Source organism: Bradyrhizobium cosmicum (assembly GCF_032290525.1).
Taxonomy (GTDB): domain Bacteria; phylum Pseudomonadota; class Alphaproteobacteria; order Rhizobiales; family Xanthobacteraceae; genus Bradyrhizobium; species Bradyrhizobium cosmicum_A.
In genome coordinates this window covers 1-113,092 of record NZ_JASXTA010000007.1, presented here as the reverse complement: position 1 = coordinate 113,092, position 113,092 = coordinate 1, and the positions used below count along the sequence as shown (strand labels likewise).

Annotated in this window: 109 protein-coding genes, 1 tRNA gene, 3 pseudogenes and 1 riboswitch (1 of these 114 cut by a window edge); of the genes and pseudogenes, 65 read left to right on the top strand and 48 right to left on the bottom strand. The window is 62.8% G+C overall.

The features are described from left to right. From QSV46_RS15005 to QSV46_RS14990, 4 genes are all read left to right on the top strand, one after another. A protein-coding gene (locus tag QSV46_RS15005; RefSeq protein WP_409997173.1) for a TetR/AcrR family transcriptional regulator crosses the window boundary here: on the top strand, positions 1–348 show its 3' portion. 270 nt of this gene lie to the left of the window's left edge; 348 of the gene's 618 nt are visible here — the last part of the coding sequence; the start codon falls outside the window, past its left edge; its stop codon occupies positions 346–348. 53 nt (positions 349–401) lie between these two features. Further along, positions 402–1,595 (top strand): MFS transporter, encoded by a 1,194-nt coding sequence (locus QSV46_RS15000; RefSeq protein WP_314952362.1) that lies wholly within the window; start codon positions 402–404, stop codon positions 1,593–1,595. Positions 1,596–1,737: 142 nt separating this feature from the next. Continuing rightward, the gene (locus tag QSV46_RS14995; protein WP_314952360.1) at positions 1,738–2,157 is read left to right on the top strand and encodes a DUF4118 domain-containing protein; all 420 of its coding nucleotides are present in this window, start codon (positions 1,738–1,740) and stop codon (positions 2,155–2,157) included. A 132-nt stretch (positions 2,158–2,289) separates the two neighbouring features. Continuing rightward, positions 2,290–2,499 (top strand): hypothetical protein, encoded by a 210-nt coding sequence (locus QSV46_RS14990; protein WP_314952358.1) that lies wholly within the window; start codon positions 2,290–2,292, stop codon positions 2,497–2,499. Between the two features lie 254 nt (positions 2,500–2,753). Here QSV46_RS14990 and QSV46_RS14985 read toward each other — a convergent pair whose 3' ends face one another. After that, positions 2,754–3,731 carry a LysR family transcriptional regulator gene (locus tag QSV46_RS14985; protein WP_314952355.1) on the bottom strand — a complete coding sequence of 326 codons (978 nt, stop codon included), beginning with the start codon at positions 3,729–3,731 and terminating at the stop codon, positions 2,754–2,756. A gap of 118 nt (positions 3,732–3,849) precedes the next feature. On the opposite strand from QSV46_RS14985, the gene QSV46_RS14980 reads away from it, so the two are divergent. The 11 genes and pseudogenes from QSV46_RS14980 (at position 3,850) to QSV46_RS14930 (ending at position 15,538) form a co-directional block, all read left to right on the top strand. Continuing rightward, positions 3,850–4,887: a class 1 fructose-bisphosphatase gene (locus tag QSV46_RS14980; protein WP_314952353.1), complete on the top strand. Its 1,038-nt coding sequence runs from the start codon at positions 3,850–3,852 to the stop codon at positions 4,885–4,887. Positions 4,888–4,899: 12 nt separating this feature from the next. Continuing rightward, positions 4,900–5,775 (top strand): phosphoribulokinase, encoded by an 876-nt coding sequence (locus tag QSV46_RS14975; protein ID WP_314952351.1) that lies wholly within the window; start codon positions 4,900–4,902, stop codon positions 5,773–5,775. A gap of 28 nt (positions 5,776–5,803) precedes the next feature. Then, positions 5,804–7,825, top strand: coding sequence for a transketolase (tkt, locus tag QSV46_RS14970; protein ID WP_314952350.1), 2,022 nt, complete (start codon positions 5,804–5,806; stop codon positions 7,823–7,825). Between the two features lie 14 nt (positions 7,826–7,839). Further along, on the top strand, positions 7,840–8,925 hold the full coding sequence (fba, locus tag QSV46_RS14965; RefSeq protein WP_314952348.1) for a class II fructose-bisphosphate aldolase: 1,086 nt from the start codon (positions 7,840–7,842) through the stop codon (positions 8,923–8,925). A gap of 31 nt (positions 8,926–8,956) precedes the next feature. Further along, positions 8,957–10,417 carry a form I ribulose bisphosphate carboxylase large subunit gene (locus QSV46_RS14960; RefSeq protein ID WP_314952346.1) on the top strand — a complete coding sequence of 487 codons (1,461 nt, stop codon included), beginning with the start codon at positions 8,957–8,959 and terminating at the stop codon, positions 10,415–10,417. A gap of 11 nt (positions 10,418–10,428) precedes the next feature. Then, complete coding sequence (locus QSV46_RS14955) at positions 10,429–10,836, top strand: ribulose bisphosphate carboxylase small subunit (protein ID WP_314952343.1); 408 nt, start codon at positions 10,429–10,431, stop codon at positions 10,834–10,836. Between the two features lie 98 nt (positions 10,837–10,934). Beyond that, entirely contained in the window at positions 10,935–11,879 is a 945-nt protein-coding gene (gene cbbX / locus QSV46_RS14950; RefSeq protein ID WP_314952340.1) for a CbbX protein, read from the top strand. Then, a pseudogene (rpe, locus tag QSV46_RS14945) lies at positions 11,876–12,614 on the top strand (ribulose-phosphate 3-epimerase). Before cbbX ends, rpe begins: the two are co-directional and overlap by 4 nt. A gap of 309 nt (positions 12,615–12,923) precedes the next feature. Further along, positions 12,924–13,130 carry a hypothetical protein gene (locus QSV46_RS14940; RefSeq protein WP_314952333.1) on the top strand — a complete coding sequence of 69 codons (207 nt, stop codon included), beginning with the start codon at positions 12,924–12,926 and terminating at the stop codon, positions 13,128–13,130. A gap of 237 nt (positions 13,131–13,367) precedes the next feature. Then, positions 13,368–14,903: a Do family serine endopeptidase gene (locus tag QSV46_RS14935; RefSeq protein WP_314952330.1), complete on the top strand. Its 1,536-nt coding sequence runs from the start codon at positions 13,368–13,370 to the stop codon at positions 14,901–14,903. A 272-nt stretch (positions 14,904–15,175) separates the two neighbouring features. Then, on the top strand, positions 15,176–15,538 hold the full coding sequence (locus tag QSV46_RS14930; RefSeq protein WP_314952327.1) for a hypothetical protein: 363 nt from the start codon (positions 15,176–15,178) through the stop codon (positions 15,536–15,538). A gap of 12 nt (positions 15,539–15,550) precedes the next feature. Here the strand turns inward: QSV46_RS14930 and QSV46_RS14925 are convergent, their stop codons facing one another. Both QSV46_RS14925 and QSV46_RS14920 read right to left on the bottom strand, forming a co-directional pair. Continuing rightward, positions 15,551–15,838, bottom strand: coding sequence for a DUF6496 domain-containing protein (locus QSV46_RS14925; protein WP_314952324.1), 288 nt, complete (start codon positions 15,836–15,838; stop codon positions 15,551–15,553). Positions 15,839–15,907: 69 nt separating this feature from the next. Beyond that, positions 15,908–16,108: a DUF3072 domain-containing protein gene (locus QSV46_RS14920; RefSeq protein ID WP_314952323.1), complete on the bottom strand. Its 201-nt coding sequence runs from the start codon at positions 16,106–16,108 to the stop codon at positions 15,908–15,910. Between the two features lie 115 nt (positions 16,109–16,223). Between QSV46_RS14920 and QSV46_RS14915 the strand changes: the two genes are divergently transcribed. Then, positions 16,224–16,445, top strand: a complete 222-nt coding sequence (locus QSV46_RS14915; protein ID WP_314952322.1) for a hypothetical protein — start codon at positions 16,224–16,226, stop codon at positions 16,443–16,445. Positions 16,446–16,462: 17 nt separating this feature from the next. Then, positions 16,463–16,642: a hypothetical protein gene (locus QSV46_RS14910; RefSeq protein WP_314952321.1), complete on the top strand. Its 180-nt coding sequence runs from the start codon at positions 16,463–16,465 to the stop codon at positions 16,640–16,642. A gap of 187 nt (positions 16,643–16,829) precedes the next feature. On the opposite strand, the gene QSV46_RS14905 is transcribed toward QSV46_RS14910, so the two are convergent. Together QSV46_RS14905 and QSV46_RS14900 are read right to left on the bottom strand one after the other, a co-directional pair. Next, positions 16,830–17,075, bottom strand: a complete 246-nt coding sequence (locus tag QSV46_RS14905) for a hypothetical protein (RefSeq protein ID WP_314952318.1) — start codon at positions 17,073–17,075, stop codon at positions 16,830–16,832. Positions 17,076–17,169: 94 nt separating this feature from the next. Continuing rightward, the gene (locus QSV46_RS14900; RefSeq protein ID WP_314952316.1) at positions 17,170–17,427 is read right to left on the bottom strand and encodes a hypothetical protein; all 258 of its coding nucleotides are present in this window, start codon (positions 17,425–17,427) and stop codon (positions 17,170–17,172) included. Between the two features lie 21 nt (positions 17,428–17,448). Here QSV46_RS14900 and QSV46_RS14895 point away from each other — a divergent pair, with 21 nt between their 5' ends. Then, positions 17,449–17,790 (top strand): hypothetical protein, encoded by a 342-nt coding sequence (locus QSV46_RS14895; protein ID WP_314952313.1) that lies wholly within the window; start codon positions 17,449–17,451, stop codon positions 17,788–17,790. On the opposite strand, the gene QSV46_RS14890 is transcribed toward QSV46_RS14895, so the two are convergent. Further along, positions 17,787–19,277 carry an HWE histidine kinase domain-containing protein gene (locus QSV46_RS14890; protein WP_314952310.1) on the bottom strand — a complete coding sequence of 497 codons (1,491 nt, stop codon included), beginning with the start codon at positions 19,275–19,277 and terminating at the stop codon, positions 17,787–17,789. The two genes, QSV46_RS14895 and QSV46_RS14890, sit on opposite strands and share 4 nt — an antisense overlap. A 14-nt stretch (positions 19,278–19,291) precedes the next feature. Beyond that, positions 19,292–25,585: a HAMP domain-containing protein gene (locus QSV46_RS14885; RefSeq protein WP_314952307.1), complete on the bottom strand. Its 6,294-nt coding sequence runs from the start codon at positions 25,583–25,585 to the stop codon at positions 19,292–19,294. Positions 25,586–25,868: 283 nt separating this feature from the next. On the opposite strand from QSV46_RS14885, the gene QSV46_RS14880 reads away from it, so the two are divergent. Next, on the top strand, positions 25,869–26,171 hold the full coding sequence (locus tag QSV46_RS14880) for a hypothetical protein (RefSeq protein WP_314952305.1): 303 nt from the start codon (positions 25,869–25,871) through the stop codon (positions 26,169–26,171). A 5-nt stretch (positions 26,172–26,176) separates the two neighbouring features. On the opposite strand, the gene QSV46_RS14875 is transcribed toward QSV46_RS14880, so the two are convergent. Beyond that, positions 26,177–26,698 carry a DUF4142 domain-containing protein gene (locus QSV46_RS14875; protein ID WP_314952302.1) on the bottom strand — a complete coding sequence of 174 codons (522 nt, stop codon included), beginning with the start codon at positions 26,696–26,698 and terminating at the stop codon, positions 26,177–26,179. Positions 26,699–26,793: 95 nt separating this feature from the next. On the opposite strand from QSV46_RS14875, the gene QSV46_RS14870 reads away from it, so the two are divergent. After that, positions 26,794–26,982, top strand: a complete 189-nt coding sequence (locus QSV46_RS14870) for a hypothetical protein (protein ID WP_314952299.1) — start codon at positions 26,794–26,796, stop codon at positions 26,980–26,982. A gap of 314 nt (positions 26,983–27,296) precedes the next feature. Continuing rightward, positions 27,297–27,503: a hypothetical protein gene (locus tag QSV46_RS14865; RefSeq protein ID WP_314952296.1), complete on the top strand. Its 207-nt coding sequence runs from the start codon at positions 27,297–27,299 to the stop codon at positions 27,501–27,503. Positions 27,504–27,641: 138 nt separating this feature from the next. On the opposite strand, the gene QSV46_RS14860 is transcribed toward QSV46_RS14865, so the two are convergent. Then, complete coding sequence (locus QSV46_RS14860; RefSeq protein ID WP_314952295.1) at positions 27,642–27,890, bottom strand: hypothetical protein; 249 nt, start codon at positions 27,888–27,890, stop codon at positions 27,642–27,644. 175 nt (positions 27,891–28,065) lie between these two features. On the opposite strand from QSV46_RS14860, the gene QSV46_RS14855 reads away from it, so the two are divergent. Together QSV46_RS14855 and QSV46_RS14850 are read left to right on the top strand one after the other, a co-directional pair. Next, a complete protein-coding gene (locus QSV46_RS14855; protein WP_314952292.1) occupies positions 28,066–28,224 on the top strand; it encodes a hypothetical protein in 159 nt (52 codons plus the stop codon). Further along, entirely contained in the window at positions 28,208–28,402 is a 195-nt protein-coding gene (locus QSV46_RS14850; protein WP_314952291.1) for a hypothetical protein, read from the top strand. The genes QSV46_RS14855 and QSV46_RS14850 overlap by 17 nt, the downstream gene beginning before the upstream one ends. Here the strand turns inward: QSV46_RS14850 and QSV46_RS14845 are convergent. The 7 genes from QSV46_RS14845 to QSV46_RS14815 all read right to left on the bottom strand — a co-directional run bounded on the left by QSV46_RS14845 (position 28,373) and on the right by QSV46_RS14815 (position 33,619). Further along, on the bottom strand, positions 28,373–28,858 hold the full coding sequence (locus tag QSV46_RS14845) for a hypothetical protein (protein ID WP_314952290.1): 486 nt from the start codon (positions 28,856–28,858) through the stop codon (positions 28,373–28,375). The two genes, QSV46_RS14850 and QSV46_RS14845, sit on opposite strands and share 30 nt — an antisense overlap. Then, positions 28,858–29,205, bottom strand: coding sequence for a DUF3147 family protein (locus QSV46_RS14840; RefSeq protein WP_314952288.1), 348 nt, complete (start codon positions 29,203–29,205; stop codon positions 28,858–28,860). The genes QSV46_RS14845 and QSV46_RS14840 overlap by 1 nt, the downstream gene beginning before the upstream one ends. Beyond that, positions 29,202–29,786, bottom strand: coding sequence for a phosphatase PAP2 family protein (locus tag QSV46_RS14835; protein WP_314952286.1), 585 nt, complete (start codon positions 29,784–29,786; stop codon positions 29,202–29,204). The genes QSV46_RS14840 and QSV46_RS14835 overlap by 4 nt, the downstream gene beginning before the upstream one ends. Before the next feature lie 81 nt (positions 29,787–29,867). Then, positions 29,868–30,758 (bottom strand): SDR family oxidoreductase, encoded by an 891-nt coding sequence (locus QSV46_RS14830; protein WP_314952284.1) that lies wholly within the window; start codon positions 30,756–30,758, stop codon positions 29,868–29,870. Between the two features lie 203 nt (positions 30,759–30,961). Then, the gene (locus QSV46_RS14825; RefSeq protein ID WP_314952281.1) at positions 30,962–31,513 is read right to left on the bottom strand and encodes a DUF4142 domain-containing protein; all 552 of its coding nucleotides are present in this window, start codon (positions 31,511–31,513) and stop codon (positions 30,962–30,964) included. Positions 31,514–31,595: 82 nt separating this feature from the next. Beyond that, positions 31,596–31,823, bottom strand: coding sequence for a hypothetical protein (locus tag QSV46_RS14820; RefSeq protein ID WP_314952279.1), 228 nt, complete (start codon positions 31,821–31,823; stop codon positions 31,596–31,598). Between the two features lie 8 nt (positions 31,824–31,831). Beyond that, positions 31,832–33,619, bottom strand: a complete 1,788-nt coding sequence (locus QSV46_RS14815; RefSeq protein WP_314952278.1) for a thiamine pyrophosphate-requiring protein — start codon at positions 33,617–33,619, stop codon at positions 31,832–31,834. A gap of 142 nt (positions 33,620–33,761) precedes the next feature. Between QSV46_RS14815 and QSV46_RS14810 the strand changes: the two genes are divergently transcribed. The 7 genes from QSV46_RS14810 to QSV46_RS14780 all read left to right on the top strand — a co-directional run bounded on the left by QSV46_RS14810 (position 33,762) and on the right by QSV46_RS14780 (position 40,760). Next, a complete protein-coding gene (locus tag QSV46_RS14810; protein ID WP_314952276.1) occupies positions 33,762–34,136 on the top strand; it encodes a PRC-barrel domain-containing protein in 375 nt (124 codons plus the stop codon). Positions 34,137–34,160: 24 nt separating this feature from the next. Beyond that, complete coding sequence (locus QSV46_RS14805; RefSeq protein ID WP_314952274.1) at positions 34,161–34,319, top strand: hypothetical protein; 159 nt, start codon at positions 34,161–34,163, stop codon at positions 34,317–34,319. Positions 34,320–34,535: 216 nt separating this feature from the next. Next, a complete protein-coding gene (locus QSV46_RS14800; RefSeq protein ID WP_314952271.1) occupies positions 34,536–35,690 on the top strand; it encodes an HlyD family secretion protein in 1,155 nt (384 codons plus the stop codon). Further along, a complete protein-coding gene (locus QSV46_RS14795) occupies positions 35,687–37,306 on the top strand; it encodes a DHA2 family efflux MFS transporter permease subunit (protein WP_314952268.1) in 1,620 nt (539 codons plus the stop codon). The genes QSV46_RS14800 and QSV46_RS14795 overlap by 4 nt, the downstream gene beginning before the upstream one ends. A 247-nt stretch (positions 37,307–37,553) precedes the next feature. Further along, positions 37,554–37,973: a hypothetical protein gene (locus tag QSV46_RS14790; RefSeq protein WP_314952265.1), complete on the top strand. Its 420-nt coding sequence runs from the start codon at positions 37,554–37,556 to the stop codon at positions 37,971–37,973. A gap of 120 nt (positions 37,974–38,093) precedes the next feature. Then, the gene (locus tag QSV46_RS14785) at positions 38,094–39,668 is read left to right on the top strand and encodes an alkaline phosphatase D family protein (protein ID WP_314952261.1); all 1,575 of its coding nucleotides are present in this window, start codon (positions 38,094–38,096) and stop codon (positions 39,666–39,668) included. Between the two features lie 273 nt (positions 39,669–39,941). Next, positions 39,942–40,760 carry an aldo/keto reductase gene (locus tag QSV46_RS14780; RefSeq protein ID WP_314952258.1) on the top strand — a complete coding sequence of 273 codons (819 nt, stop codon included), beginning with the start codon at positions 39,942–39,944 and terminating at the stop codon, positions 40,758–40,760. A gap of 67 nt (positions 40,761–40,827) precedes the next feature. Here QSV46_RS14780 and QSV46_RS14775 read toward each other — a convergent pair whose 3' ends face one another. Together QSV46_RS14775 and QSV46_RS14770 are read right to left on the bottom strand one after the other, a co-directional pair. Next, on the bottom strand, positions 40,828–41,058 hold the full coding sequence (locus QSV46_RS14775) for a hypothetical protein (RefSeq protein ID WP_314952255.1): 231 nt from the start codon (positions 41,056–41,058) through the stop codon (positions 40,828–40,830). Positions 41,059–41,163: 105 nt separating this feature from the next. Further along, positions 41,164–41,618: pseudogene (locus QSV46_RS14770) on the bottom strand (hypothetical protein). Between the two features lie 55 nt (positions 41,619–41,673). Between QSV46_RS14770 and QSV46_RS14765 the strand changes: the two are divergent. After that, a pseudogene (locus tag QSV46_RS14765) lies at positions 41,674–41,805 on the top strand (transcriptional regulator); the annotation flags it as partial. A 347-nt stretch (positions 41,806–42,152) separates the two neighbouring features. On the opposite strand, the gene QSV46_RS14760 reads toward QSV46_RS14765, so the two are convergent. Beyond that, positions 42,153–43,385: a PLP-dependent aminotransferase family protein gene (locus QSV46_RS14760; RefSeq protein WP_314952251.1), complete on the bottom strand. Its 1,233-nt coding sequence runs from the start codon at positions 43,383–43,385 to the stop codon at positions 42,153–42,155. 95 nt (positions 43,386–43,480) lie between these two features. Next, a complete protein-coding gene (locus tag QSV46_RS14755) occupies positions 43,481–44,008 on the bottom strand; it encodes a DUF3124 domain-containing protein (protein WP_314952250.1) in 528 nt (175 codons plus the stop codon). A 67-nt stretch (positions 44,009–44,075) separates the two neighbouring features. Between QSV46_RS14755 and QSV46_RS14750 the strand changes: the two genes are divergently transcribed. The 4 genes from QSV46_RS14750 (at position 44,076) to QSV46_RS14735 (ending at position 49,542) form a co-directional block, all read left to right on the top strand. Beyond that, positions 44,076–45,806, top strand: coding sequence for a cation:proton antiporter (locus tag QSV46_RS14750; protein ID WP_314952248.1), 1,731 nt, complete (start codon positions 44,076–44,078; stop codon positions 45,804–45,806). Between the two features lie 214 nt (positions 45,807–46,020). Then, on the top strand, positions 46,021–47,097 hold the full coding sequence (ribB, locus tag QSV46_RS14745) for a 3,4-dihydroxy-2-butanone-4-phosphate synthase (protein WP_314952246.1): 1,077 nt from the start codon (positions 46,021–46,023) through the stop codon (positions 47,095–47,097). Between the two features lie 137 nt (positions 47,098–47,234). Beyond that, positions 47,235–48,449, top strand: a complete 1,215-nt coding sequence (locus tag QSV46_RS14740) for an acyl-CoA dehydrogenase (RefSeq protein ID WP_314952242.1) — start codon at positions 47,235–47,237, stop codon at positions 48,447–48,449. Between the two features lie 169 nt (positions 48,450–48,618). After that, on the top strand, positions 48,619–49,542 hold the full coding sequence (locus QSV46_RS14735) for an MBL fold metallo-hydrolase (RefSeq protein WP_314952241.1): 924 nt from the start codon (positions 48,619–48,621) through the stop codon (positions 49,540–49,542). A 7-nt stretch (positions 49,543–49,549) separates the two neighbouring features. Here the strand turns inward: QSV46_RS14735 and QSV46_RS14730 are convergent, their stop codons facing one another. Together QSV46_RS14730 and QSV46_RS14725 are read right to left on the bottom strand one after the other, a co-directional pair. Beyond that, positions 49,550–50,404, bottom strand: coding sequence for a DUF1499 domain-containing protein (locus QSV46_RS14730; protein WP_314952238.1), 855 nt, complete (start codon positions 50,402–50,404; stop codon positions 49,550–49,552). 202 nt (positions 50,405–50,606) lie between these two features. Beyond that, positions 50,607–52,235 (bottom strand): fatty-acid--CoA ligase, encoded by a 1,629-nt coding sequence (locus tag QSV46_RS14725; protein WP_314952237.1) that lies wholly within the window; start codon positions 52,233–52,235, stop codon positions 50,607–50,609. 65 nt (positions 52,236–52,300) lie between these two features. Between QSV46_RS14725 and QSV46_RS14720 the strand changes: the two genes are divergently transcribed. Next, entirely contained in the window at positions 52,301–53,413 is a 1,113-nt protein-coding gene (locus QSV46_RS14720; RefSeq protein ID WP_314952235.1) for an extensin family protein, read from the top strand. Positions 53,414–53,448: 35 nt separating this feature from the next. Here QSV46_RS14720 and QSV46_RS14715 read toward each other — a convergent pair whose 3' ends face one another. Further along, on the bottom strand, positions 53,449–54,135 hold the full coding sequence (locus QSV46_RS14715; protein ID WP_314952234.1) for a L,D-transpeptidase: 687 nt from the start codon (positions 54,133–54,135) through the stop codon (positions 53,449–53,451). A 325-nt stretch (positions 54,136–54,460) separates the two neighbouring features. Here QSV46_RS14715 and QSV46_RS14710 point away from each other — a divergent pair, with 325 nt between their 5' ends. Together QSV46_RS14710 and QSV46_RS14705 are read left to right on the top strand one after the other, a co-directional pair. After that, a complete protein-coding gene (locus QSV46_RS14710) occupies positions 54,461–55,438 on the top strand; it encodes a magnesium transporter CorA family protein (protein ID WP_314952231.1) in 978 nt (325 codons plus the stop codon). Positions 55,439–56,060: 622 nt separating this feature from the next. Beyond that, on the top strand, positions 56,061–56,690 hold the full coding sequence (locus QSV46_RS14705; protein ID WP_314952228.1) for a Uma2 family endonuclease: 630 nt from the start codon (positions 56,061–56,063) through the stop codon (positions 56,688–56,690). A gap of 33 nt (positions 56,691–56,723) precedes the next feature. Here QSV46_RS14705 and QSV46_RS14700 read toward each other — a convergent pair whose 3' ends face one another. Together QSV46_RS14700 and pdxH are read right to left on the bottom strand one after the other, a co-directional pair. Then, positions 56,724–57,476: an SDR family oxidoreductase gene (locus QSV46_RS14700; RefSeq protein ID WP_314952226.1), complete on the bottom strand. Its 753-nt coding sequence runs from the start codon at positions 57,474–57,476 to the stop codon at positions 56,724–56,726. 38 nt (positions 57,477–57,514) lie between these two features. Beyond that, entirely contained in the window at positions 57,515–58,156 is a 642-nt protein-coding gene (gene pdxH / locus QSV46_RS14695; protein ID WP_314952225.1) for a pyridoxamine 5'-phosphate oxidase, read from the bottom strand. 113 nt (positions 58,157–58,269) lie between these two features. On the opposite strand from pdxH, the gene QSV46_RS14690 reads away from it, so the two are divergent. Further along, the gene (locus tag QSV46_RS14690) at positions 58,270–58,677 is read left to right on the top strand and encodes an RT0821/Lpp0805 family surface protein (protein ID WP_314952222.1); all 408 of its coding nucleotides are present in this window, start codon (positions 58,270–58,272) and stop codon (positions 58,675–58,677) included. A gap of 124 nt (positions 58,678–58,801) precedes the next feature. Continuing rightward, entirely contained in the window at positions 58,802–59,767 is a 966-nt protein-coding gene (locus QSV46_RS14685) for a J domain-containing protein (RefSeq protein WP_314952219.1), read from the top strand. 315 nt (positions 59,768–60,082) lie between these two features. Here QSV46_RS14685 and QSV46_RS14680 read toward each other — a convergent pair whose 3' ends face one another. Together QSV46_RS14680 and QSV46_RS14675 are read right to left on the bottom strand one after the other, a co-directional pair. Beyond that, positions 60,083–60,853, bottom strand: coding sequence for an anti-sigma factor (locus tag QSV46_RS14680; RefSeq protein ID WP_314952217.1), 771 nt, complete (start codon positions 60,851–60,853; stop codon positions 60,083–60,085). Between the two features lie 106 nt (positions 60,854–60,959). Continuing rightward, positions 60,960–61,448: a sigma-70 family RNA polymerase sigma factor gene (locus tag QSV46_RS14675; RefSeq protein WP_314952215.1), complete on the bottom strand. Its 489-nt coding sequence runs from the start codon at positions 61,446–61,448 to the stop codon at positions 60,960–60,962. Between the two features lie 171 nt (positions 61,449–61,619). Here QSV46_RS14675 and fabI point away from each other — a divergent pair, with 171 nt between their 5' ends. From fabI to QSV46_RS14655, 4 genes are all read left to right on the top strand, one after another. Continuing rightward, positions 61,620–62,435 carry an enoyl-ACP reductase FabI gene (gene fabI / locus QSV46_RS14670; protein ID WP_314952212.1) on the top strand — a complete coding sequence of 272 codons (816 nt, stop codon included), beginning with the start codon at positions 61,620–61,622 and terminating at the stop codon, positions 62,433–62,435. Between the two features lie 13 nt (positions 62,436–62,448). Then, the gene (locus tag QSV46_RS14665; RefSeq protein ID WP_314952209.1) at positions 62,449–63,048 is read left to right on the top strand and encodes a histidine phosphatase family protein; all 600 of its coding nucleotides are present in this window, start codon (positions 62,449–62,451) and stop codon (positions 63,046–63,048) included. Between the two features lie 169 nt (positions 63,049–63,217). Next, positions 63,218–64,306: a chorismate synthase gene (gene aroC, locus QSV46_RS14660; protein WP_314952207.1), complete on the top strand. Its 1,089-nt coding sequence runs from the start codon at positions 63,218–63,220 to the stop codon at positions 64,304–64,306. Positions 64,307–64,368: 62 nt separating this feature from the next. After that, positions 64,369–65,559, top strand: coding sequence for an adenylate/guanylate cyclase domain-containing protein (locus QSV46_RS14655; RefSeq protein WP_314952205.1), 1,191 nt, complete (start codon positions 64,369–64,371; stop codon positions 65,557–65,559). 3 nt (positions 65,560–65,562) lie between these two features. On the opposite strand, the gene clpS is transcribed toward QSV46_RS14655, so the two are convergent. The 3 genes from clpS to QSV46_RS14640 form a co-directional block, all read right to left on the bottom strand. Beyond that, positions 65,563–65,865 (bottom strand): ATP-dependent Clp protease adapter ClpS, encoded by a 303-nt coding sequence (gene clpS, locus QSV46_RS14650; RefSeq protein ID WP_314952203.1) that lies wholly within the window; start codon positions 65,863–65,865, stop codon positions 65,563–65,565. Between the two features lie 137 nt (positions 65,866–66,002). Further along, positions 66,003–66,386: a fluoride efflux transporter CrcB gene (gene crcB, locus QSV46_RS14645; RefSeq protein ID WP_314952200.1), complete on the bottom strand. Its 384-nt coding sequence runs from the start codon at positions 66,384–66,386 to the stop codon at positions 66,003–66,005. Positions 66,387–66,414: 28 nt separating this feature from the next. Next, on the bottom strand, positions 66,415–67,551 hold the full coding sequence (locus tag QSV46_RS14640; protein ID WP_409997175.1) for an MFS transporter: 1,137 nt from the start codon (positions 67,549–67,551) through the stop codon (positions 66,415–66,417). A gap of 210 nt (positions 67,552–67,761) precedes the next feature. Continuing rightward, positions 67,762–67,839, bottom strand: a riboswitch (Fluoride riboswitch). Between the two features lie 257 nt (positions 67,840–68,096). On the opposite strand from QSV46_RS14640, the gene QSV46_RS14635 reads away from it, so the two are divergent. The 3 genes from QSV46_RS14635 (at position 68,097) to QSV46_RS14625 (ending at position 70,563) form a co-directional block, all read left to right on the top strand. Continuing rightward, positions 68,097–68,954, top strand: a complete 858-nt coding sequence (locus QSV46_RS14635) for a DUF1194 domain-containing protein (protein WP_314952196.1) — start codon at positions 68,097–68,099, stop codon at positions 68,952–68,954. A 164-nt stretch (positions 68,955–69,118) separates the two neighbouring features. Continuing rightward, on the top strand, positions 69,119–69,751 hold the full coding sequence (locus QSV46_RS14630; RefSeq protein WP_314952845.1) for a hypothetical protein: 633 nt from the start codon (positions 69,119–69,121) through the stop codon (positions 69,749–69,751). Between the two features lie 209 nt (positions 69,752–69,960). Further along, on the top strand, positions 69,961–70,563 hold the full coding sequence (locus QSV46_RS14625; RefSeq protein ID WP_314952194.1) for a hypothetical protein: 603 nt from the start codon (positions 69,961–69,963) through the stop codon (positions 70,561–70,563). Here QSV46_RS14625 and QSV46_RS14620 read toward each other — a convergent pair. The 8 genes from QSV46_RS14620 to QSV46_RS14585 form a co-directional block, all read right to left on the bottom strand. Further along, positions 70,560–71,807 (bottom strand): class I SAM-dependent RNA methyltransferase, encoded by a 1,248-nt coding sequence (locus QSV46_RS14620; RefSeq protein WP_314952192.1) that lies wholly within the window; start codon positions 71,805–71,807, stop codon positions 70,560–70,562. The two genes, QSV46_RS14625 and QSV46_RS14620, sit on opposite strands and share 4 nt — an antisense overlap. Continuing rightward, positions 71,800–72,534 carry a TlyA family RNA methyltransferase gene (locus tag QSV46_RS14615; protein ID WP_314952190.1) on the bottom strand — a complete coding sequence of 245 codons (735 nt, stop codon included), beginning with the start codon at positions 72,532–72,534 and terminating at the stop codon, positions 71,800–71,802. Before QSV46_RS14615 ends, QSV46_RS14620 begins: the two co-directional genes overlap by 8 nt. Before the next feature lie 27 nt (positions 72,535–72,561). Further along, entirely contained in the window at positions 72,562–73,116 is a 555-nt protein-coding gene (locus tag QSV46_RS14610; RefSeq protein WP_314952187.1) for a nucleoside 2-deoxyribosyltransferase, read from the bottom strand. Between the two features lie 96 nt (positions 73,117–73,212). Then, entirely contained in the window at positions 73,213–75,141 is a 1,929-nt protein-coding gene (gene dxs, locus QSV46_RS14605; protein WP_314952185.1) for a 1-deoxy-D-xylulose-5-phosphate synthase, read from the bottom strand. Positions 75,142–75,728: 587 nt separating this feature from the next. Beyond that, positions 75,729–75,980, bottom strand: a complete 252-nt coding sequence (locus tag QSV46_RS14600; protein ID WP_008132970.1) for an exodeoxyribonuclease VII small subunit — start codon at positions 75,978–75,980, stop codon at positions 75,729–75,731. 74 nt (positions 75,981–76,054) lie between these two features. Next, positions 76,055–76,984 (bottom strand): histone deacetylase family protein, encoded by a 930-nt coding sequence (locus tag QSV46_RS14595; protein ID WP_314952107.1) that lies wholly within the window; start codon positions 76,982–76,984, stop codon positions 76,055–76,057. Positions 76,985–77,116: 132 nt separating this feature from the next. After that, positions 77,117–78,778, bottom strand: a complete 1,662-nt coding sequence (locus QSV46_RS14590) for a bifunctional metallophosphatase/5'-nucleotidase (protein WP_314952105.1) — start codon at positions 78,776–78,778, stop codon at positions 77,117–77,119. A 114-nt stretch (positions 78,779–78,892) separates the two neighbouring features. Further along, positions 78,893–79,648 (bottom strand): enoyl-CoA hydratase-related protein, encoded by a 756-nt coding sequence (locus QSV46_RS14585; RefSeq protein WP_314952103.1) that lies wholly within the window; start codon positions 79,646–79,648, stop codon positions 78,893–78,895. A gap of 312 nt (positions 79,649–79,960) precedes the next feature. On the opposite strand from QSV46_RS14585, the gene QSV46_RS14580 reads away from it, so the two are divergent. Continuing rightward, the gene (locus QSV46_RS14580) at positions 79,961–81,181 is read left to right on the top strand and encodes an MFS transporter (RefSeq protein ID WP_314952100.1); all 1,221 of its coding nucleotides are present in this window, start codon (positions 79,961–79,963) and stop codon (positions 81,179–81,181) included. Between the two features lie 157 nt (positions 81,182–81,338). On the opposite strand, the gene QSV46_RS14575 is transcribed toward QSV46_RS14580, so the two are convergent. Beyond that, entirely contained in the window at positions 81,339–83,117 is a 1,779-nt protein-coding gene (locus QSV46_RS14575; protein ID WP_314952097.1) for an acyl-CoA dehydrogenase, read from the bottom strand. 235 nt (positions 83,118–83,352) lie between these two features. Here QSV46_RS14575 and QSV46_RS14570 point away from each other — a divergent pair. Continuing rightward, positions 83,353–83,427, top strand: a tRNA-Gln gene (locus QSV46_RS14570). Positions 83,428–83,434: 7 nt separating this feature from the next. On the opposite strand, the gene QSV46_RS14565 is transcribed toward QSV46_RS14570, so the two are convergent. Then, positions 83,435–84,712, bottom strand: coding sequence for a hypothetical protein (locus QSV46_RS14565; RefSeq protein WP_314952093.1), 1,278 nt, complete (start codon positions 84,710–84,712; stop codon positions 83,435–83,437). A 754-nt stretch (positions 84,713–85,466) separates the two neighbouring features. Between QSV46_RS14565 and QSV46_RS14560 the strand changes: the two genes are divergently transcribed. Together QSV46_RS14560 and QSV46_RS14555 are read left to right on the top strand one after the other, a co-directional pair. Further along, positions 85,467–85,928, top strand: coding sequence for a hypothetical protein (locus tag QSV46_RS14560; protein WP_314952090.1), 462 nt, complete (start codon positions 85,467–85,469; stop codon positions 85,926–85,928). 6 nt (positions 85,929–85,934) lie between these two features. Then, positions 85,935–87,947 carry a hypothetical protein gene (locus tag QSV46_RS14555; RefSeq protein WP_314952087.1) on the top strand — a complete coding sequence of 671 codons (2,013 nt, stop codon included), beginning with the start codon at positions 85,935–85,937 and terminating at the stop codon, positions 87,945–87,947. A 14-nt stretch (positions 87,948–87,961) separates the two neighbouring features. On the opposite strand, the gene QSV46_RS14550 is transcribed toward QSV46_RS14555, so the two are convergent. Next, positions 87,962–88,858 (bottom strand): hypothetical protein, encoded by an 897-nt coding sequence (locus tag QSV46_RS14550; protein ID WP_314952085.1) that lies wholly within the window; start codon positions 88,856–88,858, stop codon positions 87,962–87,964. A 138-nt stretch (positions 88,859–88,996) separates the two neighbouring features. Continuing rightward, on the bottom strand, positions 88,997–89,599 hold the full coding sequence (locus QSV46_RS14545; protein WP_314952082.1) for a hypothetical protein: 603 nt from the start codon (positions 89,597–89,599) through the stop codon (positions 88,997–88,999). 111 nt (positions 89,600–89,710) lie between these two features. Between QSV46_RS14545 and QSV46_RS14540 the strand changes: the two genes are divergently transcribed. The 3 genes from QSV46_RS14540 to QSV46_RS14530 all read left to right on the top strand — a co-directional run bounded on the left by QSV46_RS14540 (position 89,711) and on the right by QSV46_RS14530 (position 94,543). Further along, positions 89,711–90,250: a terminase small subunit gene (locus QSV46_RS14540; protein ID WP_314952080.1), complete on the top strand. Its 540-nt coding sequence runs from the start codon at positions 89,711–89,713 to the stop codon at positions 90,248–90,250. 433 nt (positions 90,251–90,683) lie between these two features. Then, entirely contained in the window at positions 90,684–93,170 is a 2,487-nt protein-coding gene (locus tag QSV46_RS14535; protein WP_314952076.1) for a lysozyme inhibitor LprI family protein, read from the top strand. Positions 93,171–93,838: 668 nt separating this feature from the next. After that, positions 93,839–94,543 (top strand): recombinase family protein, encoded by a 705-nt coding sequence (locus QSV46_RS14530; RefSeq protein WP_314952843.1) that lies wholly within the window; start codon positions 93,839–93,841, stop codon positions 94,541–94,543. A 254-nt stretch (positions 94,544–94,797) separates the two neighbouring features. Here QSV46_RS14530 and QSV46_RS14525 read toward each other — a convergent pair whose 3' ends face one another. The 3 genes from QSV46_RS14525 to QSV46_RS14515 form a co-directional block, all read right to left on the bottom strand. After that, entirely contained in the window at positions 94,798–95,268 is a 471-nt protein-coding gene (locus tag QSV46_RS14525; protein WP_314952073.1) for a hypothetical protein, read from the bottom strand. 93 nt (positions 95,269–95,361) lie between these two features. Then, entirely contained in the window at positions 95,362–96,099 is a 738-nt protein-coding gene (locus tag QSV46_RS14520; RefSeq protein WP_314952070.1) for a DUF2569 family protein, read from the bottom strand. 118 nt (positions 96,100–96,217) lie between these two features. Then, complete coding sequence (locus QSV46_RS14515) at positions 96,218–97,237, bottom strand: ATP-dependent Clp protease proteolytic subunit (protein WP_314952067.1); 1,020 nt, start codon at positions 97,235–97,237, stop codon at positions 96,218–96,220. 272 nt (positions 97,238–97,509) lie between these two features. On the opposite strand from QSV46_RS14515, the gene QSV46_RS14510 reads away from it, so the two are divergent. Next, complete coding sequence (locus QSV46_RS14510; protein WP_314952065.1) at positions 97,510–98,544, top strand: GIY-YIG nuclease family protein; 1,035 nt, start codon at positions 97,510–97,512, stop codon at positions 98,542–98,544. 169 nt (positions 98,545–98,713) lie between these two features. On the opposite strand, the gene QSV46_RS14505 is transcribed toward QSV46_RS14510, so the two are convergent. Continuing rightward, positions 98,714–99,304 carry a hypothetical protein gene (locus QSV46_RS14505; protein WP_314952064.1) on the bottom strand — a complete coding sequence of 197 codons (591 nt, stop codon included), beginning with the start codon at positions 99,302–99,304 and terminating at the stop codon, positions 98,714–98,716. 957 nt (positions 99,305–100,261) lie between these two features. Between QSV46_RS14505 and QSV46_RS14500 the strand changes: the two genes are divergently transcribed. Next, positions 100,262–100,639: a PRC-barrel domain-containing protein gene (locus tag QSV46_RS14500; RefSeq protein ID WP_314952063.1), complete on the top strand. Its 378-nt coding sequence runs from the start codon at positions 100,262–100,264 to the stop codon at positions 100,637–100,639. 355 nt (positions 100,640–100,994) lie between these two features. Here the strand turns inward: QSV46_RS14500 and QSV46_RS14495 are convergent, their stop codons facing one another. After that, complete coding sequence (locus QSV46_RS14495) at positions 100,995–102,827, bottom strand: alpha-amylase family protein (protein ID WP_314952060.1); 1,833 nt, start codon at positions 102,825–102,827, stop codon at positions 100,995–100,997. 138 nt (positions 102,828–102,965) lie between these two features. Between QSV46_RS14495 and QSV46_RS14490 the strand changes: the two genes are divergently transcribed. The 9 genes from QSV46_RS14490 to QSV46_RS14450 all read left to right on the top strand — a co-directional run bounded on the left by QSV46_RS14490 (position 102,966) and on the right by QSV46_RS14450 (position 112,045). Continuing rightward, the gene (locus QSV46_RS14490) at positions 102,966–104,153 is read left to right on the top strand and encodes a CoA transferase (protein ID WP_314952057.1); all 1,188 of its coding nucleotides are present in this window, start codon (positions 102,966–102,968) and stop codon (positions 104,151–104,153) included. 281 nt (positions 104,154–104,434) lie between these two features. Further along, positions 104,435–104,950 carry a hypothetical protein gene (locus QSV46_RS14485; RefSeq protein WP_314952054.1) on the top strand — a complete coding sequence of 172 codons (516 nt, stop codon included), beginning with the start codon at positions 104,435–104,437 and terminating at the stop codon, positions 104,948–104,950. A 94-nt stretch (positions 104,951–105,044) separates the two neighbouring features. Next, positions 105,045–106,013: an ABC transporter substrate-binding protein gene (locus QSV46_RS14480; protein WP_314952051.1), complete on the top strand. Its 969-nt coding sequence runs from the start codon at positions 105,045–105,047 to the stop codon at positions 106,011–106,013. 385 nt (positions 106,014–106,398) lie between these two features. Further along, entirely contained in the window at positions 106,399–107,223 is an 825-nt protein-coding gene (locus QSV46_RS14475; RefSeq protein WP_314952048.1) for an ABC transporter substrate-binding protein, read from the top strand. Between the two features lie 243 nt (positions 107,224–107,466). Continuing rightward, complete coding sequence (locus QSV46_RS14470) at positions 107,467–107,679, top strand: hypothetical protein (protein ID WP_314952045.1); 213 nt, start codon at positions 107,467–107,469, stop codon at positions 107,677–107,679. Positions 107,680–107,712: 33 nt separating this feature from the next. After that, positions 107,713–107,967 carry a hypothetical protein gene (locus tag QSV46_RS14465; RefSeq protein WP_314952042.1) on the top strand — a complete coding sequence of 85 codons (255 nt, stop codon included), beginning with the start codon at positions 107,713–107,715 and terminating at the stop codon, positions 107,965–107,967. A gap of 414 nt (positions 107,968–108,381) precedes the next feature. Beyond that, positions 108,382–109,761 carry an adenylate/guanylate cyclase domain-containing protein gene (locus QSV46_RS14460; RefSeq protein ID WP_314952040.1) on the top strand — a complete coding sequence of 460 codons (1,380 nt, stop codon included), beginning with the start codon at positions 108,382–108,384 and terminating at the stop codon, positions 109,759–109,761. Between the two features lie 305 nt (positions 109,762–110,066). Next, on the top strand, positions 110,067–110,732 hold the full coding sequence (locus QSV46_RS14455) for a pyridoxamine 5'-phosphate oxidase family protein (protein ID WP_314952037.1): 666 nt from the start codon (positions 110,067–110,069) through the stop codon (positions 110,730–110,732). 290 nt (positions 110,733–111,022) lie between these two features. Next, positions 111,023–112,045 carry an ABC transporter substrate-binding protein gene (locus QSV46_RS14450; RefSeq protein WP_314952034.1) on the top strand — a complete coding sequence of 341 codons (1,023 nt, stop codon included), beginning with the start codon at positions 111,023–111,025 and terminating at the stop codon, positions 112,043–112,045. Between the two features lie 323 nt (positions 112,046–112,368). On the opposite strand, the gene QSV46_RS14445 is transcribed toward QSV46_RS14450, so the two are convergent. Beyond that, positions 112,369–112,878, bottom strand: coding sequence for an isoprenylcysteine carboxylmethyltransferase family protein (locus tag QSV46_RS14445; protein ID WP_314952032.1), 510 nt, complete (start codon positions 112,876–112,878; stop codon positions 112,369–112,371). Positions 112,879–113,092 lie beyond the last annotated feature (214 nt).

Here is a 113,092-nt window from a genome sequence, read left to right as displayed (position 1 = left end):
AAGAACGGCCGCGACCGGCTGCGCCACGTGCTGCTGTCCTACGTTGAACAGTCCCAGGGCATCGAGGGACGGCGCGGCTGCTTGGTGGTCGGCAGCGCGGTCGAACTGTCGGCGGTCGATTCCGTCGTCGGCGCCCGCGTCAACGCCCAGCTCAAGACCAACGAAAACTTCATCGCCGGCCTCATTCGCGAAGGGCAGGCCGATGGCTCGATTCCCGGCCATGTCGATGCCGATGACACCGCGCGGCTGATGATCTGCATCACGCAGGGGCTGCGCGTCGTCGGCAAGGCGCGCCTGCCGCTCGACGGGAAGCGCCTCGTCGGCGTCGCGATGAAGCTGCTCGCCTGAATTCTTGTCCTATTAGGGAATGAACGTTCCCGATCTATCGGAGACTGTGCGTCATGACGATGAATGCCACGATCGAGACCGTGCCGGAACCGGATGCGGTGTCGCAACGCCTGACCATCTTGCTTGCCGCGGCCTGTGGCATGGTCGCCGCCAACATCTATTACGCCCAGCCGCTGATCGCCCCGATCAGCGCCGCGCTCGGCCTGTCGCACGCAGCTAGCGGCCTGATCGTGACCATGACGCAGATCGGCTATGGCGTCGGGCTGCTCTTGATCGTGCCGCTCGGCGATCTCGTCGAGAACCGTGCCCTGATCTGCTCCGTCATCACGCTCGGCGCCGCGGCGCTGCTCGCCGCCGCGTTCGCCACCCACGCGCTGCCGTTCCTGATCGCCGCGCTGTTCGTCGGACTCGGCTCGGTCGCGGTGCAGATCATCATTCCCTATGCGGCGCATCTTGCGCCGGAAGCCACCCGCGGCCGCGTGGTCGGCAATGTCTCGACTGGCCTGATGCTCGGAATCATGCTGGCGCGGCCGGTGTCGAGCTTCGTCACGGCGGCGCTGTCGTGGCACGCGGTGTTCTTCATCTCCGCCGCGCTGATGATCGTGCTCGCGACCGTGCTGCGGATGACGCTGCCGAAGCGCAAGCCGGTCGCGCGCATGCATTATGGCACGCTGCTGCTGTCGATGCCGCAGCTGGCCCGGACCACGCCGCTGCTGCGGCGCCGCGCGCTCTATCAGGCGAGCCTATTCGGTGCCTTCACCCTGTTTTGGACGGTCGCGCCGCTCCAGCTTGCGCGCGAGTTCGGCTTCTCTCAGAGCGGCATCGCGCTGTTTGCGCTGGCCGGCGTCGCCGGGGTGTTCGCGGCCCCCATCGCGGGCCGGCTCGCGGACAGTGGCAATAGCCGTATCGCGACGCTGGCCGCGATGCTGCTCGCCGCTGCCGGATTCCTCGTGACCTATGTCGGCGCGGCCGGTTCGATGCTGAACCTCGCCTGCCTGGTCGTCGCCGCGATCGCCATCGATATCGGCGTGCAGGGCAACGTCGTGCTCGGCTTCCGCGCCATCTTCACGCTCGGGCATGAGCACCGCAGCCGCCTCAACGGCCTCTACATGGCGACGTTCTTCGCGGCCGGCGCTGCCGGCTCCGCGGTCGGCGCCTGGGCGTTCGCGGAAGGCGGCTGGACACTGGCGTCGGCCATTGGCCTTGCGCTGCCTGTCGCGGGCCTGCTCTACGCGGTCACCGAGTAGCGGTACGATTGTGCCCCGCCGCGCCGTTTACCAAGCCCTGGATGCGAGGCCCCGGACCGCGCGATTTCTATCTCGCGGGTTACCGGCGGTTGTAGTACTTTGGTCGCAAGCGGACCCGGTCAACGGGGGCAGGGGGAGACTGATGGGGCGTGCGGAACTGGTTGGCGTACCGCGGGTACGGCCATGGTCGTGGCAGGCGTTTCTGCTCGGATTTATCATCGTCGCGGTGTCGGCCGCACTTCAGGGCGTCTGCGTCGCCTTCGGCGCAAAGCTCTACTTCGCGGCGTTCCTGCCTGGCCTCTTCGTGCTCGGCCTTGTCGCGGGCGCACCCGCGGCGGCGTTCGCCGCATTGCTCACCATCCCGCTGGTGTGGTGGGCGTTCATCCCGCCGTTCTTCCAGTTCGCCCCGTTGTCCAGCTCCCATGCGGAGTCCGTCAACCTGTTCTGCCTGCTCGCCGTGCTCTTGATCGGCCTTGCCGATCTCTGCCGTGAGACCACGGCCATGATCAGCCGCGGCGGATTGAAGGCGTCAGGCAAGAGCACGGCAACGAATTCGCAATAAACCGGCGTCGTGAAGGCGCGTTGCGCTCGCGCAACAGTCCGGCAACCATCCGCGCGTTTGTTGCTCGCCGCTAACTTTTCGAAAAAGATTTGGCCGCAGTTTCTCCCCGGGAATGACGAGGGAGTTTTGGATATGAACGGCCAAATCAACGGTCACGCCATCTTCGAGAACGTGCGGCGCTATCGCGGCATCGCATCGCTCTATCGCCAGACCGCCGCATTCCGCCCGGGCCAGCGCTGGTCGCTGCTGGAGCAGGCGAGCGAGTGGGAAGCGCGGGCGCTGTCGGAGCTGGAAGCCTATTTTGCGACGCGCGCGGATTCCGCCGCTCCGCGTGCGGCGTGATCGTTAACCATCGCCGCACAGAGGCCGGCGACAAACGTCGGCGATCGCTGGCTCCAGTCGGGAGCCGAATCCGTGGCGACTACGGAGTTGCCCGGGCCCCTGCGTATGATAGCAACTCGTCCAGATCTCCTTCACGTCGGCCGGGCACGATGACCACCTTCAACCGCATCTTCACGACGGAGCGCCTGCTCCAGATCATCGTCATTGTGGCCGCGACGATCGCGATGAAGCTGATGGCTTGATCCCCTAGCGGGTTATTGCCCGCCGAATTCGGGCAGATCAGGCAGGTAGTTCGAGCCCTCGGAGCCCAGGAAATCGAACATCGCCTGCGCAGGCGGCAGCAGCACCTTGTCGCTGCGGCGGATCACATACCACTGCCGGACGATCGGCAGGCCCGCGACATCGAGCACGATCAGCCGGCCTTCCGCGAGCTCGTGCGCGACCGTATGGGCCGAGATGAAGGCGATGCCGAGCCCGGCAATCACCGCCTGCTTGATGGTCTCGTTGCTGCTCATCTCCATGCCGAGGATTGGCTCCAGATCCGACTTCTGGAACATGCCCTCCATCAGCGTGCGCGTGCCTGAGCCGGGCTCGCGGGTGAGGAAGGTCTCGTGCACGAGATCGGTCAGGCTGAGGCCTGAATCCTTCGCCAGCCAGTGCCCCTTGCGAGCGACGATGATATGCGGATTGCGCCCGAGCTGACGGACGTCGACGCTGACGTCGGCCGGCGGCCGACCCATCACCGCGAAATCGAGGTCGTAGCCGTGCATGGCCTCGCGGATGTCCTCGCGATTGCCGATGGTGAGCTTGATCTCGATCTTCGGATACCGCTTCGAGAACGCTGCGATCGCGTGCGGCACGAAATATTTCGCGGTCGAGACGGCGCCGAGATGCACCGTGCCGCCGGTTCGCCCCGCGAGCAGATCGAGCGCACCCTGGCAGTCCATGATGGCGGCCTCGACGCGCTCGGCCAGCGCCAGCACCTCCCTGCCGGCCTCCGTCAGCAGCATGCCGTCCCCCGTCCGCTGCACCAGCGGCAGGCCGGCGAGGTCCTGAAGCTGACGGAGCTGCTGCGTGACGGCCGGCTGGGTCAGGCCGAGCTGGCTCGAGGCCGCCGTGACGCTGCCCTTGGCTGAAAGTGCCGCAAGCGAGCGAAGCTGCCGGATCGTCAGATGCCGGAGCTGGGTCGCCGCATGGCCGGGGCCATTATAAGAAAATTCTTTGGAGCTCATTATGAATAGAAATTTTCCTTATTAAGCCGGTCCTGTCAATCTCATCGTGCTGGGACCGACCGCACCGACCTCCGCCGGGGAGGGAACTGGATGCGGGGCCAGCTAGGGATGGACGCAGATGACCGGGCAACTCAGGCTGGACGACCACCTTCAACGGTATTCCGAGACGGCGCCGCATGCGTTGGCCGTGGCGGCCGCAGTCGATGCCATCGCGGCCGCGGCGATCGAGATCGCCGACCTGATCGCCACCGGCGATCTCGCGGACGCCTCCGGCCTGACCACCGGCCGCAACAGCGACGGCGACATCCAGCGCGATCTCGACGTGCAGGCCGATGCGATCCTGCGCCGCTGCCTCGGCAAGCTGCCGATCGCGGCGCTGGCTTCGGAGGAGATGCGCGAACCGCAGATCGGCGACCGCGAAGCAAAAATATGCGTTGCGATCGACCCGCTCGACGGCTCCTCCAACATCGACATCAACATCACGGTCGGCACGATCTTCTCGATCCTGCCCGCGCCTGACGATCTCGCGCTGGCCTTCCATCAGCGCGGCTCGGCGCAGCTTGCGGCGGGATTCGTCACCTACGGGCCGCAGACCTCGCTGGTGCTGACGCTCGGCGACGGCGTCGATATTTTCACGCTCGACCGCAAGTCCGGCTGTTTCCGCCTCGCGCGCAGCGGCGCGCAGATCTCCGAAACGTCGGAGGAGTTCGCGATCAATGCGTCGAACCGCCGGCACTGGGAGCCGCCGGTGCGCGCCTTCGTCGACGAATGTCTTGCCGGCCTCGAAGGTCCCGCCAACCACAATTTCAACATGCGCTGGATCGGCTCGCTGGTCGCGGAGGCCTACCGAATCCTCACCCGCGGCGGCGTGTTTCTCTATCCCTCGGACGCGCGCCCCGGTTACGGCGACGGCCGCCTGCGCCTCACCTACGAAGCGCATCCGATGGCGATGATCGTCGAGCAGGCCGGCGGCTCGGCGTCCACCGGGCGCGAGCGCATCCTCGATCTCTCGGCGCAAAGCCTGCACCAGCGCGTGCCGTTGATCATGGGCTCCAGCAACGAGGTGCGACGGGTCGAGGAATTGCATTGCGATCCGCTGCTCATCGCCAGCGTCTCCGCGCCGCTGTTCGCGCGGCGCGGCTTCTTCCGGCTGTGAGCGAGGCGTCCCATGTCCAGGAAGCATCCGATCATCTCCATCACCGGCTCGTCCGGTGCCGGCACCACCTCGGTGAAGAAGACCTTCGAGCAGATATTCTTCCGCGAGAAGGTCAACGCCGTCTACATCGAAGGCGACGCCTTTCATCGCTACGACCGGGCGGAGATGCGCACGCAGATGGCGAAGGAAGCCGATCGTGGCAACAGGCATTTCAGCCATTTCAGCCCTGAAACGAACCTGTTCGAGGAGCTGGAGCGCGCCTTCCGCGACTATGGCGAGACCGGTACCGCGACGACGCGTCATTACGTGCACGACGCCGAGGAGTCCGCGCTGCACGGTGCGGCTCCCGGCACCTTCACGGAGTGGGAGCGGCTGCCGGAGAATTCGGACCTGCTGTTCTACGAGGGCCTGCATGGCGCCGTCGTCACCGACAAGGTCAATGTCGCGCGTTACGCCGACCTCAAGATCGGCGTCGTGCCGGTCATCAATCTCGAGTGGATCCAGAAGCTGCACCGCGACCGCAGTGCGCGGGGCTACTCGACCGAGGCAGTGACCGACACCGTTCTGCGGCGGATGCCGGATTACATCCACTACATCTGCCCGCAATTTTCCGAGACCGACATCAACTTCCAGCGCGTGCCGACGGTGGACACCTCCAATCCGTTCATCGCGCGCTGGATCCCAACGCCGGACGAATCGATGGTCGTGATCCGCTTCAAGAACCCGCGCGGCATCGACTTCCCTTATCTGCTGTCGATGCTGCCGCAAAGCTGGATGTCCCGCGCCAACTCGATCGTGTGCCCCGGCGCGAAGCTCGATCTGGCGATGCAGTTGATCCTGACCCCGCTGATCATGCAGCTCATCGAGCGCAAGCGGGGCCTGAAATGATCCGGACGACCAACAACGGGAGGATCTGATGAACATCTCGGTTCATGCCGAAGCCGACCTCAATGCGGTCGCGCATGGCGATCTCGCCAATGCCGTCCGCTTCCTCGCGATCGACGCGATCGAGACGTCGCAGTCCGGACATCCCGGTTTGCCCATGGGCATGGCCGACGTCGCGACCGTGCTGTTCTCGCGCTTTCTCAAATTCGACTCGGCTCATCCCAATTGGCCTGACCGCGACCGCTTCGTGCTCTCGGCGGGCCATGGCTCGATGCTGCTCTATGCGCTGCTGCATCTCACTGGCGGCGACGTCAGCCTCGACGACATCAAAGCCTTCCGGCAGTGGGGCTCGAAGACGCCGGGACATCCGGAGTACGGCCACACACCCGGTGTCGAGACCACGACGGGACCGCTGGGGCAAGGGATTGCGACCGCCGTCGGCATGGCGCTCGCCGAGCGCATGGCCAATGCGCGGCATGGCGATGGCCTCGTCGACCACTTCACCTATGTGATCGCAGGTGACGGCTGCCTGATGGAAGGCATCAGCCAGGAGGCGATCTCGTTCGCCGGCCATCTCCAGCTCGGCCGACTGATTGTGCTGTTCGACGACAACGGCATCTCCATCGACGGGCCGACCTCGCTTGCGACCTCCGATGACCAGCTCGCGCGCTTCGCTGCGTCCGGCTGGTCGGTGCGTCGCGTCGATGGACACGATCCCGAGGCGATCGCGCAAGCGATTGCGGAAGAGCGCGCGAACGCAAAGCCGTCGCTGATCGCCTGCCGTACCATCATCGGCTACGGCGCGCCGGACCGGCAAGGCACCGAGAAAGCGCACGGCGCGCCGCTCGGGACCGAGCAGACCATCGCGGCGCGGCGGACACTCGGCTGGGACTATCAGCCCTTCGTGGTGCCGATCCCGATCCTCAAGGCGTGGCGGATGATAGGCCAGCGCGGGCAAGTCGCCCGTCTCGCCTGGCTCGATCGCTACGAATCCGCAACGCCCGAGCAGCGCGATCTGTTCATCGAGGGCAAGGTCGTTGCCCTGCCGAACGCCTATGCCCAGGCCTCGGCGAAATTGCGCGAGCGCTTTGCCTCCGAACGTCCGAAGCTTGCGACGCGGCAGGCCTCGCAACAGGTGCTCGACGGCATCGCCGGCACAATTCCCGGCCTTGTCGGCGGCTCGGCCGACCTGACGCATTCGAACCTCACGCATGCCAAGGCGCAAGTTCCCGTCAGGCTCGACGCGTTCGCCGGCGATTACATCCACTACGGCATCCGCGAGCACGGCATGGCCGCCGCGATGAACGGACTCGCGCTGCACGGCGGCTTCATTCCCTACGGCGGCACGTTCCTCGCATTCTCCGACTACAGCCGGCCGGCGATCCGCCTTGCGGCCTTGATGCGGATCCGCGTCATCCATGTGATGACCCACGACTCCATTGGTCTTGGCGAGGACGGCCCGACGCACCAACCGGTCGAGCATCTCGCCGCGTTGCGCGTGATTCCGAACCTTCTGGTGTTCCGCCCCGCCGACGCTGTCGAGACATTGGAAGCCTGGGATTGCGCGCTCGAAGCCGAGGACCGTCCTTCCGTGCTGTGCCTGTCGCGTCAGGCGCTGCCGACCTTCCGCAGTGATGTCCGCGGCAGGAACCGCGTGGCGCGCGGCGCCTATCTGATCGTCTCTCCGGATGGCGGCCGCGATGTCACGCTGATGGCGACCGGTTCGGAAGTCTCGATCGCGCTGGACGCCGCGCGCCTGCTCGCGACAGAGCACATCCGCGCCGCCGTGGTCTCCGCGCCCTGCTTCGCGCTGTTCGAGGAGCAGGCGGAGGAATACCGCGCCTGTGTGCTCGGCACCGCACCACGCGTTGGCGTCGAGGCGGCGGTCGCCGGCGATTGGCATCGCTGGATCGGCACTGACGGCGAGTTCGTCGGCATGCGGGGCTTCGGCGCCTCGGCGCCCGCGCCGGTGCTCTATCGCGAATTCGGCATCACGCCGCAGAGCATTGCGGAAGCCGCCCGGCGGGCGATTGCCCGCAGAGGCAAGCAATAACAGGAGGATTTGTCGTGGCCCGTATCACCCTTCGCCAGCTGCTCGATCATGCCGCCAGTCACGGCTATGCGGTGCCGGCGTTCAACATCAACAACATGGAGCAGGGCATCGCGATCATGCAGGCGGCGGCCGAGGTCGACGCGCCCGTGATCATCCAGGCCTCGCGCGGTGCGCGCAACTATGCCGGCGACCTCATGCTCTCGCACATGATCGACGCGCTGGAGCGGACCTATCCGGACATCCCGCTCTGCATGCACCAGGACCACGGCAACGACGAGGCGACCTGCGCATCCGCGATCGCCCACGGCTTCACCTCGGTGATGATGGACGGCTCGCTCAAGGCCGATGCCAAGACGGCGGCCGACTACGACTACAATGTCGCGATCACCCGCCGCGTCGTCGATCTCGCGCATTGGGTCGGCGCCTCCGTCGAGGGCGAGCTCGGCGTGCTCGGTTCGCTCGAACATGGCGGCGGCGAGCAGGAGGACGGCCACGGCGTCGAGGGCCAGGTCAGCCATGACCAGCTCCTCACCGATCCTGATCAGGCCGTCGACTTCGTTCGCGCCACCAAGGTCGATGCGCTCGCGATCGCGATGGGCACCTCGCACGGCGCCTACAAGTTCAGCCGCAAGCCGGACGGCGACATCCTGGCGATGCGGGTGGTCGAGGAGATCCACCGCCGGCTGCCGAACACGCATCTGGTGATGCATGGCTCGTCCTCGGTGCCGCAGCCGCTGCAGGACATGTTCAACCAGTTCGGCGGCGAGATGCCGCAAACCTGGGGCGTTCCGGTCGAGGAGATCGTCCGCGGCATCAAGAGTGGCGTGCGCAAGGTCAATATCGACACCGACTGCCGGCTGGCGATGACCGCCGTGTTCCGCAAAGTCGCGGCCCAAACACGCAGCGAGTTCGACCCGCGCAAATTCCTCAAGCCGGCGATGGATGCGATGCGCGAGCTCTGCCGCGACCGTTTCGAGCAGTTCGGCACGGCGGGCCACGCGAGCAGGATCAAGGTGATTCCCATGAGCGAGATGGCGCGGCGCTATCGCGCCGACGAGCTCGATCCACGCATCGGCGCCCGCGCGACGGTCGCAGCCTAGTCATTCAGAGAGAGAAGAGCAGGAGAGAGCCATGAATGCACATGCAGGAACCGTCCGCGGCAAGGAAAGATATCGCTCCGGTGTGATGGAATACAAGCGCATGGGCTATTGGGAGCCCGACTACACGCCAAAGGACACCGACGTGATCGCGCTGTTCCGGGTCACGCCGCAAGAGGGTGTCGACCCGATCGAAGCCTCGGCCGCGGTCGCCGGCGAATCCTCGACCGCGACCTGGACGGTGGTGTGGACCGATCGCCTCACGGCGGCGGAAAAGTATCGCGCCAAATGCTATCGCGTCGATCCGGTGCCGGGCACGCCGGGCTCCTATTTCGCCTACATCGCCTATGATCTCGACCTGTTCGAGCCGGGCTCGATCGCCAACCTGTCGGCCTCGATCATCGGCAACGTGTTCGGCTTCAAGCCACTGAAGGCGCTGCGGCTGGAGGACATGCGTTTTCCAGTCGCCTATGTGAAGACGTTCCAGGGGCCGGCGACCGGCATCGTGGTCGAACGCGAGCGGCTCGACAAGTTCGGCCGGCCGCTGCTTGGTGCGACTGTGAAGCCGAAGCTCGGTCTCTCCGGGCGCAACTACGGCCGCGTGGTGTACGAGGCGCTGAAGGGCGGGCTCGATTTCACCAAGGATGACGAGAACATCAACTCGCAGCCCTTCATGCACTGGCGCGACCGCTTCCTCTACTGCATGGAGGCGGTGAACCGGGCGCAGGCGGCCTCGGGCGAGGTGAAGGGCACGTACCTGAACATCACCGCCGGCACGATGGAGGACATGTACGAGCGTGCGGAGTTCGCCAAAGAGCTCGGATCCTGCATCGTCATGATCGATCTCGTGATCGGGTACACCGCGATTCAGTCCATGGCGAAGTGGGCGCGGCGCAACGACATGATCCTGCATCTGCATCGCGCGGGGCACTCGACCTACACGCGGCAGAAGAGCCATGGCGTGTCTTTCCGCGTCATCGCCAAATGGATGCGGCTCGCCGGTGTCGACCATATTCACGCCGGCACGGTGGTCGGCAAGCTCGAAGGCGATCCCAACACCACGCGCGGCTATTACGACGTCTGCCGCGAGGACTTTAACCCGACCAGGCTCGAGCATGGCCTGTTCTTCGACCAGTCCTGGGCGAGCCTCAACAAGATGATGCCGGTCGCCTCCGGCGGCATCCATGCCGGCCAGATGCACCAATTGCTCGATCTGCTCGGCGAGGACGTCGTGCTGCAATTCGGCGGCGGCACCATCGGCCATCCCATGGGGATCGCTGCGGGTGCGATCGCCAACCGCGTGGCGCTGGAAGCGATGATTCTCGCCCGCAACGAGGGCCGCGATTACGTCCATGAAGGTCCGGAGATCCTGGCCAGAGCGGCCGAGACCTGCACGCCGCTCAAGGCCGCGCTCGAGGTCTGGAAGGACGTCACCTTCAACTATGAATCCACCGACACGCCGGACTTCGTGCCGACCGCGCTCGAAACCGTCTAAGGAGATTTGACATGAAGTTGACCCAAGGCTGCTTCTCGTTCCTGCCCGATCTCACCGACGATCAGATCACCAAGCAGGTGCAGTATTGCCTGACCAATGGCTGGGCGGTGAACATCGAGTTCACCGACGATCCGCATCCCCGCAACACCTATTGGGAGATGTGGGGCCTGCCGATGTTCGATCTTCAGGACGCCGCCGGCGTCATGATGGAGCTCACCGAATGCCGTAGGGTGTATGGCGACCGCTACATCCGCATCAGCGGCTTCGATTCCAGCCATGGCTGGGAATCGGTGCGGATCTCGTTCCTCGTCAACCGGCCGCCGCAGGAAGCCGAGTTCGACCTGGTACGGCAGGAGGTCGGCGGCCGCGCCATCCGCTACACCACTGTGCGCCGGCAGCCCGCGCACGCGTCAACTTAAGCCGTTCTCCTCCGCGCGGAGCACTCCCTGCTCCGTTTCCTTGGCGGACCACTGCTTCGCCGCTCCCCTGCGGCGAAGCCCTTTTCTTCGAGGTGCCGATGCTGGATGTTCCCCACGCAATGACCACCGGGCCCGGCGAGACCAGTTTCGATCTCCGCAAGGAGGCCGAAGAGGCTGGGATCACCGATACGCTGCAACAGCTCGAGCAGGAGCTGATCGGATTGAGGCCGGTAAAGGACCGCGTGCGCCAGATCGCCTCGCTCCTGCTGATCGAGCGCATCCGGCAGCGCGCGGGTCTGGCGTCGGCGCCGCCGACGCTGCACATGTCGTTCACCGGCAATCCCGGCACCGGCAAGACCACCGTGGCGTTGCGCATGGCAAAAATCCTGCACGGCCTCGGTTTCGTGCGGCGCGGGCAGGTGATCTCGGTGACGCGCGACGATCTCGTGGGACAGTATATCGGTCACACCGCGCCGAAGACCAAGGAGATATTGAAGAAAGCGATGGGCGGCGTGCTGTTCATCGACGAGGCCTACTATCTGCATCGCCCGGACAACGAGCGCGACTACGGCCAGGAGGCGATCGAGATTCTGCTCCAGGTGATGGAGAACCAGCGCGAGGACCTCGTCGTGATCCTAGCCGGCTATGGCGAGCGGATGACGAGCTTCTTCGCCTCCAATCCCGGCTTTCGCTCGCGCATCGCTCACCATGTTGAGTTTCCGGACTATGCGGAAGCCGAGTTGCTCGTCATCGCCGAGCTGATGCTCAAAGAGCGCGGCTATCGCTTCTCGGCGGCGGCGCGCGAGGCGTTCGAGACATACATCGCGCTGCGCCGGACCCAGCCGTTCTTTTCGAATGCGCGCTCGATCCGCAATGCGGTCGACCGCATGCGTTTGCGGCAGGCCGATCGCCTGGTGTCGGATCTCGACCGCATGCTCGATGTCGCCGATCTCGAGACCATCGATCCAGCGGACGTACTCGCCAGCCGCGTCTTCAGCGGCGGGGCCGATGCGCGGAGTGCAAAGCCAGGAACAAAGCCATGAGCAGAGAGATCATCATCGCCCCTTCGATCCTGGCGGCGGACTTCGCGCGTCTCGGCGAAGAGATCGCGGCGATCGATGCGGCCGGCGCCGACTGGATCCATTGCGACGTCATGGACGGACACTTCGTCCCGAACATCAGTTATGGCGCTGACGTGATCAAGGCGATCCGACCGTTGACCAAGAGGATCTTCGACGTGCATCTGATGATCGCGCCGACCGATCCCTATCTGGAAGCATTCGCCAAAGCCGGCGCCGACGTTATCACCGTTCATGCCGAGGCCGGCCCGCATCTTGACCGCTCGCTCCAGGCCATCCGTGCGCTCGGCAAGAAGGCGGGCGTCAGCCTGTGCCCGGCAACCCCGGAAAACGCGATCGAATACGTGCTCGATCGTCTCGATCTCGTGCTGGTGATGACGGTCAACCCCGGCTTCGGCGGCCAGTCCTTCCTCGACTCCCAGATCGAGAAGATCAGGCGCATTCGCAGCATGATCGGCGACCGGCCGGTCCGGCTCGAGGTTGATGGCGGCGTCACGAGCGACAATGCCGCCGCCGTGGCCGCCGCGGGCGCCGATACCCTCGTGGCAGGATCGGCCGTATTTCGCGGCAAGTGCAGCGCCGATTATGCAGCTAACATCGCGGCCATCCGCGCTGCTGCGGACGTGGGCAGGGGTTCCGAAGCTGCAACATAGTTCAGCAGGGACGATGCGCGTCAGTGAGAACGTGCGCACCCGGTAGTTCACGGAGGCATCGCGCGCCGCTGTGCCAAACTGGCGGTTGCGGCAGAGCGCGACTTTTCTCCGTGGCCGGAACCGATCGAACGGTATCTCGATCTGGTCGGCATCGACGTCGAACGCCGCCGCTACGCCTAGCCAGCCCAACGAGTTCCGCGGTCGGGTTCACGAATAGGAACCAAGGCACGCGTGCGCGTTTCCTGAAAGTTAACCTTGGCGAGACGGGCTACGCGCGCAGAAAATGTTTTGCATGACCGCCATCGGCCTGACGCAAATCGGGACATAAGCTCTGTGTCTGCGAGGGAGGTTTTTCATGGAGAACGTACGTCGCTACCGGGCGCTGGCGTCCCTCTGTCGTCAGCAGGCGGCCTACCGGCCGCTCCAGAACTGGCAACTCCTTGGTCAGGCCGAACATTTCGAATATCTCGCCGAGACAGCCCTGAAAGCGCATTTCGACGCGTGCAATGCGCAACGTGAAGAAGACGCGGCCCCGGGATGGGAGGCTCCGGTCGCGGCGTGAGGCGGTGCACCGGCTTCGATCGTGCTGGGCCGTGTGGCCGACAGACTGTACGGATCGGATTCGCACCCGAGATGCTTCAGCGGATACCGTTCGAGTCGTGACGGCCTCTGACGGAGTTCATCCATTGCCTCGGGCCTGCGCCTTCTTTGCCAAGATTTAACCGGACGGACGGGACGCCGTAAGGCGACGATGTCCATGTTGGGTCCAAGGCGACTTACCCAACATGGACATTCCGACATGAACGATCGCGTCAATTCCGACACCACCTCGTCCCGCACTATCTTGAAGCCGCGCCGGCTGGCGTTGCTCGGCACCGTAGCAGCGCTTGGTGTTGCCGTGCTGGCTGCCTCTCACGGCTCTTCGCCGCTCGGCATGGCCTCCTTCATCGCGCCGGCGCAGGCTGCGACAATGGCCGCCACGCCACCCGGCTTCGGCGACCTCGTCAGCAAGGTCAAACCCGCCGTCATCTCGGTGCGGGTCAAAATCGACCAGGACAACGACAAGGGCGCGATGCTGCAACAGAAGCGGATGGACCCGGATGAGGATTCGCCGTTCGACCAGTTCTCGCGGCAGTTCGGCTTCCGTGGTCCGGGCGACATGAACGGCACGCCGCGCCAGCGCCACCAGATCATCACCGGCGAGGGCTCCGGATTCTTCATCTCAGCCGACGGCTATGCCGTGACCAACAATCACGTCGTCGATCACGCCGAGTCGGTGCAGGTGACGATGGACGACGGCTCGATCTACACCGCGAAGGTGGTCGGCACCGATCCGAAGACCGATCTCGCGCTGATCAAGGTCGAGGGCAAGAAGGATTTTCCGTTCGTCGAATTCTCCGACCAGAAGCCGCGCATCGGCGACTGGGTGGTTGCGGTCGGCAATCCGTTCGGCCTTGGCGGCACCGTGACCGCCGGCATCGTCTCGGCCAGCGGCCGCGACATCGGCAACGGTCCCTATGACGACTTCCTCCAGATCGACGCGCCGATCAACAAGGGCAATTCCGGCGGTCCGGCGTTCGACATGAGCGGCAACGTGATCGGCGTGAACACCGCAATCTTCTCGCCGTCCGGCGGCTCGGTCGGCATCGGCTTCGACATTCCGGCCTCGACCGCGAAGCTCGTCATCGCGCAGTTGAAGGACAAGGGCGCGGTCACGCGCGGCTGGCTCGGCGTGCAGGTGCAGCCGGTGACCTCCGAGATCGCCGACAGCCTCGGCCTGAAGGAGGCGCGCGGCGCGATCGTCGACAATCCGCAGGACGGCAGCCCGGCGGCGAAGGCCGGCATCGAGGCCGGCGACGTCATCACCGCCGTCAACGGCACGGCGGTCAAGGACTCCCGCGATCTCGCCCGCACCATTGCCACCCTGGCGCCGGGCACGTCCGTAAAGCTCGATCTCCTCCACAAGGCCGATAGCAAGACGGTCACACTGGCGCTCGGCGAGTTGCCGAACGAGCGTCAGGCGAAGTCTGACCAAGACAAGGTGCAGCCGAACGCCGGCACGCCGCGGCTCGGCCTCAGCCTGGCGCCGGCCGGCGACATCCAGGGCGCGGGACAGAAGGGCGTCGTGGTTACCGAGGTCGATCCGCAGGGACCGGCCGCGCAGCGCGGCATCCAGACCGGCGACGTCATCCTCAATGTCGGCGGCAAGGCCGTTGCCAATGTCGGCGACGTCCGCTCGGAACTGGCGCAGGCGAGGTCGTCCGGCAAGAACAGCGTGCTGTTGCAGGTGAAGAGCGCGGAGGCGACCCGGTTCGTCGCGGTGCCGCTGGTGTAAGTCTCGCGCTCGACGAGGAATTCAAAAGGCGGCCAACAGGCCGCCTTTTTCGTGCGCGTTCGGAAGATACCCACAGGCAGCCGATAACATTCTCGTTAACGGCAGCAATGGTGACGGGTTCGTCCGAAAAAGCCGCGTTCGCTGGTCACAGTTGGGCCTGACGTGCGGCGGGCTTGGCGGCAATGAAGCCGCCAGGCCGAATTGCAGGCGTGGAACTTTCGAGCCTCCGGCTCGCTTGTGGAACCGGATGTTCGCATTTGATCGGTGCCGACATGGATCGATTGAAGCTCTCGCTGAGGTGTGCGCTGCTCATGGCGCCGATCGTGCTGACGGCTGGAAGCGCGTTGGGGCGCGACGATGGCCGTTACGCCAACTCCCCCCTGAAACCATGGTTCGACGGTTTGCGCAGCCATCTCGGGCCGTGTTGCTCGGATGCAGATGGCTTTGCTGTATCCGATCCCGATTGGGAATCGCACGACGGACACTATCGTGTACGACTCGACGGCCAGTGGGTCGAGGTACCGGACGAGGCGGTGATAACCGAGCCGAACCGTGCCGGCCGCACCATGGTGTGGCCGGTCAAGACGACGTTCGGAATCTCGATCCGCTGTTTCATGCCGGGCAGCATGATCTGACGCCGGTCGGCGTCACCGTTTGCTGGATTTGCGCTTCGAGCTCTTCCGGGTTTTCTTTGTCGTCTTCTTGGCCGTCTTCTTCTTGGCTGTCTTCCGCTTCGACGCCTTCTTCGGCACCTTCTTGCCCTTCTTGCGGGCCTTGGACAGTCCAATCGCGATCGCCTGTTTGCGGCTCTTCACACGTCCGCCGCGTCCGCCCGGTCCGCTTTTCGCGCTACCCTTCTTGTAGCGGCGCATCTCGCGCTCGACATCACCGCCGGAGCTGCGTGAGTAACGGCGCTTCTTTGCCTTGCGTGCCATCGCCTCTCTCCTTGGCCCGGAGAAAGAACCGTATTGCTTACGCAATGTTCCAGACGCGCGGCGCGCGTCTCAGAACGAGTTAGCCAGTTCGATCTCCGCCTCGAGCACTTGGATGCGCCGCGCGGCTTCCGCGAACGACAGATGTCGATCGTATTGTGTGGGCTGATACGCCTCGTCACTCAGCCGCTTCAGCTTCAGCCCCTGCGTCCGCGTCATCTGCTCCGTGAGGAAAACCCTGGCGTCGAATTTGGCTTTACCTTGAATCTGCATCGGACCTCTCCATTCTGAAATCGTGACTTGACTATATGTTCTTATTTTGTTCTAACAAGCCATGGACAACAGAATTAATGAAATTCGACGCAAAATCAGCGCCTTGAGGCTCGAAATGGCCGACATCGAGGTGTCCGTGCGCGACCTCGTCGATCGCGATCGCGACTGCACAGAAAAGGCCCTGGCGCAGATGGATCTGCGCCGGAAAATCAACCTGCTGATCGGCGAATGGAAGGCGGCGGGCGGCGGCGACGTCCTGCCTAACGTCCGTGACCGGGTGCGTCTTCGCCCCGGGAAGTCATCAGATCATCCCCTGCGCGTGATTGCGCGCCGCTGAAAGCTTGGGGGCGCGCGGTGGAGGAAGACCCGGACGCGTACCGGATTCTAAGACTGCGTGCCGAGATTCTCGAACTCGGCTCCGCCATCCGGCAGTTGCAGCGCGAGGGCCTCGATGATGCTGCAACCCAGCTCCTGATCGCACGCAAGCGCGCGCAGCTCGAGCATCTCGTGAAGGCGAATGCCGCGGGACGATAACACCCTCATATCCGACGCAGCCAAAGCGCGCGGAAAGCCGCGGAACCGGATACTCGCCCATCGAAGATTTGAAAACGCGTCAGCCGCGATGAGCTGGCGATGCGGCGCAGAGCACATCCCGATTGCGCACCAAGGCAAGATGGCCCCGCGCCCATCGCGGGGCCATCGACTGCCTGATCGGCCAAGCTCACTTGCTGCTCTTCATGCCCTTGCTGTTGTTGTTCGTCATGGTGCCGCCCTGATCGGAGCCGGGACCGGAGCCGCCTTGGCCGGAGGGATCGGCGCCCTTGGATTTCGTGTTCGCGCCCGTCGTCTGCGAAGACGAGGTTGAGGATCCGTGTTTCGTCTTGTCCGACTTTGCCTGCGCGGCGAACGGGGCGGCGGCGAGGCCGGTTGCCAGCATCACGGCGAGAGCGAGCTTGGTGGTTTTCATCGCGGGAACTCCCTGAGTTGAATTGACGCAGGCAGCCAACCGTCATTCGGTGCAGGAGTTCCGGACGAACCGCTCCGTGTGATTCACGTGCGCTTCAAAATTCCTTGTTCTCGGTAATGATGAACACCACCCCCGTGAGGGTCGCGCCGATCGCGAACGTCGTCACCAGCGTGACCACGAAAACGGCAGCGGCCGAATCTCCGCCATGGTTCAGCAAATTTGCGACCGCAGGATTCGACAGGACGAGCGCGAGCCCGAAGATGAGGCCGAGGGCTGCGCCCATCATCGCATGTGTCATCAGCTTGATGATTCCGGTCGGAGAGATGAGGCTCGGCGACTTTTTCGCACGCATGGAACCGCCTCGCGGTGTGGCATGCAAACGCGCTCGGCGGCCGTTGGTTCCCTTTCCATGAAGATTTGTCTTTCCCGGCTTTCATCCAGCGTTCATGCCGATCTTGCGAGGATGAATGTCGTCAACATGGGAACATTCGATATGGGCAAGGTTGTCTTTCTCTATCGTTCGCTGGCCTATCGTAACGCGGCCGCGGACATGCTGCGCAAGGCGCGCAAGCTGCCGCGCGGCGCCGAGCGCAGTGCGGCCCGCCGTTATGCAAGGGCACTACGCGATCTCGCGCAAACGGAAGCCTGGCTGGAAGGACGTGTCGCCGTCGAACCGCAGCCGATGCCGCGCATGAGAGTCGTCACGTCGCGCTAGCCGGAAGCCCGCTGAAGGGCTTCGGAAGGAGCCGTATCGAACTTGCTCGCGGCCGCCGGCGCTGCGGTCCTCCGGGTCAGCGGCACACCGAGGCGGCACAACAGGCCTTCGGCGCGCCAGTCGAATTCCGCCTGTCCGCCAAGCTGCGATTCGACGCTGGCAAGCAGGCTCCGTGTGCCGAAGCCACGGGATTTCGGCGTCTTCACCAGCGGACCGCCGGTTTCATCCCAGGTCAACGTGAGCTGGTCGTCCTCGACTTGCCAGCCGATCGCGAGCCGCCCCGACCGCGTCGAGAGCGCGCCATACTTCGCCGAGTTGGTGAAGAGCTCGTGCAGCGCCAGCGCCAGCGTCTGGGCGGTCGTCGGCAGCAACTGAACCTCCGGTCCCGCCAGCTTGATCTGGCCACCGAGCGAGTAGGGCGCAAGCTCTTCGTCGATCAGCCTGGAGAGCTCTGCACCCTGCCAGCTCGATAGCGACAGGATCGTGTGCACGCGCGCCAGAGCATTGATGCGCCCCTCAACCGCGTTGACGTAGGCCTTGACCTCGTCGGCACGGGTGAGGCGCACGATCGACTGCGCCAGCGCCAGCGCATTCTTGGCGCGGTGATCCACTTCGCGCGCCAGCAGATTTTGTCTCTCTTCCGCGCGTTTGCGCTCGGTGATGTCGACGGTAACACCGCTGACGCGCACAACTCGACCGCTATCGTCGGCGGTGGCAGCGGCCGTGCCGACGCACCAGCGCACCTCGCCGTCGGGCCGCACGATGCGGAACTCCGTTTCATAGGCGCGCGTGCCCTTGTTGAATTCGGCAATCGCCTTGCGCAACTGATCGACGTCATCAGGATGCAACAGCGCCTGAACGTTGGCCGGGTTCACATCGAAGCTCTCCGGGCCAACGCCAAAGATGCGATACTGCCCCTCGTCCCACATCCAGTCGCCGGTAATCCAGTCCCAGTCCCAGGAGCCCATCTTGCCGGCGGCAATCGCCATGCTGCGCCGCTGCTCGCTCTCGCGCAGCTTTGCGGTGGAATTCTCCAGCTCCGCCGTGCGCGCGCGCACGCGGTCCTCGAGATCCTGGTTCAGCCGTTCGAGCTCGCGCGTCTTGCGGTAGAGCTCCGCAAATACCTTGACCTTGGCGCGCAGCACCTCCGGCACCACCGGCACCGGCACGTAGTCGACTGCACCCATCTCGTAGCCGCGCAGGCGGTCGATGTCGCTGACCTGGATCGCCGAGATGAAGATCATCGCGGTCTTCTGGAAGCGCGGATGCTCGCGGATCATCGCGGCAAGCTCGAAGCCGTCGAGCTCGGGCATGCAGACGTCGACCAGGATCACCGCGACCTCGGTCCTGAGCAGCACCTCCAGCGCCTCGCGACCGGACGAGGCGACCACGAGGTTCTCACCGAGATCCTTCAGGATCACCTCATAGGCGAGCAGCTTGGCCGGCTGGTCGTCGACGAGGAGAATGTTGACCTTTTCGTGGTCCATTCGCGGATCCGAACTCATCGGTGCAGCCACATGCGGATCGCAAGCAGCAATTGATCGGTGTTGACGGGTTTGGCGAGGTAGTCGGACGCGCCGGCCTCCAGGCATTTCTCGCGGTCGCCCTTCATCGCCTTGGCGGTCAGCGCGATGATCGGAAGGCGGGCGAAGGTCGGATTTTCGCGAATGACGCCGATGGTCTGATAGCCATCCATCTGCGGCATCATGATGTCCATCAGCACGATGGCGATCTTCGGATTGGATTCGACCAGGGCGACCGCCTCGCGGCCGGTCGTCGCCGTCAACACCTTCATGCCGCGCCGTTCCAGCACGCTCGACAGTGCGAAGATGTTGCGGGCGTCGTCGTCGACGAGCAGGGCGGTCTTGCCGATCAGATCCTCGTCGGAGCTGTTCAGCTTCTCCAGCATGCGTTGCTTCTCGACCGGCAGTTCCGTGATCACGCGATGCAGGAACAGCGCGGTTTCGTCGAGCAGACGCTCGGGCGATTCGACGCCCTTGACCACGATGCTGCGCGCCATGGTGTGGAGTTCCGCATCCTCCTCCGCCGACAGTTCGCGGCCGGTGAAGACCACGACCGGAACGTTCGACAGGACCTCGTCGTTGCGGATCTGGTCCAGCACCTCGAAGCCGCTCATGTCGGGCAGCCGCAGGTCGAGCACCACGCAATCGCAGGGAACCTCGCGCAGCATCGAAAGCGCGCCGGCGCCGGTATCGGCCGTTACGATCTCGATGTCGTCGTGATGCAGCAACTCGCGGATCGAGAGCTGCTCGGCCTCGTTGTCCTCGACGATCAGGAGCCGCTTGCGCCGCGGCCGCGCATATTCCTTGATCTGCATCAGCGCCGCCGAAACACCCTCGGTCGTCGTAGGCTTGCTGACGAACGAGAATGCGCCGCGGGCCAACGCGTGCTGGCGGTCTTCGTCGAGCGTGATGATCTGCACCGGGATGTGGCGCGTCAGCGGGTTGTGCTTGAGCTGGCTCAGCACCGTCCAGCCCAGCATGTCCGGCAGGAATACGTCGAGCGAGACGGCGCGGGGCTGATACTGCTTCGCAAGCTCCAGCGCTTCCGCGCCCTGTGCGGCGACCAGAACCTTGAAGCCCTTGTCGCGGGCAAGATCGACCAGCACGCGCGCATAGTGCGGATCGTCCTCGACGATGAGAAGGATGGCGTCGCCGGGCTCGAGATTGAGCCGGTCGTCGGGAAGCTGCTCGATGACGCGCTGCTGCTCTGCCGCCGGCTGCAGCGCCGGCGGCTGATTGTATGCTTGCGGCGCGGGCGCAGCGCGCGGCGCGAGCGTCGGCCCGGAGTATTTCAGCGGCAGATAAAGCGTGAAGGACGAACCCTTGCCGGGCGCGCTACGCAGATGGATTTCGCCGCCGAGCAGGCTTGCGAGTTCGCGGCTGATGGCAAGGCCGAGACCGGTGCCGCCATATTTGCGGCTGGTGCCGGCATCCGCCTGCTGGAACGCCTCGAAGATCAGCTTCTGCTTCTCCAGGGGAATGCCGATGCCGGTGTCGGAGACTTCGAAGGCGATCACGGCCGGTGCGGAGTTCAGTATCGGATGATCCGTGCCCCAGCCGCCGACCACGGCGGCGACCTTCAGGCGCACTTCGCCTTCGGCGGTGAATTTGAAGGCGTTGGAGAGCAGGTTCTTGAGGACCTGTTGCAGGCGCTTGGAGTCGGTGACAATGCTGCGCGCGAGGTTCGGGTCGACGTCGATCTTGAACGACAGGCCGCGGTTCTCGGCCTCGTGTCGGAACGGCCGGCCGACGGTCTCGAGCAGGTTTGCGGTCAGGATCTCCTCGGCATCGACCGTCACCGTGCCGGATTCGATCTTGGAGAGATCGAGAATGTCGCTGATGAGGTTGAGCAGGTCGGTGCCGGCGCCGTGGATGGTGCGGGCGAATTCGACCTGCTTGGCCGAGAGGTTGCCGTCCGGATTGTCGGTGAGCTGCTGTCCCAGGATCAGGATCGAGTTCAGCGGCGTGCGCAGCTCGTGGCTCATATTGGCGAGGAATTCGGACTTGTACTTCGAGGTCAGTGCGAGCTCGGTCGCCTTCTCCTCCAGCGCGCGGCGGGCCTGCTCGATTTCCTGGTTCTTGCGCTCGACCTCGACGTTGCGTTCGGCAAGTTGCTGGGCCTTCTGCTCGAGCTGGTCGTTGGTCTGCTGCAATTCGCGCTGCTGGGTCTGGAGCTCGCCGGCGAGCTGCTGCGACTGCTTGAGCAGGCCCTCGGTCTGCATCGTCGCTTCGATCGAGTTGAGCAGGATGCCGATGGAATCGGTGAGCTGCTCCAGGAACGTCATCTGCGAGGTCGTGAACGAGGTGAGCGAGGCAAGCTCGATCACCGCCTTGACCTGGCCCTCGAACAGCACCGGCAGCACTACGAGGTTCTTCGGGGCGACGCGGAACAGCGCCGAATTGATCGGAACCACGTCGGCCGGAATGTCCGCGACCACGCGCGGGCGCTTGTCGAGGGCGCACTGGCCGATCAAGCCGTCACCGAGCGGCAGCACGCGCTGATACGGATAGACGCCGTCGCCGGCATAGGAGGCAAGCAGCAGAAGCTGCGGACTATCCTCGCTCTGGACCTGGTAGATCACGCCGGTATGGGCGTTCACCAGCGGCGACAATTCGGTCAGCAGCAGCCGGCCGACCGTGGCGAGATCGCGCTGGCCCTGGAGCATGTTGGTGAATTTGGCCAGGTTGGTTTTCAGCCAGTCCTGCTCGGTGTTCACGTCCGTCGTCAGACGGAGGTTCGTGATCATCGTGTTGATGTTGTCTTTCAGCTCGGCGACCTCGCCGCGGGCATCGACCTGGATCGATCGCGTCAGGTCGCCCTTGGTCACGGCGGTCGCGACCTCGGCGATCGCGCGCACCTGCGAGGTGAGGTTGGCCGCCAAGAGGTTGACGTTGCCGGTGAGGTCCTTCCAGGTGCCGGCCGCGCCGGGCACGTTGGCCTGGCCACCGAGCCGGCCCTCGACGCCGACCTCGCGCGCCACCGACGTCACCTGATCGGCGAAGGTCGCGAGCGTCTCGGTCATGTTGTTGATGGTGTCGGCGAGTGCCGCCACTTCGCCCTTCGATTTCACCGTGAGGTTCTGCTTCAGATCGCCGTTGGCGACCGCGGTCACCACCTTGACGATGCCGCGGACCTGCTCGGTGAGGTTCGCCGCCATGAAGTTCACGGTGTCGGTGAGGTCCTTCCAGGTGCCCGCGACGCCCGGCACCTGGGCCTGGCCGCCGAGCTTGCCTTCGGTGCCGACCTCGCGGGCGACGCGCGTGACCTCGCCGGCGAAGGCGTTGAGCTGGTCCACCATGGTGTTGATGGTGTTCTTGAGCTCGAGAATTTCGCCCTTCACGTCCACGGTGATCTTGCGGGACAAGTCGCCGCGCGCCACGGCGGTGGTGACTTCGGCGATGTTGCGCACTTGCGTGGTGAGGTTCGCGGCGAGCAAATTGACGTTGTCGGTGAGGTCCTTCCAGGTCCCGCCGACGCCGGGCACGACGGCCTGGCCGCCGAGCCGGCCTTCGGTGCCGACCTCGCGGGCGACGCGCGTCACTTCTGCGGCAAAGGAGCGGAGCTGCTCCACCATGGTGTTCAACGTGTCCTTCAAGAGAAGGATCTCGCCGCGCACGTCCACGGTGATCTTCTTCGACAGGTCGCCGCCGGCGATCGCGGTCGCGACCTCGGCGATGTTGCGGACCTGCGCGGTCAGGTTCGAGGCCATGAAGTTGACGTTGTCGGTGAGATCCTTCCAGGTGCCGGCGACGCCGGACACCTCGGCCTGGCCGCCGAGCTTGCCTTCGGTGCCGACTTCGCGCGCCACGCGCGTGACCTCGCCGGCGAAGGCGTTGAGCTGGTCCACCATGGTGTTGATGGTGTTCTTGAGCTCGAGGATTTCGCCCTTCACGTCCACGGTGATCTTGCGCGACAGGTCTCCGCGCGCCACGGCGGTCGTCACTTCGGCGATGTTGCGGACCTGGGCGGTGAGGTTGCCGGCCATCGAGTTCACGCTGTCGGTGAGATCCTTCCAGGTGCCGGCAACGCCGGGCACGTTGGCCTGGCCGCCGAGGCGGCCTTCGGTGCCGACCTCGCGCGCGACGCGCGTGACCTCGCCCGCGAAGCGGTTGAGCTGGTCGACCATCGTGTTGAGGGTGTCTTTGAGCTGAAGGATCTCGCCGCGCACGTCCACCGTGATCTTGCGCGAGAGGTCGCCGCCGGCGATGGCGGTCGCGACCTCGGCGATGTTGCGGACCTGGGCGGTGAGGTTGCCCGCCATCGAGTTCACGCTGTCGGTGAGGTCCTTCCAGGTGCCGGCGACGCCGGGCACGTCGGCCTGACCGCCGAGCTTGCCGTCGGTGCCGACCTCACGGGCGACGCGCGTGACTTCGCCGGCGAAGGCGTTGAGCTGGTCGACCATGGTGTTGAGCGTTTCCTTGAGCTGAAGGATTTCGCCCGAGACGTTCACGGTGATCTTCTTCGACAAATCGCCCTTGGCGACCGCGGTCGCGACTTCGGCGATGTTGCGGACCTGACCGGTCAGGTTCGAGGCCATCGAGTTGACGGAGTCCGTCAAGTCCTTCCAAGTGCCGCCGACGCCGCGCACGACGGCCTGGCCGCCGAGCTTGCCCTCGGTGCCGACTTCGCGTGCCACGCGCGTGACTTCGCCGGCGAAGGCGTTGAGCTGGTCCACCATGGTGTTGATGGTGTCCTTCAGCTCCAGAATTTCACCGCGCACGTCCACGGTGATTTTCTTGGACAAGTCGCCGCCGGCGACTGCCGTCGTCACCTCGGCGATGTTGCGGACCTGCGCGGTCAGGTTCGACGCCATCGAGTTGACGCTCTCGGTCAGGTCCTTCCAGGTGCCGGCGACACCGAGCACGTTGGCCTGACCGCCGAGCCGGCCTTCGGTGCCGACCTCGCGCGCGACGCGCGTGACTTCGCCGGCGAAGGCGTTGAGCTGGTCGACCATGGTGTTGAGCGTTTCCTTGAGCTGAAGGATCTCGCCCGAGACGTTCACCGTGATTTTTTTCGACAGGTCGCCGCCCGCGATCGCGGTGGCGACGTCGGCGATGTTGCGGACCTGGGCGGTCAGGTTCGAGGCCATGAAGTTGACGTTGTCGGTGAGGTCCTTCCAGGTGCCGGCGACGCCGGGCACCTGGGCCTGGCCGCCGAGCTTGCCTTCGGTGCCGACCTCGCGCGCGACGCGCGTCACCTCGGAGGCGAACGAGTTGAGCTGGTCCACCATGGTGTTGATGGTGTCTTTCAGCTCCAGGATTTCGCCGCGCACGTCCACGGTGATCTTGCGGGACAAATCGCCGCGCGCCACGGCCGTCGTCACGTTGGCGATGTTGCGGACCTGTGCGGTGAGGTTGCCGCACATCGCATTCACGGAGTCCGTCAAATCCTTCCAGGTGCCGGCGACGCCGGGCACGATGGCCTGGCCGCCGAGCTTGCCGTCGGTGCCGACCTCGCGCGCGACGCGCGTCACTTCGGAGGCGAAGGAGCGGAGCTGGTCCACCATCGTATTGATGGCTTCCTTGAGCTGAAGGATCTCGCCGCGGACGTCGACGGTGATCTTCTTGGACAAATCGCCGTTGGCGACCGCGATCGTCACCTCGGCGATGTTGCGAACCTGGTTGGTCAGGTTGTTCGCCATCGAGTTGACGCTCTCGGTCAAATCCTTCCAGACGCCGGTCACTTCCGGCACCTGGGCCTGGCCGCCGAGCTTGCCTTCGGTGCCGACCTCGCGCGCGACGCGTGTCACCTCCGAGGTGAACACGCCGAGCTGCTTGATCATGGTGTTGACGATGGTCGCCGATTGCAAGAATTCGCCGCGGAGCGGACGGCCGTCGACGTCGAGCTTGACGGTCTGGAGCAGGTCGCCTTGCGCCACCGCCGCAACCGCGCGGGTGACCTCGCGTGTGGGCCAGAGCAGGTCGTCGATCAGCGTGTTGACGGAGCCTTCCATGTCGGCCCAGGAGCCGGAGGCAAGCCCGAACTTCACGCGCTGGCGGGTCTTGCCCTCGCGTCCCACCACCTGCCCGACCAGCTCGAGCTGCTGCGCCATGCGCTGGTTGGCGGCGATGATCTCGTTAAAAGTGTCGGCAATCTTGCCGTCGATGCCGAGATAGTCGCCGCTCATCCGCACCGAGAAATCGCCGCTGCGCATCGCCTGGAGCGCAAGCAGCAATTCCTGCCGGGAATCCGGCTCCGACGTACCATTGGGTTTTGGCTTTGGGACGCGACGACCGGAGCGGGACGTTGTTCCGGAATCGAGGTCGCTCATACTATTCCCCCCGCAGGCGCCGCCCGAATCTCAGGCATGACGCAACTAGTCAAAATAGAGCGTCAGCCAAATTCGAAATCAAGCGCCAAGGTTACGGCGCCTGGGAATTGGAACCTGCTTTGCTCAGCCCGACCGCAATAACGACCGAGACCGCCAATGGTTCCATTCGGATTCGGGAAAATTGCGGCTGTCGAACGGGCCCATTGGACCCCAAACCGGCTCCCAGGGAACGGAGGACGGGCCCCTGGGGTTAGCCAGCAGAAGACACAGGGAGCGCGCGCCCATGAGAGCTGCATGTGCCGTCTTTGTCGTGACATTGTTTGCTGCCGGATCGGCCCTCGCGCAGGCCGGCGCGCCCAGCGGACGCGGGGCCGTGACGGGCGATCCCGCCGCAAGCTCGGCCAACCCGCAGGCGGAGCCGCAGACCACGGGTGCTGCACCCAACTCGAACCCGAGCGGCAGCGGCACCTCGACCTCGGGCGGCAAGGACGACAATGGCGATGCCGGCCGAGACAGGATGCCCGAGAGCGATCGCACGGTGCGCCCGCAGAGTCAGCAGCATCATCATCCCGAAGACAAGAAATAAGGCGGCTACTTGTCGGCCATGGTGCGCGCCGCGTCCTTCACCTGCGCGCGCAGCATCGGGAGCTGTTCACGCGCGAATGCGGCGAGCGCGGCATTGTCGGGCGCCTTCAGATAATGCTCGAGCAGGCTGATGGCAGCGTCATATTCGGGAATCTGAGCAGCATAGAAACTCTTGACGTAGATCGGCCCGTCCGAGTTGTCGGGTTCGACGAGGCTTGCGCTCGCAGACGTTGTTTTGCCCAGGCGCGGCTCCGTCCCGATCGCGTCCTGAATCTGCTTCAAGGTCTTGTCGCGCTTGGTGGCCTCTTCGGCGCGCAGGGCGGCGAGGTTTTTCACCTCGGAATTGCCTTTCAGGTCGGTGCTTTCCAGCAGGCTCTGTTGGAACCGGCTGAAGGCGTAGAGGCCGGTCACGACGTCGGTTGCGGTCGGCGCGCGGTCGCCGGCGGTTCGCTCGCCGGCACTGTCGGCGGACGCCGAGGTGCTGCTGAGCGCCAAGACGATCAGGACGATCGCGACAAGAATTCTCATGCATCTTCAATGACAGATGGCGTACGAAGTTCCCGGAGCGTTACAGTCCGGTAAGGGCGGTTGCGCGACGAGAGTTCCGTCCCCAGATCATGCCCATGAGACAGTCTGACATTTTCAGAGACAACGCCGACAATTGCCTTCAGCTGGCAGAGCGCGCCGAAGGGCAGCCCGCCCATAAGCGTTATATGGCGGATGCCTGGACGGCGCTGGCGAACGAGCAGGACTGGCTGGACGGCGAAATCCCGCCCGTAAAAGTCGGCGTCCTCAAAACGCAGGATGCGTGAGCGCTGTCGTTCCGCGAATCTGGGTGTGAGGCCGCTCACGGAATGCAAGCGATCAATTCAGGATATTCACCGACGATCGATCGTTTCCAGAAGGAGGTTCTGCGATGGCTCCACGTCTGGCTCTTTTTTCGCTCATTCTCGCCTTTGGCGTCTCGGTTGCATTCGCGACAGTGACGACGGTGCGGCAGGTGCACCAGGAAAATGCATCGGCTGCAATCCACGCAGCGCGCAGTTAGCGCTGCTCGCCACGCGCTGGAACATTCGCCGGGCCGGCGCGTACTCGCTCGAGACATTACGAGAGGCGAGAGGACATCATGGCGCATTCAGACCAGGGCATCGTCAAGGACAAGCGCGCCGAGACGCAGCCGCGCGACAAGCAGCGCGCGCAGACCGTTCACAAGACCGATCCGAAAGGTTCGGCGTCGCGTGAGGCGACGCGCGATCCCAAGCTGAACGACGACGGCAAGACGCCCGGCTCCGGCATGACGCCGGATGATTCCGGCGCCGCACCGAGCGGGTAATTACGCTAGGAACCAATCCCCGCACGAAGAGTCGACAGGTTGCTTCCGGTTGTCATGCCCCCGCTGCGCCGGAAGCAATCTCCAAGGACGGTCCTGGCATGCCCCGTGCCGGGGCCGTTTTGTTTTGAGGGCGTTGGATCAGCCTTCCTTGCCGCCTTCTGGATCGCCCTGGGTGTGGCCGTCAGCGCCGCGGCCGAAGACGCCGAAGCTGCTCGACTTCACGCCGGGCATTGCGTCGACGTCTGCGGCGGCCAATCCGAACCTGAGCAGTTCGCGAACCGCTGCGGCGCGCGTCGGCATGCGGTGCTTGAACCGGAAATCATCAACCGCGGCCAGCTCGTCCGGCGAGAGCATGACCTGCAGGCGCTCAGCACGAAGGTCGTTCATGGGTTCGATCACGCAAATTGAGCAAATTGAGTAGTTTACTCAACAAACCAGCTTGGCGCGAGTTCCACAAGAGTCCGCAAAATCCCAAAATTAGTAGGAATACTCAATAAAATCAATGCGTTGCGGATGAAACAATTCGCGCGACAAGGCGTTCTCCTGGAGAGGGAGATCAGCCATGACGGACGAGGTCAGGTTACCCCGCAAGCTTTCCGAGGAGCGCGAAGCGCCGAAGCCGGTGCGTCCGAGCCATCAGAAAGTCATCGAGCAGGTCGAGCGCTGGGCCAACAGTCCGGGCTTGCAACCCCCGAGGGCGGACAATGCGAAGACGGTCTGAACCACACACGTTCGAACAGCGTCTCGACGCGCAGAAGCTGCGGCTTGAGCACGCGATGGCGGGCCTGCCCAATGGCATGGAGCGCGACGTCGTCGCGACCCGTATCGAGCAGCTTCAGACGGCCGCCGAGATGTACAATTTCCTGATGCTACCGGGTGGGGCTGCGGGTCCTCGCTGATCGCGCCGAGCCTTGGGATTGCTTGCGACGCGAGGTGATGCGGAGCTTCCGCCTGAGCCACCACGCCGACACGGAAACCATGGCCCAGGCCAGGATCGCGGTGGCGAACGCGCCGACGATGCTTGCCGTGACCATGACGTAGAAGGCGGCGGCGAACGCTACAAGGCCGATGCTTCCAAGGCCGGCGCCGGCTGCGTCTAGCGCCGCCGCCTGCCGTCCGCGCCTCATCCCGCTGAGGCCAGCCTTTTCCTTGCGGCGCCGTTCGTGGCTTTCGATCAGCGTCGCGCTGGCGCAGAAGATGGCGGGAAGTGCGAGGAAGAGCCCGCCGACGGAGATCCCGAAGCGTGCGCCAACGATCCCCGTGAAAACTGTTGCGATGCCCCCGAGCAGGAAGCGGACGCCGTATTCGTACCAGTGCGTCTGCTTGAGCGCCGAGGTTGACAGCTTGACCGGCATCACGCGGACCCTCCAAAACCCGCGAGCAGGCCGAACGCGACCACAAGCCATACGGCAAAAGCGATGATGGTGGCGGTCAGCGCCGCGAGCCGAAACCTCATCAAGAGATGGCAGACGGCCAAGCTGTAGCAGCCGAGAGCGATCGCACCGTAGATCATGGTCCAGCTTTCGGCCGCGGCGTATTGCGGGCCGTGCTGAACGACTGCGATGCCGAGTGTGGCGAGTGCGACCGATGGCGCGGCGCCGAGGAGGCCGCCGAAACTCTTCGGCTTGAGCATGTCGCCGAGGATTGCGAAAGCGGACACGGTCACGCCTCCTATGATGAAGCGCAGAATATATTCGGTCATCGCCGGGCCCGAAGCTTGAATGGCCGGCGGCGCCGCTTCGTCAAGGTCAACGGCCGCAGCATCCGCTCGATGATGACGCCGAGGGCAAAGCCGGCGACGACGTCGCTCGCCCAGTGCGCGAGCAGCGCGATCCGCGACAGCGACAGAGCTGCGGCCGTGGCACGGACGAGACGGCGCGGGACCGGGGGCAGCAGTCCGGCCGCGGAAGCCAGAGCACCCATATGCACCGCATGGCCGGACGGGAAGGCGTCGCGCGATCGTCCGGAGAACGGGATGCCGCGCCAATGGCCACGCAGCGTCAGCCGGTCCGGCCTGAGCTGGTCGAATGCGGATTTCAGGATGTGCGGCAGCACCGCCGTCGCGAGCGTCACGGCAAGAACGTGATTGGCTGCACGGCGCTCTTCCGCAGGTCGGGCTCGGGTGTAAAGCCAGCCTGCAGCGGCAAGAGCAACGAGCACATGCTCGTCCGCGCCCCAGGTCAGCGCCTGCGCAGTCTGCTCGAGCTCCGAGTTGGTATGATCCGCGATCTCGTTCGCGATGGCGATATCGATCCGCGTTGGTTTGACGGTTGCGAGCGTCATCAGTCCACGGCTGCTAAAAAGGTCTCCATGACAGTTTTGTAACGGCGGTGTGGTAATGATGGTTCCTGCCGTGCTGCAGCCTTACGGTTGTCCCGATCCGCCCGCGGAGCCATACACCTGGCCAGTCGCATAGCTGGCGTCGGCCGCGGCGAGCTGAACGTAGATCGAGGCGAGCTCTGCGGGCTGACCGGGACGGCCGAGCGGTGTCATGCCGCCGAACTTTTCGAGCTTCTCCATCGTAGCGCCGCCGGAGACCTGGAGTGGGGTCCAGATCGGTCCGGGGGCAACGCCGTTGACGCGGATGCCCTTCGAGGCGAGCTGCTTCGCCAGCGACTTCACGTAGTTCATGGTCGCGGCCTTGGTCAGCGCGTAATCGTAGAGATCCGGTGACGGATCGTAGGCCTGCTCCGACGTGGTGCCGATGATGCAGGAGCCCGCCTTGAGATGCGGCAGCGCCGCCTTGATGATCCAGAACGGCGCGTAGATGTTGGTCTTCATGGTCGCATCGAAATCCTCCGACGAGATGTCGAGGATCGAGGCGCGCGCCTGCTGCCGCGCCGCGTTGTTGACGATGATATCGAGCCCGCCCAGACCTTGCACGGCCTGCGCGACCAGCCCCTTGCAGAAGGCCTCGTCCTTGAGGTCGCCGGGGATCGCAAGGCCAGTACGTCCTTCCTTCTTGATCAGCGCGATCACCTCCTGCGCGTCGGGCTCCTCCGCCGGCAGATAGTTGATGGCGACGTCGGCGCCCTCACGGGCGTAGGCAATCGCGGCGGCACGGCCCATGCCGGAATCGCCGCCCGTGATCAGTGCCTTGCGGCCGGCCAGCCGACCGGAACCCTTGTAGCTGGTTTCGCCGTGGTCCGGCCACGGCTCCATCTTGCCGGCAAGGCCGGGCCATGGCTGCGATTGTTTCTTGAAGGGCGGCTTCGGGTAGCGGCTGACAGGATCGACAAGTTTCTGCTCGGCCATGGACATGTCTCCTTTCGCTGTCGACGACGCCAGCAAAGTCGCCGCGAAAGTTGCGCTCGCGGCGTGGACGATGTGCCGGCGTGTGAGTGAGTCTTGTCTTGCTGCGCCATGACGGTCTCCGCGATTTTGCGATCTCAATGCGGAGACAGGCATCGTTGCAAAACGAGAGGACGCCGGTGAGGGCGGGCGTCCTCAGAAGATGTTTACTTGGACTGCCCGACGCTCGGCGCCTTGCCGAGCTCCTTGGCCATCTCGAGATGGTACTTGAGCGCCGGCAGCGTCTTGCCGGCCCAGTCCTTCAGCGCGGCGTTGTCGCCGCCTTTGGCGTAGCGGTCGAACAGGGACACGGCGTCCTCATGGGCGCTGACCTGATAGGAATTGTAGTCCGAGCTGAAGTTCTTGCCCGAGGCGTTCTTGAGCTTGTCGAGCTTGCTCTGGTGCGAGCTGTCGAGCGCCGTCGGCAACGTGGCTTGCACCTTGCCGTCGCTGACGAGGGCCTTCAGCTCGCTACTGGTCTTGGTGTGGTCGGTCACCATCTGCTGCGCGAAGGTCTTTTCCTGCGCATTGCCCTTCTGCTGGGCGAGCTTGCTCGATTCGATCTCGAACATGTCGCTGACGGCAACCTCCTTGACGAAATCCGCGGTAGCAGGGGCGACGCCGAGCGCCGAATTGACGCCGGTCTTCTCGCCAAGTGATTGGGCGAGCGCGGGGCCAGCAAGGAGCACACAGGCAAGAGCAATAGCGGTACGTTTCATGGTCCGGTCCTCTCGTTGGCGGCGCGGCTGCTTGCCGCGCGAAATCTTTGCGGCGACCAACACGGCGGCGCGATGAAGGTTCCTAGTCCCTGGGGTTGCGACCGGTGCGCGGGTTGATCGGATCGGTCGGCTTGCGCCGGAGCCTCTCTGGCAGGAACGGTTCTGCCGGCGAGGCCGACGGATCGGCGCGCACGTCGGCGTGTCGCTGTGCCCGCTCATGCGGGGTCTGGTTGGCATTGATCTGTCGCTTGACGTCGACACCATCGACGGGATCGTTGACGCCATGCCGGATATCGCGGAAATCGCTCATGGTTCACCTCACTCCTTTCCGGGCAGGACCTTTTCCAGCATCTGCCGGGCCGTCCCTTTGATCACGCCAGTCTCGTTGGGATCGCCCTTCACCAAAGCGAGCGAGAAGTTCTTCGCCTGCTGCAAGGTGATGTGCGGCGGCAGTGGCGGTACATCGGGATCGGTCTTCACCTCGAGCACGACCGGCATCTCGCTCGCCAGCGCCTGCTCCCACGCCGAGCCGACCATTTGCGGGCTGTCGACGAAGATGCCGGAGAGGCCGATCAGCTCGGCGAAGCGCGAATAGGATACGTCGGGAATGCGCTGCGAGGCCTCGAATTTCGGATCGCCATTGATGATGCGCTGCTCCCAGGTGACCTGGTTGAGATCCTCGTTGTTGAAGACGCAGACGATGAAGCGCGGATCGCGCCATGAGCGCCAGTATTTGGCGGCGGTGATCAACTCGGCCATGTTGTTCATCTGCATCGCGCCGTCGCCGACCAGCGCGATCACCGGCCGGTCTGGATGGGCGAATTTCGCGGCGAGCGCGTAGGGTACCGCGGCGCCCATCGAGGCGAGGCCGCCGGAGAGCGAGGCCGTCATGCCGCGCCGCATCTTCAGGTCGCGCGCGAACCAGTTGGCGCAGGAGCCGGAATCGCTGGTGATGATGGCGCGGTCGGGCAGGCGCGGAGACAGCTCCCAGGCGACGAGCTGCGGATTGACCGGCGCTGCGGGCTGGTGTGCGCGGTGGTCCAGCGTTGTCCACCAATTTGCAACATCCTCTTCGATGCCCTTGCGCCAGGCGCCATCGGTCTTGGGCGTAAGCCGCGGCAGCAGTGCACGCAGCGTCTCGGCGGCGTCACCGATGAGACCGACCTCCATGGGAAAGCGGATCGACATCATACTGGCATCGATGTCGATCTGCACGCCGCGCGCGGCGCCTTCCCTGGGCAGGAACTCGGCATAAGGAAATCCGGAGCCGACCATCAGCAGCGTGTCGCACTCCATCATCATGTCGTAGCTGGGCTCGGTGCCGAGCAGGCCGATCGAGCCCGTCACCCAAGGGAGGTCATCGGGGAGCGCGGCCTTGCCGAGCAGCGCCTTGGCGCAGCCGGCCGACAGCCGGTCGGCAACCGCGATCACCTCGTCGGTCGCATGAAGCGCGCCGGCGCCGATCAGCATCGCGACCTTCTTGCCGGCGTTGAGCACTTCTGCTGCACGGTCGAGATCCACCTCGCGCGGCGTGATGCTCGGAGCGTTGTACCCGATGCCGGAGTGCAGCGTGCCGTGCGCCCGCGGCGGGCTTTCGTAGGGTTCTTCCTGGAGATCGTTGGGCAGGACGATTGCGGTCGGAGTCCGCCGGGCAAGCGCAATGCGAACCGCCCGGTCGATCAGGTGTCGCACCTGCGCGGGTGAGGACGCCTGCATCACATAGGCGCCTGCGACATCCTTGAACATCGAGACGAGGTCGAGTTCCTGCTGATACTGCCCGCCCAGTGCGTTACGGGCCTGCTGGCCGACGATCGCCAGCACCGGCTGGTGATCGAGCAGCGCATCGTAGAGGCCGGTGATCAGATGCGAGGCGCCGGGGCCCGAGGTCGCGATGCAGACGCCGAGCTCGCCGGAAAACTTCGCATAGGCGCTGGCCATGAATGCCGCCATCTCCTCATGCCGCGCCTGCACGAAGCCGATTTTGCCCTCGGCACGTTGAAGCGCACCGAACACGCCGTTGATGCCGTCGCCGGGATAGCCGAAAAGGTGGCGCACCCCCCATTGATGCAGGCGTTGGACGATGAAATCGGAGACGGTTTGGGACATCTTGGGCCGCTCTTCGTGTTCCGGGACTTGAAGTTGAGAGAACCGCCCGTGTCCGGCGATGTTCCTCAACTCGCGCAGAGCACGCCGGAACGATCGCTCGCCTATCCGGGTTGTCTCCACACTGGCTGAGTGGAGAATTGAGATGCTGAATCGAAGCGAATTGGACCGGGACGAGATGGGCAGGTTGATCGGCAGCGACAAGGTCGAGGGAACATCGGTCTACGGCGCGGATCGCAACAAGATCGGCTCGATCGAACGCGTGATGATCGACAAGATCAGCGGCAAGGTGTCCTACGCCGTGCTCGGTTTCGGCGGTTTCATGGGCCTCGGCAACGACCACTATCCGCTGCCCTGGCAGTCACTGAAATACGACACGGAGCTTGGCGGTTATGTCACCGCGATTACCGCGAAGGAACTGGAAGGCGCGCCGAAATACGGCGAGCGCAGCGACTGGAACTGGGGCGACGATGCCGCGGTTCGCGGCATCAACTCCTATTACGGCGTTCCCTTCGCCTGAGCGCGTCGCAGAAAGGGAGATCCGATGAGCAAGGAACGGCCCACCGACGATCCCCGGAATCAGAATGACTGGGGATCGCACGCCCAGACGAACAAGCCCTGGAAGGGCAATCCGGAAAAGGATCAGAAGTCGGGCGAGGCAAAGCCCGACCTCGAGAAGTGGCAAGAGACCAAGACGCACTAGGCTAAGTACTAGCCAAGTAACCAGGATAACTGCGTCGACCGGCCTTCAGGAAGAGCGCGGCGCACGGTGCCGCGCTTCTTTCTTGAGCGCTGCAATCACGAAGGACGGTGACGCTCCGCCGGTTCGGGAACCATGCTCCGGCGCCGTAGTTGCGCTCGCGGCACGCGAACTGGCCCGGCTGCCGCCGCCCGTTTAGGCTCGACATAGGTGTTCACCGTGGATGCTCAGACACGGGAGCGTGATCCGTCCGCGGAGCAACCGCAACGGGCGAAGGAAGCTCCAAAGACCTCTCCTGATCAGACCCGCGGCGCCAAGGACCACAAGCCGGCGGCGACGTCATCGCTGCGCGAACGGCTTCGCGAGCATTGGCTGCTCGCAACATTCGGCACCATCGTGCTGGTCGCGGCGCTCATGGGCGGGCTGCTCTACTGGCTCGAGGTGCGGCACTACGAATCCACTGACGATGCCTTCGTTGCCGCGCGCAGCTTTTCCGTGGCCTCGAAGGTCGGTGGCTACGTGACCGATGTCCCGGTCACTGACAACCAGCATGTCGGGGCCGGCGATCTTCTCGCCAAGATCGACGAGCGCGATTATCGCATCGCGATCGATCAGGCCAATGCGCAAGTCGCGGTCGCCAGCGCCAACACCGCCAATGTCGAGGCGCAGATCGTTTCGCAGCAGGAGCAGATCAAGCAGGCTGAAGCGCAACTCGAACAGGTCCAGGCCCAGCTGCAATTCTCGCAGGAGGAATTTGCGCGCGCCCAGGAACTGGTCGAGAAGGGCGCCGGCACCGTGCAGCGCCAACAACAAACCCGTTCCGATCTTCAGGCGCAGCAGGCCAACACGGAGCGCGCCAAGACCGCGGTGACGGCCGCGCAACTCGGCATCAAGTCGCTGCAGGCGCAGCTCGAAGGCGCCAGGGCGCAACTCCAGCAGTCGCAGGCGCAGCTCGATCAGGCCAGGCTGAACCTGCAATACACCAGCGTCGTTGCCGCGCAATCCGGCCGCGTCGTCAAGCTCTCGGGTGCCAAGGGCACCTTCGTCAATGCGGGCCAGAGCCTGATGATGTTCGTGCCGGACGAGGTCTGGATCGTTGCCAACTACAAGGAAACCCAGCTCAACGACATGCGGCCCGGCCAGCCGGTCGAGATCCGCATCGACGCCTATCCCGGCCGCAAGCTGACCGGCCACGTCGAGTCCGTGCAACCGGGGTCCGGCACCGCGTTCAGCCTGTTGCCGGCGGAGAATGCCACCGGCAATTATGTCAAGGTGGTGCAGCGCGTGCCGGTGAAGATCGCGGTCGACAATTGGCCCGCCGATCTGCCGGTCGGACCCGGCATGTCGGTGGTGCCCTGGGCCAGGGTGCGATGACGGACACTGCGCAAGGCGGCGCGTCGGCGGGAGGCTGGTCGCCGGAGCGCTCGGCGGCCGGCGGGCACAATCCCTATCTGATCGCCCTCGTCGTCTCGATCGCGACCTTCATGGAGGTGCTCGACACCACCATCGCCAATGTCGCGCTCCGCCACATCGCCGGCGGGCTCGCCGTCGGAATCGACGAGAGCACCTACGTCATCACCAGCTATCTCGTCGCCAACGCCATCGTGCTATCGATTTCGGGCTGGCTGGCAACCGTGATCGGCCGCAAGCGCTTCTACATGATTTGCGTGGCGACGTTCTCGGTCGCCTCGCTGCTGTGTGGATTCGCCTGGAATTTGCAATCGCTGGTACTGTTCCGCATCCTTCAGGGTCTCGGCGGCGGCGGCATGGCCACCAGTGAGCAAGCGATCCTCGCCGACTCCTTTCCGCCGCACAAGCGTGGACAGGCCTTCGCGATCTATGGTGTCGCGGTGGTGGTCGCGCCGGTGATCGGCCCCACGCTCGGTGGCTGGATCACCGACACCTACAGCTGGCACTGGGTGTTCCTGATCAACGTGCCGATGGGATTGCTCTCGCTGCTTCTGGTCGGTGTGCTGGTCAAGGAGCCGTCGGGCGCGGAGGAGGAGAGGGAGAATTTGCTGAGCAAGGGCCTGCGCGTCGACTATGTCGGCTTCCTGCTGGTCGCGATCGGGCTCGGCTCCCTGGAATTCGTGCTCGACGAGGGCCAGCGCAACGACTGGTTCGGCTCGAACATGATCGTATTCTTCGCAGTGCTCGCGGCGGCCTCGCTGCTCGCACTGATCCCCTGGGAGCTGACGCGCGAGGATCCCATCGTCGACCTCCGGCTGCTCGGCCGCCGCCAGTTTGCCGCCTGCTTTCTCGTCATGCTCGGCACCGGCGCGGTGCTGATCTCGACCACGCAGCTTTTGCCGCAACTGCTCCAGACCGAGCTGAACTACACGGCGATGCTGGCCGGCCTTGCGCTGTCACCGGGCGGCGTCGCGACGCTGGTGCTGATGCCGGTGGTCGGCCGCCTCGTCAGCATGGTGCAGCCGAAATATCTCATCATGTTAGGTGCGGTCATCGTCGCGTTCTCGATGTGGCATCTCACCGGCCTCACCGGCGACATCACTTATGGCTATGCCGCACTGTCGCGCATCTTCCTCGCGCTGGGCCTGCCCTTCCTGTTCCTGCCGGTGACGACCGCCTCCTATGACGGCGTGCCGCCTGACAAGACCAACCAGGCGTCCGCGCTGATCAACGTCGCCCGCAACATCGGCGGCTCCATGGGGGTCGCGCTGGCGCAGACTGTCCTGGCGCAGCGCCAGCAATTCCATCAGAGCCGCCTGATCGAGCACGCCGCGCCGTCCGATCTCGGCTATCAGCAGACCATCGACGCGATGACGCGCTACTTCCAGGCGCAGGGCTCGAATGCGAGCGATGCGGCGTCCCAGGCGGTCGCCTGGGTCGGCAGAACCTTGCAGCAGCAGGTCGATTTGCTCGCCTATATCGACGTGTTCTGGACGCTCGCGATCGTCGCGGTGCTGATGATCCCGACCGCGGCGGTGCTGCGGCCGATCGACCTCAGCGCTCCGGCGCGAGGGCATTGAGGCGCCCCGTCATCGCGAGCGCAGCGAAGCAATCCAGAATTCCTCCGCGGAGACAGTCTGGATTTGCTTCGTCGCTCCTCGCCAGGCCGGTGTCGAGAGGCGTGCACCTCACCCTACTGCAGCGCGAAAGGTCGCCTGACACCGCCAAACTTCTTAACCACGGCGGGAACTGACCGCTGGAATTGCGCGCGACGCCTCCTAAATAGGGGTAAATTATCTCTCAATAATCCAATTTCAGGAGGCGTCCGTGGTCCTGAAGAGCGTTCATTTTGCTGTTGCTGCTGCCCTCGTTCTCGCATGGGGCAGCCTTGCACGTGCCGACGACTACAAGCCTGGCGAATATCTCGGTCTCGATCTCTCCAAGGCAGTCCTGTCGCCGAAGCGGCTCGGCCCGGAGACGAAGTTCGCACCGGTCGCACTCGAGGCGAAGGGCGGCAACGAGGCGCAGGCCCGCGCAGAGCCGGTCGATGTGCCCAAGAAGGTCGCGGTCGAACCCGTGCGCGTCGCCGGGCCGAAGGTCGCTCACACCAAGAGCGTCCAGCCGCGCGGCGCCGCGCGCACAAGGCTGGCGCATCGCCGCGGCAGTCCGCTCGATGCGCAGGCGATGGACACCCGCATCCAGACCTGGCCCTGCCGTACCGGCGGCATCTGCGACTGGAAGCGGTAACCCGGTCCCGTCCGCGTCATCCGCGCGTCGCAAAACCGTAGGCGCGGAGTCAAGAAACCGTAAGGATAGGAGTCAAGGAGCGCAGGCACCTTCCGTCGCGATTCGACGAAGGTTTCCTGAATGGTATCGCTCCGCGCCCCGCGGGCATGGACCCGACGGCAGTTCCTGGTCCGCTCGACGTCCAGCCTCGCCGTCGCCTCGCTCGGCACGGTCGCAACACCGTACCTCAGCCGCGCTGCCGACCGTCCGCAGATCGCCGGCGGTATCCAGTCCGGCGATGTCTCCGATGGCTCCGCCATGGTCTGGGCGCGCGCCGACCGGCTGGCGCGGATGCAGGTGGAATATTCGACCGTCGAGAGCTTCAAAACGATCATTGCGTCAGCTTCGCACGACGCGCTGCCCGATGCCGATTTCACCGCAAAACTGCTGCTGAACGATCTGCCGTCCGGGCAGGACATCTTCTATCGTGTGCGCTTCGACGATCTCGCGACCGGCCTTACCGGCGAAAGCCGCGTCGGCCATTTCCGCACCGCGCCGCCCGCCGGCCAGTCGATCTCGTTCCTGTGGTCCGGCGACACCGCGGGGCAGGGCTGGGGCATTGACACCGCGCGCGGCGGCTATCGCAGCTATCGCACCATGCTCGACAACCGCCCGGACTTCTTCATCCACTCCGGCGATCACATCTACGCCGACTGCACCATCCCTTCCGGGCAGAAGCTGCCGAACGGCGAGACCTGGCGCAACGTCGTCACGGAGGAAAAAGCCGAAGTCGCGCACACGCTGGCGCAGTTCCGCGGCAACTACAAATACAATCATCTCGACCAGCATTTTCGCGCGTTCCACGCCGAGGTGCCGATGTTCGCGCAGTGGGACGACCACGAGGTCACCAACGACTGGTCGCCGACCGGCAGCTACGACGAGGCCGGCCATGAGGACGATGGCACCCCGCGCCTGGTCGCGCGCGCCCGCCGCGCCTTCTTCGATTTCATGCCGATCCGCGAGATCGGCGCGCGGCAGGGCCGGGTCTACCGCAAGATCGCCTACGGCCCGCTGCTCGACGTCTTCATGATCGACATGCGCAGTTTTCGCGACGACAGCTGGAACAAGGGCGACGATCACCACGGCTGGATACTTGGCGCGGAGCAGCTCGCCTGGCTGAAGCGGGAGCTTGCCGCCTCGCGCGCGACCTGGAAGGTGATCGCGGCCGATTTGCCGATTGGTCTCGTCAGCATGGACGCCGTCGCGCTCGGCAATGGGTCACCCGACCGGCGCGAGCACGAGATCGCCGATCTCCTGACCTCCATCAAGCGCGCCGGTATCCGCAACATCGTCTGGCTCACCGCAGACATGCACTATACCGCCGCGCACTATTACGATCCGAACAAGGCGCAATTCCAGGATTTTGAGCCGTTCTGGGAATTCGTGTCGGGTCCCTTGCATGCCGGCACCTGGGGACCGGGCGAGCTCGACGACACCTTTGGCCCCGTCGCGATGTATCAAAACGGCTGCAGCGCGGCGCAGGGGGAGAATCTGGCGCCGTGCTTCGGCCTTCAATTCTTCGGCCGCGTCGACATCGACGGCCGTACCGGTGTGATGACCGTGACGCTCAAGGACGTTGACAACCGCGACCTCTGGTCGGTCGACATCGTGCCGCAGCCGCAGGCGCGCCCCGCCGTGGTGGCGCAGCATTCGTGAGAGCGGGGCAACTCCGTCCGTCGTCATGGCCGGGCTTGACCCGGCCATCCACGCCTTGCTGCTCGGCCCGAAGAACGTGGATGCCCGGGACGAGCCCGGGCATGACGGTGGGGAGGGATTGCGCGTCCCAGCACTAACCCGATCTTGATTGGCGGCGTCGCGCATCCCACGCTAGGGTCGCCGTTCCCGCCACGCTTTTCCATTTCCGAAGAGTTCTGTTCCTCGCGGCTTCACCGCGCGCTGGCGGGCCGAAATACGTCAGGAGCCTGTTTCATGGACCATCTGAAGACACAGGGCATCAGCATGCCCAAGCTCGGCCTCGGCACCTTCCGCATGCAGGGCGATGCCTGCCGCGCGGCGGTCGAGAGCGCACTGTCGATCGGCTATCGCCATATCGACACCGCCGAGATGTACGCCAATGAAGAACCGATCGGCACAGCACTCGCGGCGGCCCGCCTGCCGCGTGCCGAGCTGCACGTCACGACCAAGGTCTGGCACGAGAATTTGGCACCGGACTCGATCCGCCGCGCCTTCGACGCCAGCCTGAGCAAGCTCAGGCTCGACCATGTCGACCTCTATCTCGTACACTGGCCGTCCAAGTCCGCGAACTGGGGCGCGGTGTTCGAGACCTTGATGAAGCTGAAGGAAGAGGGACGCACGCGCGCGATCGGCGTTGCCAATTTCACCACGGCGCTGCTCAAGATCGCCGTCGAGGACATCAAGGCCCCGATCGCCTGCAACCAGATCGAGTATCACGCGATGCTCGATCAATCGAAGGTGCTGGCCTATCTCCAGGCCAAGTCGATCCCGTTGGTCGCCTATTGCCCGCTGGCGCAAGGACGCGTTGCATCCGATCCGGCGCTGGCCGAGATTGGCGCCAGGCACAATGCAACCGCCGCGCAGGTCGCGCTGAAATGGCTGCTCGATCAGGACGGCGTCGCCGCGATCCCGAAGGCGTCGCGCCGCGAGAGCCAGCAAGCCAATCTCGACGCACTGAAGATCATCCTCGACGAGGCCGACCGCAACAAGATCGCCGCGCTGCCCAAGGACAGGCGCTGCGTCAATCCCGGCTTTGCGCCGGCGTGGGATTAACCAAAAGCATTTGGCGAGCGCAAAGAAAATGGCCCCGTGAGGGGCCATTTCCATATCGCGTTGCGCATTAGTCCCAGTGATGGTGGCGATGGCTGCGCTTGATCACCACGACCCTGTCGCCGCGATGGTGCCAGCCGCGATGCCAGCCGTGATCGCGATGCATGCCGTATTCGGCACGGGCGCCGTACGGGCCGTGATGATGACCACGCTTGATCACCACGGTTTCCGCGCTTGCCAGCGTCGGCGCCGCGATGACGAGCGCGCCGAGCGCGGCAATCACATAACCAAGCTTCTTCATGATGTCCTCCTCCAATCGAATGCAAATCTAAACCGCGCATTTGCGTGAACGTTCCGGAGGAACGGGAAGAGAATTCTGAATGGATATTCAGGATCAAGACGATCGCTAATCGCAGCGTTGCTGCGCAGGGGTCGGAGCGTTGCTCGCAACGTATTTGCCGTCCTTGATCGTGTAGACGCCTTGTTCGCTGCGATTGTAGATTGCACGGAGGCTGCCTTGCTTTGAGAGCAGCAGGCCGAACTCACGTGTCTGCTGCAACGACGGGAAGTACACCATCACATTGAGCAGGCCTTCGGCGTTGACCTTGGCGGACACCACCTCGTTCTCGTCCCTGGCATCGCCGAAATTGCGCCGGTACATCACCCGGCCGTCCTTCCGGATTTCGTAAGTCAGCAGTGCGCCCTTGTCCCGGTCGGGCCGGGCTGTGCGATCGACCGCCCATGAGCCGAGCAGCCCCCATTGCTCGACCGTGGCGGCGAGCGTCCCCCGGCACGGGCCGCAGTGGTGAACGCAATCAAAAGCACCGCCGCCGTAGTCCAGCGGCTCAAACAACGCGTCATGTCCCGAAAAGCCCCGCTTCGACAATTTCAAAGTCTAGCACCCCGCGCGCGGCCGTCCACGGCCCGCCGCTCCGGAATTTCCGAGCGCTACATCGCCCAGATCGAGGCCGGCAAGGGCAACGTCTCGACAGTGCTGCTGCGGCGGCCGGCCTCCGCCATCCACCGCAGTCAGCCGCAGGCGGCGTGAAGCCTCAACTATCAAAACGGCTGGAAGATTGCATCGCGCCCCAGGACCAGGATTCTGTGCCTGACGGAAAGTATCTGGTCATGGTGACGATCTGATCCCCGTTCGATTGATTCCTCCACAGGAATCCATAGGTCCGTTCTGGCGATCTGATTCTTTGGGGCCCCGCGAATTGGTCAGGGGCGATCCCGCGTCTCGCGCACTCAGTTTGAAATGCAAGTACGGCCTCTTCGCGGGCACTGACTCCGGTGCTCGTTGCGAAATGCACGACTTCAGAGGCGGCGACGACCAGAACGAGAGCGATCGCGATTCCGAAAATCCACAGGGAGATGCGCGCCGGCCGTCTCATTTCAGGCCCGCTTCTCCACATTGGCGCTGCGGGCCGGCACGCCGAACTCCTTGCGGCAGACCTGGGCCAGCACGGCGATGCCTTCGCGGATCTGCTGATGCGTCGGGCTCGCAAAACAGAGCCTGAGGCGCGAGCTGGAATGGCCCTTATTGGTCGACCATTCAGGTCCAGGATTGATCGAGACGCCGGCGGCAAGCGCGGCCTGATAGAGTTTTAGCGTATCGACCTGGTCGGGCAGCTTGACCCAGAGGAAGATGCCGCCCTTCGGCTCCTCGAACTCCGCGGCCGTTCCAAACTGTTCATTCAGGGCTTCCATCAGCGTGTCGAGCTTGGTGCGTAGCGCCTTCGTCAGCGCCGGCACGTGGCTCGAAAAATGCGGCTTGCAATAGGCGGCGAGCACCATCTGCTCCAGCGCGCCGGAGCCGGCATCCGTCTTCAGCGCCAGCATTCGCGACATCACATCCCACGGCGCGACGATGAAGCCGACGCGCAGCGCCGGCGCGATCGACTTGGAGAACGAGCCGATATGAATCACCCCGCCATTCGGACTCATCGCATGGATCGCCGGCGGCCGCTGTCCCGACCAGACCAGGTCGGCATAGCAATCGTCCTCGAAGATGGGCACGCCGTATTCGGCCGCGAGCCGCACCAGTTCGGCGCGGCGGCTCTCCGGCATGATGCTGCCGGTCGGGTTCTGCACGGTCGGGATGGTGTAGATGTATTTCGGCCGGATGCCACGCCTCTTGAGGTCGGCCAGCGTCGCGGCCAGCACGTCCATGCGCATGCCGTCCTGGTCGAGGGGAATGCCGACGACGTTGACGCCGAGCCGCGCCAGCCGGGTCAATGAGCCCTGATAGCTGTCCTGCTCGAAGATCACGGTGTCGCCGCGCGCAAGCAGCGTGGCGTTGACGAGGTCGAGGGCCTGGAGCGAGCCGGAGACGATCAGGAGGTCGTCGACCGTGCAGTTGATGCCGGCGTCGCGTTTCAGTTTTGTCACGAGGAATTCGCGCAAGGGCAGGTAGCCTTGCGGACCGTGCGCCAGCCCGTAAGTGGCGAGCGAGCGGCCCTCGTGTCGCAGAGCCACGTTGGCCGCTTCGATCAGCTCGTCGAGCGGCACCTGCTCGGAATCATTGTTGCCGCCGACAAAACTGTATTTGGCGAGGCCCGTCCAGCGCGCGGAAGGAGCCGGCAGCCCTGCGGGAAACAGGGGCGCGAAATCGAAGCTGGATGGCATGGGGGCCGTTCCTCGTTTCTGCTTCTTGTTGAGCCACCCGGCGTTGCGCCGGTCAGCCTTGTTTTCTGCCTTGCCGGCCACCCGAGCGGGCGGCCTCACTTCCTGCCGGCCGTCCTCGTCGGACGTCCCTGGCTGATGAAAGCGTAATGCGCATTGGCCACGCCGCCAACCATCAAGGCCTCGACCACGGGCTCGGCGATCTCGCCTGTGGCAGCCCAGTCGACCAGAAAATTGGCCCCCGTCCCACCGCGCACGTCATCCGTCGGGATGAAGATCGACACGGTGGCCAGCGGCTTCAGTGCCACCGGAGCCTTCAAATAGCTCTCGACCTGCTTGCCTGCGGTGTCGAAATAAGCGATGCGTTTGACCACCAGTGGCTGGGTCTCGGAGGCGTTGTGCACGCTCAGCGTCACCGAGAAGTCGACACGCAGCTTGCCCTGGCTCATCGCGACGCTGGAATAGGCGGGCACGTAGAACCCGCCGGAGACGGCGAGTTGCTCCTTCGGCACCGCGGTGAGCGAATCGGCAAAGTTTAGTTCGATATTGACCTTGGATTGAGCGGCTGCGGGCACGGCACAGGCGAGGGGGCATAGCAGCATTGCCGCGAACAGCCCTGTTGGCATGTGACGAATTGCTCGCTTGCCGCGCCGCAACCTGTCTCTAGGGTGCGGCAAAACGGACCGATTTGGCATGCACGAGCTCATTCGCGACATCACTCTCTGTATTCTGTTTGCCTGGATGCTGGGCCTGCTCGCCCATTTCTCCCGGCAGCCGCTGATCCTGGCCTATCTTATCGCCGGCTTCTGCATAGGTCCATTCGGTGCCGGCTGGGTCAAGTCGCAGGAATCGATCAGCGTCATCTCCGAGCTTGGCCTGATCTTCATGCTGTTCATGATCGGCCTCGAGATCGACCTGAAGAAGATCGTGCGGGCGGGCAAGGTGATCCTCTTCGCGGCCGGCGGCCAGCTCGTCGGCGGCTGCCTGCTCGGGGTGCTGTTCTTCGCCGGCATCGGCCTGTCGCTCGGCGGCGGGCATTTCGATGCGGTCTATCTCTGTGTCGCCTGCGCGCTGTCGAGCACTGTCATCATCGTCAAGGTGCTCTACGAGAAGCGCGAGCTCGACACGCTGCCGGGCCGCATCACCCTCGGCGTGCTGGTGCTCCAGGATATCTTCGCCATCCTGTTCCTGGCGGTGCAACCGAGCCTCGCCAATCTGCAAGTCAGCGTCATCCTGCTCTCGGTCGGCCGCGTCGCAGTGCTGGTCGCAGCTGCCCTGCTGGTCAGCCGCTACGTGCTGCCGCGCTTGTTCCACCAGATCGCCCGCCGCCCCGAGCTGATCCTGCTCGGCGCGCTCGCCTGGTGCTTTCTCGTCGCCGAGACCGCCGAGCGGCTGTCGCTGTCGCGCGAGATGGGTGCCCTGATCGCCGGCGTCTCGCTCTCGACATTCCCTTACGCGCTCGACGTCACCGCCAAGGTCACCACGCTGCGCGACTTCTTCATCACCCTGTTCTTCGTCGCGCTCGGCATGACCATTCCCGTGCCCGGCCTTTCCGTCATCGGGCTGGCCCTGATGATCGCGGCATTCACCGTGGTGAGCCGCCTCGTCACGACTTTCGCGCCGCTCTATCTGATGAAGCAGGGCCTGCGCGCCAGTCTGCTGCCGGCGCTGAATCTCGCGCAGATCTCCGAGTTCTCGCTGGTGGTGATCCAGACCGGCATCGCCGACCACCACATCGCGGCCGAGACCGCGAATGCGGCCTCCTTCGCTTTCGTGGTGCTCGCGGTGCTTTCGACCTTCGCGATGAGCCGCAGCGACGAGATCACCCGCTGGGCGATCGGCCCCCTGAAGCGGATCGGCCTGAAGGACCTCGACCATGGCAACGGCCATGGCGAGGAGGGGCACGAAGGCGGCCATGGCGAGGCCCGCCGCATCGTTATCCTCGGCTTTTTCCGCGCAGCGAGCGCGTTGCTGGCCGAGATCGAGCGGCAAGCCCCAGTGCTGCTCGAGCAGATCACCGTGATCGACTTCAACCCCAATGTGTACCAGACGCTGCTGTCGCGCGGCCTGCACGTGATCTATGGCGATATCAGCAGCGCCGACACGCTGCTTCACGCCGGCATCGGCAAGTCCGAGATGATCATCCTCAGCGTGCCGGATTCGCTGCTCAAGGGCGCCACCAACGAGAAGCTGGTGCGCCACGTCCGCGCCCTCAATCCGACCGCCCTGATCGTGGCCACTGCCGACCTCCTGGCCGACGTAGGTGAGCTCTACGAGGCCGGCGCCAGCTACGTCACGGTGACCCGGCTCAGCGACGCACATGAGCTGTTTACTGTAATCGAAGCCGCCCAGGCCGGCCTTCTGGCCGACAAGCGCGCCGAGCTCGATCAGCGGCTCGGCGAGCGGCGCGAAGTGCTGCCCTGAGGAAGTGCTGCCCTGAGGCGGTGCGGCCGCCTTCCTCCCCGGCCATCCGCGCCTATATTTCTGGTATCTTCGGTGCAAGCCTGCCCCCGCCAGGTCCGCTGCCCGGAATATGTGGTTGCGTCCGGGACACTAGCGCCCCGGCCCGAGTCGAGCTAAGGCGTCGGGCTAAGGCGTCCGGTTAAGCATCCGGCTCATAACCGATAGAGATTGGGAAATGCCCGATAGCGTTCAGGAAGTCTTGCAGGCCTTTGCCCGGGGTGAGCTCGTGGTCGTCACCGACGACGAGGATCGCGAGGGCGAGGGCGATCTGATCGTCGCCGCCTCGCTCTGCACCGCCGAGAAGATGGCCTTCATCATCCGCCACACCTCCGGCATCGTCTGCGCGCCGATCACCACCGAAGACGCGCGCCGGCTGCGACTCGATCCGATGGTGGCCCACAACGATTCCGCGCACACCACTGCGTTCACGGTCTCGATCGACTACAAGCCCGACGGCGGCACCGGCATCTCGGCCGAGGAGCGCGCCTCGTGCTGCCGCGCGCTGTCCAACCCCAATGCCGGCGCCAACGACTTCGCTCGCCCCGGCCACATCTTTCCGCTGATCGCCAAGGACGGCGGCGTGCTGCTGCGTTCCGGGCATACCGAAGCCGCGGTCGACCTGTGCAAGCTCTCCGGCCTGCCGCCGGTCGGCGTCATCAGCGAGCTGATGAACGACGACGGCAGCGTGATGAAGGGCGAGCAGGTCGCCCGCTTCGCCGCCCAGCACAAGCTCAAGCATGTCACCATCGCCGACATGATCGCCTATCGCCAGGCGCGCGAAAAACTGATCGAGCGGGTTGCGACCTTCGTCACCGAGAGCCCGATCGGACCGCTCCAGGGCTACGCCTACCGCTCGCCGTTCGATTCCATCGCCCACGTCGCGTTCGTCTATAACGGCGTCGGTGATGGCAAGAACGTGCTGACGCGCTTCCACAAGCCGAACATCGTCAAGGACACCTTTACCGGCCACAAGCGCATGGCTGCGGTGCTCGAGCACTTCAAGAAGACCGGCCGTGGCGTGCTGGTTTACCTGCGCGACGGTGCAGCCGGCGTCCCCGTTGCCCCGCTGCCAGACGAGAGCGCGACGGAAGCGGACCGCAACCGCCAGTGGCGCGAGGTCGGCGTCGGTGCGCAGATCCTGCGCGATCTCGGCGTCACCTCGATCCGGCATCTCACTTCCTCGGTGCACGACTACAAGGGCCTGTCGGGCTTCGGCATCGAGATCGTCGCCAACGAGCAGCTCGAGAGTTAGCGCTGTCATCCCGGGTTCGCGCCGCGCGCTCCCCGGGATTCACAAAGACCCGCACATCTGCAACGCAATTGCACTTGTTGCCGCGGCGATCTAGTTTGTCGGGCAAATTTTGACGGAACCAGACGAAAGGACGTTTCATGAGCGTGCGCCCCCAGGCCAAGGACAAGCCGGCTGCGGCTTCTTTCCAGTGGGACGATCCGTTCCTGCTCGACGAGCAGCTCACCGAAGACGAGCGCATGGTGCGTGACACCGCCCGCGCCTACGCCCAGGACAAGCTCCTGCCGCGCGTCACCAAGGCCTATCTCGAAGAGACGACCGACCGCGAGATCTTCAACGAGATGGGCGAGCTCGGCCTGATCGGCATCACGCTGCCTGAGGAATATGGCTGCGCCAATGCCAGCTACGTCGCCTACGGCCTCGTCGCGCGCGAGATCGAGCGGGTCGATTCCGGCTACCGCTCGATGAACTCGGTGCAGTCCTCGCTGGTGATGTACCCGATCTACGCTTATGGCGACGAGAACCAGCGTAAGAAATACCTGCCGAAGCTCGCCAGCGGCGAGTGGGTCGGCTGCTTCGGCCTGACCGAGCCCGACGCCGGCTCCGATCCGGCCGGCATGAAGACGCGCGCCGAGAAGGTTGCCGACGGCTACCGCCTGACCGGCAGCAAGATGTGGATCTCGAACGCGCCGATCGCCGACGTGTTCGTGGTCTGGGCCAAGTCGGCCGAGCATGACAACCAGATCCGCGGCTTCGTGCTGGAGAAGGGCATGAAGGGGCTGTCCGCGCCGAAGATCGGCGGCAAGCTGTCGCTTCGCGCCTCGATCACCGGCGAGGTCGTGATGGACGGCGTCGTGGTTCCGGAAGACGCCCTGCTGCCCAACGTCTCCGGCCTCAAGGGCCCGTTCGGCTGCCTCAACCGCGCTCGCTACGGCATCTCCTGGGGCGCGCTCGGCGCCGCCGAGGACTGCATGCACCGCGCGCGCCAGTACACCCTCGACCGCAAGCAGTTCGGCAAGCCGCTCGCGGCGACCCAGCTCGTGCAGAAGAAGCTCGCCGACATGGAGACCGAGATCGCGCTCGGCCTTCAGGGCTCGCTTCGCGTCGGCCGCCTGATGGACGAGGGCAAGTTCGCCCCCGAGATGATCTCCATCATGAAGCGCAACAATTGCGGCAAGGCCCTCGACATCGCCCGCGTCGCGCGCGACATGCACGGCGGCAACGGCATCTCGGCCGAATACCACGTGATGCGTCACGTCCATAACCTCGAAACGGTCAACACCTACGAGGGCACCCACGACGTCCACGCCCTGATCCTGGGGCGGGCGATCACGGGCATTCAAGCGTTTTTCTAGTCAGGACGTATTTCGTAGCCGTTGTTTTGCTCAGCTGTCATCGTCCGCGAAAGCGGACGATCCAGTATTCCAGAGACCTCGCCTTCGCCACCGACGCCACGGCGTACTGGATACCCCGCCTTCGCGGGGTATGACGGCGAGGTTGAGGTAGCAGTGTGCAGGAAGCGCCATGTCCGACAACGACGACGTCCCGTTCAACCGCAACTTTCCGCTTCAGCCTGGAATCGTCGAGGAAGTCCGTCCCGGCGTGCGGCGCGTGCTCTGTAACAATCCGAGCCCGTTCACCTTCACCGGCACCGTCAGCTACATCGTCGGCAAGGGCAACGTCGCGATCATCGATCCCGGCCCGGACGACGAGGCGCATGCGGCCGCGCTGCTCGATGCCATCAGCGGCGAGACGGTGAGCCATATCTTCGTCACCCACACCCACCGCGATCATTCGCCGAACACCGCGCGGATCAAGCAGGTAACAGGCGCACCCGTCTATGCCGAGGGTCCGCATCGCGCCTCGCGCCCGCGCTTCGAGAGCGAAAAGCACAATCCGGAATCCGGCTCCGATCGCGACTTCGTGCCCGATGTCAGAATCGCGCATGGCGACGTCGTCGAAGGCGACGGCTGGCGTCTGGAGGCGGTGGCGACGCCCGGCCATACCGCCAACCATCTCGCCTTCGCCTGGCCCGAGCGAAAGTTCAACTTCGTCGGCGACCACGTGATGGGCTGGTCGACCTCGATCGTGGCGCCGCCCGACGGCTCGATGATCGACTACATGGACTCGCTCGATCGGCTCGCCGCGCGCGAGGAGGATCTGTATTTCTCCGGCCACGGCCCGGAGATTCCGGACGGCCCGCGCTTCGTGCGCTTCCTGATCCGTCACCGCAAGGCGCGCGAAGCCTCGATCCTGCACCGCCTTGCCAAGGGCGAGACCGACATCCCGACCATGGTGCGCGCGATCTATATCGGCATCGATCCGCGGCTGACGACGGCCGCCGGCTATTCCGTGCTGGCGCATCTGGAGGATCTGGTCGCGCGCGGCGTGGTGGCCACCGACGGCGATCCCGTGATCGGCGGGACGTACCGGATGGCGAGCGCCTAACTCGCCGTCATTTCTTCACCGTCTTCGCCGGCGCCTTCGGCGGGACCATCGGCGTCTTCTTCACCGGCTTGAGCGCATCGGCATCGGCTGCGGTGTTGAGATCCTCGATGAATTTGGTCACGCGCGCGGCGTTGCTGCCGAGGTCGCTCTCGAAATATCGCGAGGCGGAGCGGATATCGACGCGGGAATCGTCGCCATCGGGAGCGACCCGGATCGAGATGTCCTCGCGGAAACCCATGATCGGCGAGCGCGCTACTGCCTCGATCCGGCCGATGCGGCGCGGCGGCTGCGGCGCGCGCTCGTCGATGACAAGCCATTTGCGCTTGTTGACGAGCTGGAGCGCGATCGCATAGGCGCGGTCGACCGGAATTTCGAGCTCGATCGGTTCGATATTGGGATAGAACTGGCGCTGCTGTTCGGCCGAATAGAGGCCGGCATAGACCGCGGGGTTGGTGCCGTCGCCGGTGCGCAGGCGCGCCAGCGCGTCGAACCGCGGCGGGTCGATCGGATCGGTGGTGATGTCGTGGATCGCCGGCAGCTTGCGGTATTGCAGGCCGAGATAAGCGGGGTAGGCGAGGATGGCCCCGTCGATCAGGAAGGCGAGCAGGATGCGCGCCATGCCGCGCGAGCCGTTCTGCCAGATCGCGGCAAAGCCGGCGAGCCCGAACAGGATCGAGAGCGCTGCGATCGCCAGCCCGCCGAAGAAGGTCGCCAGCGCCGGCTTCATCTCCAGGAAGTCGAAGCGGACGATGATGACGGACACCACCACCGCCACCACCGCGAACACGGCCAGATTGCGCGCCCAGCTCGCGAGGCTGGACACGGGCTCCGACTGGTAGGGAGCGGAAAACCTGCGGGCCATCGGGGAGCTCTGACGGGGTTTTGGGCGGCACCGGTCGATCCGGTGCGATGATGCGCCGTTGAGATCACGGCCCGGCTGCAAATTCAAGGGTTCCGCAGGCGGCTGCATCGTCATGGCCGGGCTTGTCCCGGCCATCCACGCCTTTGTTGCCGCCAGGACGTGGATGCCCGGGACGAAGCCCGGGCATGACGGTGGTCGTGGTTTACGCCGCGGCGTTCGGGAAGCGGTAATCCCTGAACTGGTCGCGCAGCGCCGTCTTCAGGATCTTGCCCGTGGCCGTATGCGGAATGCCGTCGACGAAGGCGACGTCGTCGGGCATCCACCATTTGGCGATCTTGCCGTCCATGAACTTCAGGATGTCCTCGCGGCTGGCCTGCTGGCCCTGCTTGAGCTGCACGATCAGCAGTGGCCGCTCGTCCCATTTGGGATGGTAGATACCGATCACGGCGGCTTCCGCCACAGCCGGGTGGCCGACCGCCAGGTTCTCCAGGTCGATCGAGGAGATCCACTCGCCGCCGGACTTGATCACGTCCTTGGAGCGGTCGGTGATCCGCATGTAGCCGGCTTCGTCGATGGTCGCGACGTCGCCGGTGTCGAAGAATCCGTCCTCGTCGAGGATATCAGTGTCGACGCGGTAATAGGCCTTGGCGACGGCCGGGCCCGAGACCTTGAGGCGGCCGAAGGTCTTGCCGTCCCAGGGCAGCTCCTTGCCGGCATCGTCGGTGATCTTCATCTCCACCGCGAACGGCGCGTAGCCCTGCATCTGCAGCACGTCGAGCCGGGCCTCGCCGGTCGCATCGGTAAACGGCGGCTTCAGTGCCGCGACGCTGCCGATCGGGCTCATCTCGGTCATGCCCCAGGCGTGGCGCACGTTCGAGCCCATGTCGAGGAACGCCTTGATCATCGAGCGGGGCATCGCCGAGCCGCCGCAGATCACCATCTTAAGGTCCGGCAGCTTCAGATTGTTCGCGGCCATGTGCTGCAGCAGCATCAGCCACACCGTGGGCACGCCGGCGGTGTGCGTCACCCTCTCGGTCGAGAGCAGCTCGTAGACCGAGGCACCATCGAGCTTGGCGCCGGGCATGACCAGCTTGGTGCCCTGCGAGGGCGCGGAGAAGGCGATGCCCCAGCTATTGGCGTGGAACAGCGGCACCACCGGCAGCATCGTCTCGGAGGCGCTGGTGCCGAGCGCGTCGACATTGTTCGCCATCAGCGCGTGCAGCACGTTGGAGCGATGCGAATACAGCACGCCCTTCGGATCGCCCGTGGTGCCTGACGTGTAGCACATCGCGGCTGCCGTGTTCTCGTCAAAGTCCTTCCATTTGAATTGACCGTCGGCCTTCGCGATCCAGTCCTCGTAGGCGACCACATTCTTCAGCGTCGTCTGCGGCATGTGCGCCTTGTCGGTGAGCACGACGTAGCGTTCGACGCTCGTGAGCTTGTCGGCGATCTTCTCCAGGACCGGAACGAAGGTGATGTCGGTCATCACGATGCGGTCCTGCGCATGGTTGATGATCCAGGCGATCTGCTCTGGGAAAAGGCGGGGATTGACAGTATGGCAGATGGCGCCGATCCCCATGATGCCATACCAGACTTCGAGATGGCGCCAGGTGTTCCAGGCGATCGTCGCGACGCGGTCGCCGAGCTTGATGCCGTCGCGCTCCAGCACCTGCGAGACCTTGAGCGCGCGCTTGTGGATTTCGGCATAGGTGGTGCGATGGATCGGTCCCTCGACCGATCGCGTGACGACCTCCTGCTTGCCATGAATCTTGGCGGCGTGTTCGATGATCCGGTGGCAGAGCAGGGGCCAATCTTGCATCAAACCAAGCATTCCGACGTTCCTCCGATAATTCGCTGGGCGGGTTGTCGCTCTCAGCATTGGGCCAAAGAATTGTCATGAGTTTTAGCCTGCCGGACTTTCGCCGCAAATGGTCTTGTCGCGGCTATATGTCCGCCCGCGCGGCCATGGTTACCGTCGCTCTGGGGCTATCGCTCGTGCCCGCCGGGACGGCAGAGGCGCGAAAACACGCTGCGCCGCTCGATATCTTTGGTTTTGGTACACCACGGCCGCGCGCGACCGTTCATTCCGCCAGGATACCCGTCAAGAAGATCCCGATACCGAAACCCCGCCCAGAGGAGGCTCCCAAGGCAACGGACGAGGCCGCTCCGGAGGCCGAGGAAAAACCTTCTCCCGACAAGCCGGGCGGCAACAAGCCCGCCGAGGCCGTGGCGCCGCCCGAGAAGCAGCTCTCGGCCTGCCGGCTTGCGCTGACCGAGGAGATCGCGGTCGCGCCGTCCATTCCGGACATCCGCGGCCCCGGCGCCTGCGGCGGTGAGGATCTGGTGCGGCTAGAAGCCATCGTGCTGCCGGACAAGCGCAAGGTGGCGGTCAAGCCGGCGGCAATTCTCCGCTGCCCCATGGCATCCGCGGTCGCCGATTGGATTCGCAAGGAGATGGTGCCGCTGGCCACCAGCCTCGGCTCGACCGTCAGCGAACTCGACAATTTCGACAGCTTCGAATGCCGAGGCCGCAACCGCGTCGCAGGGGCGATGCTGTCCGAGCACGGCAAGGCCAACGCGCTCGACGTCCGCGCCATCAAGCTCGCCAACGGGCAGTCGATCGGCCTGACCGATCGCAGCATGCCGCGCGATGTCCGCGAGCGCGTGCTGCATTCAGTCTGTTCGCGGTTCTCCACCGTGCTCGGGCCGGGCTCGGACTGGTACCACGAGGACCATATCCATCTCGACCTCGCGCAGCGGCGCAACGATTACCGGATCTGCCAGTGGAATGTCTGGGATCCCCTGCCGCAGGTTGCTCCGCTGCTGCCGGCGGAACGGCCTGAGGAGGCGCCGCCGCGCGAGGTTGCGGCCAAGCCCGAAGCCAAGCCTGAGGCCAAGGAAGGCGCTGACGACAAGGCGGCGGAGAAGTCCCCTGCGCCTGCGGACAAGCCGGCGAACCACGGCAACAAGGCCCAGCCGCACCAGCCGGCAACAAAAAAGCGCCGGTAAACCGGCGCTTTTGGATGTCGGCGATCAGGAGGCGATCAGTAGCTGCCCGCCTGGCCGGTTTGGCTGCCACCGAGCGCCAGCCGCGAATTGTACGGCGAGTCGCCGTGCTTCGGCTCGAGCACCACGACGAGGGTGCCAACCTTGACGCGATCATAGAGATCGATGGCGTCCTCGTTGGTCAGGCGGATGCAGCCCGACGAGATCGAGGCGCCGATATATTCCGGCTGGTTGGTGCCGTGGATGCGGAACAGCGTGTCCTTGCCGCCGGAGTAGAGATACATCGCGCGGGAGCCCATCGGATTGTCCGGACCGGGCGCGACATAGGTCGGCACGCCGAGGCGCGAAATCTCGCCCGGGGTCGGATGCCATGCGGGCCATTCGGTCTTGCTGCCCACCTTGGCGATGCCCGACCAGGCCATGGCCTCTTCGCCAACGGTGATGCCGTAGCGGATCGCCTTGCCGCCCTCCATCACGTAATAGAGATAATGGTTATCGGAATCGACCACGATCGAGCCCGGCGTTTCCTTGCGGTGGAAGTCGACAATGGCGCGGCGGAATGGCTCTGCGACTGCAGTATTCTCGTACCTGACCTTGGCGAGGAGTTCCTTGTCCTTCGGCTTGAACGCCTTGGTGTCGGTCGCCTCGTAACGCGTGGCCTGCATGCAGCCCGACAGCATCAGGCCAGCGGCCAAAATACCCAGCATAACTTTCAGCGACGACATGATTTGGTTCCAATCGACAACAACAAACTTTCGCGGGGCTTGAGCCAGCCCCAACCTCGACTCCGTTGGCCCTATTATCGTTGAAATCTGCCACAATTCCAGCGTTTCGGACCTTTTCCCGCGCTGCGAGACCCAAGCTGTGGCTTTTTTGCCGCAAGTTTTGCGGCCTTGGGCGGATTTTGGGGCTTTGGGATGCCGAACTGTCGATTCCGTGCCACGCGACCGCCACAAATGCAAACGCCCCGTTAATGTGCTTGTCATCCTGACCTTGTCAGAATCGCGCTAAGGGCTGTCAGTCTGTCGCAGGCCCCTGCTGGAGTTGTGCATGTTTTCTGTGTTCGTTCCCTCCGACTCCTCCCTCAAGAAGGCCATCGTTCAGGACCTCGCGGCAATTCCGGAGCATGCGGTGTGGATCGACCTGGTCAATCCGACCGCGGCCGAGGACAAGGCGGTGGAGCGGCTCTCGGGCATCGCGATCCCGACCAGGGAGGACATGCAGGAGATCGAGATCTCCAGCCGCCTCTATATCGAGAACGGTGCGCGCTACATGACGGCGACGCTGATGTGCCACTCCGACACCGACATGCCCCGCACCACGGCCGTGACCTTCATTCTCGGCGACCACCGCCTGGTGACGGTGCGCTACGACCAACCCAAGCCGTTTGCGCTGGTCGAGGCCAAGCTGGCCCGTTCCTGCACGCCTGCGATCACCGGCGAGATGGTGCTGATGGAACTTCTGGACGCCGTGATCGACCGCTGCGCCGACATTCTGGAGAAATGCGGCGCGGAGATCGACCAGGTCAGCCACGACATCTTCGAGCCCGAGAGCGAGCGCCACGGTCACGCCAAGCAATATTCCCAGATCCTGATCTCGATCGGCCGCAAGGGCGATCTGACCTCGAAGGTTCGCGAGAGCCTGGTCTCGATCGGCCGCGTCGTCACCTTCCTCTCCGCGGTGGTGGAGGGCGTGAAATGGTCGAAGGACATGCGCGAACAGCTCAAGACCATGCAGCGCGACGTGGCGTCACTGACCGATCACGCCTCCTATCTCTCCAGCAAGATCACCTTCGTGCTCGACGCCATGCTCGGCGTCGTCAATCTCGAGCAGAACAACATCATCAAGCTGTTTTCGGTCATGGCCGTTGTCCTGATGCCGCCGACGCTGATCGCCTCGATCTACGGCATGAACTTCAAGGCGATGCCGGAACTCGAGTGGGCGCACGGTTATCCATTCGCACTGGTGCTGATGCTGATCGCTGCAATCGTCCCGTACTGGATCTTCAAGTGGAAGAAGTGGCTCTGATCTCGTAGCACTCTCGGGAAATAGCTACCGAGACCTTACGCCGATCGAACAGACACCGTGGTTGGTGTCGCAGAATAGAGCGGGATTGCGGCCGCGCGGTGATGTGTGCGCAGTGCCCCAATTCCTCCGGTAAAATTTGAGCAGTGGGCTGAACGTTTGCGCGAAACTTGTCTGCGATAAGCAGCATGTTAGCCGCGAGGAACAGCCATGGTTGAAAAACACATAACGTCGCCCCGCAACGTCGTCGATCTGGCGAATTATCGTCAGGTCCTGGCGAGCGGCAAGGCGGCGTCGATGTCGGCACGCATGTGCCGGCACTGTGGTGCTCCGCTGCTCGACGGCGAGAACGACGACGACTGCTCGACTGCGTTCAGCTCGGCCGCTCCGCGGCCACGCGAGAGGTCCCGTCGGATTCGACTCGATTGAGCAACGGAAGGAAGGGCGGGCGATCCAGGTCTTGCGGCGGCGTTGTCTGGATCGCCTTGCTTCCGTCCCTGTTCTTCTCCGATATTCAGCCGCAGCAGTTATTTGAGCGGTGGCGCGCCGGCCGAGCCCTTCTTATCTCTATTGGCGTTCGCGGCGGAGCCGATTAGGCTCGCCCCCGATAACGTCGGAGATGCCGATGGGTGTTGGAATCAAAGAACCCACCAGGGCCGGGCGCATGTCCGGCGAGCGCTTCCGTGTGTTCCAGGAAGGTCGCCCGGACCATGAGCGCTGGGAGCTTGTCGGAGGTGTCCCGATGATGATGACGCCGCCAACGATCGCGCACAACCGCATCGCGGGAAATCTCGAGCGTCTGCTCAATGACGCGCTGTCGGATCACGATCAGAGTCGTATCGCAATGCAGCGTCCCGGCATCGAACTCGGGTCGGGCGAATTCCGCCCCGAGCCGGATGTCGCCATCATCGATGCCGAGTACGAGCCGGACCAGAGGTTCGTCGAGCGAGCCTATCTGCTTGCGGAGATCGTCTCCGCCACTGATGCCACGCGGGTGCCTGACACCGAGTCGAAGTGGATCGACGTCAAGCGAAGCATCTACCTTGCTCATGTGGCCTGCGAAGCTGTGCTCATCATCGAGCAGGATCGGATGGAGGTGCGTCTCGACACCAAGACGCCGGCTGGCTGGAGCTCGCAAACGCTGGGTGCGGCCGATGATCTGAAGCTGGCCGCATTAGGACTGCAATGCGCGGTTGCCGATCTCTACGAGGGGACTCCGTTGCAGCCGCGGCGCGGACGGCAGCGCTCTGCTTGAGGTGCTCTTGGACTTCCGCAATGACGACTGCGCCTAAACGTGCTGCCCGCCGTTGATGTGGATCTCGGCGCCGTTGACGTAGGAACTGGTCTCCGTGCACAGCACGTAGATGATCTTGGCGACCTCGTCGGGCGTGCCGAGCCGGTGCATCGGGATCTGCTGCTCGACGATCTTCTCGGTGCCCGGCGACAGGATCGAGGTGTCGATCTCGCCCGGCGCGATCGCGTTGACGCGCACGCCGACACGGCCGAAGTCCGAGGCCATCTCGCGCGTCAGCGAAGCCAGCGCGGCCTTCGAGGTGGCGTAGGCGGCGCCCGCGAACGGATGCACGCGCGAGCCCGCGATCGAGGTGACGTTCACGACCGAGCCCTTGGCCGTCTTCAATTCCTCGATCAGCCCACGCGCGATCATGATCGGCGCGAAGAAGTTGACGTTGAACACGTGCGTCCAGGTGTCGAGGTCGGTGTCGACCGAGCCGAGCCGCGAGCCGCCCGGACCCTTCGGCGAGATCGCGGCGTTGTTGACGAGGGCATGCAGCATGCCGCCTTCGAGCCGGTTGCGGATATCGGTGATCGCGCGCGCGGTATCCTGGGGATTGCCGAGGTCGACCTGGATGTGATCCTCGGGGCCGGCATCCCAAGGGCAATCCTCGGGGAAGGGATGCCGCGAGCAGGTGATGACACGCCAGCCCGCCGAGGAGAAACGGATCACCGTGGCGTGGCCGATGCCGCGGCTCGCTCCGGTCAGGAGCAGCGTGCGGCGCGGCGCATTGGACGAATGCGGCATGGACATCTTTCAGGTCGGCCCAAAGCTAAGATTGAGGCTCAAGGGTACATCCGCGTCTTGGACCACTTCTGGCCGGTCGCGTCACGGCGAAATTCGATGCGGTCGTGCAGGCGGAATGGACGGTCGTGCCAGAACTCGATACGCGAGGGCGTGATGCGCCAGCCGCTCCAACCCGGCGGCCGCGGCACCTCGCCGACGAGGTATTTGGCTGCGACTTTTGCGATCGCCTGCTCGAAGGCGAAGCGGCTCTCCAGCTCCTGCGACTGCTTGCTCGCCCAGGCCCCGATCTGGGCCTGCTTGGGACGGGTGGCGAAATAGGCGTCGGCCTCGGCGTCGGTTACCGGCGTCACGTTGCCGCGGATGCGGACCTGACGGCGCAGCGACTTCCAGTGAAAAAGTAACGCCGCCTTAGGATTTGCGGCGAGTTCGCGGCCCTTCTGGCTTGCAATGTGGCTGTAGAAGACAAAACCCTCGGTATCGAAGCCCTTCATCAGCACCATGCGCACGTCAGGCAGCCCGTCGGGATCGACGGTTGCGAGCGCCATGGCGTTCGGATCGTTCGGTTCGCTCTTGATCGCCTCGTTCAGCCAGGCCTCGAACAGCGCAAAGGGTTCGGCGGCGGCGGTGAAATCACCGGATGTTAAGGGTGTCTGGTGTTTCATCGAGGTCGTGTCGGTCATGTCTGGAGTCCGAGTTGCGTCCCGCGGCCCAAAACGCGTTGTTGTCCGCTACCGCCCTATATAGGGCATGGGGGCGCGTTGGCCTATCGGCGATCGGGCCGTCCGGCTTCGTGATGACGATGATTCTGATCGGGCTCGGCACCGGCGGTTGCAGCTTTTCCCGCAACGACACCAATGCCTACGCCAAGGCCGACGACAGCGACCTGACCGGCTCGATCGCGCGGCCGGCGAAGGAGGCCCCGCCGACCGAAACCGATCTTGCCTTCGCCCGCAACGCCGCCACCGACGTCCTGAGCAAGGGCGACAAGGATTCGAGCCAGCACTGGGAGAATCCGGAAACCGGGGCGCGCGGCTCGGTCACGCCGATCGCGCAGTCCTACGCCGCCGAGGATGGCCGCAAGTGCCGCGATTTCCTGGCGAGCTACGTCAACGGCGCCACCGAAAGCTGGCTCCAGGGCGCCGGCTGCCAAAGCAGCCGTGGCCGTTGGGAGATTCATACGCTAAAGCCGTGGCGGAGCTGAGCCTCCAAAGGTAGAGAATCGGCTCCATGGGCTAGTTGCAAAAATGCCACTTGCCTCCCACATGACGTGCAGACGGGGCGGGGAGCCCTTTGAACAATTCGATTTCTTGAAGGAGACGTGACGGATGCGCGACCCCTATGAGGTCTTGGGGGTGCCGCGGAGCGCCAACGCTGCCGCGATCAAGAGCGCCTATCGCAAGCTTGCCAAGAAGCATCATCCCGACAGCAACAAGGACGACCCGAAGGCCGCCGAGCGCTTCGCCGAACTCAATTCGGCGAACGAAATCCTCGGCGACGAGGACAAGCGCAAGCAGTTCGACCGCGGCGAGATCGACGCCGACGGCAAGCCGCGCTTCCAGGGTTTTCCGGGCGGCGGCGGGCCGCGCGGTCGCGCGGGTCCCGGCGGGTTCGAGAGCTATACGTTCCGTGGCGGCGGCGCAGGCCCTGGTCCGGGCGGCGGCGCGTTCGAGGACATTCTGAACAGCATGTTCGGCGGCGGGGTGCGCGGTGCGCGGCCCGGGGCCGGCGGCGCCGGACAGTTCGAATTCGACACCGGCGGGATCGGCCTCGATCTCGACGTCAATGTCGCCATGAGCGTCTCGCTGGAAGAATCGGTCAAGGGCGGCGACAAGCGCGTCCGGCTGCCGAATGGCAAGGAACTCAACGTCAAGGTTCCTCCCGGAGTCACCGAGGGCCAGCAGATCCGGCTGCGGGGACAGGGCGAGAGCGCCCAAGGCCATCCGCCCGGCGATCTGCTGATCACCATCAGCGTCGCGCCGCATCCGTTCTTCAAGATCGAGGGCGCCGACCTCAGGATCGACCTGCCAGTCACGCTCTACGAGGCAGTGCTCGGGGCTAAGGTCCGGGTGCCGACCCTCGGCAATGCCGTGGAATTGTCGGTCCCGAAAAACACCTCCAGCGGCCGGACCTTCCGCCTCAAAGGCAAGGGATTGCCGAAAGCTGGCGGAACCGGGGATCTCTTCGTCACCATCAGGATTATGCTACCGGACGGGAACGACGCCGAGCTTGAAGCATTGATGGAGAAGTGGCGGGACCAACACCCCTACAATCCACGTAGCGGGCTCGGTTAGGCGCGATCGAACTGAAGGGGTTCTCCTGAGGTCTAGAGCATCCTCCCTGGAGATGATGCTCATCATACACGTGAGGCGTGGTAGCGCTTCGACGCTCGACGTGTCGGTTGTCCGGCGGGGCAGCCGATAGAAGGGTGCGGCCTCGAGAGGGGGACCAGCGCGGTACCAAAAACCCCAATCGAGGCCGCCCGCGTCGATCGGCGGATCGAACGCTGCGCATTTTCGCGTCACCACCCGGTGCGATAATGAGACGCGCCGATGTCCTGATTCCAAATTTTCAATGTCGGAATCGAGGCACCGCGTTTGCGCGGTTGTCTAGGTGCCGTTTTTCTCGGCTTGGTCGTACACGGCCTGCGCGACCTTGGTCAGGCGATCGCGATCGCCGCTGCCGCTGACGACGTAGCCGACGCCGCGCTCGGCCCAGAACAGCGCCCCATCCTTGTCCGTTCTGGCGTAGCGCATCTGCGTCGCGCCGTTCTCGGTCTTGGCGGTGTAGATCGTGTACCGCTCGCCCGAGGCGCCCTCATACATCAGGAACGAGGCCGGACCGCTCGGCCCCGGCAAGAGCCGGCCGCCGACGAGCTTCAGCCCGCTCGCCTCCAGGTTCGGCGCGAACACGGTCCAGCCGCAGCGCCTTGTCAGCCAGGCCTGGAGATGGTCGCGCTCGTTGCCCCCGACCTCGACGGGATGGCGAACCTCGACGACATAGAGGCGGTGGGCGTCGAGCGCGTCCGCCGTGAAGCTCCGGAAGGTGGAGGGGGCGTTGGTCGCGCCATGCGCCACCCAGCCGGCGGTGCCGCCGGCCACGAAGGCGACCAGCACTGCCGCCGCGGCGCCATAGAGCCATTGCCGGGGACGGCGCTCCAGCCGCTCGAGTTCCAGCCGGGCCGGCACCGGCTCCTGGACGACGGCGTCGTAACGTGCGTGCAGCATCTCGGCCATGGCGCGCCAGGACTGCACGCGCCCGGCATCCTCGGAATGTGCGGCAAGCCAGGCCTCGACGTCGGCGCGGCGCTCGGCCGGCAGCTCGCCGTCAACATAGGCGTGCAGTTCGTCCTCGGTCACTGGGATCCTGTGGTCGTTCATAGCGATCGTTTCTGGCTCTGCGGCCCAAAATGTTCGTCGTGGCTCGACTGCGCTGTTTCCCGCTTCACGCGGGAGAAGCGACATCTGCGATGCATCAACCCTGCCATCATTTCACCCGCTTGAGCGCCGGGCGCTCACCTTCCAGCGACGCCTTGACGTGGGCACGGGCGCGCGCTAGGCGGGACATGACGGTGCCGATCGGCACGCCCTGGATGTCGGCGACCTCGCGGTAGCTCATGCCCTCCAGCATCACCAAGAGAAGCACCGAGCGCTGCTCCTCGACCAGCGTCGCCAACGCCTTCTCGATGTCACGCCCCTCCGCTTCGGTCCCGCTGGCATCAGGGTTGTTCTCCGTCAGCTGCGTGAATTGCGGGCGCCTTGCCAGCGAGCGCCGCCGGTTTTTGTTGAGATTGGTCAGGATCGTATAGAGCCAGCTCCTGACGTCGCCTCCGAGGAACAGGCGCTCCGAGCGCAGCGCCCGCACCAGCGTATCCTGCACCAGGTCGTCGGCCGCATCCGCCTCGCGCGTGAGCGCGCGGGCGTAGCGGCGCAACGCCGGGATCATGGCCTCCACACTCTGGCGAAACGCGCTCATGGCCGTCTTGACATCCTGGTGTTCGGCGCGAGCGCCTCAATCATCATAACACCCGAACGGAACGGCTATTCCGGCGCTCGAAACAGCGTTAACGCCGCGCATTAAGACTGTACCGCGAGGGAGGGCTGGTGTACCTCCAGACCTTGAACCCGCTCGATGGGACGTTGAGACATGGCGCAAAATCCAGGACTGATGCACGGCAAGCGCGGAGTGATCCTCGGCGTCGCCAACAACCGCTCGATCGCCTGGGGCATTGCCAAGGCATGCCACGCGGCCGGCGCCGAGATCGCCTTCACCTATCAGGGCGATGCGCTGAAGAAGCGCGTCGAGCCGCTCGCCGCCGAGATCGGTGGGCTCGTGCTCGGCCATTGCGACGTCACGGATGCCGCGACGATCGACGCCGCCTTCGCGGTGCTGAAGGAGAAATGGGGCAAGATCGACTTTCTGGTGCATGCGATCGCTTATGGCGAGCAGCTCGACGGCCGCTACGTCGACACCACGCAGGAGAATTTTTCGAAGTCGATGCTGATCTCCTGCTACTCGTTCACGGCGGTGGCGCAGCGCGCCGAGAAGCTGATGACCGACGGCGGCTCGCTGATCACGCTCAGTTATTACGGCGCCGAGAAGTGGATGCCGCATTACAACGTGATGGGCGTGGCCAAGGCGGCGCTGGAGGCCAGCGTGCGTTATCTCGCCGCCGATCTCGGTGAGAAGGACATCCGCGTCAACGCGATCTCGGCAGGTCCCATCAAGACACTCGCCGCCTCCGGCATCGGCGACTTCCGCTATATCCTGAAGTGGAACGAGAACAACGCGCCGTTGCGGCGCAACGTCTCGACCGAGGACGTCGGCGGCAGCGCGCTGTATTTGCTCTCTGATCTCTCGCGCGGCGTCACCGGCGAGGTGCATCACGTCGATTCCGGCTATCACGTGCTCGGCATGAAGCGCCCGGACGCGCCGGACATTTCGCTCGGCGGCAAGGACTAGCTTTCGAGCCGCAATGCCCGGGCCCACGATCTACTATCTTCGCCACGGCGAGACCGAGTGGAATGCGCTCGGCAGGCTTCAGGGCACCCGGGATATTCCGCTGAACGCGCGCGGGCGCGATCAGGCCGTCCAGGCCGGCCGCATTCTCGCCGATCTCTTCAAGCGCGACGGCCGCGACAAGAGCGCGCCATCCTACGTGTCGAGCCCGCTCGGCCGCGCGCGCATGACCATGGAACTCGCGCGCCGCAAGCTCGAGCTGCCGCCGGCCGACTACGCGCTCGACGATCGCTTGCGCGAGATCGGCTACGGTACCTGGGAAGGGCTGACGCTGGCCGAGAGTGAGGCGGCCGATCCCGAAATCTATGCCAGGCGCCTGGCCGACAAATGGGCGGTCGGCCCCGCAGGCGGGGAGACCTACGCCGATGTGCAGGTCCGTGTGCGCGCCTGGTACGATCAGCTCCGGCGCGACACGGTCGCGGTCGCCCATGGCGGGACGTGTCGGGCCCTGATGGTCTCGCTGGGCCTGGAAACGCCGGCGAGCGCCGCCGAGCTCTATATCGAGCAGGGCGCCGTCTACGTGTTCCGCGACGGGCGGCTGGAGAAGTACAGTTAAGCCCAGCCACCGTCATTCCGGGGCGCCCGAGGGCGAACCCGGAATCTCGAGATTCCGGGTTCGATGCTTTGCATCGCCCCGGAATGACGGTTGAACCCAATCCTCCTCGGCGCTACGACGTTGTCATACAACGTTTATGTAAGAAGTCAGCGCTAGGCGGCAGTCCGGTATGTCCTTCAACACCTTCGGCCACATGTTCCGTGTCACCACCTTCGGCGAAAGCCATGGGGTGGCGATCGGCTGCGTGGTCGACGGCTGTCCGCCGATGATCCCGCTCACCGAGGCCGACATCCAGCGGGACCTCGACCGCCGCCGGCCGGGCCAGTCGCGCTTCACCACCCAACGTCAGGAGCCGGACCAGGTGAAGATCCTGTCCGGCGTGATGGCGCATCCGGAGACCGGGGCGCAGGTGACGACGGGCACGCCGATCGGGCTCCTGATCGAGAACACCGACCAGCGCTCGAAGGACTATTCCGAAATCAAGGACAAGTTTCGCCCGGGTCACGCCGACTTTACCTATGAGGCCAAATACGGCCTGCGCGACTATCGCGGAGGCGGCCGCTCCTCGGCGCGCGAGACCGCGACGCGCGTTGCCGCCGGCGCGATCGCGCGAAAAGTGCTGCCCGATGTCAAGGTCCGCGGCGCGCTGGTGCAGATGGGTCCGCACAAGATCGACCGTGCCAATTGGGACTGGGACGAGATTGCCAACAATCCGTTCTTCTGTCCGGACAAGGACAAGGCGGCGTTCTTCGAGACCTATCTCGACGGCATCCGCAAGAGCGGCTCCTCGATCGGCGCGGTGCTCGAGATCGTCGCCGAGGGCGTGCCGGCAGGATTGGGCGCGCCGATCTATGCCAAGCTCGATGCCGAGCTTGCCTCCGCGATGATGAGCATCAATGCGGTGAAGGGCGTCGAGATCGGCGCCGGCTTCAGTGCGGCCGAATTGACTGGCGAAGAGAACGCCGACGAGATGCGCACCGGCAATGACGGCACGCGCTTCCTGTCCAACCATGCCGGCGGCGTGCTGGGCGGCATCTCCACCGGACAGCCGGTGGTGGTGCGCTTTGCGGTGAAGCCGACGTCTTCGATCCTGCAGCCGCGCCTGACGGTCGATCGTAACGGCGCCGACACGGAGATCACGACCAAGGGCCGCCACGATCCCTGCGTCGGCATCCGCGCCGTTCCCGTCGGCGAAGCCATGATGGCCTGCGTGCTGGCCGATCACTTCCTGCGCGACCGCGGACAGGTCGGGCGTTGATGTCGCGGTACTAGCCCACCGCGCAGCTTGACGATCCCACAACTTCGTCGGCAAATGCGCGCATGGAAAAGTCCGAGCTCCAGCGGGTCATCAATTGGCTGATCGACGGCGCCTGGTCGTCGAAGGCTCCGGCCGAGATGACTGCGGAAGCCTGCGAACGTATGGTCGCAGCCGGTCTGCCGCTGTGGCGGTTCGGCATCTTCATCCGCACGCTGCATCCCGAAATTTTCGGCCGAAACTTCATCTGGCGTGAGGGCGAGGAGGTCGAGATCGGCACCGTCGATTTCGAGGTCCTGGATTCGCCCGAATTCGCCCAGAGCCCGCTTCGCATCGTGTTCGAGCAGGGCATCGAGGTCAGGGGCCGCATCGACGATCCCGACAGCAAGCGATTTCCGATCGTCAACGACATGCGCGCAGAAGGGGGGACTGACTATGTCGCCGTGCCGGTGCCGTTTCTCGACGGCTCGGTCCACGCGACGAGCTGGATGACGCGCCATCCCGGCGGCTTCAGCGATGACCACATCGCAGCAATTCGTGCCATCGTCAAACCGCTCGCGCGTGTCAGTGAGATCATCAGCCTGCGCCGCACCGCCGAAATGCTGCTCGACACCTATGTCGGCAACCGCGCCGGCGCGCGCATCCTCGGCGGCCAGATCCGCCGCGGCCACAACGACACCATGCAGGCCGCGATCTGGCTGTCGGATCTGCGCGGCTTCACCGCGATGTCGGACCGGCTGCCGGCCGAGACCGTGGTCGAGATTCTCAACCAGTATTTCGACTGCCAGGTCGCGGCGATCCGGGGCCATGGCGGCGAGGTGCTGAAATTCATGGGCGACGGCCTGCTCGCGGTGTTTCCGATCGACGAATATGTCGGCGATGCCGCTCATGTCTGCACGCGCGTGCTGGAAGCCGCGCGCGAATCCCGCGCCAGCGTCGAGGCGCTCGCCTTTCCGGTCGGCGATGTCGTCGAGCGCTTCCGCTTCGGCGTCGCGCTGCATGTCGGCAACATTCTCTACGGCAACATCGGCGGCGGCAATCGCCTCGACTTCACCTGCATCGGCCCCGCCGTCAATCTGGCGGCACGGCTGGAGAAGATCACTGGCCGGTTGGGGCGAACCGTCGTCGCCTCGGAAGGTTTTGCCAATGTCTGTCGCCACGACTGGCGCGAGCTCGGCGAATTCCCGATCGCGGGCTTTTCCAAGGCGCAGCGCGTGTACGGGCTCGCGGAGGAGACGCCGGCGGTGATGGCTTGACCGCTACTCCGGCTCGGTCGTGAACAGCAGCGGATAGCCCTTGGCGCGGCCGGCGTCGGTGGCGCGGGTGGCCTTGGTCTCGGCGACGTCCTTGGTGAACACGGCGACCACACAAGCACCCAGCTTGTGCGCGGTGATCATCACCTTGTAGGCCTGATCCTCGGTCATGCGGAACTCGGCCTTCAGGATCATGGTGACGAATTCACGCGGCGTGAAATCGTCGTTGATCAGGATGACCTTGTGCAGCTTCGGCCGCTCGACCTTGGTCTTGGTCCGCGTTTTCGGCGTGGTGACGGTGTCGTTCATCGTGTCCTGAAACGCCTCGGCCCTGACGGGCTTCCAACCCGCTTATTATATTGCATGCGCCCGGGCCTCTCCAAGACGGTCAGCCGCGCATCATCATGCCCAAGGGGATGGCAGGAATGCGTTGATTGTGCGTGCCTTCACGGAAGCGCGCGAACCAACTGCATCGCGGCGATAAGGGCGCCCACGGACAGCACGACTGATCCCATCATGTAGGCGGCCGAGGCCCAGGTCTGGCCGCGTTCGATCAGATGCCAGGCATCCAGCGAGAACGTGGAAAATGTCGTGTATCCGCCGCAAATCCCAACCGTCAGGAAGATCCGGGCGGCCTGCGGCAGGTTCCATCTCGTCGCGAACATCGCGGTGAAGATCCCGATCAGGAATGATCCCGTCACGTTGATGATCAGGGTGCCCCACGGAAAATCGGGGCCGAACAGCCGGCCCGAACCGATACCGACAAGATAGCGCACCACTGCGCCGAGCGCTCCGCCGGCGGCGACCGCCAGAATGAATGGGATGTTCAACGTGTCGTTCCCCAGTTTGCCACGTGCATCATGTATCCTTCGCTGCTAGCCCGTTGCCTACAGCGAAGAGCCCTACAAGTGCCACCAGCGCGAAGCCGAGCCCCGCCAGGAATGTGCCGGCCGGACCATAGGCATCCCACAGCGCGCCGGCGATCACGCTTGCGGCCAGCAAGGCCAGTCCGGTGAACAGGTTGAAATAGCCGAATGCGGTGCCGCGCAGGCTCGGCGGCGCGGCGTCGGCGACGAGGGCCGAGAGCAGGCCTTGCGTCAATCCCATATGCAGCCCCCACAGCACGACGCCGAGCGCGAGGCCCGCCAGGGTCGGCAGCAGCGCGAGCGCGAGATCGGCGCCGGCGAGGAAGACGAGGCCGAGCGCGAGCAGGCCGGTGCGGTTGATCCGGTCCGACAGCACGCCGGCCGGATAGGCCGACAGCGCATAGGCGACGTTCATCAGCACCAGCACCGCCGGCACCCACATCACATTGAGCCCGATGTTCTGCGCGCGCAGGATCAGGAAGGCTTCGCTGAAGCGGGCCAGCGTAAAAACGATTCCGACCGCGACCACACGCCAATACACGGATCCGAGCTGCCGCATCGCGGCCGTGTTCAGCGGATTTTTCGCGGGCTCCCGGCTCGGGTCCGGCTTCGGCTCGTTCACGGCGAACGCGATCAGGCCGAACGACAGGAATGCCGGGAGCACCGCCACCCAGAACACCGCGGTAAAATTGTCCGACGTCCACCACATCAGGCCGATTGCCGCGAGCGGTCCGATGAAGGCGCCGATGGTGTCGAGCGATTGCCGCAGGCCGAAGCTCGCGCCGCGCAGGCCGACAGGTGCGATATCGGCGATCAGCGCATCGCGCGGCGCGCCGCGAATGCCCTTGCCGACGCGGTCGATGAAGCGTGCCGCAACCAGCCATCCGACGCTGGGGGCGAGCGGGAACAGCGGTTTCGTCAGCGCGGCGAGCCCATAGCCGAGCGCGGCGAGCAGCTTGCGGCGGCCGAGCCAGTCGGACAACGCGCCGGAGAAGATTTTGGTGATCGAGGCCGTCGCTTCCGCGATGCCCTCGATGAAGCCGACGGTGAGCGTGGAAGCGCCGAGAACCGTGACGAGATAGAGCGGCAGCAGCGCGTGGATCATCTCGGAGGAGATGTCCATCAGCATCGAGACGAAGCCCAGCACCCAGATCCCCCTGGGTAGCTTGGTGCGCGCAGCATTCGTTATCGTCGTCACGTCGTGGACTTCTCCTTGGCCTTCACGCTCCAGGTCTTCATGTCTTGGCCCTCCAAGCTTTCGTTTTCGGGCAACAAAAAACCCGCCAGCGGCGGGTTTGTCCATGCTCCCGCCGAAGGCAGAGGCTCAATGATTGCCTCACCTCAAGCAGGAGTCATCAGCCCACTACGGTCACAGGCCGACGGGCGGTTATCGGGGGACTCCATCCCCATCTGTTCGTCCAGCCTAACATGGAAATCGCGCCGGACAAGTGGGCGGGGAAGTGTCTCCACCGGCACCTGCCGTTCCTGGTTCTCGCTTTGCGAGCCTCGGAAATGACGGTGCTTTTGGTTGAGCGTGCGTTCCCGTGCCATCGCTATGGCCAAACGACGGCAACGCGCGGCAGCGATGCACTTGAATGTGAAGCGCAAGCGATCTTCGCACTTTGCGGCAAGGCGATTGCATGTCACCATCGCGTCATACGACGGGAGACTGCGATGCGCTTGCTGTTCTCGATCGGGGCTGTGCTGGTGGCCGGCATGTTTGCCGGAGGGGACGTCGCGGGCATCGCGGCACCAGGACCCAAATTCGAGCCGTCCAAAAATCAGCGGCTGGCGGCGGACAAGGATGCGCAGACGGTCGACGTCGAGCTGATCCTCGCGGTGGACGTCTCCTACTCCATGGACATGGACGAGCTTGCGATCCAGCGCGAAGGCTATGCGCAGGCGATCCAATCGAAGGAATTTCTCCAGGCGCTAAAGCTCGGGCCGAACGGCCGGATCGCGGTGACCTATTTCGAATGGGCCGCCTCGACCGACCAGAAGATCATCATCCCCTGGCGTCTGGTCGACGGACCCGAGACCGCGGACGCGGTCGCCGCCGAGATCATGAAGACACCGATCCGGCGCGCCTCGCGCACCTCGATCTCAGGCGCGATCACCTTCGCGATGCCGCTGTTCGACGAGGATCCCTATCGCGGCTTGAGACGCGTGATCGACATCTCCGGCGACGGTCCCAACAACAATGGCGGCCCGGTCACGGCGGCGCGCGATGCCGCGCTCGAGAAGGGCGTCGTCATCAACGGCCTGCCGATCATGGTCAAGGAGCCGTCCTACTCGACCATGGATATCGACAACCTCGACTACTATTACGAGGACTGCGTCATCGGCGGCCCCGGCTCCTTCGTCATCTCGATCAAGGACCGCGACAAGTTCAAGGAAGCGATCCGCACCAAGCTCCTGATGGAGGTTGCGGGCCGCGTGCCGGAGCGTCCCGTGGTGCGCGTTGCCGACAAGGAGGCGCGGGTCAATTGCATGATCGGCGAGAAGATCTGGTCGGACCGCTGGGGGCGTTGACGCTACCTCCGACTAGGCCATCCGCCTCATTTCCCGACCGATTGAATTTAACCGTTCGTTAATCGGTGCGTGGGCCTAATCTGGTTGTTTCCGTCAATGACCCGACATTGCTGGCCGGCGCGCAGACGAAGGCGGGTTTGTCAGACGGTCCGCCGAGCAGTCCAATGCCCATCGTCACGCCGACCACCAGCCAGATTTCACCCGCCAACGAGCGGATCTATCACCAGAGCAACCTGCTCGGTGAATGGAAGGGCAATTGGGCGGGAAACAATCAGGCCGTCGGCTTCAAGGTCGTGAACATCCGCGGCTCCCGCGCGCAGGTGGAATACACCCATAATGGGCACACCGAGCGTGGTTTTGGCAAAGTCGACGGTGCAACCATCAGCTTCGGTTCGGTCACGATCGGGACCAAGAACGGCAAGAATGCGGCGCTCGTGTTCTCGGCCGGCGGCGGTCAGGCGAGTGCATCACTTGAAAAGCAGGCACCGCCGGCCTCCGAAAGCCGCCTCATCGGGAGCTGGGGCGGCTATTCGGCCGACAACAACAAGAGCGCGAGCTTCCGGGTCGTCTCCATCACTGGCAACGAGGCGCTGGTCACGACCACCATCGACGGCGTCACGCGGCAGGGCACCGGCATCGTCTACAAGAACGTGGTCATGTTCGGACAAACCCAGATATCGACGGACGACGGAAAGAACGGCAAGGTCATCATCCAGGTCGGAAACAAATCTTTCCAAGTCCCGGTGACCAAATTGCCGCCGTCCGATACGTCGTCGTCGGTGGACAGAACGGCCTAGCCGCTCAGCGCTGCTTTTCGCCGGACTCCGTCAGCGCTTTCAATTGCCGGTCGATCTGGCGCAAGCCGTCGCGGGCCGGTGCGAAACCACCACTGCTGATCGGCCGCTACACCTCGCAGGCCCATAGGTTCGGCGAGAAACGCTATGAGCTCACTGGCATTGGCAATGCCCGGAGGGTATATTCGACGAAGTTTTTGACGGTCTTTCGAATGCCCAACCTCGCTCGTTCCTTCGGTCTTGCAACTCTCTTTGCGGCGCTCTGCCTCGGCGGAGTTCCGGTGCATGCACAAGTCGCGCCGGTGCAATATTGGATTCCGGGCGGACCGTTCGGCTTTGGCGACAGCGCTGTCCAGAGTTCCGATGGCTCGAGCAATTTTCCGACCTTCAATGCCGGCGATGCCAATGCAGGCAACGGCTTTCGTCCCGGTTTCTTTGTCGGAAGCCAACGCGGCAATCTCGGTTTAAGTGGCCTCGGCCAGCCGGCGCCGGCCGGCAATTTCAGCGCGCTCTCCTATGACGGCACGCAGTTCGGCTACAACACCAAGACCGCGGGCGGCATGCCCGTCACGTTCTTTGCCGGTTTCGACACGCTGAAATTTGGCAACGGCATCGGCAGCTCGCTTGCCCCGCTCACCTCCAGCGCAGCGCCAGGCTATGGCGCGTTTGCGGGTGTCGAGTTCAAGCCGACGTCGAACCTCAGCCTGTCGTTCGGCGCCGGAGTGATCCAGCAGGACTCAGGCCGCATGGACAGCGACATCAGATCGAACATGCTGCCCGGCGAGTCGCCGGCGTTGGGTGGCCTTCGCCGCTAGCGCGTGAAGCGCGCCACCAGCTCGACATGCGGCGTGTGGCGGAACTGGTCGACCGGGACCACGGCGTCGATCCTGTAGCCGCCATCGATCAGCAGCCGCGCATCCCGAGCAAACGTTGCGACGTTGCAGGAGACCGCGATCACGACGGGCACCTTGCTCGCGGCGAGTTTCAGCGCTTGTGCCTGCGCGCCCTGGCGCGGGGGATCGAACACCACGGCGTCGAAATCGCGCAGCTCCGGTGGCACCAGGGGACGGCGGAACAGGTCGCGCGGCTCGCAGCTGATCGGCTTCAGGCCGGGCGTGCGCGCCGCTTTCGCGAGCGCCGCGATTGCGCCGGCATCGTTGTCATGGGCGGTGACGCGGACCTTCTCGGCGAGCCTCAGTGCAAACGGCCCGACGCCGCAGAAGAGGTCGGCGACCTGCTTGGCCTTGCCGACGCGCTCGGCGACGAGCGAGGCCAGCGTCTCTTCGCCCGCCACCGTCGCTTGCAGGAACGAGCCCGGCGGCAGCGTCACGTCGGCGCGGCCCATCTTTACCGTTGGCGGCAGGCGCTGCAGCACCAGTTCGCCGTGCCGTGTCAGCCGCGCCAGGCGGTGCTGGTCGGCGACACGCGACAGCGCAGTGACCAGCGGCGTCGGCAGCGGCCCGGAGCCGCGCAAATCGACATCGAGGCCGTTGGCGGTCGCGGTGACCTGGATGTCGAGCGGCTTCGTGACCGGCATCTTCGACGTCAGCGGCTCGGCGAGCGCCCAGGCAGCATCGAGCGCGCCATCGAGCCCGGGATCGAGGATCGGGCAGCGATGGATCGGGATGACATCGTGCGAGCCCGCCGCCGAGAAGCCGACCTTGAGCACGTCATGGGTGCCGAACCGGCCGTGCAGGGTGACGCGCCGGCGGCCCGCGCCGTGGGCGTCGACCAGCGGCGCCACCTCGCAATCGATGCCGGCCTGCGCCAGCGTCTCCACCACGATGCCGCGCTTCCAGGCCTGATACGGCTCAGGTGCCCAGTGCTGGATCGCACAGCCGCCGCAGACACCGAAATGCGGACAGAACGGCGCGATGCGCTCGGGGCTGGCGACATCGACCGCGAGCAGCTTGCGGCGGTCGGGATGATGACCGGCGATATGGTCGACCTCGACGGTCTCGCCGCCGAGCGCATAGGGCACGTAGACCGCTTCGCCTGCTGCGAGCGAGACGCCGTCACCGCGATGGCCGACATGGTCGATCGTCATGCGCTCAACCACGGCGCGCGCCCAGGAAGAATTCGATGTTGCCGTCGCCGCCCGTAATCGAGGAGGGGAATAGTTCGATATCGGTACAGCCGAGCGAGGCGGCGAACGCGGCGATGTCGTCGCATATCTCGCGGTGCACGGCAGCGTCCCGGATGATGCCCTTCTTGTTGTGCTTTCGCTCCGCCTCGAACTGCGGCTTGATCAGCGCCAGCAGGCTCGTCGGCGCAGCCGCCAGCGACAGCGCCACCGGCAGCACTGATTTCAGCGAGATGAAGCTGACGTCGATGACGACGACATCGGGCCGCGCCGGCAACCGCTTGCCCTCGTAGCTGCGGATATCGGTCTCCTCCATCGACACGATTTTTGGATGACCGCGCAACGAGGGATGCAACTGGCTGGTGCCGACGTCGATGGCGAACACCAGGCTGGCGCCGTTCGCCAGCAGCACCTCGGTGAAGCCGCCGGTGGAGGCGCCGACGTCGAGGCAGACATGGTCCTCGATCTCGACGGGGTAGCGCTCCAGCGCGCCGGCGAGCTTGACGCCGCCGCGCGAGACATAGGGGTGCGCAGGCTCGGCCTGGATCACCGCGTCCTCGGCGATCGTCTCCGAGGGCTTTGCGACCGGCTTGTCGTCGGCGGTGACGAGGCCGGCCTCGATCGCCGCGCGCGCCCGCGCCCGGCTCTCGAACAGGCCACGCTCGACCAGCAGAACATCCGCGCGCTTGCGGGCAGGGGACATCGGATCTCCGGACGGCGACTGAAACGTCTATGGTGCGATCAATCGCGCGGCTGCCATCCGGACGCAAGCCTCGAACGTGGCCAGATCGTGCCAGACGTCGATCGGCATCTGTGCCGGCGTCACCAGCGGGCAGCCGTGCAGCTCCAGCGCATGGATCATCATGAGGTTGTCGACGAGGCCGAAGTCCTCGACCGTCAGGCCCTGCGCATCGACCAGGCGCCCGTCCTCGGAAGTCACGTCCATGAAGCGGCCGACGCGGTCCGCGTAGGCGGCGCCGTCGTTGGAATAGGCGAGGCAAAACTTGCGCCGGCCGGCCATGTAGCCCAGCTCGTAGACGGTGCCGGGGTCGGCGCCGGCGCCGCGGAACGGGGTGAGATTGGCGATGATGGCATCTGCTTCGTCCATCATCGCCTCGTTGCCGCAGAAGATCTTCCGCGATGCATCAGGCGCGGTGAGGTCGATGGCGTTGTCGAGCGGATAGAGGCCGGTGAGGCCATGGGCCGCACAGATGTCGACCTTGCGGTGGCCGATCTCGACTGCGTCCGGCAGGAACACGTCGGGGCCTGCCAGATAGATTTTCATGAGATCACCGGGTCGAGGAGGCGTGGAACTGCCGCGGCACCGGCGGTGCAAAACCTCTCCCACCGGGAGAGGTGGGGTTCAGTGCCAGTACGACGGTCAAGCCAGCTTGACGGTCTCGGCCTTGACGTCCTTGCCGAGCGCCTCGAACACCTTGGCGACGATGCCCTTGGCGTCGAGACCGGCGCGGGCGTACATCGCCGCCGGCGTATCGTGGTCCTGGAACACGTCGGGCAGCACCATCGAGCGGAACTTGACCATGCCGGTGTCCAGCACGCCCTGGTCGGTCAGGTACTGCGCGACATGCGAGCCGAAGCCGCCGACCGAGCCTTCCTCGACCGTGATCAGGACGTCGTGGTCGCGCGCGAGCTTGAGCACCAGCTCGGTGTCGAGCGGCTTCATGAACCGCGCATCGGCGATCGAGGTGGAGAGGCCGTGGGCGGCAAGCTCATCGGCCGCCTTCTCGCATTCGGCGAGGCGCGTGCCGAACGAGAGCAGGGCGATCTTGCTGCCCTGGCGGATCATGCGACCCTTGCCGATCTCGAGCGGAATGCCGACTTCGGGCATCTCGATGCCGCGGCCTTCGCCGCGCGGATAGCGCAGCGAGCTCGGACGGTCGTTGATCGCAACCTGGGTCGCCACCATGTGTACGAGCTCGGCTTCGTCGGCCGCCGCCATGATCACCATGTTCGGCAGACAGCCGAGATAGGCGTTGTCGAACGAGCCGGCGTGCGTGGCGCCATCGGCACCGACGAGGCCGGCGCGATCGATGGCAAAGCGCACGGGCAGACTCTGGATCGCGACGTCATGCACGATCTGGTCGTAGCCGCGCTGGAGGAAGGTCGAGTAGATCGCGCAGAACGGCTTGTAGCCTTCGGTCGCAAGACCGGCGGCAAACGTCACCGCGTGCTGCTCGGCGATGCCGACGTCGAAGGTGCGGTCCGGGAAAGCCTTGTTGAAGATGTCGACGCCGGTGCCGGACGGCATCGCCGCGGTGATGGCGACGATCTTGTCGTCCTTCTCGGCTTCCTTGACGAGGCTCTGGCCGAACACGTTCTGATAGGCCGGCGCATTCGGCTTTGCTTTCGCCTGGGTTCCGGTGGCGACGTCGAACTTGACGACGGCGTGGTACTTGTCGGCGGAGGCTTCCGCCGGGCCGTAGCCCTTGCCCTTCTGCGTCACGACGTGGACCAGGATCGGGCCGGTCTCCATGTCGCGAACGTTCTTCAGCACGGGCAGCAGATGGTCGAGGTTATGGCCGTCGATTGGGCCGACATAGTAGAAGCCGAGCTCCTCGAACAGCGTGCCGCCGTCCATCATGAAGCCGCGGGAATATTCCTCGACGCGGTTGGCGCGGTTGGCAAGGATCTTCGGCAGGCGCTTGTTGATCTGCTTGGCCGCATCGCGCAGCGTGCGATAGGTCTTGCCGGAGTAGAGCCGCGACAGGTAGGCGCTCATGGCGCCGACCGGCGGCGCGATCGACATGTCGTTATCGTTGAGGATCACGATCAGGCGCGAGTTCATCGCACCGGCGTTGTTCATGGCCTCATAGGCCATGCCCGCCGACATCGCGCCGTCACCGATCACAGCGATAACATTGTTCTTGCCGCCGGAGAGGTCGCGGGCGACGGCCATGCCGAGGCCGGCGGAGATCGAGGTCGAGGAATGCGCCGCGCCGAACGGATCGTAATCGCTCTCGCTGCGCTTGGTGAAGCCGGACAGGCCGCCGCCGGTGCGCAGGGTGCGGATGCGGTCGCGACGGCCGGTGAGGATCTTGTGCGGGTAGGCCTGGTGGCCGACGTCCCAGATCAGCCGGTCGCGCGGGGTGTCGAAGACGTAATGGATCGCGGTGGTGAGCTCGACCACGCCGAGGCCCGCGCCGAAGTGACCGCCGGTCACCGAGACGGCATCGATGGTCTCCTGCCGCAGCTCGTCGGCGACCTGGCGAACCTGCTCGATCTTGAGTTTGCGCAGGTCGTCCGGTGTCTGGATGGTGTCGAGAAGCGGCGTTTTACTGTATGCGTTCACGGCGATTTCCAATTTGTCAGCGCCGGAAGGTCGTTCCGGTGCGCGATGGGTTTGCACAATATCGGCGCAGCGCGAGTCCTTAAACCGTCGGAGCCACCTGCATGGGGCGCAGCCCCGTCTTCAAGCTTAGGTGAGCCTAAGTGCGCTTCGGTTCAGTCTCTGTGATCCCTGTCACGTAGATCGGCGTCGTCCATCCCAGCCAATTTCATCAGCATTTTGAAGCGCTTGTCGTCGGCAATCGGTGCCCAGGCAAGGCTTACAAAAAGCCACACTCCGCGCAGCTTTACACCAAAGCTTGGGCCAAAGCCAACCCGCCGGACCGATTGCGGGCATGCACGTGCAACCCGCGGGCCAGAGTGGTTAATCGTGGCGGCGGCGGAGGGGTTCCAGCCTTGCCCGGTTCCTCGTCAGCATTTTGGGCAGAGGAAGGCCATTTTGGACGGAATTTTGAGGGCGGAAGCCCTCGCAAGAGTTCCGCGACGTTTCCGCCGCGCCGTCCGGTTCCATCGGCGGAATCAGCGGCGGGCGATCATCAAAAAAGTGCAGATGGCCGATGCCTGGGACGGACGGCTTTGGACGGCCGAAGCTTATTGCACGTCGAGCGGCGCGGTGCCGGTGGCCTGGCCGCTGGCATCGGTGGTGATCTTGTCGACGCGCGCCTCGGCCTGGCGCAACAGTTCCTCGCAACGCCGCTTCAACGCTTCGCCGCGCTCGTAGATCGTCACCGATTCCTCGAGGGGAACCTTGCCATCCTCGAGCCGCTTCACGATCGTCTCGAGTTCCTCGATCGCGCGTTCGAAGGTGAGCCTGGAGACGTCGACTTGGGTATTTTCGGCCATGTCCGTTTCCGATTGCCCGATTCGCATTCCCTAGAGAGAAGGCGGGTTTTGCGGGCTTAATGTGGCGGGCGTCGTCAGGCGCCCATCAGGGCACCGACATGCGCCGTAACAGATTCTTTCAATCCTTGCAGGTCATAGCCGCCCTCGAGCACGGACACAACGCGCCCTCCGGCGCTCTTGTCGGCGAGATCCATCAGCTTGCGCGTGACCCAGGCGTAGTCCTCGGCGCGCAGATTCAGCGAGGCCAGCGGATCGCGGTAATGCGCATCGAAGCCGGCGGAGATGACGAGAAGCTCGGGGCCGAATTTTTCGAGCTGCGGCAGGATCAGATTCTCGAACGCGGAGCGGAATTCGGGACCACCGTCTTCGGAGGCGAGCGGCGCGTTGACGATGGTGTCGTGGTCGCCGCGTTCGCCTTTGGCGCCGGTGCCCGGAAACAGCGGCATCTGATGCGTCGAGCAGTACATCACGGTCGGATCCGACCAGAAGATGTCCTGGGTGCCGTTGCCGTGATGCACGTCGAAATCGACGATGGCCGCCCGCTTGATGCCGTATTTGCGCTGCGCGTGGCGCGCGGCGATCGCGACATTATCGAAGAAGCAGAAGCCCATCGGCTTGCCGATCTCGGCGTGATGGCCGGGAGGGCGCACCGCGACGAAGGCGTTGCGGTGCTCGCCATTCATAACCGCTTCGGTCGCCGCGACCGCGCCGCCGACGCCGCGCATCACCGCTTCCCACGTGCCCGGCGACATCGAGGTGTCGCCGTCGATATAGACTTGGCCGCTGGTCGGCGCGATGTGGCGCAGCTCGGTGACGTAATGCTCGTTGTGGCACAGCGTGACGAGATCGAGATCGCCCTCCGGCGCCTGGTCGCGCGTCAGGAACTGGAAGCGCTCGACCGACAGCGCCTCCTCGACGGCGCGCAGGCGGTCCGGCCTTTCAGGATGTCCCGGCGGCGTGACGTGGTCGAGGCAGGCCTTGTGGGAGAGGAGAAGCGTGCTCATCAGGTCGGCCTCACAGGAAACGGACTCTCGACGTCGTTGGCGCATCCGGCGCCAAAACGCAATGCAGAACCCAATCTATGCGTTCCGCCGGAAATCGCAAACGGTGGGCCGCTGCGGCCGGTTTGATCCAGATCAATTCACGCGCAGGATACGGGTCGGTGGCAACGGCCCGATCGGCCCGTGCGCCCGGAAGAACGCAAACAGCGCGTCCGCGTCGTAACCGCCATATTGCGGAGCCGTGCCCTGTTTGGCGGCGGTAAAGCCGTCGCCGCCGACGGCGAGATAGTCGTTGAGCGTGACGCGGTAGCCGCTTCCAGGCTCGATCTGCCTGCCGTTGAGCGTCATCTTCTCGATCATGATGCGCTCGCCGAATGGCTTCGAGGCATCCCAGGTGTAGCTGAATCCGTTCGAGACCTGGAGAATCCGCGGACGCTTCGGATCGAGCCATTGCTGCTCCAGCATGTCCTTGAGCTGGTTGCCCGTGAGCGTCATCGTGACGAGGCGATTGCGGAACGGCTGGCTCGCGAACAGCTCGCCGAACGACACCGCGCCGTTCTCCTTCGGGATGATGTCGGTGCGGATGCCGCCGGGATTGGTGAGTGCGATGACAGCGCTGCCGTCCTTCGCATCCTTCGTGGCGGCGAGCTGGGCATCGGCGATGACGTCGCCGAGCGCGCTCTCGCCGGCGTCGTTGGGCACGCGCGACAGCGTCTGCGTCACCGATCCGGCCGGGCGATTGGCGATCGGCGCCGACAGCCTGTCATAGGCGTCGATCAGCGCGGTCTGCTCGGGATCTTTCCCCAGCGATGCATTGACGACGATGACGTTCTCGGCCCTCGCATTGACGATGTCGCGTGTTGTCGGATCGAGCTTGAGGTCGATCGCGGTGACCAGCGTGCCGTATTTGTCGCCGCTGGTGACGAGCCGCCCGTCGATGTCGCAGACATAGGCGCGGTGGGTGTGTCCGCTGACGACGACATCGACGGCAAGGTCGAACTTCCTGACGATATCGACGATCGGTCCCGTGATGGCCGGGCACTCGTTGTAGTCGCCCGAGGGCTCACCGCCCTGGTGGATCAGCACGACGATCGCTTCCACACCGCGCGCCTTCAGTTGCGGCACCAGTGCGTTCACCGTCTCGGCCTCGTCGCGGAATTCGATGCCCGCGATGCCGGCGGGCGAGACGATGCCGGCGGTCTCCTTCAAGGTCAGGCCGATGAAGGCCACGGGGATACCCTCGAATTCCCTGATCTCGTAGGGCGGCAGCACGCTCTTGCCGGTCGCGGTCTCGATGGTGGAGGCCGCGAGATAGTGGAATTTGGCGCCGGTGAACGGATGCGGTCCCTGGCAGCCGTCGACCGGATGGCAGCCGCCGTTCTGCATCCTGAGCAGCTCGGTCTTGCCCTCGTCGAATTCGTGATTGCCGACCGAGGTGATCGCAAGCCCCATCATCGAGAGCGCCTCGACCGAAGGTTCGTCGTGAAACATCGCCGACAGGAATGGGCTCGCGCCGATCAAATCGCCGGCGGCGACGAAGATCGTGTTCTTGTGGCCATCGCGCAATTGCTTGACCAGCGTCGCCATGTACTCGGCGCCGCCCGCGGCCACCATGACCTTCTTGGTCTTGTCCTCGGGATCGTTGATGCGGATGCCGCCCGGCGGCGGCCGCAGATTGCCGTGAAAGTCGTTGATCGCGAGGATGCGCAGCTCGACCGGTGCTGCGGTCTGGGCCAAGGCGGGGACGGGGGAGATGACGGCGAGCGCGAAGGCGGTCAGGTGGAGAATATGTCGCATGGAACGAGAATAGTCGGTCCGCGCGAAGATTTCACGAAGCTTGTTGCTGTCATTCGGGCTCGCGACTTCGTCGCGCCCTGCAATGACGACCACTTGGCTAGGCGCCCGCCGACCCTACCGCTTCTTCCTGTTCGCGAACGCATTGAACGCGGCAATGGCTTCGTCCGACTTCAGCCGTTCGCCAAACAGATGGGTCTCCTGGTCGATGCGGCGGGTGAGGTCCTCGGGAGCGGCGCGCAGCAGTCTGCGCGAGGTCGCGACGGCTTCGGCCGGAAGCCGGCAGATCTCGCGCGCCACCTTGCGCGCCTCGACCTCGGTGTGGCCCGCCGAGACCACGGTGTTGACGAAGCCGGCGGCATGCGCCTCCGCGGCGGTAAAGGTCCGCCCCATCACCAGCATCGCGAAGGCGCGCTGATAACCCATCGTGTTCGGCATCAGCAGGCTGGCCGCGCCGACCGGCACCAGCCCGAGATGGATATAGGGCGCGGAAAAGGTCGCAGCGGTCGAAGCGAGCACGTAGTCGCAGTGAAACAGCATCACGGTGCCCATGCCGATCGAGGCGCCATCCACGGCCGCGATGATCGGCTTGACGTTGAGAGCGAGCGAATAGAGAAATCTGGCGCCGTCCGACAGCGTCTCGGAATTCGAGTCCGCCTGCATGAAGTCGTCGATGTCGTCGCCCGCGGTGAACACGCCGGAGCCGCCGGTGATGATCATGCAGCGGATGTCGGGATTGTTCTGCGCGGTGTCGATCGCGCGGCTCATCTCGCGATACATCTCCTGCGTGATCGCGTTCTTCTTGCCGGGGCGGCGCAGGGTGATGACGCGTGTTCCGCGCTCTTCGGTAACGACGATATTGCCATTCGGCATGCGAGCCCCCCGCGCTCGCCGCGGCGCTGTGGCGAGTCCTTGAAACGTCAGCCTACATCATCTTGCAGGCGTGCCAATCCGCCCGCTCGACCTTTTCGAAAACGTCCCCGTGAGCCGCGCATGGCACAGCCACGTCTTCCGTTCGGGAACCGCCCCGCGCCGGATCATCCGGTTGTATCGCTTCGCACATGCAGTTGCGCATTGCAACAAATGGCTACAATGTTTCATTTGAAAAACCGGGGGTTGTGGGGCACGATCGCCCATGCCGTTTCCGTCGCCTTATGCCTTTTCCCTCGGCCGATTGCTCGATTGATGATTGCCGCAACGGACGTTGACGAATCCTCGCTGCATTATCGTGGCTGGCGCGTCGTGCTGGCCTGTTTCCTGATGGCCTTCTTCATGTTCGGCTTCGGCCTTTACGGCCAGGGCGTCTATCTCGCCGAGCTTCAGCGCGCGCATGGCTGGCCGGGCACGCTGGTCTCCGCGGCCAGCACTTTCTCGTTTCTCCTGACTTCCGTGCTCGTCATCTTTACCGACGACCTGCTCGCCCGCATCGGGCTGCGGCCGCTGATCCTGTGCGGCCTGTCGGCGCTCGGTGCGTCCACGGTGCTGCTGGCGCTGATGCAGACGCCCTGGCAGCTCTATCTCGCCTACGCGCTGATGTCGGTCGGCTGGACCGGCATGGGCACCGTGGTGATCGCAACCGTGCTGAATTGCTGGTTCGACCGGCGCCGCGGGCTGGCGCTCAGCCTCGCCTATAACGGCGCGACCTGCGGCGGCATCGTCCTCGTTCCGCTGTTGTTGTCGCTGAGCGGCAGCATTGGCTTCCAGTCCGCCATGCTGGCCGCCACGATGGCGATGGTGGTTCTGGTGCTGCCGGTGGTCGTCATGTTCGTCGACTGGCCTGCGCGGATCTCGCCTGTCGCGGATGGGCGCTCGTCCGCCGGCATCGCCCGCAGGACGCTGCTCGGCAATGCGGCATTCTGGACCATGGTGCTGCCGATCGCGATCGCGCTGCTGGCGCAGATGGGATTCATCATCCATCAGGTGACGTTTCTCGAACCGCTGATCGGGCGTGCCAGCGCCGGTCTCGCCGTCACCATCATGGCGGTGATGGCGGTGGTCGGCCGCCTGTCGCTCGGCCTGTTCGTCGACAGGCTCGATCCGCGGCTCGCCTGTGCGGCGTCGATGACGAGCCAGGCGGCCGCTCTCTTCGTGCTTCTCCAGAGCACGAGTCCGACGGTGCTGCTCGCATGTTGCGCCGTCTACGGCTTCTCGATCGGCAACATGATCACGTTCCCGCCCTTGATCATCCAGCGCGAGATCGGCACTGCTGCTTTCGCAGCCGCGATCGGATTGGGAACCTCGATCAGCGGCATCGTCAGCGCCTTCGGCCCGGGCATCGTCGGCCTCGTGCGCAGCTTTACCGGCAATTACACGACGGCGTTCGCGATCTGTGTGCTGCTGGATCTGGTGGCCGCAGCGACCGTGCTGTGGCGGCCGGGAAGACGGGCGAAGGTCTTGGTCTTGTAGGATTGTCTCACGTGCCCCGGACGCAGCGCAGCGCTACTTCAGCGGTGCGCTGCAGAGCCGGGGCCCATGCCACAGCCTTCGCAGCTGCGGCGTGGGTCCCGGCTCTGTGCAGCAACGCTAAGGGCGTTGCAGCGCGTCCGGGACACGAGCGTCCCGATCACCCCAGCAACACCGCATCCGCCGCCGCGACCGACTCCGCGCTCTCCGTCACGGTGCGCTCGAGCGCACCGGCCTGCACCGTGATGTTCTCGGCGAAGAAGCGCGCCAGCGAGACGTAGCGCGCGGCGTCCGTATTGCCGTCAGCCTTCGCGGCGAGCGCTTCGGAGGCCAGCAAGCAGCCGCCGAGCGTCGCGCCGAACTGCTGGAGATACGGCGTCGCGCCGGCGAGCGCCTCGTTCGGCGCGGACGCAACGCGCTCGAGGAGCCATCTGCTGGTGCGCCTCAGGGCCTCCAGCGCCTCGCGCAATTTCACGCCGGTGGTGCCGAAAGCGGGATCGTTGGAGGCTTCGACCTGCTTGACGGTCGAAGCCAGCTCGTCGAGCAGTGCCCAGACCGCAGCGCCGCCATTGGCCGCGAGCTTGCGCGTGACGAGGTCGATGGCCTGGATGCCGTTGGTGCCCTCGTAGATCGCAGTGATGCGCGCGTCGCGATAATGCTGCGCCGCGCCGGTCTCCTCGATGAAGCCCATGCCGCCATGCACCTGCACGCCGAGATAGGCGACCTCGTTGCCGATGTCGGTGGAATAGCCCTTGGCCATCGGCGTCAGCAGTGCGGCACGCGCGGCGGCATCGGCGCGGACCTTCGGATCCCTGGCGCGCGTCGAGACGTCGAGCGCGACCGCGGTGGCGTAGCAGATGGTGCGCGCGGCCGCGGTCTGCGCCCGCATCCGCATCAGCATGCGCTTGACGTCGGGATGCACGAAGATCGCGTCCGAGCCGTCGCCCTTCCTGCCGATGGCGCGGCCCTGCTTGCGCTCCTGCGCATAGGCCAGCGCCTGCTGATAGGCGCGATCGGCGATGCCGACGCCCTCCAGGCCGACGCCGAGGCGGGCCTGGTTCATCATCGTGAACATGCAGCGCATGCCCTGGTTCTCTTCGCCGATCAAAAAGCCAATGGCGCCGCCATGATCGCCCATGGTCATGGTGCAGGTAGGCGAGGCATGCATGCCCAGCTTGTGCTCGACGCCGGAGGCAAAGATGTCGTTGCGCTGCCCCAGCGAGCCGTCGGCGTTGACCATGAACTTCGGCACCAGGAACAGCGAGATCCCCTTGGTGCCGGCGGGCGCGTCGGGCAGGCGCGCGAGCACGAAATGCACGATGTTGTCGGTCATGTCGTGCTCGCCATAGGTGATGAAGATCTTCGTCCCCTTGATGCGATAGGTGCCATCGGGCTGGCGTTCGGCGCGGGTGCGCAGCGCGCCGACATCGGAGCCGGCCTGCGGTTCGGTGAGCTGCATCGTGCCGGTCCATTCGCCGGAGACGAGCTTTTCGAGGTAGATCTTTTTCAGCTCGCCGCTGCCATGCGCCTCCAGCGCTTCGATCGCCGAGGCCGTGAGCAGCGGGCAGAGGCCGAAGGCGACGTTGGCGGCGCTCCAGATCTCGGTGCAGGCCGCGTTGATCGCGATCGGCAGGCCCTGGCCGCCAAAGCCTTCCGGCCCGGACACCGCATTCCAGCCGCCCTCGGTCCAGCGCTTGTAGGCATCCGGCCAGCCCGGCGCGGTCGTGACCTTGCCGTCCTCGAGCTTGATGCCGTGCTCGTCGCCGACCTTGTTGAGCGGCGCCAGCACGTCGGCTGCGAACTTGCCGGCTTCCTCCAGCACGGCGGCGGCGATGTCGGCATCGAAATCGCCGTAATGGCCGGCGTCCACGGCGGCCTTCAGGCCGGCGCCGTGCTTGAGCGACAGCAGCATGTCAGAGATCGGCGCGCGGTAGGTCATGGCTCACTCCCCGGGGACAATATTGGCGCCGTATTCCCACGAAACGGGGGAGGTCTCAACTGTTGGGAGGGCCGGGACGGTCCCGTTGTCCGGGCCTATAATAGAGTGCGGCGGGAGCCGGGCCGGCCGATGGTATTTTGCGCCTCCAGGCGGTTGAAATGCTGTGCCGCTCCCTATAGACCGGCAGCATTCGAGGGAATCCGCGGCTGCCAGTTCTTCCGCCGTTCCCTAGCGATGGGGCGTAGCCAAGCGGTAAGGCAGCGGATTTTGATTCCGCCATTCGGAGGTTCGATCCCTCCCGCCCCAGCCAATTGATATTACGTCGAAATCTTTCTTTGTTCAGGGGTGCCGTTCCGAACGGTTTCCGACGTCCCATTCCGAACGGAATCCCCCGGTTCGTTCTGCTCTGCCAACCGGTGCGCGTGGCGCTTGCGCGTCGCAGACAGCATGCGCTTGGCGGTGCGCTTCGCGTAGCCCTCGTACGACTGCTGCGTCTTGTGCGTCGACAGCGCGCGACCCTGACCGTCCGTCAGTTCCGCTTCTTCCAGTTCGGTCATGCCGCCATGTCGGCAAGCATCCAACGTGAAGTGAGCGGGAAGGCCCAGCTTCTTGCGCATGCGCTGGACCTTGTGCTGCATCGTCGGGAAGGCAAACGGCTTGGCAACGCCCTTTGAGACCTCGCGCAGGATCATCGAGACGCCGCGTCGCGGCACTGCTGCCAGCACTTCCTCAGCATCACCGTAGAACTTGACGACGGTGCCGTCCGGCGGCACTTCTTCGAGCGGATGAGGAGCCACCGTGCCTGTCTTGTGATGAGCTACGCGGATGATCGTCGGTGCGCTCGGTGCGCGGTAGTCGCTCCACTTAATATGGCCGGCGATGACGTTTTCGGGGCGCTGTAGCCACTCAAAGCAAATCACCGCGACGCCCGCGACCTCGGGCTCACCGGCGGCGATGCAGCCTTGTGCGAAGTCGTACACTTCGTCACGCGTCACAGCGGGCTTGGTCTTTTTCACGCGAGTTTCTAGGGTGACGCCCAACCAGGGGTTCGCAACCTCCTTTGCGAATTCGTCAGGAAATAGCCGGTGCACAACTCGCCACGCCTTCCGGCATAGCTTCACGACCTTCTCGGCAGTGCGGTCCCGACGGCCGTTCGGGCCGACGACAATTTTCTGATAGAGCTTGTCCGCGCCGCGTGGCGTGATCGTTCTGATCGGCCTCGACCCAACTCTGTCACCGCTTTTTGTCAGCGTGTCGCAGAGTAGCGTCATTGCCCATTCGTAATCTCGTCGCGACCGGACGGCGACTTTCTTGGTATACGCCAAGCTCTGCTTGTACTCGCGGAATAGCCAATCAACGGTGCCGATCTTCGGCGCTGCCGGTGTATCGATCGGCTGTCCCTTCCGCTGTTGGTCCCACTCGTCGAACAGCCTGTTGAGGGTATCAGCCTTTCCGCAGGCAACCGCAAAATCAGAACCTAGCGGCTCGCTCGGAACAGGGCACTTCAAATTCCGATACTTGGTCGGGACCTCGTAATAAAACGAAGTCGCGCCTGATTTCAGCCTCTTGATCCGGACGTGGCGGGGAAGCTGCAAAGTCACAAATCCTCTGCGATGTCGCCCGGTACGCCCGGGGCTATTGCGGCATCCAGATCGTCCCTCAGCCATAGTTTCCGCCGCCCCTCCAGTACGCGTGGTTGGGGGTATTCCTTCCCAACCCTTTGCAAGAATGCCTCTACCGTGGACTCGCCGCAATAGCCTGCTGCGAACGATGCGGCCATGCGGCGCGGCCATGACCCTGGCGGGATGGCGGCTGGTCGAGTGCGGCTCACGCTGTTCTCCGGTCGTCGAAATCGATCGACGCCGAGTCATGACCGGAGATAGTTGCTTTCTATAATCGGCAATAGCAAGCAAACGCGAATTATAAGAAGCAACTATCTCACTGGATATTCGGCTCTGGTCATAACCTCGGAGCCGAACCGATGAGTAATCCGCATCAAACCGTACGATACCTTTCACGTAAGGAGGCGTCCAGCTACCTGCTGGAGCGTCATGGCGTAAAGCGCTCTTACATCTACCTCGCTACACTTGCGAGCAAAGGGGGCGGCCCTGTCTTTCGTAAGGACGGACCTTCCCGCGTCATCTACACGGACGTCGATCTCGATGCATATGCTGCTTCGGTCCTGTCCAAACCGATGCGTTCCACCAGCGAAGCCGCGTAATCCCAACCGCTGGGGCAATGAAAAGCCCCGGCTTCGTTTTCGAAAACCGGGGCGGCACCGCATTTAGATCGTGATTGGCGTTGCGATCGATACAACGCGGCTACCGCTCTTACAAGATGTAAGGGCACATGATGAACGCGCACTGTCGTCCAATCGATGATTGGATCATCTCCGATATCGACCTCAACCCATTCGATGCCATCGATCCGCGGATCACGGACAAAGCGAGGCGCCTTCACCGAACAAGACGATGGGTCTTTTTTCCGAAGGGCTACTGGACGGAAAGAGATGGTTCGTTCGTGATCTTCGATGGGCGATATCATCCATTGGCTCGCAAGCGGCCAGATGGCTCGGTGCAAATTCTGCCCATGCTTGACCTCGACCGCGCGCCTCGGATCAAATTTAAGAAGGAGCAGTTTCTCTATGGTGGCCTCGACCATCCCTGCGACACTGAGGAGACGCAGCAGCGCTTGATCCGTGTGGTTCAGCGCCTCGGTCTGGAGGAAGAAATCCACCATCGCTACGACGTGCTGCACAATGTGCTGGCGGCGCGCCGTAGGAATTTCCGGCGGCTTCTCGGTAGGCGTTGATCGAAGATGAATGCTCCTCTTGAGGCCCTTCCGCTCTACAGGTTGGAGACGCTCGGCGACGCCAAACAGGTAATCGTCGTCGGCGATGAAAAGTCCCGCGACGCGCTGGCAGCCGCGACCGGTCGAACCGTGGTGTCGTGGGCGGGCGGAACGCAAGGCGTGAAGTATACCGACTGGACGCCGCTCGCCGGCCGCAACGTCGTGATCTGGCCGGACGCCGACGCGCCGAGCCTCGGGACCGCGAACGAGATTGCTGCGATCCTGGTCGGCCTCGGCTCCACGGTGCGCGTGATGGACGTCATGCGCGACGATCCTCCGAAGGGCTGGGCCTGCGCTGATGCGATCCGCGACGGCTGGGACAAGCCGCGCCTCGATCAGTTCATGCGCGAGACCGTCCGCCCGTGGACCCCGCCGCCGGCCGCATCGGGGAAGCCTCTGGCTCCTGCCAGTCCGGTCGCATCAGCCCAGCCGGCCCCTGATGTTCAAGGGGACCGTTTAGAGAGCAAGCCAATCTACGTCCTCAAAGGGGATATTCACAAGACTGTTGATCAGGCGATGGCAGTCCTCTCGAACCCTTCGCTCGGCATCTACGCCCGTGGCGATGATCTTGTGCGGGCTGTCACTTACAGCATGCCGGCGCGGACACTCACGATCGCGAAGCAGGGCGAGAATGTCGATCGCTCCGATGGAACCGTCATCATTGCAACGCTATCTGATGTTGCCTTGGTAGAGACGCTCACTCGTCACGCCACATTTGCGAAATGGGATGCGCGCGCCGACAAGTTTGTGCCGTGCGACTGTCCTACGGAAGTCGCCCGCATGATCCTAGCGAATAAAGGCCATGGCTGGACCGTGCCGCGTCTGCGGGCCATCATCAGCGCGCCGACGCTAAGGCACGACGGAACGGTGCTGAGCGCGCCGGGGTACGACGAGGCCACCGGCCTCTTGCTGGTCGCAGATCGCATCTGGAGGCAGGTTTCTGAGAAGCCGTCTAAACGCGACGCGGCGAAAGCCCTGGATGTCCTAGTAGAACCGATCGACGGATTTCCATTCGTCGAGAACTCTGACCGCGCTGCTGCCCTTGCGCTGCTCATTACCAGCGTTATGCGCCCCAGCCTGAGAACGGTTCCGATGTTCACCGTGACCGCGCCTGCGGCGGGGACGGGAAAGAGCCTCCTGGTTGACATCGCCGCCATCTTGGCGACCGGCCGGAAGGCCGCAGTCGTCACGCCGACGCAGGACGAGGCTGAACTGGAGAAACGGATCGGTGCTGCCGCCCTTGCCGGCGATCAGATTATCAGCCTCGACAACGTCACGCACATCCTGCGCAGCGATCAGCTTTGCCAGCTTCTTACCCAAGAGGAGGTTCAGGTCCGGGTGCTCGGCGCATCAAAGAACGTCCGCATCCCTTCAACCGCTCTCATTTGCGCAACGGGCAATAACCTCTCGATTCATGGCGACTTGAACCGCCGCTCGGTTCGTATACGTCTCGACGCCAAATGTGAGCGGCCGGACGAGCGCCGGTTTGATCGGGATGCCACCGGCTTAGCAATGCGGAAACGCTCCGAGCTGGTCGCCGCGGCGTTGACAATCGTTCGAGCCTACCTCGTTGCCGGTGCCCCCAGCCAAGCCTCGCCGATGGGTTCGTTCGAGGATTGGTCGGATACCGTTCGATCGGCTCTGCTCTGGCTGGGTATGGGTGATTGCCGAGGCGACGTTGATGCCATGCGCGCCGACGATCCGGAGAAAATTGAACTGGCGGAGATCATCGCCGCCATGCCGACCGGGCCGTTTACTTCTAGGGAGATTGCGAACCGCGTTGCCACGGACCAATCGTTGCGCGAGGTGCTGGAAAGCTTTACTAGCCGTGGTGGCGCATTCTCGTCGAAGCGGTTCGGACGATATCTGCTGCGGTTTTCAAAGACTGTCGTTGGCGGACGATGGATCGAGCAAGTCTCGAACGATAGAGCCCATGGAGCTGTCTGGCGGGTTTGCGGCCCCGCGGAGCCGGGATGGTAGTGTGCGGCCTCAAGCTAAGGAGGGTACACGCGAGGTTGCGGCTCTGCCATCGCGCTCCGAATTGTGTAGCCTGTGATCTGCCGCATCACTTCACCGGCAATGAATTGACAGCCCATGGCTATATGGCCGGTTTCAATTCGCCCTGGCTGGCTGGGTGAGTACCGGTTGCCTACATACGGGGGAAGCTTGGCGGTCACTCGCAGAACACGGTCTAGGTCGAATGCAGCGTATTGTTTCGCGAAATGACGCGCCGCGCTGTCGAGTTTGTGCCCATGACGTATACATTCCGCTTCGGTAGCGCCCGCGGCCACAAGGCCGCCTTTCAGCGAAAGTTCAGCCCCAATCAGTGCCGATTGGATCGCCCCTCTAAAGTCGAAGGCGACACTCAAAGCCGCAGCGGCGGCCTGCAACTGAAATGCGGCAAGCCAAAACAGTTTTAGGGCCGCTTCCGGTGGGCGCTTATAATCTGCATAGCCACCAATTCCCCCGGCAAAATCCGTTATATCTTCGAACTGGTCGTAGAAGCTCTGGAGATCATTAGGCCTTGTTACCAGCCATCCGATCTGGCTCGCGTTCAGATCAGTCAGGGCGAACGGCTCTATTCTCGCTGCGCCATATCCGTGCGGGATGTAGATGCGAGCGAAGACATCGCGAAACATAAAGATGCCGCCATGCACGCCGCCCATCCCTAGATCGTTCGGACGATACAGGGATGCGTGGACGGAGAGAATTTGTCCGACCATCGGATGAGCGCCACTTCCGAACATGACGTATCCGCTGTAGCCGAGTTTGCTCATAAGCTTGGAGATAACCCGCAAGCTACGTTGATTGGGAGCCTTTCCCTCTTCCAAAGCTTCATCATCGGCAGCGATGACAAGATCGCGCAGTTGCTCTTTTGGCATTTCCGACATGGGCTACCTGGGGTTTCGTGGTTTCTTGTGGTTTTGTGGGACCCTAACGCGGAAACTGTCATTAGAGGCGGTTATATACCGTTGCACATGACAATTCTTAGGAAGCAACTGAAACAAACCTCAGAAACCGCAGAAACCTCATCGTTCCTGCGTATTCGCAATAGCCTCGATAGCCCTTTCCGCGCGCTCGATCTGAGTCTCCTCCAAGTGAAGCCGAAGCGGGGGCATGTCGAACAGTTGTTCTAAGGCTTTGGCTGCCGCCCTGAAGATGCGCGGCAAACCGGCGATTTCTAGCGACCAGCCGCGCGGTTTCACGTGTGCCAGGTCGTTCCGGAAATCATTCAATCTCAAAAGGTCGCGCTTTTCATCGACGGTAAGAGCGAGCGTGCCTTGCATGTCATGGACGTTCGTCGCATCGCCCGCGCGGTCCAAGAGCTCTCCGAACGTGATCACTCGGTCACCGGCTGGCGGATCAACGTTGGTAGAATTTCTCGCTTCGAAATAATCCATCCATTCCTTTTGCAGTTTCTTCGGCAAAGCGCCTATTCCTGCTGTTCCACTGAGTGTCTCGACCAAAGCGGCTGTTACGGCTTGATGCATGTCGGTGATAGCAAAGAACCACCTCTCTGCTTCGCCCGACTGCGCGGCCCTGAATTCGGCGGCGGCTCTTTCACAGGCGTGCATCGCCAGAAGAGCCGGGCTGGTCCTTGCATAAAGGTTATCCAGTTCATTGGAGTCCATTGGAAACTACCCTGTCTGTCGCACATACGCACTGATCTAACAAAACCGGCCATGTAGGGAAATGCAGTAGTTGTTTTCGCGCCAACTATTCGCGTGGCACGTATTTGCTGCATGGCACTGACCGCGAGACAGCAACTCTTCGTCCAGGAATTTCTACTGGATTTGAACGCCACCCAAGCGGCAATTCGTGCTGGATATTCGAAAGCGACCGCAGATAAGCAGGGGCCGCGGCTTCTGGCCAATCCCGCTGTCAAAGCCGCGATCGACTACGCCAAGATTAAACGTTCCGAGAAGACCGAAATCGATGCTGCCTGGGTGCTCCAACGCCTCGTTGCCGAGGTCGAGGCTGATCTTGCTGACCTCTACACAGATGCCGGCGATCTCAAACCGATAGACGAATGGCCCGAGATTTGGCGGCAAGGCCTCGTTGCTGGTGTCGAGATTGACGCGCTCCACGAAGGGTCGGGCGAGGATCGCATCCAAGTCGGTTTGGTGAAGAAGATCAAGTTGAGCGATCGACTGCGCCGGCTGGAGCTGATCGGCAAGCATGTCCGCGTCAATGCGTTCCAGGATCAGATTACGATGAGTGGCGTCGAGGGGCTGGCGGATCGAATCGCCCGCGCGAAATTGCGTCACGGAAGCGATGGCTAGACGGAAGGCTGCTGAACAGCTGGTCGCTCAGCGCCCGCTCGGCGACGCCACGACCGCTTCCCAGTTGCCCGGGGTTGTGGACGGCTCGGGCAATGTAGGGCCCGACCCGCCCACAGCCCCTCTCGTCGAGCAAACCGGGAAAGCCACCTGGCACGGCCGATCAATCGACATCGGATCGTCATCGGCAATCGCGCCATCAGGGTAACATTCGCAGATGCGGCAATACGCCGGGTCAATTTTGCATGCCGAATGACAGCCAACGTGGGGTTTTGAAGGAAACAACGTAAGCTTGCGGCACACGAAAAAACATGAAAGGATGCCGCCGCGTTGAGGTGAAATTTGTGCTCTGCGCTGCAATATGCCCAGCAATTCCTCAGAAGTATTGACGCTCGCCTAGCCTTTGGACCTTACCGGTGAAACCGTAGGTGTCGAAATGCGTGCCGTGTCAGTCTTAATGGCAATCGCATTCATACTTGCTTCGTCAACAGGCGCGATTGCTGCTCCGACCTCCTGGTGCTTCCGGATTTTTCCGGTGGAGGTCGTCGAATGCCAAGACCAGCGCTTGGTCAAGCTTCACGCGCAATTGGACCGCACGTATACAAAATCGCTGCAGACCGTCAAAGGCAACAAACGGCAAGCTCTGATACGTGAGCAAACATCGTGGTTGCGGACGCGCGGCAATCGATGCGGCGTGGCTGATGTGGAGTGGGTAACGCGTCAGGATGTAAGACGCGCTGTTCCTTGCTTAATTGCGGCGTACGAGGCCCGCATTACGAAGCTTTCCGAGCAGGCGGCAGTGGGCGAGCCGGCTCAAACTGATGATACCAAAGCCGGCGAGAGACCGCTGAATGCAAGCGTGGCGGCGCATCCAATTGATCTGACCGACACGAAGCAAATCTGGGAAGAGCAAGCGTTCTATTGTCGAATGAACGTTAAAGATTCGGCTGGAGCCGACCATGAATATCGCTTCCCATCCAAATCTAAATATCCGGATTGGCAGGAGACTGCGGAATATAAGAAGGATCAAACCGTCCTTTTTGGTCAAGACGTATTCAAAGCACTCAGAGACAACAAAGGTGTCATTCCCAATCAGAGCGCCCTCGATTGGGCCCCTCAGCCGCTCGAATGCGAAGACGGCGATATGACTATGTTCAATGGATTATTGTGTGCCTCCGGAGATTCAAGGGGGTGTGAGGCTGTAAGAAGGTCACAAGGCGCGGATGGTAGGTGGTGGCGTTCTCCTCGGAAGGTCGGAGTTATCTCAGAAGGCCAAATATCTTTCAGCGAGGATCAGTCATTCGGAGTTTTTCTGTATTTGGTCCAAACAAAAGATAAGGACGCATTTTACAGTTGGATTGACTGGATAAGTGCTCACCGTCCGTGTTGGATAAAAGATCCGCTCTCAAACGAATGTGCGGTTCTAGGTTGGCCTCGTTTCTGCGACGACAATGATAAGGGCGTTTGCGCTCTTCGTCCTATCAGTTGCGTCCTGATTGATCGCCTCCAATCTGAGTTTGGCCCCTCTGAACGTTCCGCGCGCTTTGGTGGTGGCATTCTGGGTCCAATAAACTTACTCGGTGGTGCTGGTGGCCTACTGCCAGGTGGTGCTGGTGGCCTACTGCCAGGTGGTGCTGGTGGCCTACTGCCAGGTGGTGCTGGTGGCCTGCTGCCAGGGGTGCCTGGGTTAGCCTCAAAACCAAGTGTTGGTTGTGATCTCGTTATGGGCGCAACATATGCAGCGGCTGCAAACTTGCCGGGTATACTTGGGGCTGTAGGGGGCCTGTTAGGCGCTGTTGGAGGTCTTGGCGGCATTGTACCCGCACTGCCTGCTGTCGTCGGAGGAGCAGGCCTCATTCCCGGCGGAGGTGGCGGCCTCATTCCTGGCGGAGGTGGCGGCCTCATTCCCGGCGGAGGCGGTGGTCTCGTTCCCGGCGGAGGTGGCGGCCTTATTCCTGGCGGAGGCGGCGGTCGCGTTCCTGGCGGGGGCGGGGGCTTTATTCCTGGCGGAGGGGGAGGCATTCCGCCGCTGCGTAAGCTTCAGTATCAACCGCTGGGAGACAAATTCCGGATCGAGGCGATACAGTTTGGATTACCGAACGCGCCTAATAGCTCTCAGCTTCTCGGTGCGCCTTCTATTCCAGGAGCTCCCTCCGTTCCAGGGGTACCGTCAATCCCTGGTGCACCGATTCTTCCAGGCATTCCAGGTTCATCGACGCCTTCAGCGGTTCCGAATCCACCATCTTTACCTGGAAGCGCAATTGGCGGAGCGGACGTATCCCAGTTAATGCAGTCCGTTCTTAAGCAATATGGTGGTTTGGGCAGTTTGCTGAACGGAGGTTTCCCGACGGCGGGTTTCGGCGTTCCACAGAATTTGCCGATGTCACCGATGGCACCTGGTTTTGGCTTCTCCGCACTTTATCCGGCGCAATTACAGATCATGGTCGAAGCGAAGGTAACAGACCCAGGATTCGCACTGCACAAAGTGGCTGTTCGCGCCTACCTTCTTCAAAAATTTGGAATGAGTGATCTGAACCTGCAAGGAGCCACGAAGATCCTTGCCTCTCGACAGCCAGAGAACCCCTTCTTCGAATATTTAGCCTCAGGTCCTTCGCCCAAGTTCCGCACGTTAACGAACGAGAAGTGTCCTTCACGAATGAACAAGTCTACGAACAAATTCCAGTGGTCATGGGAAAGATCCGACGCGGAGAACAATACTATTGATCCGAAGAAAGAGCCGAATAAGCATTCCTGGGATCAAAGCATGCTTTGGGAGTGCATCTTTGCGGGCAATCTTCTGAGTCGACCACAGCAAACACTGTCACAAAATTTCTTGATCAATTGGGCGGCTGATAATCCAATTATCGGCGGTGCGCCGGAAGGACTCATCGAAAAGCTTCTACCGTTTGGCATACCCAAGTAACACACGAACCAGACTAGGCCTAAGCCGACCATCTTCAATTCGCGAAAATTGCATCACTAGTCGGTAGCGTGGCAATTTTGGCACACAGGAATCAAGTCGTTTTCAGAATGTTGTCCGTAGATTCCCTGACGGCGCGTTGGTCGTGCTCGGCTCAAGGCACGTGTGTCAAGCCGCAAGGATCCTATCGGTGGGACCACTGCTCTGCGGAATGCAATAGCTCCTCAAGAAGAGTACTGTGCTGCTTTATTTGGTCGGGTTTTATAAAGATCTGAATGGATGCCTGACCTCTATTTTCGGCCTCCAGTCCCGCCTCTTCTATTTTTGCTACGAGTGCCGCTCGCTGCTCCGGCCCGACCTTAAATCGGACGGGCCAATGCGGTGCGATCTTCCGAAGGATAGAACCAAGCAAAATTATACCCAGACGTTCCTACAGCGATATGAGTGGATTGTAGGTTACCTTTGCTTCTGTGCCACCCTTCGAAATAAGGGAGACGATCGTACACACATTTTCTGTCGAAGCGAATCGGTGGGTTGCAACAATACCCGATGACCTAACGAAGCAGGCACCTATGCAATTCCGAATCTCTATGATTCCAAAATGCACGTTGCGCGACGTACACAAATTGATCTAACGTCCGTTACATCAAAACGTGTAAGGGGCTTTGGCTGTGGGACAGGGAAAATTTATCTCGTACCTCCGCGTCTCGACTGACAAGCAGGGCAGAAGCGGCCTTGGCATCGAAGCGCAGCGTGAAGCTGTGACCAGCTACCTGAACGGCGGCCGATGGGTGCTAATGTCGGAATACGTGGAGACGGAAAGCGGTCGGAAGTCCAACAGACCCAAGCTTGCTGCTGCGCTTTCCCGTGCCAAGGCCATCGGGGCCAAGCTGGTCTTCGCTAAGCTCGATCGCCTGACACGCAACGTAGACCTCCTGCGATCCCTCGTGGCGAGCGATGTCGACCTCGTATTCTGTGACCTACCGAACGTGCCTCCTGGCCCCATGGGCAAATTCCTACTGACGCAGATGGCTTCCGTAGCAGAGCTTGAGGCTGGCCTGATAGGTGAGCGCACCAAGAAGGCCCTCGCCGCCGCCAAGGCTCGGGGGGTGAAGCTGGGCAACCCCAACGGCGCTCGTGCCCTCCGGGGCAAGCAAACAGGAAACGCTGAGGCGGTTGCCAAGATCAAGGAGAAGGCCGCACAGCGGGCGATGAACCTTCAAGGGGTCATTGAAGGCCTTAAGCGCTCAGGCATCACGAGCGTCCGTGCCATCACAGAGGAGCTAAACAGCCAAGGCATTAGCGCGCCTAGGGGTGGCGAATGGCATCCTACCGCCGTTGCGCGGCTGCTCAATCGCCTTCCCAAAGCCGTCTGAGTCCTCACAGGAGAACTACGCCCATGCAGATCCAAATTGCCTCAGCCACCTTCATCCTCTCTTCGCTAGCGCGTTTCACTGAGATCAGCACGAAAAGAGCAGATACATACTGTCCACCTCAGTGCTTGAAATAGACGCTGGCAGCTAGCGCGGGTGTGCACAAACGAGGCGGTACCGAGCACTTTTAAAACCGTCGAAGAGTCTCCTCTTCTGTTGGGTTTGAATTTCAGTAGAGGAATAGCGGATCGCGTAACTCATGAACATTTGTAGAGAGGCGGGACTTGCTTGCCCGTCGTTACGAAGATTCCATTTCGGACCGAATATTCGTTTCGCTCATTTCGGTTGAGGATGGTCCGGATGCTTTGGCCGATTCTCTCCACCACCATCGTTCGGCTATGATCGTTTGGCCGGTAAAACTGTAGTTTCACAGTGATGGATCCATCGGCGTTAACAGATGCTGAGGTGACATCTCCGATTTGTCCGCTGTTTTCATAGATCAATTTCCCATCCGGCTCTATTGCGAACGTCACCTCTGGCTGTGGTGAGTCATTTCCCCAGGCCATCTTGTGACATTCGGTGCCCCATTTGCCAAGGAGACCCCAGGACTTCATGGTATCTGCGGCAGACTCGGCATTCGCAGCGGGAACGGGCACCAGCGCCAGAAACAGCGCCAGTCGCATACGGGCTGTTCCATTTGTTTGATAGCGACCCCTTTTCAGTTTCATGCAGTTCTCTGAGTTAGCGTCGTTCTTAGGTGATCGACAAAATTTTTAGCGTAAGAAGTTTCTTGCTTGAGCTCCTGTTCTCTCTCGGGTTCATCATTGTGTGAATGTATTTGCCACCCGCCGGGATTTACGGATGTACGGAATCCAAATTGCGGCGCCGATCATGGCGGCAATCAATTGTCCCCCATCTTTCGGATCAAGGCTCAGGTAATCGAGAATCGGAGTACCTGTGGCGAGTGCAATCGTGAATGCCGCCCATAGCAATGCTACGATCGGCGCAAAAATTGCGGCGACGAACTGAAAGACGAAGTACAGCGGGAAATTGCGCGACCGCCGAAAAAACAACAGGGTCGTGTACGCAAAGAGCCAAATGAGCCCGCCGTTCATCACGGCTTCGCCCCACATGGTAGTCGGAAATTTCGCGAAGAGCTGGTTATCCATCCTGCTATAGTATTCGCCAATGGAGACTATAAAACGCAGGATACCGGCAACCTGGCCGAACCCGACAAGAGCTAACCAGCCGCCGAGGCCTGTGAGCTCCGGCTTTACGTCTTTGAAATAGGCGGCGTCCTCCGCGTCAACAACCGGCTCGCGAGCGAGCGGAGTCTGCTTAGGGGGTATCGGAGGCGGCTTAGGTTTCAAGGGCGGTGGCCCGAGTACCTGCTGTGCGACCTCACGGACATCTTCAACTGGTTTCCAATCTTCGAAGCCATGGCGCCATATCATGATACGTCGAGGATCAGAAATTCGTAGGAGCAGTGGGATCAGCTGATCTATTGCCAGCGGCCCGCGGGTCTCCTCTCCTTCAGCGTAGTACCACAAATCTGTCATAGAAAGGCGCCCCTACGCCCTACGTTTGCTTGCGTCAACACAAGTGGGGAAGCAGCACGATCGGCTGCCCCATCACAACCTCAGCCTTCTGTGTGAAATCCAAGTCACCGCACTAATGCTATTCGTCCGCAATTTTGTACCAGTTTCCGCTGGAATCTTTCATATCGCGATGCGCCGTCCCCTGATCCCAATCGTAACAGGTTCGAATATCGGCGGAATTATTAAACGAGCAGATTTCCCGGCGGATAATCTTATCGTTCATATCCTTGGTAACTTTCACCATACTCAACTTGCCGTCACTCGCGACGACTGTAACGGCATCGTAGCACGTTTTGAATTCTGGCTGGCAGCCGCGGGTGTGATACGGTTTGCCATTGTTTTGATCTGCTGACCGCTTGATGGCCTTATCTAGGAGCTCGCCCCATGAAAGCTGCGCTGCACTTTTTGTCTGCGGCTGCAACTGCGTTGGCTCAGCTGGTTGCGTCTGCTTCGGCACGATCGAAGGTTCAACTGTGGCCGCCACTGTTGGCGAAATAGGCGTCTGAACTGGTTTCCCGACCATGGTCGTTCCCATCGATTGCAAGTCCGGAGGGGTAAGCCATACCATCTCATTCGGCGGCGTAACGACCATTCGACCTATAATTGCTGCGGGTACGCCGAGATCTCTTGCAGCCCGGGCCATCGACACAGTAGCTGCACTTGACGCCACCGTTTCTTCGCCTTGCTTGTCCGACGCACCATGCACGCCAACTTGAGCGGTGTAGTTCGCGAATTTCGTAGCGCCAGCTGCGTAAACAAGGAAACATGCCGAAGCACAGGTTGCATTTCCGGCAACGTTAGTGGCCACTTTTGCAAATCGCACTGCGTCGGCGAGTTTCAGGCCCTCTAGAAGATTTCCGCCCGGGGAATTCAACCGAACTCCAGTGACGAGCTTCCCAGCATCGTTTGCGGTTTTGATCGCAGCCTTAAGGGTGTCGGCGTCACCTTCGACGATTTCGCCACTCAAGAGGATTATTGTCTTGCCATCCTTCGTCGCGACGCTCTTGAAAGTCGCTGCCGAGAGGGGCAATGGCAGGGAAGACGACAAGGCGATAGCTAAAGCAATAATGCGAATGCGCAGAATTCCAACAATTTTCATTCCCCATTCCCCCGCCGTGCGAAGACACTATTTTCCATCCGAGATTGAGTCCATATTCGGAGTCCCCGCGCAAATACGGAGAGCTTTTAGCCCAGTAAAGGGATTGAACTGGGGCTGCAGGCGAATCATCTACAATTCTTATCGACTTATCAAAGGCTTGCGCCTCGAACATGACGGGGGAGAGTGTCCGCCGAAAGACATTCGGTATTCCTCTAAAGCCCTAACGACCACGCGATGCGCGGGTCTACTATGCTCGGCAAGGTTGGGAGACTATGAGCAATTTAACGGGCCGAACGATCAAGCTCTTTTTGGTGGATGGCGTTCCTGACGGAATCCGTACCGCCGAGATAATGAGTTGGACCGGGCACGTCTTATTCGCTCCGCGATCAAGCATTACTGCTCTGCTTGCTCGGCCGGAGGTTAGGAAAACGGGGGCCTATCTTTTGATCGGTCCTGATCCACAGGATGCCGATCAGACGATGGTCTACGTAGGAGAAGGCGACAATGTTGGAATTCGCATTTCCAGTCACAACAAGGACCCGGAGAAGGCGTTTTGGGAGCACGCTTGCGTCATCACAAGCAAGGATCTTAACCTGACCAAAGCCCATGTACGGTATTTGGAAAGCAAGTTAATTAAGATCATTGATCGAGAAGGCCGTGCGACGCTCGCAAACAGGAGTGATCCAGATTTCGACCTGCTGCCTGAAAGCGACTTGGCAGATATGGACGACTTCATCGCTCGCCTGCAAACCCTACTGCCCGTGCTGGGCGCTGATTTCGTTCGACCAACTCCGAGGGTGCGACAGACCAAGAGCACTGACCACGACAAGGCAGTGACCACCTCGCCGGTCGGAGACGAGATCAACGGCGTTCAAGTCCCCAAGTACTCTCCAGATTCCTTCGTCAAAGGTAATCCAGAGTTTCGCATGAGCGCTGGCGGACTTCAGGCTCGCGCCGTTGAGATGGATGGTCAGATGATCATTTTAGCTGGATCTGATGCGCGCACTGAAGAAGCCCCGTCTCTCGCGTCGAATGTGCGCGCCTATCGAGAGCAGTTGCGAAGGGCTGGCAAGCTCCATCGGGCTGAGGGATCAAACAACCTCCGCTTCACAGAGGACGTAGCGTTTACGTCTCCCAGCGCCGCGGCTCAAGCCGTTATGGGAACTAGTCGAAATGGGCGGACTGATTGGATAAACATTGCGACAAACGAGACATATGCCGAGTGGCAGGACCGGCTCGTTTCCAGGGTTGGCGAGGTTTCTACAGCGGCGCCGAGCGAAAGTCCGTCAACCGCGCTGGATCAATGATCCATACGTTTGCGCGCTCTTCTGCGAGCAGACGGGGCGGGTGGCGGTGATGGAGGTGAGGCTCGCCTTGAGTCCAAGAAAGCTTTATCGAGTGCTTCATCGACCGGGATCGACAAGAACGGCTAAGTTACCTGATTGTCGTGCTGTGACGTCGACAAAGGCGCGCGATTTATGCGCCAGTGGAGTCAGCCGGTTCTTGTTGGGAAGTAGTAGGCTTGAATTTCCTTTGCTCGGCTTCCCATCGCTCAAGTCGGAGCATGCCGAAGGTCCAAACGTAGCCGAATCTTCGCTGCCACCTGCTAAGCGGTACACAATAGTCGTCGGATATTCCGCGAGCACGTACCTCTTCGTTCTGAGCCAGCAAATCGATCAAACGCTTGACGGGAGGCTCGTCTCTTTCGATGCGGATACGTTCCGCCCGCGCCTTCTTCAGGTTAGCAGGTGTCGGCTCCCAACCGGCAATCTTCGAGCTTAGGTCGGTAAATCTGCGTGTTAATGCCTCGTGGGTTCGCGCCTTTCTATTGAACCGAAACACCTGATCGAATGTGGCGGCTGCGGCCACGATACCGGTAAGGACCTTTGCAGTCTCCGTCCCTCCAGCGACGAGAGCGAAGAAGCCCGACGTGCCCGTTAGAGCAGTGGCGACCCTAATAAGATTGTACCAACGATCGTAGTTCGCTTGCATCAACGCATGATAGCGACGGCACTTCTCGACCGAAAATGAAATGTCGTGGTACGCACCTTCGAACCAGTCGCTCACTCAGCCCTTTTCCTTTCGAGGCGGGGGTGGCGGCGGGGGCCTATTCCAGTCCGTTGATTCGTCAATCCTACGCCCACACCAGGATCGGGCGAGGGTCGCGGCCGCTCTTGCGGGATATTCTGCGGCTGAGGGCGACTAGGCTTTTCTTGGCTCATGATACTTTCCTCGCCTTCCTTGCCTTCCGCGGAGGCGGTGGCCGCATCCAATCCGTCGATCGCGGATAGCCATGTGTCTTCTTGGCGGCCTTCTTGGCGGCCTTTTTGGCTTTCCTAACCTTTATTGCCTTAGCCATCTCCGTCCTCAGCCCAGCCCACAACTTGTGCATCAATGGCTGATCCTCTTTTCCAATGCAAGTGCCAGTTGCATTTGTGCCGTGGGGGCCAAGCTAGCGGGATCAACTGCGGCTTCGCCTTACGGGGCACGGGCATGTCATGTGGCGCGCGCGTTGATCGTATGGCCGATCGGCACCAAGCAGCGCACCGCATACGCCTTGATGCCAAGGACCGCCCGGATCAACACTCGGCTCCAATTCCGAATGGGCGGATTTCAAGAGTAACATCAACAGGTGAACGGAGGGGGAAAGTTCGGGCGCGGTCTTGAAGAATAAGGGGAAATCAGCGGATTTTGATTCCGCCATTCGGAGGTTCGATCCCTCCCGCCCCAGCCAGCGCCGGATGCTATCCCTCGTACTGATCCGGTCCCATTGCCCACAGCGCCTGATCATGCCCGGCCGCGCAGTTGCGGTTGTTGGGATTCCGTTTTTGTCGACCCGTCCCGGCTCAGTGACCCGGCTCTTGTCTCCAGACGTGCGCTTCTTCGTCTGGCATCGGGCTGGGCTGTTACAGTGGCTGTCAGAGATGCTGGGTAGCGATCGCGGCGACAGGTACGCTTAAGACAGGAACGCCCTTGTAGTCGCCGAGTTAAGCCGACAAATCACCCGTGAAGGAGGACAAAGTCATGGCCCGCGCAACAGCCCACCCGGATCGTCACTGCATCTCGAGCGAAGACATTCAGGGAACGGAGGTCTATGGAGCAGATGGAAAGAATATCGGCGAGATTGATCACCTCATCATCGACAAGGTGTCAGGCCGCGTGGCTTATGCCGTCATGAGCTTCGGCGGATTTGTTGGCTTGGGTCACAGCCACTACCCCATTCCCTGGAGCGCTCTGACGTATGATACGTCGCTTGAAGGCTTCCGAACCAATATCACCGAGCAACAGCTGAGGGACGCGCCTGAGTTCAGCGATGACTCCTGGCAAGATCGAGACTGGGAAACACGAACCCATCGGTATTATGGGGCGGCCACTTACTGGGAAGGGCGGAGTGGCCTATAACGCCCAGGGATCAGCGATTTCAATCGTGAGTGCCAGCTGAACTGATCGGCTGGCCCTCATTTGATACTGTTGGATCAGATCTGCCGACTGGTTTCTTTTTGTCGCAAGGTGTGGTCACCAGCTGGCCTGGCTTGCGGCGAAGCACCTCCATAAAGGGACGCAGTGCGTTGCGGCTAGGAACGCGCCCGGGCCAGCGCCAAGCAGGCCTTGCGGCGATGCAGCCCGCGGACGGCGCCGAGATCATCCAGGGAAGTTCAGGCCGTTTCCTGTGTTCATCGACGGCGGGTTGCCGCGAAAGAACGCCAGCTGCAGTATCGGCCGACGGGCGTGACCGTTCAGAATGCCGCTGACCGGCTCAGTCGAGGCGAAACCAGCGATAGCCATAGGCATCGAGCTCGATAACGGTGCCGTCGGCACTGGGCTTCGAATCATAAATTCGATTACCGAATAGATCGGTCAGCTTCCGTCCCTTCGGAACGTCCCTGATCTCGGTGTTGCAGTTGGTTTGCGACAGATTGTGCAGAACGAGCACCGATTTGCCCTCCCAAGCGAAACGCTGAATCAAGACAGCGGGACAGTTGCTTTCGGGAACGGTGCATTCACCCCAACCGATTTCGGGACAGGACTGGCGCATTTCAACCAGACGCCGCAGCCAATTGAACAGCGAGTCCGGGTCGCGCTGCTGAGCAATCGCATTCACCTTGGCTGGTGCGTATTGACCGTCACGTATCACATGATGAAGCAAACGATGCCCCGGCCGCGTGGAAAATCCGCCGTTTTCGTCGTCCGTCCATTGCATGCACGTACGTACAGGCCATCGCTCCGGAAGCGACAGATCGTCGCCCATTCCCAGTTCGTCGCCGTAGTAGATGACCGGTGTGCCAGAAAGACTGAACAGCAGGCTGAATGCAAGCTCGATGCGGCGGCGGTCGTTTCCGAACATGCAGGCGAGCCGCCGCCGAATTCCCCGTCCGTAAAGTTGCATTTTGCGGGTTGGAGCGAATGCAGCATAAACTTCGTCGCGCTCTTCGGAAGTTAAGCGGCCGAGATCCAGTTCATCATGATTGCGCAGAAATTGGGCCCAATGCGCGAATTGCGGCAATCGGGGCAGCTGGGTCGTGCAGCGCCGCAGCGGTTCGGCACTTTCGCGTGCAAGTGCAAGAAACAAATGCTGGTTCAGCAGGAACGCAAATAGCATGTGGATCCGCGATCCATCGCCGAAATAATGCTGAAGCTCCGCGGGAGCTACATTTGCTTCCGCCAGCAAGACCGCGTCACCTTTGCGCCAGGACAGGAAATTGCGGAGCTCGGCGAAGAACTCATACCGTCGCTTCGCCGGACGGTCTGGACGGATTTCCTCCACGACGAATGGCGCAGCGTCTATTCGGAATCCCGATACGCCGAGCTCAAGCCAGAAGCCAAAGATTCTGAAGATTTCTTCGCGGACGGCAGCGCACGCTATGTTGAGGTCGGGTTGATGTTGGTAAAATCGATGATAGTACCACGACTGCGCACAGAGGTCGTAAGTCCACACGCTGAGTTGAAAGCCGGGAAATACAACGCCTTCTGTGCTATTTTCGGGTTCGCTGCTTGACCAGACGTAGTATTCCCGAAACGGCGACGAGGGGTCGGCGCGAGCCTGCTGAAACCACGGGTGCCTGTCCGACGTGTGATTGATGGGAAGGTCGACGATCAGCCGCAATCCGCGCAGTCGGGCCTGATGACTGAATTCGACGAAATCGCCCAACGTGCCGAGTGCCGGTGCGATGTTGTAATAATCCGTGACATCGTAGCCGTGGTCCAGTCCAGGACTGGGATAAAACGGCAGCAACCACAGACAATTTACGCCGAGTTGAGCGATATGATCGAGCTGCTCGGTCAGGCCCTTGAAATCGCCGATCCCGTCCCCGTTGCCGTCCTTGTAGGTGGCTACGTTGAGGCTGTAGATCACGGCGTTCTTGTACCAAAGATCAAGCAAGCGCCGACTTCCCCTCCTGGGCAGCAATCGAACGGCTTGCAGGTAACCGCCGGTGCGCGCAGTCGTTCCGGGAATTTGTGGCAATAAGTTTGAGGCCGCATGCCGTCGCCGCGTCGTCAAATCTTCCCGTGCGCATTGCAGTGCGACCGTGGACGCAACAAGCGGCGCGCATCTCTGGCCGCGCTTCCCGCTGGGGGACGGACGGCTCATGCGAGAGCAGAATTTCCGCCGGCCGAAACTGCTTGCCGATCACATCTTCAGGGCAGGATATTCGCTGCCGCCTTGCCGTTGCAGCCGGTCCCTGTAATCTGGCAAGAACATAAGACAAGAAAATAAGGAAAGAGACCGATGGGGGGAGTTCTGCAAGGCGTGCGCGTCCTCGATTTCGGGCGCTATATCGCAGGGCCCTATTGCGCGACCTTGCTGGCCGAATTCGGCGCCGAGGTCATCCGTGTGGAAAAGCGCGACGGCAGCGAGGACCGCTTCGTGGCGCCGGTCGGCGAAGGCGGCGAGGGCGCGCTGTTCCTCCAGGTCAATCGCAACAAGAAGTGCATCACGCTCGATCCGATGAAGCCGGAGGGCCAGGAGGTGATGCGCCGCCTGATCGCGACCGCCGACGTCGTCGTCGCCAATCTGCCGCCGCAGACCCTGAACGCGATGAAGCTCGATTACGAATCGCTGAAGGCGATCAAGCCCGACATCATCCTGACGACGGCAACCGCGTTCGGCGGGCCGGGGCCCTGGTCCGACCGCGTCGGCTTCGATGGTGTCGGCCAGGTCATGTCGGGCTCGGTCTACATGACCGGCGCCGGCGATCCGCCGTACCGTGCCGCGGTGAACTGGGTCGATTTCGGAACCGCGCTGCACTGCGCGTTCGGCACGCTTGCCGCGCTGATCGAGCGCGGCAAATCCGGGCGCGGGCAGATCGTCGAGGGCGCGCTGCTTGCAACCGCTTTGTCCTTCACCAATGCGACGCTGATCGAGCAGGCCGTCATCAACGTCAACCGCGTTCCATCAGGAAATCTCGGCCAGACCGCAGCGCCTGCCGACATCTACCGCACCAAGGACGGCTGGGTGCTGTGCCAGGTCACGGGGCATCCCCTGTTCAAGCGCTGGGCCAAGCTGATGGGCGAGGAGGAGCAGTGGTTGAACGATCCGCGCTTTGCCGACGACATCAGCCGCGGCAACAACGGTCCCGTCATCAGCGAACGGATGGCGCGGTGGTGCGCCCAGCGCACCACCCAGGAGGCCGTCGACACCCTGGGAAGTGCGATGATCCCGACCGGGCCTGTGCTGAGCCCGCAGCAGGCGCTGGATCATCCGCACATTCGCGCCGCCGGCTTCATGCAGGACGTCGACTATCCCGGCTTGCCGAGACATGCCCCGGTCGCCCGCGCCGCGGTAAGGCTGTCGGAAACACCGGGTGAAATCGCGAGCCGCCCGCCGACGCTGGGTGAACATACCGATCTCGTTCTCGCCGAGCTCGGCTACGACACGGCTGCGATCGCGGCACTTCGGCAGGGCGGCATCATCTAGGGTGCGTACTCATAAACGACGGCTTACCAATCCAAAGTGGAGGTCTCTCACCTTGCGCGTGATCGGCGGCTTGTGGACCCAAAGCGGAAATGTTCACTCGCGCGATGCACCCGCCCAAACATTTTAAGTGGATCAGCTCTACTGACGCACCTTCGCTTGCTGAGCCTCCCCTGCGACACCGTGCTACTCTTTGGTGAATCCGTAGCTCTTGCTGGAATATTCCTCGAGGCATAGCCTACTCCCTCGCATTAGTTCTCTGCGACATCATAGAGGAGGGAACGATGGCTATTAATCGTGTGCTCATCGCATTGCTTTCGGTCGTTGCCATTCTGACCAGTTCGAGCGCCGTTGCTCAGAGCGTGCCGCCGGAAGGTTCGGTCTCGGTCATATTCACCGCCACGCCTATTCCAGCACCCAAGCCAATGTCGATCGGTGGCGGCAGAGAGTTTGTTTTTATGAACCAAGCCATGGCAGCCTCGAACGAGGCTGGAAACCCTGTACTCAACAACATGGGTGGACGCTGTCAGCTGAGCCGCCTTACGGATTCGTCGGCAAAGACCGCGGAGATTCACGGGTTCTGTACTTACGTCGACAAGGACGGCGATCAAGTATTCGAGCAGTGCGACTGGATGCCTGGATCCCCCAACAATTGCAACATCACTGGTGGAACGGGCAAATTTGAAGGTCTCCAGGCCGCGCTCGTCGTCACCATCGATCCGCTCAAGAGCAACTTCGATGGCATCAGTCAGGTCATTGGCCACAAGAAGGGAACGTACAAGTTCGCTAAGACGAACTGAGCCAAAAAAACTCCAGCAGCTACATACGTTCGAAACCGATGCCGGTGATATCGCCTGGCCTGGAGTATTTACGTGATCGGCTGAGGCAATGCTGATGAGACGACGAGTTTTCGTTGCGGCCCTTGCAGGTGCCGCCGTTGCTTGGCCGGTCGCAGGATGGCCACAACATGCGAATACTTGGCGAATAGGCTATCTGATGCCCGGCTTCATAGTTGGCCCCGACCTCAAGCTGTTTGAGGTATTCAGACAAGAGTTGAGCACTCTCGGCTACGTCGAAGGTAAGAACCTCACTATCGACAAGCGACAGGCTGAGGGGCTAATCGACCGCTTGCCCGGATTGGTTAGCGAACTCATCGCGCTTCGGCCTGATGTGCTTGTCACCATTGCGACGCCGGCCATAGCCGCCGCGCAGCGCGCGACGTCGACCATTCCCATTGTAATGACACCTGCGACCGATCCCATCGGGTCCGGTTTTGTGAAAAGCTTTGCTCGGCCCGGGGGCAATATAACGGGCTTGGCCAACATGTACGGTGACACTACTACCAAGATTTTTGACGTGATCAGCGGCATTCTTCCTTCTGCCAGAAAAATCGCAGTCTTGATGTCCTCAAATCCCACCCACTCCGGACTGTATGAGGTGTCTCGCGCGGCCGCACGCACTGTTGGGTTATCAACCGTTCCCATCGTTGCACCGACACCCGCCGACCTGGAGCGAGCGTTTCAGGATATTGCAAGGGAACGCTGTGACGCTGTGTTCGTGCTAGCAGATCCAATTCGGCTGAAGATTGTCGATCTGGCTAACGCCGTTCCAATTCCGGCAATCTATCAAATCAGCGAATTTGTTGAGGCTGGCGCGCTAGCAAGTTATGGCCCAAGCCTATCGGTCATGTTCAGGCGCTCAGCGCACTATGTCGATAGAATATTCAAGGGCGGGGCGCCCGCTGATATGCCGGTCGAACAACCGACTAAATTTGAAGTGGTACTCAACCTCAAGGCTGCAAATGTGCTGAACTTGTCGATACCAGAGGCGATCGTCCTTCAGGCTGACAAGGTTATCGAATGAGTTTCGATTGCTTCCGCTCCTGGCCGTTTGAGACATGCTGCGCCTACTCTGAGAACGGCCGTTCACCGGGGTAGACCGGAACGCGCCAAGTTCGGGCCAAACCGCCGCGAAAGTGGCCCTCACGGTTGACCACCTCTTTCGCTGCGACCTTGTTTTGCGGCTCACTGGCGGGGACAAGCGTGTATCGTGCCGTTGCACAGGCGTAACGCACCTTTAGGAGGAGCGTCGCATGATCGATAGACGAGGCTTCGTTGCAAGCGGGATTATCATCACTGTGCTTGCGCCGCGATCGGTTAAGGCGCAGAGACCAGGAAAAGTATCGCGAGTGGTTTTCTTTTCGGTTGCGGCTGGGCCGAACCCTCTTGCTGATTCCTTCAGGTGAGGATTGAAGGAGTTAGGTTATAGTGAGGGGCGCGACATCTCGATCCAGTATCGTTGGATGGCTGGTCATGAGAGCCAATATGACGATGTAGCGCGGGAGTTGGTCCAGAGTGAGCCGGACGTGATTGTAACGGCTGGCCATCCGCCAGCTGTTGCTATCAAGAAGGCTACACCACGGATACCAATCGTCGCGCTTGCCGTCGTCAATCCCGTAGGAGGTGGACTAGCTGCCAGCATCTCTCATCCCGGTGGCAACTTGACTGGATTTTCTTTGGAGGTCACGCCGGAAACAAACGCCAAAATGCTCGAGCTTCTGCACGAAGCAGCCCCTAGACTCACTCGAATTGGCGCACTTTGGAATTCTGCGAATCCTGGCAGCCGTTTCTACCTCGATGCGGTGAAGCAGGCGGCACAATCGCAAAAGCTTACTCTCAACCCGTACGATGTGCGCCGAGTCGAGGACATCGACACTGTGTTCCGTTCACTTCGCGGAAACGTCGAGGGGCTGATTGTTTTTCCAGAGGGGCTTCTATGGACGTATCGGCGTAATATCGTTGATGCTGCGAGGGAAGCACAACTAGCGACGATTTTCGGTTATCGCGATGCCACCGAAATGGGAGCACTGATGAGCTACGGCCCCGATCTCGTCGATCTCTTCAGGAGAGGCGCAGCATACGTCGACAAGATCATCAAAGGTGTCAAACCTGCCGAGCTTCCTATTCAACAGCCGGCAAAGTTCGAGTTGGTGATTAATGTCAAGACGGCCACTGCCTTGAACATCGCGATACCGCCAACGTTGCTCGCCCGCGCGGATCTGGTGATTGAATAAACGTATTAGTCGTCCCGGCGCACTAGTCCTCTAGTGGGCCCATAGCCGACCTGCCGTGCCATCCGCCCGATGACCGCTTGTGGACCCAAAGCGGTCCTGCACCCATCCGCCGCATGTGCCTGCATTGAATGCGACGATTAACCTATCGGCGGGATACAGTTTGCGATTGCGGAGTCTGATCATTACCATGCAACGATTGTAGCTGCCGAGATGTTGCTTCTCATTTAATCCGTCGGAAAAAGCATGTTTGACGCCGCCAGTTGTCAAGAACTCGCGATTGCATACAAGGACCTTGCTCAATCGTCCGATCATTCTGCGGAACGAGCAATTTTGCTGAAGAACATCGCAAGGAGCTTCGCCGGATTGGCTAATCAATTGGACAGGCTTGCCGCTCTGACGAGAGACGAAGCCCAGCGGGCGAGGGGCGGCCTGTCCGAAACAAGAAGCGCGTCTTAACTGAGCGCCTAGGCGCGGACTCGCGAATCTGCGATGATCAGGGCATTGGAAGCGTCTCGGAGGATATTCGATGCGCGTTGCATTGCCGTATCTAGGGATTGTTCTCTGCGCGTGCCTTACGGCGTGGCTGTCTTCCACCCTGATCTACTGACGACCGAGCAGGTAGAAATAGCCGTGAGCTTGCCGATCAACAAAGGACTCGATCTGACACCTGCGCAGTGGACTGCAACTGCTGCCGGGCTTTTTGTGTCAGCTATCGTGGCTCGAATACTTGTGTTCGAAGGCTAGCTCCCGCGAAACTGGGCGATAATCCTAGTGATCATTGGATTTGGTGCGCAGCCCGCTTTGATCGGCTGGCTCAGGAAACGCACGATTTCCCAGGCTCGATGAGGCGAGCCAGCCCCGGCCAGCCGGCTATGGCGTCTACCCATGAACGCCGGCTTGCCAGTCCAAAGCGGAAGTCTCCCGCCTTGCGTGTGATCGGCGGCTTGTGACCCTGGCTGTGTGAAAACGCGAAAGATCGAAACTCAGCTAGAATTACATTCTTCAATTCGCTCTCTAAGTTCAATGCGCTTGCGAGTTGACCGCGAAGACGGTCTTGAGCGAATAACTTGTTCTGTCGCCGCCAAGCGTCCTGCCGTTTTCACACAGCCAAGACCCGAAACGGACCTTGTGTCGCATCGACAAAGCTAGGTTGCATGATTGTTCCAGATCGGTCGTCCGGGTAATATGGGCACGCAGATTGTGGGTGCTCCCATGACCGATTTGGGTATGCCCGAGACGCGCTACGCACACAGCAGCGACATCAATATCGCCTATCAGACGATAGGGCACGGTCCGCTCGACATCGTCATTGTGCCGGGCGCGATTTCCCATGTCGAATCCAACCATGAACTGCCCGGATTTACGGGGTTCTTGCACCGTCTATGCGGGTTCGCACGCGTTGTGACCTTCGACAAAAGAGGGCAAGGCCTATCCGATCGCGTGTCCGGCGTGCCGTCGCTGGAAGAACGAATGGACGATGTTCGCGCCGTCATGGATGCGATCGGCTCGCCGCGGGCAATCCTGCTTGGCTTTTCCGAGGGCAGTGCCATGAGCGTATTGTTCGCGGCGACCTATCCCGAACGCGTATCGCATCTCATTCTTTTCGGCGGTTTCGCCCGCGCGGGGTTTTCCGTATCCGACGAGGCATTCGAAGCCTACGTCGCCGCTACGATTGCAGCATGGGGCACCGGCCAGATGATGAAGAGCGTGATCGGGGCCCACGACGGAAACGAGGGCGAAATTGCCTTGTTGGGCAAGTACGAACGTCTGTCGTGCAGTCCCGGCGCTTTCAAGACGCTCCTCATAATGAACCGTCGGATCGACGTGAGGTCGATCCTACCCAGCGTGCGGGTTCCCGCCCTCGTGCTACACAGTCGCGCCGACGCGCGCGTTCCTGTCGCTGAAGGTCGAAAAATCGCCGCCGCTATCCCTGACGCAAAATACATCGAATACGGCAATCTTCCCCACGGGTGCTTTGCTGGACCTTGCGAACGGTTGATCGGCGACATTGAGGAGTTCGTCACCGGACGTCGCGAGGGCGCTGTTTCGGAAACGGATCGGGTCCTAGCGACCGTTCTCTTCACCGACATCGTCGGCTCCACGCGTATGGCGGTGGAAGTCGGAGATCAGCGCTGGCATGAATTGCTCGATCGTCACGATCGTCTGGCGAAGCAGACGGTCGAGAAGCATCGCGGAAATTTCGTGAAAAGCACGGGCGACGGCATTCTCGCAACCTTCGACGGACCAGGGCGCGCGGTGCGTTGCGCGCTCGCCTTCGGCGCAGCCGCGCAGCAAATGGGTCTCCCTGTGCGCGCAGGCCTGCACACCGGCGAAATCGAGGTGCGGGATCAGGATGTCGGCGGGATCGCGGTGCACGCCGCCGCGCGTGTGATGGCGCAATGCGGCGCGAACGAGGTTCTTGTGTCGCGCGTTGTAACCGATCTTGTCGCCGGTGCTGGTCTCAAATTTACGGAACGCGGAGCGTTCGATCTCAAAGGCATTCCCGGCCATTGGGAATTGTTCGCAGCTGCCCCATAAGTCCGAATGTGGCCCTTCGCGACCCTGTGGGCGTCGGCCCGCCATTTCCGAATTTGAGGGTAGACGGGACCTGCCCGCCCACTGTTGAAGCCGGCGCTGTTGACCCATTTGCGCCTTGTTTGCGGTGCGCAAGGAAATTCCGAAGTTCCAAACCGGAAGTCGTCGGTTAAGCTCAAACTGGCGCTTTGACCCGCACCTGACATCCATGGTCAGTTTTTGCTGTGGGGCGCAATCTTGGTTCGAAGGTGTGGTAAGTTGTAGTCAATAGCCCGAGGGCATCGCTCAGTAGCGAGGAGAAATATCAGATGAGCCGACTGTATGGACCTGTCCACCGTTCATTGCAGGACCGCTTCGATACACGGCGGCTTGCCGACAATGTCGAAGCGCGCGTGGTGCTCACCGAAGTCTCGCCCGAGCATAAGGCGTTCATTGAAAGCCGCGACATGTTCTTCCTGTCTACCATCGATCATCAGGGCCGACCAACCGTGTCCTATAAGGGCGGCGATCCCGGGTTTGTTCGTGTTATCAATAGTAAGACCGTCGTCTTTCCTTGTTACGATGGTAACGGCATGTTCTATTCTATGGGTAATTTGCTTGGAAATCCGCAGGTCGGCATGCTCTTTATCAACTTTGAGAAGCCGCATCGTCTGCGCATGCAAGGCATCGCCAGTATTGACGATAACGATCCTCTGCTGTCGGAGTACGCTGAGGCGCAACTGGTCGTCCGGGTGAGTGTGACTGAAATTTTTCGTAACTGCCCACGCTATGTACATCGATACAAAAAGATACAACCGTCGGAATTTGTGCCTCGCTCGACATGCGAAACGCCTTTGGCCCCCTGGAAGCGTGTCGATGATATACAGGGCTCTTTACCCGCGAAGGACCGTGCTCGCGTCGAGCGAGAAGGCAATCTGCTCTCGCGAGCAGAGTATGAAAAGTACCTCAGTGACGTTGGGAGCCGCGAGACTTAAGCCGCGTGACTGACGATACGAGAACGTTGGGCGACCGCCGATGAGATGATCAAGTAAAGGTATTGTGCTGCACTGCATGAGTCCGAAAATGGCCTTCGCGGCCATGTCGCTGGGTTGAACGTTGGTCGGCTCGGTGGGGCATACCGGAAGCGGTCATCCGGAGCCTCTACGGCGCAAATTGACCCCAAGCAGAGTTTGCTCGCCGCGCCTCCGCAGTTGCAGCTTTGCCGCTTACACAGCGTTGACAGAGTGCTAGCTTGTTCGCGCCCGGCGTGACCTTTGGAGGCCACATGCGACGGCGGGAGTTCATAGGTGGTACGGCGATCACCGCAGCCCTGAGCTTCGCAAGGTCTGTTTGCGCTCAGGCCGATGCTCGGTCGCAGGGCATAAAGCGCATCGCCATTGTCCATACCGCCGAAACGCCTGAGGGTATGACTATCAACGGTCGCCTGACGTTCAAAGCCTATTTTGGGGAGTTGAGCAGGCTTGGATATGTCGAGGGGCAAAACCTTCTAGTCGACCGGTATTCGGCGCTCGGTCAGTCCGATCACTACGGCGACTTGGCTCGCACAATCGTTGCCAGTCATCCTGATTTGATCATCTCGCTTTCCGGCCCGATTGCACGCCAGTTGAAGCCGCTCACCACCACAATTCCAATATTAGTTAGCAGCGGTGATCCCGTCACAGGCGGACTTGTGACGAATCTGGCCAGACCGGATGGCAATATCACGGGCGTGAGTGTTGATGCGGGACTGGGAGTATACGACAAGCGTCTGCAATTCCTTAGCGAGACGGTGCGAAACCTCCGCAATGTGCGGGTGCTCATTCCGTCATCTGCGATGATGTTTTGGGAAACGGGTCTCGCACCGCTCCGAGAAGCCGCAGGTCGGGTTGGTATTCGGATTGCCGCTGCATTGCTCAGCGAGAAGCTCGACCGAGCAGCGTATGAGCGACTGTTCGATGAAATGGAAACAGACCGCGTCGACGGTCTCATGGTTGCGCATCAGGGCGAGCACCTTACGAACCGGCAACTAATCGCCGATCTCGCCGCCAAACACCGTCTGCCTGCAGCCTATCCTCATCGCGAATTCGTCGATGTTGGCGGTCTGCTGAGTTACGGCACTGACCTTGGGGACGCCATGCGTCGTCTTGCCGATATGACAGATCAAGTAATGAAAGGCGCAAGACCGGCCGACATCCCGGTTTATCAGCAAACCAAATTCGAGCTGGTGCTCAACCGTACAACCGCAAAATCGATTGGGCTGGAATTTCCGGTGAGTTTGTTGGCTGTCGCCGACGAGGTGATCGAATAGCGCTTCATCCGTGCTGCAGCGCATGTTCCGCATATGGCCCGTAGGCGAAGTAGCGAGCCGCTTGATTGACGTCCGCTCAGTGAGGCATGGCAGACGAGATGTGCTCACGTTGAGTTCTTCGCATGTTGACCCACAAGAGACATTAGCCGGATCGAAATCCCGCAATGCGAGATAGGCGCTACGCGCCCCGATCTGGGACATGTTGCCCGGTCGTAACCCCGCCGCGCAGCCGATGCGCTGGTCACACTGCTGCTGGCACAGGTGATCGTACACAACGCCCACGATCCGGCGACCATGGCGGCGGCACTCGCACTCGCTATCGATCAGGACGACGCCGACGTAGAGCCGGGCAAGCGTGGCAACCAGCGCGACACGTTGGCGCAATAGGTGTCGTACTCCGCTCCAAATGTCCTACGCAGCGTCGGCTCCTCATAAGCCAGAACGAAAATGTGGAAGCCGATCCACAGTAGCGCGCCGTAGACCAGAAGCCCTGCGTTTCCGAGGATCAGTCCTTGGCCAAGTACAATCGCCACCAGGGCAAGATAGATCGGATTGCGGACATAACGATTGGGGCCGGTGATCACCAAATGTTGCGTTGGTGCGACCGGCGCTGGCGTGCCGCCGCCTTGCAGCGCAAATCGTGTGAAGGTTTCGACCAATACCGGAATGCCAAGCAGGATCAGAACCACACCGGACCATCGGATAAGCTGGAGATCGAAGAACGGCGCTTGCAGACGCCATTGCGAAATCCACCACGGCACGACACCGGCGACCGTCGTGGGGGCAATCAGAAAAAAGACCGCCGACCCCAGAACCGCCACGCCTCTGGTCATGATGTTGCTTCGGCCCCACAAATCCCTGCGTGCACCCGCGATGGCGACGCGGTCGCGATCGCCGGCCTCATCGTAGCGGCCGGCGATTGGGGCGACAAGGATTGACTGGCCCGGGTCACGCTGCGCACGACCGCTTATGATGCTGTGGACGGCTCCTCCACGGGCACGAGAGTGCCAAAGACTGGGCGCCGTTTAAGGCTCCCACGATTCGGAG

Coding starts and splice junctions, on each gene's coding strand:
- QSV46_RS15000 (WP_314952362.1), top strand. CDS start 402: ATGACGATGAATGCCACGATCGAGACCGTGCCGGAACCGGATGCGGTG.
- QSV46_RS14995 (WP_314952360.1), top strand. CDS start 1,738: ATGGGGCGTGCGGAACTGGTTGGCGTACCGCGGGTACGGCCATGGTCG.
- QSV46_RS14990 (WP_314952358.1), top strand. CDS start 2,290: ATGAACGGCCAAATCAACGGTCACGCCATCTTCGAGAACGTGCGGCGC.
- QSV46_RS14985 (WP_314952355.1), bottom strand. CDS start 3,731: ATGAGCTCCAAAGAATTTTCTTATAATGGCCCCGGCCATGCGGCGACC.
- QSV46_RS14980 (WP_314952353.1), top strand. CDS start 3,850: ATGACCGGGCAACTCAGGCTGGACGACCACCTTCAACGGTATTCCGAG.
- QSV46_RS14975 (WP_314952351.1), top strand. CDS start 4,900: ATGTCCAGGAAGCATCCGATCATCTCCATCACCGGCTCGTCCGGTGCC.
- tkt (WP_314952350.1), top strand. CDS start 5,804: ATGAACATCTCGGTTCATGCCGAAGCCGACCTCAATGCGGTCGCGCAT.
- QSV46_RS14960 (WP_314952346.1), top strand. CDS start 8,957: ATGAATGCACATGCAGGAACCGTCCGCGGCAAGGAAAGATATCGCTCC.
- QSV46_RS14955 (WP_314952343.1), top strand. CDS start 10,429: ATGAAGTTGACCCAAGGCTGCTTCTCGTTCCTGCCCGATCTCACCGAC.
- cbbX (WP_314952340.1), top strand. CDS start 10,935: ATGCTGGATGTTCCCCACGCAATGACCACCGGGCCCGGCGAGACCAGT.
- QSV46_RS14940 (WP_314952333.1), top strand. CDS start 12,924: ATGGAGAACGTACGTCGCTACCGGGCGCTGGCGTCCCTCTGTCGTCAG.
- QSV46_RS14935 (WP_314952330.1), top strand. CDS start 13,368: ATGAACGATCGCGTCAATTCCGACACCACCTCGTCCCGCACTATCTTG.
- QSV46_RS14930 (WP_314952327.1), top strand. CDS start 15,176: ATGGATCGATTGAAGCTCTCGCTGAGGTGTGCGCTGCTCATGGCGCCG.
- QSV46_RS14925 (WP_314952324.1), bottom strand. CDS start 15,838: ATGGCACGCAAGGCAAAGAAGCGCCGTTACTCACGCAGCTCCGGCGGT.
- QSV46_RS14920 (WP_314952323.1), bottom strand. CDS start 16,108: ATGCAGATTCAAGGTAAAGCCAAATTCGACGCCAGGGTTTTCCTCACG.
- QSV46_RS14915 (WP_314952322.1), top strand. CDS start 16,224: ATGGCCGACATCGAGGTGTCCGTGCGCGACCTCGTCGATCGCGATCGC.
- QSV46_RS14905 (WP_314952318.1), bottom strand. CDS start 17,075: ATGAAAACCACCAAGCTCGCTCTCGCCGTGATGCTGGCAACCGGCCTC.
- QSV46_RS14900 (WP_314952316.1), bottom strand. CDS start 17,427: ATGCGTGCGAAAAAGTCGCCGAGCCTCATCTCTCCGACCGGAATCATC.
- QSV46_RS14895 (WP_314952313.1), top strand. CDS start 17,449: ATGCAAACGCGCTCGGCGGCCGTTGGTTCCCTTTCCATGAAGATTTGT.
- QSV46_RS14890 (WP_314952310.1), bottom strand. CDS start 19,277: ATGGACCACGAAAAGGTCAACATTCTCCTCGTCGACGACCAGCCGGCC.
- QSV46_RS14885 (WP_314952307.1), bottom strand. CDS start 25,585: ATGAGCGACCTCGATTCCGGAACAACGTCCCGCTCCGGTCGTCGCGTC.
- QSV46_RS14880 (WP_314952305.1), top strand. CDS start 25,869: ATGAGAGCTGCATGTGCCGTCTTTGTCGTGACATTGTTTGCTGCCGGA.
- QSV46_RS14875 (WP_314952302.1), bottom strand. CDS start 26,698: ATGAGAATTCTTGTCGCGATCGTCCTGATCGTCTTGGCGCTCAGCAGC.
- QSV46_RS14870 (WP_314952299.1), top strand. CDS start 26,794: ATGAGACAGTCTGACATTTTCAGAGACAACGCCGACAATTGCCTTCAG.
- QSV46_RS14865 (WP_314952296.1), top strand. CDS start 27,297: ATGGCGCATTCAGACCAGGGCATCGTCAAGGACAAGCGCGCCGAGACG.
- QSV46_RS14860 (WP_314952295.1), bottom strand. CDS start 27,890: ATGAACGACCTTCGTGCTGAGCGCCTGCAGGTCATGCTCTCGCCGGAC.
- QSV46_RS14855 (WP_314952292.1), top strand. CDS start 28,066: ATGACGGACGAGGTCAGGTTACCCCGCAAGCTTTCCGAGGAGCGCGAA.
- QSV46_RS14850 (WP_314952291.1), top strand. CDS start 28,208: ATGCGAAGACGGTCTGAACCACACACGTTCGAACAGCGTCTCGACGCG.
- QSV46_RS14845 (WP_314952290.1), bottom strand. CDS start 28,858: ATGCCGGTCAAGCTGTCAACCTCGGCGCTCAAGCAGACGCACTGGTAC.
- QSV46_RS14840 (WP_314952288.1), bottom strand. CDS start 29,205: ATGACCGAATATATTCTGCGCTTCATCATAGGAGGCGTGACCGTGTCC.
- QSV46_RS14835 (WP_314952286.1), bottom strand. CDS start 29,786: ATGACGCTCGCAACCGTCAAACCAACGCGGATCGATATCGCCATCGCG.
- QSV46_RS14830 (WP_314952284.1), bottom strand. CDS start 30,758: ATGGCCGAGCAGAAACTTGTCGATCCTGTCAGCCGCTACCCGAAGCCG.
- QSV46_RS14825 (WP_314952281.1), bottom strand. CDS start 31,513: ATGAAACGTACCGCTATTGCTCTTGCCTGTGTGCTCCTTGCTGGCCCC.
- QSV46_RS14820 (WP_314952279.1), bottom strand. CDS start 31,823: ATGAGCGATTTCCGCGATATCCGGCATGGCGTCAACGATCCCGTCGAT.
- QSV46_RS14815 (WP_314952278.1), bottom strand. CDS start 33,619: ATGTCCCAAACCGTCTCCGATTTCATCGTCCAACGCCTGCATCAATGG.
- QSV46_RS14810 (WP_314952276.1), top strand. CDS start 33,762: ATGCTGAATCGAAGCGAATTGGACCGGGACGAGATGGGCAGGTTGATC.
- QSV46_RS14805 (WP_314952274.1), top strand. CDS start 34,161: ATGAGCAAGGAACGGCCCACCGACGATCCCCGGAATCAGAATGACTGG.
- QSV46_RS14795 (WP_314952268.1), top strand. CDS start 35,687: ATGACGGACACTGCGCAAGGCGGCGCGTCGGCGGGAGGCTGGTCGCCG.
- QSV46_RS14785 (WP_314952261.1), top strand. CDS start 38,094: ATGGTATCGCTCCGCGCCCCGCGGGCATGGACCCGACGGCAGTTCCTG.
- QSV46_RS14780 (WP_314952258.1), top strand. CDS start 39,942: ATGGACCATCTGAAGACACAGGGCATCAGCATGCCCAAGCTCGGCCTC.
- QSV46_RS14775 (WP_314952255.1), bottom strand. CDS start 41,058: ATGAAGAAGCTTGGTTATGTGATTGCCGCGCTCGGCGCGCTCGTCATC.
- QSV46_RS14760 (WP_314952251.1), bottom strand. CDS start 43,385: ATGCCATCCAGCTTCGATTTCGCGCCCCTGTTTCCCGCAGGGCTGCCG.
- QSV46_RS14755 (WP_314952250.1), bottom strand. CDS start 44,008: ATGCCAACAGGGCTGTTCGCGGCAATGCTGCTATGCCCCCTCGCCTGT.
- QSV46_RS14750 (WP_314952248.1), top strand. CDS start 44,076: ATGCACGAGCTCATTCGCGACATCACTCTCTGTATTCTGTTTGCCTGG.
- ribB (WP_314952246.1), top strand. CDS start 46,021: ATGCCCGATAGCGTTCAGGAAGTCTTGCAGGCCTTTGCCCGGGGTGAG.
- QSV46_RS14740 (WP_314952242.1), top strand. CDS start 47,235: ATGAGCGTGCGCCCCCAGGCCAAGGACAAGCCGGCTGCGGCTTCTTTC.
- QSV46_RS14735 (WP_314952241.1), top strand. CDS start 48,619: ATGTCCGACAACGACGACGTCCCGTTCAACCGCAACTTTCCGCTTCAG.
- QSV46_RS14730 (WP_314952238.1), bottom strand. CDS start 50,404: ATGGCCCGCAGGTTTTCCGCTCCCTACCAGTCGGAGCCCGTGTCCAGC.
- QSV46_RS14725 (WP_314952237.1), bottom strand. CDS start 52,235: ATGCTTGGTTTGATGCAAGATTGGCCCCTGCTCTGCCACCGGATCATC.
- QSV46_RS14720 (WP_314952235.1), top strand. CDS start 52,301: ATGAGTTTTAGCCTGCCGGACTTTCGCCGCAAATGGTCTTGTCGCGGC.
- QSV46_RS14715 (WP_314952234.1), bottom strand. CDS start 54,135: ATGTCGTCGCTGAAAGTTATGCTGGGTATTTTGGCCGCTGGCCTGATG.
- QSV46_RS14710 (WP_314952231.1), top strand. CDS start 54,461: ATGTTTTCTGTGTTCGTTCCCTCCGACTCCTCCCTCAAGAAGGCCATC.
- QSV46_RS14705 (WP_314952228.1), top strand. CDS start 56,061: ATGGGTGTTGGAATCAAAGAACCCACCAGGGCCGGGCGCATGTCCGGC.
- QSV46_RS14700 (WP_314952226.1), bottom strand. CDS start 57,476: ATGCCGCATTCGTCCAATGCGCCGCGCCGCACGCTGCTCCTGACCGGA.
- pdxH (WP_314952225.1), bottom strand. CDS start 58,156: ATGACCGACACGACCTCGATGAAACACCAGACACCCTTAACATCCGGT.
- QSV46_RS14690 (WP_314952222.1), top strand. CDS start 58,270: ATGACGATGATTCTGATCGGGCTCGGCACCGGCGGTTGCAGCTTTTCC.
- QSV46_RS14685 (WP_314952219.1), top strand. CDS start 58,802: ATGCGCGACCCCTATGAGGTCTTGGGGGTGCCGCGGAGCGCCAACGCT.
- QSV46_RS14680 (WP_314952217.1), bottom strand. CDS start 60,853: ATGAACGACCACAGGATCCCAGTGACCGAGGACGAACTGCACGCCTAT.
- QSV46_RS14675 (WP_314952215.1), bottom strand. CDS start 61,448: ATGAGCGCGTTTCGCCAGAGTGTGGAGGCCATGATCCCGGCGTTGCGC.
- fabI (WP_314952212.1), top strand. CDS start 61,620: ATGGCGCAAAATCCAGGACTGATGCACGGCAAGCGCGGAGTGATCCTC.
- QSV46_RS14665 (WP_314952209.1), top strand. CDS start 62,449: ATGCCCGGGCCCACGATCTACTATCTTCGCCACGGCGAGACCGAGTGG.
- aroC (WP_314952207.1), top strand. CDS start 63,218: ATGTCCTTCAACACCTTCGGCCACATGTTCCGTGTCACCACCTTCGGC.
- QSV46_RS14655 (WP_314952205.1), top strand. CDS start 64,369: ATGGAAAAGTCCGAGCTCCAGCGGGTCATCAATTGGCTGATCGACGGC.
- clpS (WP_314952203.1), bottom strand. CDS start 65,865: ATGAACGACACCGTCACCACGCCGAAAACGCGGACCAAGACCAAGGTC.
- QSV46_RS14640 (WP_409997175.1), bottom strand. CDS start 67,551: ATGCTGATGGACATCTCCTCCGAGATGATCCACGCGCTGCTGCCGCTC.
- QSV46_RS14635 (WP_314952196.1), top strand. CDS start 68,097: ATGCGCTTGCTGTTCTCGATCGGGGCTGTGCTGGTGGCCGGCATGTTT.
- QSV46_RS14630 (WP_314952845.1), top strand. CDS start 69,119: ATGCCCATCGTCACGCCGACCACCAGCCAGATTTCACCCGCCAACGAG.
- QSV46_RS14625 (WP_314952194.1), top strand. CDS start 69,961: ATGCCCAACCTCGCTCGTTCCTTCGGTCTTGCAACTCTCTTTGCGGCG.
- QSV46_RS14615 (WP_314952190.1), bottom strand. CDS start 72,534: ATGTCCCCTGCCCGCAAGCGCGCGGATGTTCTGCTGGTCGAGCGTGGC.
- QSV46_RS14610 (WP_314952187.1), bottom strand. CDS start 73,116: ATGAAAATCTATCTGGCAGGCCCCGACGTGTTCCTGCCGGACGCAGTC.
- QSV46_RS14600 (WP_008132970.1), bottom strand. CDS start 75,980: ATGGCCGAAAATACCCAAGTCGACGTCTCCAGGCTCACCTTCGAACGC.
- QSV46_RS14595 (WP_314952107.1), bottom strand. CDS start 76,984: ATGAGCACGCTTCTCCTCTCCCACAAGGCCTGCCTCGACCACGTCACG.
- QSV46_RS14590 (WP_314952105.1), bottom strand. CDS start 78,778: ATGCGACATATTCTCCACCTGACCGCCTTCGCGCTCGCCGTCATCTCC.
- QSV46_RS14585 (WP_314952103.1), bottom strand. CDS start 79,648: ATGCCGAATGGCAATATCGTCGTTACCGAAGAGCGCGGAACACGCGTC.
- QSV46_RS14580 (WP_314952100.1), top strand. CDS start 79,961: ATGATTGCCGCAACGGACGTTGACGAATCCTCGCTGCATTATCGTGGC.
- QSV46_RS14575 (WP_314952097.1), bottom strand. CDS start 83,117: ATGACCTACCGCGCGCCGATCTCTGACATGCTGCTGTCGCTCAAGCAC.
- QSV46_RS14560 (WP_314952090.1), top strand. CDS start 85,467: ATGATGAACGCGCACTGTCGTCCAATCGATGATTGGATCATCTCCGAT.
- QSV46_RS14555 (WP_314952087.1), top strand. CDS start 85,935: ATGAATGCTCCTCTTGAGGCCCTTCCGCTCTACAGGTTGGAGACGCTC.
- QSV46_RS14550 (WP_314952085.1), bottom strand. CDS start 88,858: ATGTCGGAAATGCCAAAAGAGCAACTGCGCGATCTTGTCATCGCTGCC.
- QSV46_RS14545 (WP_314952082.1), bottom strand. CDS start 89,599: ATGGACTCCAATGAACTGGATAACCTTTATGCAAGGACCAGCCCGGCT.
- QSV46_RS14540 (WP_314952080.1), top strand. CDS start 89,711: ATGGCACTGACCGCGAGACAGCAACTCTTCGTCCAGGAATTTCTACTG.
- QSV46_RS14535 (WP_314952076.1), top strand. CDS start 90,684: ATGCGTGCCGTGTCAGTCTTAATGGCAATCGCATTCATACTTGCTTCG.
- QSV46_RS14525 (WP_314952073.1), bottom strand. CDS start 95,268: ATGAAACTGAAAAGGGGTCGCTATCAAACAAATGGAACAGCCCGTATG.
- QSV46_RS14520 (WP_314952070.1), bottom strand. CDS start 96,099: ATGACAGATTTGTGGTACTACGCTGAAGGAGAGGAGACCCGCGGGCCG.
- QSV46_RS14515 (WP_314952067.1), bottom strand. CDS start 97,237: ATGAAAATTGTTGGAATTCTGCGCATTCGCATTATTGCTTTAGCTATC.
- QSV46_RS14510 (WP_314952065.1), top strand. CDS start 97,510: ATGAGCAATTTAACGGGCCGAACGATCAAGCTCTTTTTGGTGGATGGC.
- QSV46_RS14500 (WP_314952063.1), top strand. CDS start 100,262: ATGGCCCGCGCAACAGCCCACCCGGATCGTCACTGCATCTCGAGCGAA.
- QSV46_RS14495 (WP_314952060.1), bottom strand. CDS start 102,827: ATGAGCCGTCCGTCCCCCAGCGGGAAGCGCGGCCAGAGATGCGCGCCG.
- QSV46_RS14490 (WP_314952057.1), top strand. CDS start 102,966: ATGGGGGGAGTTCTGCAAGGCGTGCGCGTCCTCGATTTCGGGCGCTAT.
- QSV46_RS14485 (WP_314952054.1), top strand. CDS start 104,435: ATGGCTATTAATCGTGTGCTCATCGCATTGCTTTCGGTCGTTGCCATT.
- QSV46_RS14480 (WP_314952051.1), top strand. CDS start 105,045: ATGAGACGACGAGTTTTCGTTGCGGCCCTTGCAGGTGCCGCCGTTGCT.
- QSV46_RS14470 (WP_314952045.1), top strand. CDS start 107,467: ATGTTTGACGCCGCCAGTTGTCAAGAACTCGCGATTGCATACAAGGAC.
- QSV46_RS14465 (WP_314952042.1), top strand. CDS start 107,713: ATGATCAGGGCATTGGAAGCGTCTCGGAGGATATTCGATGCGCGTTGC.
- QSV46_RS14455 (WP_314952037.1), top strand. CDS start 110,067: ATGAGCCGACTGTATGGACCTGTCCACCGTTCATTGCAGGACCGCTTC.
- QSV46_RS14450 (WP_314952034.1), top strand. CDS start 111,023: ATGCGACGGCGGGAGTTCATAGGTGGTACGGCGATCACCGCAGCCCTG.
- QSV46_RS14445 (WP_314952032.1), bottom strand. CDS start 112,878: ATGACCAGAGGCGTGGCGGTTCTGGGGTCGGCGGTCTTTTTTCTGATT.